The sequence below is a fragment of the Mycobacterium sp. NPDC048908 genome (genome assembly GCF_043197955.1).
In the GTDB taxonomy this organism is placed as follows: Bacteria; Actinomycetota; Actinomycetes; order Mycobacteriales; family Mycobacteriaceae; genus Mycobacterium.
On the sequence record NZ_JBICUE010000002.1, the window covers coordinates 511,627 to 623,143 of the forward strand.

Genomic DNA, 111,517 nt, shown 5'->3' on the forward strand with positions numbered 1-111,517 from the left:
TCTCTGTGGATATCACTCCCGGCAATGCACGAATTTGAGTATTCAGTAAGTCGAGTAGGTCGTCGTCGTCCTCGCAGACCACCTCGACGATGGCGTCGAACGAGCCTGCGGTCAGCACCACGTAGTCGACCGATTCGATGGTGGCCAGCTTCTCGGCCACCCGGGTGGTGTCCCCGGTGCAGCGGATGCCGATCATCGCCTGGCGGGCGAAGCCCAGCTGCATCGGATCGGTGACGGCGACGATCTGCATGACGCCCGCGTCGACCATGCGCTGCACGCGCTGGCGCACCGCGGCCTCCGACAGCCCGACCGCCTTGCCGATGCCGGCATATGACCTGCGGCCGTCCTGCTGCAGCTTCTCGATGATCTGCTTGGACAGCTCGTCGAGTTGGAAGGCCGCGCCTGGTCGGGACTGGTTGACGCGGAACGAGACAGGGCCCATCGGTTGCGCAGCACCCGCGTTAGCCATGCCTGAGATTGTGCACGGAATCCGTCGTCACAAGCAACCGTGACTATGAATTCCCTCGTTTGGAGGGCCTCGCGCGCAAGGAATGCGTAGCCGAGCCCTTCGGCGTCGGCTAGCGTTGGGCCATGACTCTGGTTTCTTCCAAGACCGTAGCCACCAGCGGGGCAGGCAGCTGGATCGATGGCGGCCCGGTGGTCACCAGCGGCGGCTCGCACCAGGTGATCAACCCGGCAACCGGTGGGCCCACGGCCGAATACGCGTTGGCCGACCCCGCCGATGTGGACCGCGCGGTGGCGTCCGCCCGCGCCGCCCTCTCCGGATGGGCGACGGCGACACCCGCGGATCGGTCGGCTGTCCTGGCCAAGCTCGCGAAGCTGGCCGATGATCACGCTGACGACCTGGTGGCCGAGGAGGTCAGCCAGACCGGCAAGCCGGTGCGGTTGGCGGCAGAGTTTGACGTGCCCGGCAGTGTGGACAACATCGACTTCTTCGCAGGCGCGGCCCGTCACCTGGAAGGCAAGGCCACCGCGGAGTACTCCGGTGATCACACGTCGAGCATCCGGCGGGAGGCCGTGGGTGTCGTCGGCACCATCACACCCTGGAACTACCCACTGCAGATGGCGGTGTGGAAAGTGTTGCCTGCGTTGGCCGCAGGCTGCACCGTGGTGATCAAGCCGTGTGAGCTCACCCCGTTGACCACGCTGACCTTGGCCCGGTTGGCCAGCGAGGCCGGACTGCCCGACGGCGTGATGAACGTGGTCACCGGCGCCGGTTTTGATGTCGGCACCGCGCTGGCCGGACACCGCGACGTCGACGTGGTGACCTTCACCGGGTCCACGGCGGTGGGCCGCAAGGTGATGGCCGCCGCGGCGGTGCACGGGCATCGGGTGCAACTGGAACTCGGCGGCAAGGCGCCGTTCGTGGTGTTCGACGACGCGGATCTGGACGCCGCGATCCAGGGCGCGGTGGCCGGTTCCCTGATCAACACCGGGCAGGACTGCACCGCCGCGACCAGGGCGATCGTGGCCCGCGAGGTCTACGACGACTTCGTCGCGGGGGTGGCCGAGGTGATGAGCAAGGTGGCCGTCGGCGACCCTCATGACGCCGACACCGATCTCGGCCCGCTGATCAGCGCGGCACACCGCGAGAAGGTGGCGGGCATGGTGGCGCGCGCACCTGACGAGGGCGGCCGCATCGTCACTGGCGGTGCCGCCCCGGACCGGCCGGGATCCTTCTATCTGCCGACGCTGATCGCCGATGTGTCCGAGCAGTCGGAGGTCTACCGCGACGAGATCTTCGGGCCGGTGCTGACCGTACGGTCCTTCACCGATGACGACGACGCGATCAGGCAGGCCAACGACACCGAGTACGGTTTGGCGGCCTCGGCGTGGACCCGCGACGTGTACCGCGCTCAGCGTGCGTCGCGCGAGATCAAGGCCGGCTGCGTGTGGATCAACGACCACATTCCGATCATCAGCGAGATGCCGCACGGCGGCCTCGGCGCCTCAGGCTTCGGCAAGGACATGAGCGACTACTCGCTCGAGGAGTACCTGACCATCAAACACGTGATGAGCGATATCACCGGCGTCGCCGACAAGGATTGGCACCGAACGATTTTCACCAAACGCTAAGGCGGTTCCCCGGCTGCGGATCGGTTCGGTGACACAATCGAGCCGTGAAGTACGGGCAGGGCTGGCAGCCGCCAGCCGTCGACTGGGCGTCGACAAGGGGCCGCATCCTGCTTGCGGCGTCGGGGTTGTTCGCCCAGCGCGGCTACTTCGGCACCTCCACCCGTGATATCGCCGACGCGGTGCAGATCAGGCAGCCGTCGCTGTTCCATCACTTCGAGGCCAAGCACGAAATCTTCCGAACCCTGGTCGAATTGGACCTGGGCCCGTCGATCGACCGGGTCCGCAGTCGCATCGCCGAGGATTCGACATGGGCGGCGAAACTGCACCTGACGATCGCCTGCGATGTGCGTGAGGCGCTGGTCCAGCCATTCGATGCCCGCGGGCTGTATCAGGATGCCGTGCTCGGCCTCGACGAGTTCGCCGATGAGCGCACCGGCATCGCGCTCTTTCACGAGTTGATCGAGCATCTGATCTCGCGCGGTCGCGAGGCAGGCGAGTTCGTGGTGTTCGAGCCGAGCTTCGTGCAGCGCGCGGTGAACGGCGTGCTGTTCGAAACCGTCCGAGAGCAGGGCGGTCCCGGCGGCCGGATCAGGGCGCATCGGCCCATGCAGGCCGCCGATTTCGTGGTGCGGGCCTTACTCGTCGATGAGGCTCGCCTCGATGAAATTCGCCGGGTCACCCAGCATCGGCTGGGCGAACTCGAGGCCGCAGCAACACGCTGACCAGCGCTCGAGCCGTTAAATCTGTGCAACAAACCAGACGAAATTGCCCCGAACACTGGCCTATCGGCCGATAGGCGCCTATCGTCTGATAGGTCACGATGTGGTGAGCGTCACTGCGACGCGTCGTCGGATCGCTCGAGTCCAGGAGGAACCGTGAAGAAGTCCGCCCTTGCCCGTGTCATCCTCGGCGCCGTCGCCCTCGCCGTCGCCCTGTCCGGCTGTTCGTCGTCATCCGATCAGGCGGCATCCACCAGCACCGGACCCGCCAAGGTCGCGCCGCCTGCGATCCTGCAGGCGGGCACGCTGAAGATCTGCACGGAAAACGACGGCACACCGCCGAGCGTCTACTTCGACCAAACCGGTGCGCTGGTGGGTAGCGAGGTCGATCTCGGTAAGGCCATCGCGGGCAAGCTCAATCTGACCCCGCAGTACGTGCAGTCCGCGTTCGCCGCCGTGATCCCGACCCTGCAGGCCAAGCAATGCGACGTGATCATGGCGCAGTTGTACATCAAGCCGGAGCGGGAACAGGTCGTCGACTTCGTGCCCTACATCTGGTCGGGCACCGGAATCGCGGTATCCAAAGAACACCCCGTCGCCATCACCGGGATGGACGACAGCCTGTGCGGCAAGAAGGTGATCGTGGCCGTCGCGACCACCGCGGAATCGTTGTCACAGGAACAGTCCGACAAGTGCACGGCAGCAGGCAAACAGGGCGTCGACATCACCCGCAACAGCCACGCCGACGTCTCCATCCAGCAGGTGCAGAACGGTCAGGTCGACGCCTACCTCGACACCGCGGAATCGCTCGGCTACTACGCGACCAAGACCGGCGCGCAGATTCAGCTGGCCGGGCAGCCCTTCGGCACGATCAAGATCGGTGCCGCCACGCTGAAGGGAAACACCGAGTTGCACAACGCAATCCAGGATGCGCTCAACCAGCTCGAGGCTGACGGCACCTACGACAAGATCCTCGCGCAGTGGGGTCAGACGGACCTGAGCATCAAGAAGTGATCGGACGACTCTGATGCGCTTCGACTGGCAATTCTTCTGGAAGAGTCTGGTAACGCCCAGCCCGCCATTCGTCGACGGGCTGGTGCTCACCATCGTGATCTCGGTGGTGGCGATGATTCTGGCGACGGTGCTTGGCCTCGTGGTCGCCCTGATGCGGCGGTCACGGTTCACCGGATTGCGTTGGTGTGCAAGCGTTTACATCTGGGTTATCCGCGGAACGCCGTTGCTGGTGCAGCTGGTGCTGATCTATACCGGGCTGGCCGCCGTCGGCCTCTACCAGTTCCACGACGTATCGCTCGTCGGCCTGTCGGTCAAGGCCGCGGTGCAGGCGGCGATCCTCGGGTTGATGATCAACGAGAGCGCCTACATCGCCGAAATCATCCGGGCCGGTCTGGATTCCGTGCCGAAGGGTCAGTTCGAGGCGGCGGCGTCCATCGGCATGAAACCCGGAAAGGTGATGCGGTGGATCATCGTGCCGCAGTCGCTGCGCGTCATGGTGCCGCCGCTCGGTAACTCCTTCAACGGCATGATGAAGACGACATCGGTGCTCTCGGTGATCGGGGTCAGCGAGATGTTCCTGGTGACGCAGTCGATCAGCTCGTACACCTTCCACACGTTCGAGATCTTCATCGTCGCGGCGATCTACTACCTCGCACTCACCACGATCTGGACGTTCATCCAGGCCAACATCGAGAACCGGCTGGCCCGCCAACTCGGCATCGAGCAGCGGGTCAGGATCACCCAGCGGCTCCTCGGCGCCCGTCGCGCTGCGGCCCCTGCCCTTCAGGTGCACGGATGACCACGAACGCGAAGGAGTCGACCATGAGTGCCACCACGGAGTCGACGGCGCCCGTCGTCTCGGTCCGGCGGGCATCCTGCACCCTGGGTGGACGCAAGGTGCTCGACGAGGTCTCGCTGGACGTGATGCGGGGGCAGGTCGTCGTCCTCATCGGCCCGTCAGGTGCGGGCAAGACCACGTTGCTGCGGTCGCTGAACCACCTCGAACCCATCGACAGCGGCGAGATCCTGATCGGCGGGGTACCGATCGGTCACCGTGACAACGCGAGCAAGAAGAAGGTCAGCACCAGCGAACTCGCCCGCCGCCGCCGCGAAATAGGCTTTGTATTCCAGCATTTCAACCTGTTCCCACACATGACGGCCGCCGAGAACGTGTGGAACGGTCCGGTCCGGGTGCTCGGGACGCCGAAGGAGAAGGCGCGTCAGGACGCACTGGCCCTGTTGGCGCGGGTCGGCCTTGCGGACAAGGCCGAATCCAGGCCCAGCCAGTTGTCGGGTGGCCAGCAACAACGGGTGGCGATCGCGCGGGCGCTGGCGATGCGACCGAAGGTCATGCTCTTCGACGAGCCGACCAGTGCGCTGGACGTCGAGATGGTCGGCGAGGTGCTCGCGGTGATGCGCGAACTCGCGAAGGAGAACATGACGATGATCGTCGTGACCCACGAGATGCGGTTCGCCCGCGAGGTGGCGGATCGCATCGTGGTGATGGATGCCGGCCGGATCATCGAGGACGCCCCGCCTGACCAATTGTTCGGCCACCCACAGCACGAGCGAACCAGGGCGTTTCTGTCCACCATCTAGCAAGGAGCCTTTCCCACGTGTCCAGCCCGTCGACGTCGTTCACCGGAGCGCTCGCCAGCCCTCACTCGTTGGCGACCGACGCCGGAATGCGCGCATACCGCGACGGCGGCAACGCAATTGACGCGGCCATCGCCGCCGCAGCGGTGCTCACCGTCGTGTATCCGCACAACGTCGCGCTCGGCGGTGATCTCATCGCGCTGGTGCGCACTCCTGATGGCGCGGTCCAATGTGTCAACGCATCCGGTTGGGCAGGCGCTGCCACCGATGTCGCGGGTCTGCGGGCGCGACACGGCGGCTGGTTGCCCGCGCGTGGTGCCGACGCGGTGACGGTGCCCGGCGGCATCCGCGGCTGGGAGACGTTGCGGCGCTTCGGTGCTCGGCTGTCGTGGGAGCACACCTTGCGTGCGGCCGAAGCGACCGCCAGGGCCGGCGTCGCGGTGGCGCCGTCATTGGCCGGTCACATCGCCGACGCCGAAAACGCCGACTTGCACGGCAGCGAGGATTTCGACCGGGTCTTTCGGCCCCACGGTCATTGCCTGCAAGCCGGCGACGCCTTCGTGCAGCCCGCGCTGGCAGATTCGTTCGAGGAACTGCGGGACGCGGGTCCGGACGTCTTCTATCAGGGTGCACTCGCCGAGGAGTCGGTCCGATATCTGCGGTCGCACGGTTCCGCGCTGACCGTCGACGACTTCGCCGCGTTCCAGCCCGAGACGGTGGCTCCGATCTCGGTGGACTTCGACGGCGTGACGGTGCTGACAAGCCCGCCCAACACTCACGGATTCCTGCTGCTGCGCGCCCTGCGCGCGGTGGAGGAATTGGGCATCACCGACCCGCTCGGTGAGGGACTCGGCGCGTTGATGCGTGTCTTCCACCGCGGCAACGCGTTACGCGCGTCGGAGTTGGCCGATCCGCGGCACGTCGACGTGGACGTCGAGGCGCTGGTGCACAAGGGGCTCGACGAGGTGGCCGACATCGGAGCGCCGCAGCCTGGTCCGGCGCGGGTGCCGAACGGCGACACGGTCGGGGTGGCCGCGGCCGACGGTGACGGCTACGCGGTGTCGCTGATTCAGAGCGTGTATCACGCGTTCGGATCGGGTCTGATCGACCCCGGCACCGGAATTCTGTTTCACAACCGGGGCACGAGCTTCTCGTTGGACGACGCCTCGCCGAACGTCATAGCGCCGGGCAAGCGGCCCGCCCACACCCTGATGCCGGTGATGACGACCGATGATCGGCGCCGACCGCGGCACGTGCTGGCGACGATGGGTGGGCAGGGCCAGCCGCAGATCCTCGCGCAGGTGCTGCTGCGTGCGCTCGCGGGAGCGGCCGCACAGGCCGCGGTCAGCGCGCCCCGCGCCGTCGTCGGCCTCCAGGTGGACGGCGGCACAAGCGATTCGGTGTTCGCCGAAGCTGATCTGCGGCCCGAGGCGGTGACCTCCATCGAGCGCGCAGGCTTGGTCCCGGCGAAGGTCGATGCGCACACCGAAAATCTCGGCCAGACCAACGTCGTATTCGTCGATGGCAGCGGTTCGATGACCGCGGCATCGGATCCCCGGTCGGACGGCGCTGCGGTCGTCGCGCACTACCCGCGTTTCACCAAGCCATAAACTCGTCACATGACCGCAAGCACGCGGGTCGACGAGTTCGAGGAGTTGCGTCCGCACCTGCTGGCCGTCGCGTATCGGCTCACCGGCACCGTCGCCGACGCCGAGGACGTCGTGCAGGATGCGTGGCTGCGGTGGGACGGCGCATCGGAGACCGTCAACGATCTGCGGGCGTGGCTGACCACGGTGGTGAGCCGGCTGGCCCTGGACCGGTTGCGCTCGGCCGCCAAGCGGCGCGAAACCTATGTCGGCGAGTGGCTGCCGGAACCGGTGGTCACCGGCTTCGACGGCAACGACCCGCTGGCCGCGGTGGTGGCCGCCGACGATGCCAGGTTCGCGGCGATGGTGGTGCTCGAGCGACTGACGCCGGATCAGCGGGTCGCGTTCGTCCTGCACGACGGCTTCGGCGTGCCGTTCACCGAGATCGCGTCGGTGCTCAGCGTCAGCGATGCCTCGGCCCGGCAGTTGGCTTCGCGCGCCAGGCGGGCGGTGGCATCCGCGCCGCCTCCGGTGGCCGACGAGGCCCACAACGAGGTGGCCGGCTCACTGATGGCGGCGCTGGCCGCAGGCGACATGGACGCCGTTGTGCGCCTGCTCCATCCGGATGTCACGTTCACGGGTGACTCCAACGGCAAGTCGCCGACCGCGGCCAGGGTCATCCGCGGACCCGACAAAGTCGCGAGGTTCTTGTTCGGCCTGGCGCACAGGTACGGGCCGAACTGGTTGGCTGGCGGCCAGATGGCCTTGATCAACGGTCAGGTCGGCACCTACACCGAAGGCGCCCCGGCCCGCGAGGGCTATCCCGCGTTGATGCCCCGCATCACCGCGATGTCGGTGCGCGACGGAAAGGTCTGCGCCATCTGGGATGTCGCGAACCCGGACAAGTTCACTGCGTCGCCGCTTGCTGATCGTCGGTAAGCCACGGCACCCGGCACGCGTCACCGGAATTGAAGCCCTGCTCGGTGATGCCCAGCGCCGAGTACATCCGCGCGCGCATGTTCTCCACACCGATCTGATACGTCAACTCGATCACCCCGTCGTCGCCGAAGCGCCTCTGGAGGTCGGCGACCTGTTCGTCGGTGACGGTGTGCGGATCGGTCGTCATCGCGTCGGCGTAGGCGATGGCGGCGCGCTCGTCGTCGGTGTAGCGCGGTGACGTCGCATAGTCATCGATGTCTTTGAGCCGGTCGACGTCCAGGCCGTCGAGCCGCTGCAGCATGGCGCCGAAGTCGACGCACCACGAGCAGCCGATCGTGCGGGCGGTCCAGAACACCGCGAGCTCGCGAACGTTCTTGGGCAGCTTCTTGGATCCCGAGTCGAGCAGCGTCTCGTGCACGGCGTTGGCCACCAGCAGGCGCGGATGGTGCGCCGCGACGGTGAACGGTTCGGGCACCTCGCCGAACCGGCGCCGGGCCACCCGGTACATGACGCGGGTCAGCAGGCCGGCCTGCTTGGGCGGGACGGGAGCGATGCGGGTTTTCTGGTGGTTTTCGGTCATACCCGTTAGACGAGACAGCCTGCCGATGTGTGACGCCGCCCCCGAGCGACCGTGTTTGTCCGCGACACGCCGCACAAAGTTGGCATTTCGAGGTCGCTCGCCGCCGAGCGCCGAAACCACTAACGCGCGAACATGAGCGCGCGCTTCACCTCCTGGATGGCCTGCGTCACCTGGATGCCGCGCGGGCAGGACTCCGTGCAGTTGAACGTGGTCCGGCAGCGCCACACGCCGTCGACCTCGTTGAGGATGTCCAGACGCTCGGCGGCGCCCTCGTCGCGGCTGTCGAAGATGAACCGGTGCGCGTTGACGATGGCGGCAGGCCCGAAGTACGAACCCTCGCTCCAGTACACCGGGCAACTGGTGGTGCAGCACGCGCACAGGATGCACTTGGTGGTGTCGTCGTAGCGCATCCGGTCGGTCTGGCTCTGAATGCGTTCGCGGGTCGGGGGATTGCCGCTGGTGATCAGGAACGGCTTGACGGCACGGTAGGCGTCGAAGAACGGCTCCATGTTGACCACCAAATCCTTCTCGACGGGCAGCCCGCGGATCGGCTCGATGGTGATGGTGAGCTGCTTGCCCGGCTTCTTCGGCAGCATGTCGCGCATGAGGACCTTGCACGCCAACCGGTTCACGCCGTTGATCCGCATTGCGTCGGAGCCGCATACGCCGTGTGCACACGACCGCCGGAACGTCAGCGTGCCGTCCAGATACCACTTCACGTAGTGCAGCAGGTTGAGCAGCCGGTCGGTGGGCAGGCACGGGACGCGGAAGCTCTGCCAACCGGCGGCGTCAGGGGCCTCCGGGTTGAAGCGGGCGATCTTCAGGGTGACCATCACCGCGCCCTCGGGCACCGGCGGTGCGGCGCCCTCGGTGGTGTCGACAGCTGGTGCGCTCATCTCAGTACTTCCGTTCCATCGGCTCGTACCGCGTCATCACCACCGGCTTGTAGTCCAGCCGGATGTCGGACAGCAGGTCGCTGCCCTCCTTGTAGGCCATGGTGTGCCGCATGTAGTTGGTGTCGTCACGGTTGGGGTAGTCCTCGCGGGCGTGGCCGCCGCGGGATTCCTTGCGGTTCAACGCACCGACGACCGTCACCTCGGCGAGCTCGAGCAGGAAGCCGAGCTCGATCGCCTCCAGCAGATCGCTGTTGTAGCGTTTGCCCTTGTCGTGCACGGAGATCCGGGCGTACCGCTCCTTGAGCGCGTGGATGTCGGTCAATGCTTGTTTCAGCGTCTCCTCGGTGCGGAACACCGCGGCGTTGTTGTCCATCGACTGCTGCAGCGCGGTGCGGATGTCGGCGACGCGTTCGTTGCCGTGCTCGGACAGGATGTCGCCCACCCAACCGACCACCATGCCCGCCGGATCGGACGGCAGATCGACGTGGTCATGGCTCAGTGCGTAATTCGACGCGGCGATGCCCGCCCGGCGCCCGAAAACGTTGATGTCCAACAGCGAATTGGTGCCAAGACGGTTGGCGCCGTGAACTGACACGCAGGCACATTCACCGGCCGCGTAGAGACCCGGCAGCGGGGTGGTGTTGTCGCGCAACACCTGACCGCTCACGGTCGTCGGGATCCCGCCCATCACGTAGTGACACGTCGGGTAGACCGGCACCAGTTCCTTGACGGGATCGACGCCCAGATAGGTGCGGGCGAACTCGGTGATGTCGGGCAGCTTGGTGTTCAGCACGTCCTCGCCGAGGTGGCGGACGTCAATGTAGACGTAGTCCTTGTGCGGTCCGGCGCCGCGGCCCTCGAGCACCTCGCGGACCATCGAACGGGCCACGATGTCGCGGGGCGCCAGGTCCTTGATCGTCGGGGCGTAGCGCTCCATGAACCGCTCACCCTCGTCGTTGAGCAGGATGCCGCCCTCGCCGCGGACCGCCTCGGAGATCAGAATGCCAAGGCCCGCAAGGCCTGTCGGATGGAACTGGTGAAACTCCATGTCCTCCAACGGGAGTCCCTTGCGGAACACGATGCCGAGCCCATCGCCGGTCAGCGTGTGCGCGTTCGACGTGGTCTTGTACATCCGGCCGGAGCCGCCGGTGGCCAGCACGATGGCCTTTGCGTGGAACACGTGGATGTCACCGGTCGCCAGCTCATAAGCGATCACGCCGGTCGCGACGGGGCCCGCTGCGGTCTCGGTCAGCGCCAGGTCCAGCGCGTAGAACTCGTTGAAGAACTGGACATCGTGTTTGACGCAGTTTTGGTACAGCGTCTGCAGGATCATGTGGCCCGTGCGGTCGGCGGCGTAACAGGCCCGGCGCACGGGTGCCTTACCGTGGTCGCGGGTGTGGCCGCCGAACCGGCGCTGATCGATGCGGCCCTCGGGGGTGCGGTTGAACGGCATGCCCATCTTCTCGAGGTCCAGCACCGCGTCGATGGCTTCCCTGCACATGATCTCGACCGCGTCCTGGTCGGCGAGGTAGTCGCCGCCCTTGACCGTGTCGAAGGTGTGCCACTCCCAGTTGTCCTCTTCGACGTTGGCCAGCGCCGCGCACATGCCACCCTGCGCCGCGCCGGTGTGGCTGCGGGTCGGGTAGAGCTTGGTCAGCACCGCGGTGCGGGCCCGCGGTCCGGCCTCCACTGCCGCGCGCATACCTGCGCCGCCTGCGCCGACGATGACGACGTCGTAGCGATGTTCTTGAATCATGAGGAGCTCATTTTCCTTTTGACGTCACGAGACGTTTGCGTCGAAGGTCACCAACACATAGGTGCCCAGCACCAGCGTGAAGCCGGTCACCAGCAACAACAGCGAGTTCAAATAGAACTTGGTGATGTTCTTGCGGGCATAGTCGCCGATGATGGTGCGCATGCCGTTGGCGCCGTGCACCATCGCCAGCCACAGCAGGGCCATGTCCCAGATCTGCCAGAACGGCGATGCCCAGCGCTGCGCCACGTAGTTGAAGTCGATCCGGTACACGCCGTTGTCCCAGATCAGCCCGATGAACAGGTGGCCCAGTGCCAGCACGACAAGGGCGACGCCGGAGAACCGCATGAACAGCCAGGCGTACTTCTCGAAGTACGGGATGCCCCTCGGGCGACGCGGCGCTCTCGGGTGGTCCAGGCTGGCCGGCCGGTCGTGCTCCTTCTCCTGGACGGGAGCCAACCGACCCTCGCGGTGGTGCGGGGTCCACTGGGCTCCCGCGGCGTCTCCCGATGCTGTTTCTGTCATAGGAATCGCTCCACCATGTGCATGCCGATAACGCCGAGCACGGGGATCATCACCGCGAGCCACACGCCCGCGACGATCCACAACATCAGCCGCTGGTAGCGCGGACCGTGCTGCCAGAAGTCGATGAGGATGACCCGGATTCCGTTGAGGGCGTGGTAAAGCACCGCCGCGACGAGGCCGATCTCCATCAAGCCGACGATCGGCGTCTTGTAGGTGTTGATGACGTCGTTGTAGGCCTCCGGGCTGACCCGCACGAGCGCGGTGTCCAGCACGTGCACCAGCAGGAAGAAGAAGATGGTGGCCCCGGTGATGCGGTGCAACACCCAGGACCACATGCCTGGGTCACCGCGGTAGAGGGAACGTCTGCGCGACGGTTGCGGTAGCGGGGCCGGCACTGCCGGGCCGGCGGATGTCGCAGTACTCATCTGGCCTCCAACGCCATCGGTGGACGCTTGGGCATCGGAGCCGCACCGGCGGCGATATCCGGCTCGGCTGAGAAGAACCTGCCCAAACCTCGGGGCGACTCTAAACCCAGTTGTACAGCTAAACGAACTACGGTTTAGCCGTCTACATGGTCAAAAACGTGAAACTTAGGGTTACCTATTCCGAACCGCCGTGAATGGCGGCCGGTTTCGGAATGCATTCAGAATCGACGCCTGCGAGGTTGGCATGACATCCGAAGTCGACTGGAAGATGTTGCGGCACAAGGCAACTGAGATTTCTGCGCACGCCTATGCGCCGTATTCGGGGTTCGCCGTCGGCGCGGCCGCGTTGGTCGACGACCACCGGCTGGTGGCCGGCTGCAATGTGGAAAATGTCTCATATGGCCTAGGTCTCTGTGCCGAGTGCGCTGTGGTTTGCGCACTGCATTCCAGCGGAGGCGGCAGGCTGGTGGCGCTGTCGTGCGTGGACGCGACGGGCGAGGTGCTGATGCCGTGCGGGCGCTGTCGGCAGGTGCTTCTCGAGCACGGCGGGCCCGAACTGCTGATCGATCATCCGCTTGGCCCTCGGCCGTTGAGCGTGTTGCTTCCCGACGCGTTCGGGCCGCAGGACCTCGCCCGCGTCAACGAACCCGCGCACGAAGAAACGCCGTGACCGGCTCCGCATTCAACCCGTTTGAGGCGGCCGCACCCGGGTAGCCCCGAGCTGTCCCGCATGTGTGTGAGGAGGCTGCGATGACAAGTCGGGCAAAGCTTGCAGGGCATCCGGTGCACCCGATGTTGATCACCTACCCAGTGGGTTTGCTGACCACCGCCGTCGTGTTCGACATCATCTATCTGATCAATGACAGGCCCGGATTCACCGTGGCCGCCGCGTATGCGATCGCTGCGGGCATCATCGGTGGCCTTCTCGCGGCGCCGTTCGGGTTGATCGATTACCTGAAGATCCCTGCCGACACCCGCGCGAAGCGGATCGGGTTGTTACACGGGCTGATCAACGTCGTCGTGCTCGTGCTGTTCGCCGTCAGTTGGCTGCTGCGGCTGAACGCAGGCGGTTGGGAGCCCAAACCGCTGGCGCTGGCCTGCAGCTTCGTCGGGGTGGTGGTGGCCAGCGTCGGAGCGTGGCTTGGCGGTGAACTGGTGGACCGCTTGGCGATCGGCATCGACGAGGGTGCCCACCCCGATGCGCCGAGTTCGTTGAGCCACAAGCACGTGAGCGCGTAGCGCCACCGGCGCGCGACCCGTCACCGGTAACGTAACGCCGGTGCCGGTTGATGCTCGGTGGTCGAATGTCGCATCCGTTTGATGCTCGGTGGTCCGATGTCGCATCCCTTTGATGCTCGGTGGTCCGATGTCGCATCCCTTTGATGCTCCGACGGTCATCCGGACCAAGCGCGACGGCGGCGTGCTGTCGGACGCCGCGATCGACTGGGTGATCGACGGCTACACCAACGGCACGGTGGCCGACGAACAGATGTCGGCGTTGTTGATGGCGATTTACCTGCGCGGCATGACCGGCGCCGAGATCGCCCGCTGGACGGCAGCGATGGTGGACTCCGGTGAGCGATTGGATTTCACGGATCTGCGGCGCGACGGCAAGCCATTGGCGTTGGTGGACAAACATTCCACCGGCGGGGTCGGCGACAAGATCACCATTCCGTTGGTGCCCGTCGTAATGGCGTGCGGCGCAGCGGTTCCGCAGGCGGCAGGCCGCGGCCTCGGGCACACCGGCGGCACCCTCGACAAGCTGGAGTCCATCGCGGGGTTCACTGCGGAGATCCCCAAAACCCAGATCCGGCAACAACTTCGCGACCTCGGCGCGGCGATTTTCGCAGCCGGTGAGCTGGCGCCGGCCGATCGCAAGATCTATGCGCTGCGCGATGTCACGGCCACCACCGAGTCGTTGCCGTTGATCGCGAGCTCGGTGATGAGCAAGAAGATCGCCGAAGGCACCCGGGCACTGGTGCTCGACAGCAAGGTCGGCAGCGGCGCGTTCCTGGCGACCGAAGCGGAAGCGCGCGAACTGGCGGCCACGATGGTCGAAATGGGTACCGCCGAGGGGCTGAGGACCCGCGCGCTGCTGACGGACATGGAGACGCCACTGGGCCGCACGGTCGGCAACGCTGTCGAAATCGAGGAATCCCTTCAAGTGCTCGCGGGCGGCGGGCCCGCCGATGTGGTGCAGCTGACGCTGGCGCTGGCCGCCGAGATGCTGGACGCGGCGGGCCTGGACGGGACGGACCCTGCGCAGACGCTGAAGGATGGTTCGGCGATGGACCGGTTTCGCGAGTTGGTCGCCGCGCAAGGCGGCGACTTGTCCCGACCGCTGCCGATCGGTGCACATTCCGAGACCATCAGCGCGCCGCGCGGTGGCACGATGGGACTCATCGACGCGATGGCGGTGGGTCTGGCGGTGTGGCGGCTCGGTGCGGGCCGCTCCGTCCAGGGTGAGCGGGTTCAGTACGGCGCGGGGCTGCGCATCCATCGACGGCCAGGTGAACCCGTAGCCGCGGGCGAGGCCTTGTTCACGCTCTACACCGACACACCCGAGCGATTCGAGGGCGCGATGTCGGAACTCGACAGCGCGTGGAGCGTCGGCGACGCCGCGCCGCCGGACCGGCCATTGATCATCGATCGGATCGTCTCGTGACCACTCCGCTGACCCTCGAGTCGATCCGGCAGGCGCCCAAGGCGCTGCTGCACGACCACCTCGACGGTGGCTTGCGGCCGGCGACGGTGCTGGAGCTGGCCGAGACCACCGGTTACGAGGAGTTGCCCGTCACAGGCGTCGACGAGCTCGCGCGGTGGTTCCGCACGGCAGCGCACAGCGGCTCGCTGGAGCGCTACCTGGAACCGTTCGCGCACACCGTCGGGGTGATGCAGACACCGGAGGCGTTGCACCGGGTCGCCTACGAATCCGTCGAAGATCTGGCGGCCGACAACGTCGTGTACGCGGAGATCCGGTTCGCACCCGAGTTGCACATCGACCGCGGGTTGTCGCTGGACGCGGTCGTCGACGCGGTGCTGGCCGGGTTCGCCGATGGTGAGAAAGCCGCCAGCGCAGAGGGCCGTGGCATCACCGTGCGCTGCCTGGTCACCGCGATGCGGCATGCGGCGCGGTCGCGGGAGATCGCGGAGTTGGCCATCCGGTTCCGCGACAAAGGGGTGGTCGGCTTCGACATCGCGGGCGCCGAGGCAGGCTATCCGCCGACACGGCATCTGGACGCGTTCGAGTTCATGCGAAGCAACAACGCGCGCTTCACGATTCACGCCGGCGAGGCGTTCGGCCTGCCGTCCATCCACGAGGCGATCGCGTTCTGCGGGGCCGACCGGTTGGGCCACGGAGTGCGGATCGTCGACGACATCACTGTCGGACCCGACGGCACGGCGCACCTCGGCAGGCTCGCTGCACTGTTGCGCGACAAGCGAGTTCCGTTCGAGATGTGCCCGTCGTCGAATGTGCAGACCGGCGCCGTCGACAGCATCGCCGAGCATCCGTTCGACCTGCTGGCCCGCCTGCGGTTCCGTGTCACCGTCAACACCGACAACCGGTTGATGAGCGACACCACGATGAGCCAGGAGATGCTGCGCCTGGTCGAGGCGTTCGGCTACGGGTGGAGCGATCTGCAGCGGTTCACCATCAACGCGATGAAGTCGGCGTTCATCTCGTTCGACGAACGACTCTCGATCATCGACGATGTGATCAAGCCGCGCTTCGCGGTCCTGGTGGGCTAGCCTTCTGCTCGCGGCGGCCACGTGAGCGCAGTGCACAGCGTGTCGGCGAATTCGGTTGGCGCCGCCATGAATCCACCGTGATCGCCGGGGAACTCCACCGGCGCGACACCGAGCACGTCGGCCACGGCGACCGAGGTTCGGTAGGAGAGCAGCCGGCCGGAGTCGACGCCGACACCGATCACGACGCGTGACGGGCTGTTCGTCAAAGCGTCGATGTCGGGCGCGAATCGTGTCGTCGGACGCAGGTCGATCTCGAAGAACCGGGCGCTCTGCCGGATCTCGTCGGCTGACGGTTCGCCGGGCGACGACGGGGCGTCACCGGGCGACACGTCGAATCCTGCGTTGCGCATGAACTGCATCCATGCGGCGCCGAACCCGTCGCGGTGGAACGTGTCGATGATCGCCTCGGTGGCGGCTCGCTGTTCGGCGGCGTCGGGTAGGAGTTCCAGCAGCGGGGGTTCGTGTGCGATGAGCGTGCGCACGCGTCCGGGATGCCGGGCGACCAACGCCAGACCGGTGACAGCGCCTCCGCTGGACCCGAACACGTCGGCCGATTCGGCGCCCAGCTCGGCGAGGATCGCGGCGACGTCGTCGGCGCGCTGCTCGACGCTCGACGGCGCGTCAGGATCGTCGACCGGGCTGTTGGCGTAGCCGCGCGGATCGAAGGTGACGACGGTGCGGTCGGCGGCCAGTGCGTCGGCCAGCGGCGCGAATTCCGCGGCCGCCATCGGCGATCCGGCCAGCAGCAGCAGCGGGCCGCCGCCCCGGATCTCGTAACGCAGGCGGGCGCCGGGAACGGTGACGGAACGGACGGTGGGAGTGCTGGGCAATGTCATAACCGATACAGACCGCCGCCGGGCCGAGGACTCATCGCGGCGGGCTGGGCTGGGCGGTGCTACTCCTGGCGCAGCCGCGCCTCGACGAACGCCTCGAGCGCCTCCCACTGCTGGACGGCCTTGGCGTAGGGCGCGTTCGGCCGCTGGACGGTGTCGGGGTCGAGCACATAGGCGATCACGTGGCCCAGCGGCTGATCGGCGTCCAGGGTCTCGTCGACGGTGGTGTCCTCGGAGTATTCACCGATGTCCCTGAGGAATTCGACGGCCAACTCCAGCTGGTCGCGGTCGATGGCGTCGGGCCCGTCGGCGAGGTCATCGACGATGCCGGTCAGCACGTAGACGTTGTCGTCGTGCACATTGACCCGCAGCGAGCCGTCGGTGGCCGCGGTGCGAATGTCGTCGTAGGTGGCCAGGTCGGACAGGTCGTGGTCGTGTTCGTCGGCGAGGTAACGCGCCAAGGCCCCGCCCGAGCTGAAGACGCTGACGCGCCCGTTGCGGCCCAGGAAGATCGGCGCATCGTCGAGGTAACAACGCAACGTGTAGTAGGTGCCGGCGCTGGTCATGATCCGCACCGGATCGATGCCGACCTTGAGCCAGAAATCGTCGTCGCTACCCAGCACCAGTCCTTCGGCGTGGTCGGCCAGATCGTCGGTCTGCTCGGCCTCGGTGTCGGCCTCGGTGTCGTCGCTGTCGGCCTCGGTGTCGGTCACGTCGTCGAGTTCTTCGACTTCTTCTGGTTCAGGTGCAGGCTCGGCGAGTTCGGCTGCGGCCTTCTCCGAGGCTGCCTCGTCGACGTCGGGGATCGTGACGATCGCGTCGATCGCATCCACCACGTTGTCCCAGCCGCGGCCGATCACCGACTCGATTTCGGCCCAGCGCTTGCGGCCGGCGCGCCCGGCGAACGCCTCGATACCCCCGCCGACCGTGCCGAGCACCGGATTGCCGTTGAAGAACTTGGTGACCGCGGGCATCTCACACACCGAGCCGATGGACGACGCGATCGCCAGGGTGCGGTGCAGTTCCTTGACCGTCTCCTCGCTGGGCTTCTCCGCGACCAGTTCTTCGAGGCTGACAAGGTCGTACTGGCGATCCTGCTGAGGATCGAGCGTGTGCGCGTTCGCCTCGGTCAGCGCCTGCCAGGCCGGATGGTCGACCAGGTCGTTGTCGGTGTTGGTCCGCACGAATGCCACCAGGTCGGCGACCGACTCTAATGCGTAGAGGTCCTCCTCCTTGCCGAGGAACGCCTCCCACTCGTCACCTGAATCGCGCCAGCGTGGAGCCCACAGGGTGTACAGGTCGCCTTTGGTCAGGGCGAGCCGGATCGGCACGATGTCAGCAGCCATGGCGCACAGCCTAACGACGACACCCGGCCACTAGGCCATCAGGGACGTGACTGCAAGTGCCGCCACACACAGCAACACCACCCCGGCGGTCAGACCGTATACCGCGATGCCCGCCCTGCCGACAGCGAAGCGACCCATCAGATCGCTGTCGCGACCGAGGCCGATCATCGCGAACAACAGCGGGATCAGCAGCACCGCGTTGAGCACCTGGGTCGACACGAGGATCGTCACCAGCGGGACGTTCGGTATCAGCACGACGAGCGCGCCAAGCGCGGTGACCACTCCGTACGTCACGTAGAACGTCTTGGCCTCGTCGTACGGGTCGTCGAGTGCGGCCTCGACGCCTGCGTATTCGCACACCGAATACGCCGTCGACAGCGGTAGGACCGATGCGGCCAGCAGCGCAGCTCCGATGAGACCCACCGCGAACAGTGTCGCCGCCGCATTCCCCGCCAGCGGTTGCAGCGCGACGGCGGCATCCGCGGCGTCGTTGATCGCACGGCCGTCACGGTGCAGGGTGGCCGCGCAGGCCACGACCACGAAGAAGCCGATGACCCCGGTGAGTACCGCGCCTGTCACCACGTCGATGCGTTCCAGCGGCAAGTCTTCAGTGCGCAGCCTCTTGTCCACCGCGTACGACTGAATGAAGGACAGTCCCCACGGCGCGCGGGTGGTGCCTACGGTGGCGGTGACGATCGCGATGGCATCGGCGTTGACGGGCATGGTCGGGACCAGCGGCCCAGTTGGGGTGAGCCAGGATGCCCGAGGCGAGGTAGGCGAGGAACACCGTGGACACGAGCAGCAACGCGTGCTCGACCCGGTGGAAACTGCCGCGCAGTACCAGGAAGGAAACGACTGCTGCTGCGGCCGGGATGCTTGCGTAACGACTGATCCCGAAGAGCTCGAAACCTGCTGCTATTCCGGCGAATTCGGCACACGTTGTGCCGATGTTGGCGATCACGAGAGTGGCGAGGACTGCTCCGCCGAGCCGCACGCCGTAGCGCTGGCGGACCAGACCGATCAGGCCCTGGCCGGTGACGACACCCATCCGGGCGGCGAGCCCGTGAAACAGCACGAGCGCGACGGTCGACAGCAGAAGCACCCACAGGAGCTGATAGCCGTGGTCGGCGCCGAGCACTGAGTACGTCGTGATGCCCGCGGGATCGTCGTCGGACAGACCTGCGAGCAGACCGGGCCCGACCACCGCCAACAGCGCACCGACGGTGAAACCCTTGGTCTTCACCGATCCGCACCCGTCGGGCTGTGCCTGCGACGTGGCCACACATGAGATCGGAGCAACCGCCGTCCGCCCAACGCAGGTGCGCGTGCGAGGCGCTCGCGCCAATGTGTCGCGTCCTCGGCGGGCAGCGCGGCGACGATGTCGGCCGCCACCGTGTCGGGCATCGCCCGCAGGACTCGTTCTGCCACCACTCGATGACTCGCGGCGACGACCTGCGCCGCGACATCCGGGCCCTTGGCGGGCCCAAAATCTCGGGTGCCGACTGTGTGTCGAGGCGGCTGATCAGAAGGGCGAGTCCACGCGCGTCGAGTAGGTGCACGGCAGACCTCGGCGTGGCGAGTTGCACGGTATGTCCGCGTTCGGAAGTGAGGTGCAGATCGGTCCACGCGACCGCGTCGCCGCGGGCCCGTGTTGTCAACCGGCCCAAGCCCAACCGCCGCAGCACGGCGCCGAATCCGACCTCGACGCCGACCACTTCGAGCTGCGTGTCGGTGCCGCGGGCAAGCACCACGTCCGCGACACGGGCCAGGCGCTGTCCTGCGACATCGACCACCTGGGTATCCAAAACATCACGGCCCAAGAGGATTTCGTCGAGAGCCAACGCATCTTCGATCGATCGAATCGCGAAGCGGTCAGGATCCTCGGCGAGGGTGACGACGGTGTGCTGAATCGATTGAAGCGCCGTCGACGGGACCAGGAGGTCGCCGGATCGGCGCCGTCGCACCACTATCCGATCAACCCGCCCAGATCCTGCGTGATCGCCGAGGTTCACCACCAGGTCGCGAAGGCGGCCGACCAACTGGCCGTCCGGATCAAGGACGTCCTGACCGATCATCCGGCTGAGAAGCAGCACCCTAGGAGCATGCCGGAACAAGGACGGCTCGGAGTCGGCAAATCGCCGAACCCATTGTTGGGTTCGGTAGGCGCTCTCTACCGGATACTTCTCGGCGTGAGTGTCAGTGACGAATCGGCGGTGTCGCGGCAATTTGTCGCATTCTCGCCGTCCATCTCCGCCCAGGTGAATGACTTCTTCGCGGGGACGCGCAAGGGAATCTTCTACGCCGTGTACGGCGTGCTGGCGGCAGCGGTCTTCGCTTTGACCGATGGTCAAATCGTTGCGGCCGTGGATGTCGTGGGGCCTTGGCGTAGTAATCGCGATCGTTGTATTGGGTTCGCTGGCTTGGCCGGCCTATCTGTGGTGGCGGTCGCGGCGTGAAGTCCTCATAGCTGTTACGGGAGATGGCCTCACCGTCGAACAACGGCCGGGAATTGTTTTTCCGTTCGCGCACGCACAACTGGGCCCATGGGCGACGATGGGCGTGGCGCTTCACTTGCGGTCGGGCCCAGACCGGTTAGTCCTTGGCGGGCGAGATAGTCGGATTGGCGCCTCGACGCGGCTCGATGCGCAGCCCGTGGCCGGCGTCGACGCGTGGTTGTGGGCCGCGGAGTTCGACGAGCTACTCGCGATGGGCAGCCGAAGCAGCGGTCCTTCACCGCAGGAGCCGACGCGTTGTCTGCTGTTCCCCAACCCGTACCTGGCCGAGGAGGTGGGGCCGTTCGGATTCCGAAAACACGCCCAGCTACAGCGATCACGCTCGCAGCCGAGCCTGCTCCTCGACGTGGACGACGATGCGATCCGAGTGATCGACCCGGACGGCGATGTGCTCAGGGCCTCGGCGCTGCTTACCGAGGTGACTGCGACACCGGCGACCTTCCAGCCGGACAGTGTCGGCAGCGCCGACGGCAGTACCCATCACCATCCCGCGATCGCGGGTGTCATCATCGGGGTTCCTGGCGTGGAGCCACTGACCATCGGGTGTCTCGACGTTGTCGGGCCGCAGTTTCGATACTCCTGGCCTGCGGATGTGCCGAGAAGCAATCAACGTCCGGCGTATGTGGTCTCCGTAGGGGATTGGCTGACGCTCATCGAAAGGTTTGGCTTGACAGGGCAACTGCGCGACAGCGCAACGCGCTGAGCTACGGGTTGTAAAACAGTGCCTTGAAACGAAGGCCGAGCCACGGACGACGGCCCGTCGACACAATTCCGCCGCGAATGAACGCTCGGTACAGAGGTAACCGCCCGTATGCGACGAGGAGGAAGGTCACGGGACGCGCCGAGATCACGCAGTCGACCGGTTCCCCTGCCGGCCGAACCTCGACCTTGCCGTCGGCGACCTCGAGAACATACCGGGGGCCGTTGGCGCGCAGTCGGATCTCGTAGACCACCGATGCGCCGCGGCATGCGTCGGATCGGACGGTCAGGGGTGACATGTTCGGGCATACCGTGCCGACGATGAGTTGCGCGTGCTCGGTGGGAATGTGCCACGGCCGGCCTGTTCCGGTCGCGATGTCGTGTCCGTGCACGGTCAGCTCTCCCAGCGCCAGTGCGATGAGGCAGTCCACGGTCCGGGTCCGGCCACGGCCATACCACGGCGTTGCACATTCCTGGTCCGGATGGGCCGCCGCCGTGAGTCGCAGAAAACGTTGTGTCGCAACGGTGATCATCTCCGCGATCCGTGCCGCGTCGCTGTGGTCGACCATGGCGATGGTGCTGGCATTGCAGGCCGCCAGTCGAGTCGGGAAGTCTGCATCTGGAATCTGGTCCGCCACCAGCGCTTGCGGCTGCCCGTCGATCGCCGCGCTGAAGGCGTTGATGACGACAAGGACATGGGCAGCGGTCTCGCCGACCGTCCAGGCGGTGCCTCTGGCGGGGTGCTTGGTGTTGTCGATGCCCCGCAGCAGTGCGGCGAACCGCTTCGCCACCGCACTGATCGCTGCTCTGGCCGCTTCCCGGTCCAGTTCTGTCACCGCGGGTGGGCAGCCGCCCTGTGGGCTGGTGTCGATCGTCATTGTGGTCTCCTCGGGACGGTACGAGTTGAGAATGCGGTGTCATCGGCCGCGGGATCGTCGGTGAAAAGGCGTAAATGACTGCCGCGTGGTGTCGCAGACCGGCACCGCAATGTCGGATGTCTACGCGGTTTCGCTGATGTTTCGCGGGTCGGTGACGGTCGATGCTGATTACCATGAGCGCAACGGACTGGAGCGTTGACATGGGGGAGTTGCTGCGTCCGACGGGGACGGTGACGCTGTTGCTCGCCGATATCGAGGGCTCGACGCGGTTGTGGCAGAGCCAACCGGAGGAGATGACGGCCGCCATCGCGCGGTTGGATCGCGTCGTTTGCGATGCGGGCGCGGCCCATCACGGTGTACGGCCCGTCGAGCAGGGCGAGGGGGACAGTCTCGTCATCGCCTTCGCGCGCGCCAGTGATGCGGTGGCCTGCGCCCTGGAATTACAGCGGGCGCCGCTGACTCCGATCCGGCTGCGCGTCGGCGTACACACCGGCGAGGTGCAGTTGCGTGACGATGGGAATTACATGGGCACGACCATCAACCGCACCGCCCGATTGCGGGATCTGGCTCACGGTGGGCAGACCGTTCTGACAGGAGTCACCGAAGATCTGGTTGTCGATCGATTGCCTCCCGCTTCCTGGTTGATTGATTTGGGTTCACATCAACTGCGCGACTTCCCGCGCCCAGAACGCGTGTTGCAGCTCTGTCATCCCGATCTCCGCAACGAGTTCCCTCCACTGCGGACACGGAAAGGTGTTGACTTTCACCATCTCCCATTGCAATTCACCAGTTTTGTGGGACGTGAGACCGACATCAACGACGTGTGTCGGCTCGTGGCAGGTAGCCGTGTCGTGACACTCACCGGCGCTGGCGGTATCGGTAAGACCCGCCTCGCGGTAGAGATATCGGCGAGGTCCAGCGACCATTTCGACGGCACTGTGTGGGTCGATCTGGCGCCGATCACCGATCCCGATCTGGTGTCTTTGGCGGTGATCCGGGCGCTGGGATTGCCCGACCACATGGGCGCCTCTACCGCGGGCACACTGACGCGGTTTGTCGGTGACCGACCGATGTTGTTGGTGTTGGACAACTGCGAACACCTGCTGGACGCGTGTGCGGAATTGGTCGTCGCGGTGCAGGCCAGTTGCCCGGGGGCGGCGATCGTGGCCACTAGCCGGGAGCCCATCGGCGTGCCCGGCGAGGTGAGCTGGCGCGTGCCATCGCTGTCACTGACCGATGAGGCGATCCAGTTGTTCACCGACCGCGCACGTCAGGTCCGTCCCGATTTCCGGATCACCGAAGACAATTCGGCGATCGTCGAGGAGATTTGCCGTCGACTCGACGGGCTGCCGTTGGCCATCGAGCTGGCCGCGGCGCGAGTCCGCGTCCTTTCGCCGAGCGAGATCCGCGACGGCCTACATGACCGCTTCCGGCTGTTGACCGGCGGCGCGCGCACCGCAGTGCGCCGCCAGCAGACGCTTCGGGCATCGGTGGACTGGTCGCATGAGCTGCTGACGACGCCGGAACGGATCGTCTTTGCCCGGCTGGCCGTATTCATGGGCGGGTTCGATCTGCATGCTGGCGAGGCGGTGGCTTGCGGCGGCGACATCGAGCCCTTCGAGGTTTTCGATCTCCTTTGCCTGCTGGTCGACAAGTCTCTCGTCGTAGCCGAAAGTACCGACGGTTCAACGCGATACCGACTGCTGGAGACGGTGCGCCAGTACGCTTCGGAGAAGCTCGGTGACTCCGGCGAGGCCCGCGTCGTGCGTGGCCGCCATTGCGATTACTACACGGCAATGGCGCGTGTGCTCGACACTTTGACCAGTATCGGCCACGAGCAGCGTCTCGCGCGAGTCGACGCTGAGATCGACAACCTGCGGGCGGCATTCGGGTGGAGCCGGGAGAACTCGGATGTCGAACGCGCGTTGCAACTGGCATCGTCGCTGCAGCCGCTATGGGTGCTGCGGGGCCGGATTCGGGAAGGGTTGGCATGGTTCGAAACGACGTTGAATGTTTCGGCCGACATGCGCCCGGCGGTGCGCGCTGCGGCGCTGGCCGACTACGCGGTGCTCGATGCGTACACGGGCGCCACCAGCCGTCTCGAACAAGCCCGCGAAGCTTTGGCCGTGGCGCGCGAAGTCGATGATCCGGCTTTGGTGGCGCGCGCCCTGACCGCCTGCTGCGCCAGCGCCGTCTACGACCCCGAGGTGGCCCGATCGTATTTCGCGGAGACGATCGGCTTGGTTCGCTCGATAGGCGACGCATGGCGGCTCAGCGACATCCTGGGCTGGCAGGCATTGGGAGCGATCACGACCGGCGAACCGGCGGCCATCCTGGCTCCCGCCGAAGAGGGGCGCGATCTCGCCGAATCGATCGGTGACTGGACCGTCTCTCGGCGGTGCCGTTGGGCGGTCGGGATCGCCCAATTGATGGCCGGTGACGTGGCCGACGCCGTTGAACAACTGCGCGAGGTCGCCGCGGAGTCCGACGCGGCCCACGATGTGGTCTGGAGGTGCTCGGCGCTGTTCATGCTGGCCCTGGCGCTGGCTCACCACGGGATGGCCACCGCGGCCCGCGAGGCGGCCACTGCCGCCATCGATGACGCCGCCGACCTCCCCGAGTTCTACTCCGGTCTCGCCCACGCCGCATTGATCGCCTCCGCCCTCGCGGCGGGTGACGTCTCCGCGGCCGACGAAGCGATTGCGGCGGGCTGGCACCACATCGCCGTGCAGCCCAACATGATGGCGATCTGGAACATCTTTTTAGCCCAGACGTCGCTGGCACACGGCGATCTGGCCTCGGCACGGCACCAGATCGACCACATCGTCGCCACGACATCCGGTCTTCACCTGTCCCTTGCACTGACCGTCCGCGCCGGCATCGCGATTGCGCAAGGCCAACCAGAAGAGGCAGATCGAGACGCGCATGACGCGCTCGCAATCGCCGCCTCGATCGGGGCCAATGGGGGGGTTCCTGACAACCTCGAGATTCACGCGTTGATTGCCGGCGTCGCCGGCAGACACCACGAAGCGGCGCGGCTTTACGGCGCCGCGGCCGGTGTCCGTCAGCGCAACGCTCAGGCCCGCTTCCAAATTTTCGACGGCGTCCACGACGCCTCGATAGCCGCGCTCCGGGAAGCCCTGGGGGACAGCGAATTCGATTCCGCATGGGCTGGGGGAATGGGGTTGTCTACCGATGAGGCCGTCGGATACGTACAACGCCGTCGCGGCGAACGCAAACGCCCAACGACGGGTTGGGCATCACTCACGCCCACCGAGCGAGACGTCGTCCGACTGGTCAGCGAAGGCCTCGCCAACAACGACATCGCCACCAGGCTTTTCATTTCACCGCGCACCGTCCAATCCCACCTCACTCACGTCTACACCAAACTCGGACTCACCTCGCGGGTACAACTCGCGCAGGAAGCCGCCCGGCACGGCGCAACGCGTTGAGTCACCCCGTCGGCCGCCAGAAACCCTGAAAACCCTGGCCGGCGTTCGTGGTTCGGATCGGTGACAACTGCACCGGATCGCCAGCCTCGATCATCGTCCCGTTCCCCACGATCATTGCGACGTGGCCGTCCCAGACCGCCAGATCACCAGGCCGTAGCGACCCGGCGTCGACTGCGGCGCCGATGTCCTGCTCCTGCGCCAACCGCGGAATATCAAGCCCCGCTTCGTGATACGCCCATTGCGTCAGGCCACTGCAGTCCAGCCCGACGCCCGGTGTGGTGCCGCCCCACTCGTAAGGCACGCCGAGTTGGGTCAGCGCGTGCCGAACGGCGCTGGCGGCCAGCGTGTTCGGCGCCATCGCGGTGCTGCCGTCGGGCAATCGGACGGCGAAACCGTCACCGAACACCGCCGCATCCGGTAGCGGTGCGTCGTGTGCCGCAAATTTCGTCAGTTCGCCGAGACCGCCCGACGGCGAGCCACCGCCCACGCCGGGCAGCGGGTTCATCGAAGGCATGGACGGACTGCCCATGTCCGCCGGTGTGGTCGCCGCAGGGGACGACGGCGCCGGCGACGGGGACAGTGTGGCGGCGTGGCCCTGTAGCTCTGCGCGCAGTTCCTCCACCACCGCGACGGCCTCCGCCAGCGTCCGCTGCGCCTCGGCCAGCATTTCCCTTTCGGCCGCAGGTGAACCGAGATACGGCTCGAGCGCGGCGGCGCGAGCCTCGAAGCGCTCGACGATGTCGCGCAGCCGCTCGTTGGCACGGGCCACGGCCCCGCCCGCGGTCTGCGTGACCACGCTCAGCTCCTGCACCCTTGCGGCCAGCTCTTCGGTGGCGATGACCGTCGCAACCGCGAACTGTGCTGCGGCGTCTGCGCCGGCACCTGACCACGTCTGCTCGGTGTGGGTCCACGTGCGGCGGGACGCCGAGGCGATGTCTGACAGCGACATATGCAGCCTGCTCAATCCGAGATCGTCCGGCCACCCCTGGCCGATCAGCGACTGCACCTCCCGGATCGGCGCTGCGAGCGCCGAGACCAGCGCACTGGGCATCAGTACACCCCCGACAGTCGAGTGCCCGCGCGTGCATCGGTGCTGTCATACGCGATTGCGGCGTCGTGCGCCGTGCGAGAGCCGGCCGCCATCCGGTCGGCCAACTCGGTCACCGCTCGAGACGCCTCGATGGTGGCCTCGGTCAACGCGGCGAGGAAGCGGGCACCGACGGGGCCGAGCATCGCGCCGGTGGCGGCATTGGGTATCGATGCCAGGGCCGACGCGACCGCGGCAAGGTCGCTGGCGTGGGCGTCGTTGGCTGAGCCGAAGGCGCGGACGGCATCGGTGTCGGCGAACATGGGTGTTAGGACGTCCGCGGCGGCCGTTCGGTTCCACTAGGGTTCGGCGCATGGATGTGCGCGTCGTCGACCACCCCCTGGCCGCCGCACGGCTGACCACCCTGCGCGACGAGCGCACCGACAACGCGGCGTTTCGGGCCGCGCTGCGCGACCTGACACTGATGCTGGTGTACGAGGCCACGCGTGACGCCGCATGCGACACCGTCCCGGTGCGCACGCCGCTGGCCGAAACCACCGGATGCCGGCTGGCCAACCCGCCGCTTCTGGTGCCCGTGCTGCGTGCCGGACTGGGCATGGTCGATCAGGCGCATGCGTTGATTCCGGAGGCGCGGGTCGGCTTCGTCGGGGTCGCGCGCGACGAGGAAACTCATCAGCCCACACCGTATTTGGAGTCGCTGCCCGACGACTTGAGCGCACAGCCGGTGATGGTGCTCGATCCCATGCTGGCAACCGGCGGTTCGATGGCGCACACGCTGGGCCTGCTGCAGTCCCGCAACGCCGTAGACATCACCGCGATCTGCGTCGTCTGTGCGCCGGAAGGCATTGCGGCGCTTGAGAAGGTGGCGCCGAACCTGCGGCTGTTCACCGCCACCATCGACGACAAACTCAACGACGTTGCCTACATCGTGCCCGGCCTCGGCGATGCAGGTGACCGGCAGTTCGGGCCCCGCTAGAACTGGCGGGCCACCGAAGCCAACTCGTCTTGAAGCCCGCGAGCCTTGATGCGGGTCCCCTCGAGGTCGGACATGTTCGCACAGCGAACTTCGATGTAACACTTGAGCTTCCGCTCGGTTCCCGAAGGCCGCACGACCATCCTGACCCAGTCCTGATCGTTGCCGCCGAGGAACACCAGGCCATCGGTGGGCGGATGCCACATCTTCAGGTCGGTCACCGCCACCTCGAAGCCGCCAAGCCGATCCGGCGGTGTCGCCCGCAGCTTGGCCATCACCGCCTGCGCCTCGCCGATGTCGGCGACGTGTCGCGTCACCGCCGTCGAGGTGTGCACGCCGTGCTCCCGCGCCAGCGCATCGAGTGCATCGAGCACCGTGCGGCCCTGATCACGCAGTGCCCCAACCAAATCACAAAACATCACCGCCGCGCTGATGCCATCCTTGTCGCGGACAGCGCCTGGATCGACACAGTGACCGATCGCTTCTTCGTAGGCGTAAACCAGCGTGCACCCGGGCCGGTCGACGTCGGCGCGCGACAACCATTTGAACCCGGTGAGAGTCTCCACATGCTGGGCGCCGTGGGCCTCGGCGATGGCGGCCAGCATGCGTGACGACACCACGGTGCTGGCCACCAGCGTGGCGGCGGAGACAGGGCCTGGCTCGGTCTGGGTGAGGATGTATTCGCCAAGCAGCCAACCGGTTTCGTCGCCGGACAGCATGCGCCAGCCATTGGCCGTTGGCACGCCGACCGCGCAGCGGTCAGCGTCGGGGTCAAGTGCGATCGCGATCTCAGCGTCCACCTCGGCGGCACGCTCGAGCAGCGCGTCGACCGCGCCGGGCTCCTCCGGATTGGGCACCGGCACGGTCGGGAAGTCCGGATCGGGCGCGAATTGGCTTTCGACGACATGGATGTCGGTGAACCCGGCGCGCACCAGCGCGTCCATCGCGAACTCGCCGCCCACGCCGTGCATCGGGGTCAATGCGATGCGCACAGAGCCGTGAGCGAACCGGTGGCGTCCCGCCCGCTCGATGTAGTGCTGAACGACGTCCACTCCGCTGGGTTGCACGGGTTGCCGGGCGATCTGGTCGGCCGGCGGTGCCTCGGCGGCGGCGCGCTCGATCTCGTCGTCGATCGGCGGCACGATCGGGAAACCACCCTCGAAGTAGACCTTGTAGCCGTTGTCGGAAGGCGGGTTGTGCGATGCGGTGATCTGGATGCCCGCCGCCGCGCGGTTGTGACGCACCGCGAACGCGAGGATCGGCGTGGGCACCGCGGCGAACATCAACGTCACCGAGAATCCTTCGGCGGCAAGGACTTCTGCGGCCGCCAAGGCGAAGTCCTCGGACCTGTGGCGGGTGTCCCTGCCGACCACCACCGGCTTGTTCGCCAAGCCGTGGTCCTTGAGTACCTTGGCGACCGCCCATGTTGTGCGCAGCACGACGGCCAGATTCATGCCGTTGGGGCCGCCGCGAAGCGGGCCGCGCAGACCCGCGGTACCGAACGTCAGTGGATTGGCGAACCTGTCATCGAGTTCTTGCGCACTGAGCGCCGCGAGTTCCGCGACGGTCTGCGGATCGGGGTCGTGAGAGATCCACTCCTGCGCGACCGACGGCACCGTACTCTGCTGGCGCCGCGACGAACTCATACGGCTAGTGTGCCCGCTTTGGTCTCGCTGTAAGCCAGCTTGCGCAGCACCGGGGCAACGAGCATCAGCAGGTCGAATTCCAACGGTGTGAGGTTGTCACGCATGGTCGCGTGCAGCCACGCATCTCGTTCGGCGCGATCAGCCTCGAGCAGTGCCATCCCTGTATCGGTGAGTTCGATGAGCTGCCTGCGCCGGTCGTTCTCATCGGGGCGGCGCGCGATCAGGTCTCGGCCGAGCAATTCGTTGATGCTGTCGGTCAGCGACTGCACCCGGACGTGTAATTGGTGCGCGAGTTCGGCCGGCGTGGTGACGCCGGCGCGGCTGATCTCGCTCAGCAGTTCCATCTGGCTCAGCGTCAGGCCGTGGTCGAGGCGGTGCCTGCGCATCTGCCGGGCCACCGCCATCATCGATTCCCGCAGCTCGGTGGCTTGGGTGTGAATGCGTGGCATAACCAAGTTATACCTTGGTAATCAGTGCATGTCACGTGGATCACTGCACGTTGCAATGATCATTTACCAAGGGCATACTTGGGATCGATATGACGTTGTTGCGGCGGATGCTCAGGTGGGCCCTACTGGTCCTGCTCACCGGTGCAGTCACCTACCCGCTTACCCGCATCGGCGTGCCGTCGGCCGCGCTGTTCGCCGCCCTGGTGGTCGGGGTCGTGCTCGCACTCACGTCGCTGGCTCCCAGTCGGGTACCCCGTACCGCGGGCGTCGCCGCACAAGGTGTGCTCGGCGTCTACATCGGGACGATGGTCCATCAGGACGCTGTGGGGGCACTGGGCAGCGACTGGCCGATCGTCGTCACGATCGCCGTCGCCACCCTGCTGCTCAGCATCGTCGCAGGCGCCCTGCTCGGGTTGCACCGCGACGTCACGCCGCTGACGGGGTCACTCGCGCTGGTTGCAGGCGGCGCGTCGGGGTTGGTGGCAATCGCCCGCGAACTCGGTGGTGACGACCGCGTGGTGTCGGTCGTGCAGTACCTGCGCGTCGGCCTCGTGACCGCGTCGATGCCCGTCGTCGTGACCCTGGTCTATCACGCGGACAGGTCGCACGAGGCAGCGCCCGTCGCGCAAACCCAGACCGCCCCTTGGTATCTCAGCCTCGCAATGCTGATCGTGCTGGTGTTCGCCGGCGCTGCCGTAGGCAAGCCGATCCACCTGCCCGGTGCCGGTCTGCTCGGTCCGATGGCGCTGACAGTGGCACTGGAAGTCACCGGTTACTCGTTCGGTCTCGCCGTGCCTGCGCTGCTGGTTCAGGCCGGGTACATGGTGATCGGCTGGCAGGCGGGGTTGGCGTTCACCCGAGAATCGCTGCGGGCGATCGGTCGCATGCTGCCCGCGGCGATCGGCCTGATTGTCGCGCTTGGCATCGCGACGGCCGGACTCGGCGCGCTGTTGGCACGCTTCACCGGACTCACTCCGTTGGAGGGCTACCTCGCCACCAGCCCTGGTGGGGTGTATGCGGTGCTGGCCACCGCCGTGGAAACCGGGTCCAACGTGACGTTCATCATCGCCGCGCAGGTGGTGCGCATCCTTTTGATGCTGTTCGCGGCGCCGCTGATGGCGCGCAGCGTGGTATGGATCAGCAAACGGTTGGGTCGTCAGACCCGCGCGATCACCGAGGCGAGCAGAGAGCCCATCCGCGTCGCCGATTGACGGCCCGCCTCCAGCACCTCCTGGTGGCTCAGTGGCTGCCCCGTCATCCCCGCCGCAAGGTTGGTCACCAGCGATACGCCGAGGACCTGTGCACCGGCCGCGCGGGCGGCAATCGCTTCGTGCACGGTCGACATCCCGACCAGGTCGGCGCCCATCATGCGCAGCATCCGGATCTCGGCGGGTGTTTCGTAGTTCGGCCCCGGCAGCGCGGCGTACACACCCTCGGCCAGCGAACGATCGACCTCGCGTGCCAGCGTCCGCAGCCGCGGCGAATACGCGTCGACCATGTCGACGAAATGTGCGCCGACGAGCGGGGAGCGGGCCGTCAGGTTGAGGTGGTCGCTGATCAACACCGGCTGCCCGACGGCGAAGTCGTCGCGCAGGCCGCCCGCGGCGTTGGTCAGCACCACGGTGCGCGCACCGGCCGCGCACGCGGCGCGCACAGGGTGCACGATGTGGCGCAGGTCGTGTCCTTCGTAGGCATGGATGCGGCCGACGAACACCAGTACCCGATGCTCGCCGACGTGCACCGACAACAGCTGACCGCCATGCCCCTCGGCGCTCGGCGGGGTGAAGCCGGGCAACTCGGCCACCGGCACCACAGCCACCGGATCGCCGAGCGGCGCCGCCGCCGGCGCCCAGCCCGAACCCAGGACGACGGCGACGTCGTGGGTTTCGACGCCGGTGCGCTCGATGATGGCGGTCGCCGCGTCTTGCGCCGCCGCTGCCGGGCTCGTCACAGTGGGCGAGCTTAGCCGTCAGCCAGGCAGCCGTCGGGACAGTGAGATACTGCTGAGATGCCCACCGCCACCGCGTCGACAAGCGTCGAGGACGCAGTCAACCGACGCAGCGGCGATCTGGTCGAGCTGTCGCACTCGATTCACGCCGAACCCGAACTGGCGTTCGCCGAACATCGCAGCTGCGCCAAGACCCAGGCGCTCGTCGCCGAGCGCGGGTTCGCGGTCACCGCGGCGCCCGGCGGCCTGAACACCGCATTCCGCGCCGACTACGGCAGCGGTCCCTTGGTGATCGGGATCTGCGCCGAGTACGACGCGCTGCCGGACATCGGGCACGCCTGCGGTCACAACATCATCGCGGCGTCGGCCGTCGGCACGGCGCTGGCACTCGCGGATGTTGCCGACGACCTGGGCTTGACCGTCGCGTTGATCGGAACGCCCGCCGAGGAAGCCGGCGGCGGAAAAGCGTTGCTGCTCAAGGCCGGAACGTTTGACGACGTCGCAGCGACGGTGATGCTGCATCCCGGGCCCGTCGACATCGCCGCGGCCCGCTCGCTGGCGCTGTCGGAGGTGACGGTGCGCTACGCCGGCCAGGAGTCGCACGCCGCTGTCGCGCCGTACCTGGGTGTCAATGCCGCCGACGCGGTGACCGTCGCCCAGGTGGCGATCGGCCTGCTGCGACAGCATCTGGTACCGGGGCAGATGGTGCACGGCATCGTCACCGACGGCGGGCAGGCCACCAACGTCATTCCCGGGCGCGCCGAAGTGCGGTACACGATGCGGGCGGTCAACTCCGAGTCGCTGCGCGACCTCGAGGACAAGATGGCGGGTTGCTTTGCGGCGGGATCCGTCGGCACGGGCTGCACGCACACCGTGACCGAGACCGCGCCCGCATATGCGGAGCTCGTCCCGGACCCGTGGCTCGCGTCGGTGTTCCGCGACGAGATGGTGCGGCTGGGCCGAAGTCCGGTGCCCGAGAACGTCGAAGGCACGCTGCCGCTGGGCAGCACCGACATGGGCAACGTCACGCAGGTGATGCCCGGCATCCATCCGATCGTGGGCGTCGAGGCGGGCGGCGCGTCGATTCACCAGCCGGCGTTCACCGCCGCGGCGGCCGGGCCGAGCGCGGACAAGGCCGTTGTCGAAGGTGCGATCATGCTGGCCCGCACGGTCGTCAGCCTGGCCGAGTCGGCTACCGAGCGGGATCGGGTGCTGGACCTGCAGGCGAGGAGGGCGTCATGAGCCTCGGCGAGCGAGTAGCGGAGGCGGATCGCGCATGAGCCTCCCCGACGCCACCGAACTGTGGCTGGACGCCCACTACGACGAGCTGGTGGCCTGGCGCAGGCACATTCACGCCCACCCCGAACTGGGCCGACAAGAGTTCGCCACCACGCAGTTCGTCGCCTCCCACCTTGCCGACGCCGGACTGAACCCCAAGGTGCTACCCGGCGGAACCGGGCTGACGTGTGATTTCGGGCCGGAGCACGGCCCGCGGATCGCGCTGCGGGCCGACATGGACGCGCTGCCGATGGCCGAACGCACCGGCGCGTCGTACGCGTCGGTGGTGCCCAACGTCGCGCATGCCTGCGGCCACGACGCGCACACCGCGGTGCTGCTGGGTGCGGCGCTGGCGTTGGCCTCGGTGCCCGAGTTGCCGGTGGGCGTGCGGCTGATCTTCCAGGCGGCCGAGGAACTGATGCCGGGCGGCGCGATCGACGCGATCGCGGCGGGCGCGCTGACCGGCGTGTCGCGCATCTTCGCGCTGCACTGTGACCCCCGGCTTGCGGTCGGCAAGGTGGCGCTTCGGCCCGGGCCGATCACGTCAGCCGCCGATCAACTCGAGGTGACGCTGCAATCGCATGGCGGGCACACGTCGCGTCCGCATCTGACCGGTGACCTGGTGTACGGGCTCGGCACGCTGATCACCGGCGTGCCAGGCGTGCTGTCGCGGCGCATCGACCCGCGCAACAGCACGGTGATGGTGTGGGGCGCGGTCAATGCGGGCGTGGCGGCCAATGCGATCCCGCAGACCGGCACGCTGGCAGGCACCATCCGGACCGCCAGCCGCGATACCTGGGATTCGCTGGAATCCATTGTTCGCGAGATTGTTTCGTCGCTGCTGGCACCGCTCGGCATCGAGCACAGCCTGATGTACCGGCGCGGCGTGCCGCCGGTGGTGAACGAGGAGATCTCGACGCGCATCCTCACCCACGCCGTCGAGGCGATCGGCCCCGACGTGCTGTGCGACACCCGTCAGTCCGGCGGCGGCGAGGACTTCTCGTGGTATCTCGAGGAGGTGCCCGGCGCCATGGCCCGGCTCGGCGTGTGGTCAGGCCGCGGCCCGCAACTGGATTTGCACCAGCCGACGTTCGATCTCGACGAGCGGGCGCTGGCGGTGGGCGTTCGAGTGTTGGTCAACATCATCGACCAGGCCGCCCAGTTCTAGATCTCCATTTCGCCGTGGGCCCACGCGCAAGCCGGGGACGACCGTGTCTGTACGTCGACACGCCGTTGCGCGTTGGCATTTTGCGGTCGCTCGCCTCGAGTTATCCACAGCCGCGCGGTGGCTCCCTGTTCAAACAACGGCGGGCCCGTGACGATCTGAGCCATGCATCCGGAGCTCGACGCCCTGTTCGACCGTCAGCATGGCGTCGCGAGCAGTGGCCAGATTCTGGCTTACCTGACCAGACGCAAGTTCGAGTCGATGCTGAATTCCGGTGTGCTGCAGCGGATATGGCAAGGAGTCTATTGCCGAGGCGAGCCTGACGACTTCATCCGGTTGCGTGGTTTGGACTTGGCCTGCCGTTCCGCCGTCCCGGTCTGCCTTGCTACAGCCGCAGCGCTCTACGGCTTCGACACGGAGGAGCCCGTCGACCTCCATGTGCTGAGCCCGGTGGGGTCACGGCTGCGCTCCGCGGACGGGTTGGTCGTGCACCGGCGCGAAGGAGCACCGTTGGACAGAGTGGGTGAGCGCCTCGCTACGTCGCCTGCCTGGACCGCAGTCGAGGTCGCGCGCAGCCTTCGCCGGCCACGTGCGTTGGCGACGTTGGATGCCGCCCTACGCAGCGGGACGTGCCGGCGCGTCGAGTTGTCGCGGGCCGCTGCCCAACAGGCTGGACGGCGTGGCATCGTTGCCGTCCGCGAGTTGATTCCGCGCGCTGACGGTCTCGCCGAGTCGCCCATGGAGAGCGAAGCCAGGCTGGCAATGATCGACGGAGGCCTGCCGCTACCGCTGCTGCAGCACAAGATCCTCGACGGAAACGGCGAGTGGCGCCGAGTTGACTTCGCCTGGCCAGAGCAGCGCCTTGCGGTGGAATACGACGGCGAAGACTGGCACAGCGGCGCTGAGGTGATGCGACGAGATCGCAGGCGTCAGGCGGCCCTGCAGGACGTTGGTTGGACGGTCATTCCGATCGTGTTCGAAGACGTCAGATACCGGGCGTGGGAATTCGTTGCCCGCATCGACAGGCACCTTCGTCGCGCGTGCGCGGCGTGAGCGACCGCAAAATGCCAACAAACAGCGGCGTGTCGTGTACAGACGCGGTCGTTCGCGGAGAGAAGCTAGGAGGTGCCGGGGCCGATGTTGCGCGCCGGGCGGGTGCGCAAATTGTGGACGTATTCCGCTGGCGCCCCGGCGATTTCGGCGGCGTCGGCCATCACACCCAGGTAGCGGGCCGACGGGATGCCGCCCTCCCAGGCGTCCACCACATACAGCCAGGCCAGCACCGGCTCGAAGCTGGTATCCGACGACGTGCGGTCCACCCGGCACCGGATCTTCTTGTGGATGCCCAGCTCTGAGCCTTCCCAGCGGTCGAGGTTCTTCTCGTCTTCCTTCGTCATGTCGTAGAGCACGACGAACACCTTCGACGTCGGATCCTCGACGACCGTGGCCAGTGCGCCGTCCCAGCCGATGTCCTCGCCGCCGAACGTCAGTCGCCAGCCGTGCAGCCACCCCGTTCCCGCCATCGGTGAGTGGGGAGCGCGCTCCAGCATCTGCTCCGGATGCATGTTCGATCCGTAGGCGGCGTACAGCGTCACGGGGAAAGCGTAAGGCTTCGCTCAGTGGATTCGGAGGGTCGGGCCCTAGAGCGGCAGGCCAGGGGAGAGCGAATCGACCCGGGAATCGGGTGCACGCGTCACCTCTGGCTTCGTTAGGTTGGGACGGTGGCAACCCGCATCGTGATCATCGGCGGCGGGCCCGCCGGATATGAGGCGGCGCTCGTGGCGGCCGCAAGGGGCCGGCAGGTGGCTGAGGTCACCGTCGTCGACAGCGACGGCATCGGCGGCGCCTGCGTGCTGTGGGACTGCGTGCCGTCGAAGACGTTGATTGCGTCGACCGGAGTGCGCACCGAACTGCGCCGCGCGTCGCCGCTCGGATTCGACATCGCGATCGAGGACGCGAAGATCTCGCTGGACCAGATCCACAACCGGGTCAAGACGCTGGCCAAGTCACAGTCGACGGACATCGGTCATCAGCTTCTGCGCGCGGGCGTCAACGTCGTGGCCGGTCGCGGCGAACTGGTCGACGACACCTCCGGCTTGGCGCAACACCGGGTGAAGGTCACGACGCTCGACGGCAGGGTCGCGACGCTGAAGGCCGACGTGGTGCTCATCGCCACCGGCGCCAGCCCCCGCGTGCTGCCCAACGCGGTGCCCGACGGCGAACGAATCCTGAACTGGCGCCAGCTCTATGACCTTCATGAGCTGCCCGAGCACCTCATCATCGTCGGGTCAGGCGTCACCGGCGCCGAGTTCTGCAACGCCTACACCGAACTCGGTGTCCCGGTCACGGTGGTGGCCAGTCGCGACCAGATCCTGCCGCACGAGGACTCCGACGCCGCCGCGGTGCTGGAGGAGGCGTTCGCCGAACGCGGCGTCAAGCTGGTCAAGAACGCCAGGGCCGAATCGGTGCGGCGGACGTCCACAGGTGTGATCGTGACGATGGCCGACGGCCGAACCGTCGAGGGCAGTCACGCACTGATGACGGTCGGCTCGGTGCCCAACACCTCGGGGCTGGGCCTGGAGAAGGTCGGCATCGAGCTCGCGCCCGGCAACTATCTGACCGTGGACCGGGTGTCGCGCACGTCGGCGGCGGGGATATACGCCGCAGGCGACTGCACGGGCTTGTTGCCGCTGGCGTCGGTGGCCGCCATGCAGGGTCGGATCGCGATGTATCACGCGCTGGGCGAGGCGGTCAGCCCGATCCGGTTGCGGACCGTGGCGGCGGCGGTGTTCACCAGGCCAGAGATCGCCGCGGTCGGCGTTCCGCAGTCGAGGATCGACGACGGCACGGTGGCCGCGCGCACCCTGACGCTGCCGCTCAACACCAACGCCAGGGCCAAGATGTCGCTGCTGCGGCTGGGTTTCGTGAAGATCTTCTGCCGGCCCGCGACCGGCGTGGTGATCGGCGGCGTGGTGGTGGCACCGATCGCCTCGGAGCTGATCCTGCCGATCGCGCTGGCGGTGCAGAACAACCTCACGGTCACGGACCTCGCGCAGACGCTGTCGGTGTATCCGTCGCTGTCCGGCTCGATCGTCGAGGCGGGGCGGCGGTTGATGGCACACGACGATCTCGACTGACGCAAGTAACCTGTGAATGGGCAACCGTACCGACGAGTAACAAGAGGTCCATTCGAAGTGAGCGAGCCGACCACGGTCAATGGTGAGACGCTGCTCGGTCCTGAGCAGCGCAGACAGGCGTGGCAGCGGCTCGGCACCGAGCAATTCGACGTCGTCGTGATCGGTGGCGGCGTGGTCGGCGCCGGCGCTGCCCTCGACGCGGCGACGCGGGGCCTCAAGGTGGCGCTCGTCGAAGCCCGTGACTACGCGTCGGGCACGTCGAGTCGCAGCTCGAAGATGTTCCACGGCGGGCTGCGCTACCTCGAACAGCTGGAGTTCGGGTTGGTGCGCGAAGCGCTGCACGAGCGGGAACTGTCGCTGACCACACTGGCTCCGCATCTGGTCAAGCCGTTGCCGTTTCTGTTCCCGCTGACCCACCGGTGGTGGGAGCGGCCCTACATCGCGGCAGGCATCTTCCTCTACGACCAGCTGGGCGGCGCGAAATCGGTTCCTGCGCAAAAGCATTTGACCCGGGCCGGCGCGCTGCGACTGTCTCCCGGACTGAAGCGGACGTCGCTGATCGGCGGCATCCGGTACTACGACACCGTCGTCGACGACGCGCGCCACACCATGACCGTGGCCCGCACCGCGGCTCACTACGGCGCGGTGGTGCGGACGTCCACCCAGGTGGTGTCGCTGCTGCGCGAGGGCGACCGGGTGATCGGGGTGCGGGTCCGCGACTCGGAAAACGGTGACGTGACCGAAGTTCTGGGCCATGTCGTCGTGAATGCCACCGGGGTGTGGACCGATGAAATCCAGGCGCTGTCCAAACAGCGCGGCAGGTTCCGGGTGCGGGCGTCGAAGGGGGTGCACGTGGTGGTGCCCCGTGACCGCATCGTCAGTGAGGTGGCGATCATTCTGCGCACCGAGAAGTCGGTGCTGTTCGTCATCCCGTGGGGCACCCACTGGATCATCGGCACCACCGACACCGACTGGAACCTCGACCTCGCACACCCCGCGGCCACCAAGGCCGACATCGACTACATTCTCGGGCACGTCAACACCGTGCTCGCGACGCCGTTGACGCATGACGACATCGACGGCGTCTACGCGGGTTTGCGGCCGCTGCTGGCGGGGGAGAGCGAGGAAACCTCCAAGCTGTCGCGTGAGCACGCGGTGGCGGTCCCGGCCCCGGGACTGGTCGCCATCGCGGGCGGCAAGTACACCACCTACCGGGTGATGGGCGCCGACGCGATCGACGCGGCCGCCGAATTCATACCCGCCAGGGTGGCGCCGTCGATCACCGAGAAAGTCCCGCTGATGGGCGCCGACGGCTACTTCGCGCTGGTGAACCAAACCGAAAGCGTCGGAGCTCATTACGGCCTGCACCCCTACCGGGTGCGCCACCTGCTGGACCGGTACGGATCGCTGATCGGCGAGGTCCTCGCGATGGCCAAGGGCAGGCCGGAACTGCTGACGCCCATCACCGAAGCGCCGGTGTATTTGAAGGTCGAGGCCTGGTATGCCGCCGCGGCAGAAGCTGCGCTGCATCTGGAGGACATCATGGCCCGCCGGATGCGGATCTCCATCGAATACCCCCACCGCGGGGTGGACTGTGCCCGCGAGGTCGCCGAAGTCGTCGCGCCCACCTTGGGTTGGAGTGCCGAGGACATCGACCGTGAGGTGAACACCTACATCGCGCGTGTCGACGCGGAGGTTCGGTCGCAGCAGCAACCCGACGATGAGTCCGCCGACGCGCTGCGGGCCGCTGCCCCTGAGGCGCGCGCCGAGATCCTCGAGCCGGTCCCGCTGAAATGAGGCCGGCACCGCTCCCGGTGCGCGACGGCCTCGGCCCGGCGCGGGTGCGGTTGCACGGCGGTCTGGTGGTCGACGAGTTCCGGTCCAGGTGGGGCGTCGACGCGGCCGCGAAAGTGTATGCGGGAGAGGTGGTTCTGCCCGACGGTACCGTCGTCACCCCGACAACCGTGCTACCGGCCGGGTCGCACGTCTACTTCTATCGTGAGCTGCGCGACGAAGTTCCTGTGCCGTTCGACATTCCGGTGCTGCACCGCGACGAGGACATCGTCGTGGTCGACAAGCCGCACTTCTTGGCGACCATGCCGCGGGGCAGGCACGTCGCGCAGACGGCGGTGGTGCGGTTGCGTCGCGAACTCGAACTGCCCGAATTGTCGCCCGCGCATCGGTTGGACCGGCTGACGGCGGGCGTGTTGTTGTTCACCACGCGGCGCGAACTGCGCGGCCGGTATCAGACGCTGTTCTCCCGCGGGCTGGTGCGCAAGACCTATCTGGCGCGCGCGGCCGTCGATCCGGAGATCCAGCTGCCACGGGTGCTGCGCAGCCGAATCATGAAGCACCGCGGGCAGTTACAGGCCGTCGAGGAGCCGGGGGAGCCGAACGCGGAGACGTTGGTCGAGCACATGGGTGACGGCCTGTATCGCTTGACGCCGCGCACCGGACGAACCCATCAGCTTCGCCTGCACATGAATTCGCTGGGCCTGCCGATCCGCAACGATCCGCTCTACCCCGATCTGGTTGACGTTGCCGCCGACGATTTCTCCAAGCCCTTGCAACTGCTGGCCTACAGCCTCGAGTTCGAGGGTCGCGAGTTCGTCAGTGGTCGCACGTTGATCAACGACTGTCGCCGGGGTCCGAACCCGCCGCGATCACCGCGCGATTGCGATCCGCGATCACCTCAAGCGGCATCTTGACCACCCTGCGGTCGTAACTCATGAACCCGTTGACCTCGTTCTCGACGTCGGTCGTCTGGGTGTAGATGGCCCCCGACAGACCGCCGTTGCGGATGACGTCTTCAAGGTCCTGACTGATCTTGACGTAACGCTCGGTCAATTTCTGCGGATCGGGCGCCATCTCATAGGCCTCCGGCGGCCCTGGCCACCGGTTCTTGTCGAGCACCAACCCGAGTCCGCCGTACTCGCCGAGTACCCGTACCCTCCGGTCGCGTTCGTCGGCAGGGGGCGGGTGACCAGGGCCGACGTAAGTGTGGTCGTCGTAGATGTCGCCGGCCATGCTGTCGGCCCGCGATTTACAGCAGTTCACCCCGCTGTTGGCGTCCACCATTCGTGTCGGATCGGCCGCCTTGACCGCGCCCGCGATCCTGGCCGTGTCGTATTCGGCCCACCCTTCGTTGAACGGCACCCAACCGATGATCGAGGTCACGCTGCGCAACTGGTCGATCATCGCCATCAGTTCCCGCTCGAAATTCGCCTTTGCCTCCGGCGGCGGGTCGGGCAACGGGCCAACCGGAATGTCCAGCGACACGTAGAGCGACGGCATGTCCTGCCACACCAGCAGCCCCAGTTTGTCGGCCCAGTAGTACCACCGCGCCGGTTCGACCTTGGCGTGTTTACGAACGAAGTTCATCCCGAACGCCTTTGTCTGCTCGAGATCGAACTTGAGCGCGTCGTCGGTGGGTGCGGTGTAAAGCCCGTCGGGCCAGTACCCCTGATCCAGCGGGCCGTGCAGGAAGATCATCTTGCCGTTCAACGCGATTCGTGGCCTGCCCTTCGCATCGTTGACAGTCCCGATCGTGCGCAACCCGGCATAGCTGGACACCTCATCGATCACCCTCCCCGACGGGCTGACCAGCCGCACCTTGATGTCGTAGAGATAGGGATCGTCAGGAGACCACAGCCGCGCGTTCGGTATCGGCAGCCGCACGGGCTGACCGGCCTCCCCGCTCGACATCGACACCACCGCGCCACCGGGCTCGGACACCGCCACCTCGGCGCGCTCGTTCTTCGCCCCGGTGACCCGCGGCGTCACGGTCAGACTGGTCAGGTCGGGGGTGATATCGAGCTTGTCGACGTGCGTGGCGCCCACCGGCTCCATCCACACCGTTTGCCAGATGCCGGACGAGCCGGTGTAGAAGAGTCCTTTGGGTGCGTTGCGCTGCTTGCCGACCGGAAACGGGTTCCACTCGTTGCGGTCATCGACCCGCACGACGATCTCCTGCGAGCCGGGGAAGCGCAGGGCCTTGGTGATGTCGGCGGTGAACTCGGTGTAGCCGCCTTCGTGGTGGGCCACTTCCTGGTTGTTCACCCACACGGTGGCGATCTGGTCGACGGCACCGAAATGCAGCATCACGTGGCGGCCACGCCAGTCGCTCGGCAGCTTGAAGACCTTGCGGTACCACATCTGCTCGTCGTGGCGCTGGACGCCGGACAGCGCGGATTCCGTCGGGTAGGGGACCAGGATCCGTTCGGTGTAGTCACTGGGCGCGGGCGGGGCCGGCAGCGCATTGCGCGAGGACCGGCCCGTGTAATCCCATACCCCGTTGAGGTTCAGCCACCTGGCGCGAGACATCTGCGGTCGAGGGTAATCGGGCAGCGCGTTGTCGGGCCCGACGAGGTGAGTCCACGGCGTGCTGAGCGGCGGCGGTTTGGGTTGCTGCCATCCGACGACGGCGCCGGCCGGCGCGTTTCCCGTCACGATGACAGCTAACAGTGCACAGGCCATCGCGAGGAGGGCCCCGATGCGACACCACTTCTTGATGCCAGCGGACACGACAAACCCCCACGTAGAAACCGGATAGGTCTGATGTGCGCGGCCTGCCCCCTGCTGTCGAGCACATCCTCAAGTAGCAAACGCATCGGCCCGGTCGGCGATGAAAGAGTACGGCGGGTCATGCACGAGTCGCGCCGAAGCAGATCCGGTGAGTGTGGTTGCCGATGGCAATCTAGCTCAGCTAGATCAAGATCGCTACAAGATGCGAAATCCTTTTCCGCACAATCATTTTTCATCCCTTATGTGACCAATCAGACACCGAAGTCTCGAGCTGGAAGTCGTGCCGACAACCCACGTTATCGTCGGTGTCGGCGTCGTCGTTACAAGCCGTTGAGATCGGGATGATTTCGGTTGGAGCAAAACAGGTTCCGGCCAGCTCGGCGGCCGCGCACGTTGCTCGAATACGCCGGAAAACGAAATGATGTTCACCAGTACGGGTGCACGGGCAGGATGAGTGGGGTGTACCTCGTCACCGGCGCAGGCGGAGGAATCGGCAGCGTCAGTCGCCGTGTCGTGCAGTCGCTGATCGACGGTGGCGAGTGGGTACGCGCAATGGTGCGTCGCGACGACGAACGCGCCGACCGCTTGCGGGCGATGGGCGCCGACGTGATCGTCGGCGACTTGACCCGCGCCGCAGACATCGTCGATGCGGTTCACGGTGTGCAGCGCATGTTCTTCAACATGAGCGTGTCACCCGACTATCTGCGGGCCACGACGGAGGTGTGCGCCGCAGCGCTCGACCGCGCCCAACTGGACGTCATCATCAACATGTCGCAGATGACGGTGTCGCAGATGACGCTGACAAGCACCGACGAGTCGAAACAACACCGCCTGCACTGGCTGGCCGAGCAGGTTCTGAACTGGTCTGGTCTGCCCATCATCCACGTCAGACCAACAACGTTCCTCGACAATCCGCTGTTCACGATCCTGGCCAAGCCCGCCGTGCGTGAGCGCGGTGAGTTGGCGCTGCCGTTCGGAACCGCACGCACGTCACCGATCACCGCCGACGACGTCGCCGGCGTGGTGGCCGCGTTGCTGCGTGACCCAACCGATCGGATCGGCCGGGTATTCGAACTCACCGGCCCGGAGGTGCTCGACATCGACGGGCTTGCCGGGCAATACAGCAGGGCGCTGAACCGCCCGATCTCGGGTCGCGCCGTGCCGCTCGATGAATGGGAACGCGATGTGCTCGACCCGATCGGGCTGCCCGACCACGTCAGGCAACACATCGCCACGATGGCACGGATGCATCGAGACGGCCGCTACGACCGCGCCACCGACGACGTCGCGCAGATCACCGGGCATCCCGCACAAACCGTTGAGCAGTATGTGAGCGCCAATCCGGATCTGTTCTACTGAGCGGCGTGAATCGCGAAGCGTTTGACCGTCTTTTCGACATGACCGGCCGCACCGTCATCGTGACCGGCGGCACCAGAGGGATCGGACTGGCCCTGGCCGAGGGCTATGTGCTGGCGGGCGCGCGCGTCGCGGTCGCAAGCAGGAAACCCGACGCCTGCGAACAGGCCGCCGAACATCTGCGTGGCCTCGGTGGCGAGGCGATCGGGGTGCCGACGCACCTGGGCGACCTCGATGCGCTGCGCGCCTTGGTCGAGCGGACTGTCGACGAGTTCGGCGGCATCGACGTCGTGGTCAACAACGCCGCGAACCCGTTGGCCCAGCCACTCGGTCAGGTCAGCGCCGACGCGCTGACCAAGTCCTACGACGTCAACGTGCGCGGGCCGGTGTTCTTGGTGCAGGAAGCGCTGCCGCACTTGAAGAGCAGCGACCACGCGGCCGTACTGAACATGGTGTCGATCGGAGCGTTCATCTTCTCGCCGATGCTGTCCATCTACTCGTCGGCGAAAGCGGCGATGATGTCGTTCACGCGGTCGATGGCCGCGGAGTTCGTACAGTTCGGCATCCGCGTCAACGCGCTCGCGCCCGGGCCTGTCGACACCTACATGATGCAGCAGAACCCGCCCGAGGTGATTTCGGGAATGGTCGGCGGCACGCTGATGAAGCGGCTGGCCACTCCCGACGAAATGGTCGGCGCAGCATTGCTTTTGACCTCCGATGCCGGTAGCTACATCACCGGGCAGGTCATCATCGCTGACGGCGGGGCAACACCGCGTTAGCCGCCTCGAGCATCTCGCCGCTGGTCGACGCCAGGATCTGACTGCGGTTCTCGACATGCAACGCGGCCTCCAGGCTGGACGCCTCGAGGTTCGACCACAGCACCTGCTTGGTCGATTCGACCCCGAACTTGCCGTAACTGCACAGGGTTTCCGCGATTGCCAGTGCGTCGTCGAGTACCGACTCGGACAGTCGCGAGACGATGCCCAACCGCAGCGCCTCGTCGGCGTCCACGACGCGTGCCGTGAGGATCAGGTCGAACGCCTGGCCCGCGCCGACGATGCGCGGCAGCGTGTAGCTGACGCCGATGTCGCAACCGCCGAGACCGAGCTTGATGAACTGCGTGCAGAACCGCGCGGAAGCCGACGCGAGCCGGATGTCGCATGCCAGCGCGATGCCGAAGCCGCCGCCGTAGGCAGGCCCGTTGACTGCCGCGATCACCGGCTGTCGAAGCCGGTGAATCTTCGCGGTGAGGTTCGCGATGCGTTCCTGCCACCGCATGCCGGACCGCGGGAACTCGGTGCCGCCGCCCGCTTGCGACGGGTTGGGATCCGACAAGTCCAGACCCGAGCAGAATCCGCGGCCAGCCCCGGTGAGCACCACGACCCGGCAGTCATTGCTGTCGCCGATATCGTCCAGCGCTTCGTGCAACTCCTCGACCAAGTCGTAGTTCAGCGCGTTGAGCTTGTCGGGCCGGTTCAACGTCAGCACGGCGATGTCGGGACGCGGGTAGGTCAGTTCGAGGTGCGACATGCGCCTCACGCTAGCCGTCGCTGCGCCACCCGCTGACGCCTACAGCGATCATCCGCAACTGCTTGACCGCGGTGCGCTTGATCTCGGCGATGGCCGCCGCGTCGTTGGCGTCCTCGATGGCTTCCGCGATCACGATCATCGCGTTGACGAACAGGCTGGCGAGGATGTTGAGGTCCTCACCGCTCCACGTGTTCAGTCCGGGAAATCTGGCCAGGTCGATCGCCAACTCGGACGTGATCAGCCGGATTTCGGTGCGGATCGCGTATCGCAGCACCGTCACGCCGCTTGATCGCTCGCGGCCGATGAAGCGCCAATGTTCTCGGTCCTCGTTGACGCCGTCGATGAGGATGTCGACCGAGGATTCGATGACGCGGTTCGGGTCCAGCTTGCCGGCCCGCGCGCTGCGCAGCATGTCGCGCAGCCGACGGAAGGACTCGTCGATCAGCACCAGCCCCAGCGCTTCCATCGACTCGAAGTGGCGATAGAACGCCGCGGGCACGATCCCCGCCTCCCGCGTCACTTCGCGCAGGCTCAGTGCGGCGAAGCTGCGGTCTTCGAGCAGCTTCATCGCCGCCGTGACGATGGCCCGCCGGGTGGCCTCCTTGCGCTCCTCACGTGTCAGGGTGTCGCGTGATCGCGGCTTACCCGAACGACCAGATCTGCTCGTTCGTGAACTGGGCGTACGACTGTTCACTGTGTGAAACCTACCACAACGTGCTCCGATTGGTTGACGCGATCCAGAACCGTCGCGCACGGTGTACACATGTTCACTCAATTACTCGACCTGCTGACCGGGCCGCACGGCGTGGATCGGTACACCGAGCTGGTCGACCCGACTTGGACCACGGGAAACGCCAGGGCCAAGATCGTGGCGGTGCGCAGGCAGACCCCGCGCAGCGTCACCCTGGTCCTCGGGCCCAACCGCGCGTTTGCCGGCTTCCGCGCAGGCCAGCACATCAACCTCACCGTCGAGATCGACGGCCGTCGTCGCACGCGTCCTTACTCGCCTGCCAGCGCCGAGGGCGCCCCGCACATCGAACTGACCATCGGCCGCCACGACGGCGGCCTGGTGTCGACCTATCTCTACGACCACGCCCGGCCGGGCATGGTCGTGGGGCTGGATTCGGTCGGCGGCGACTTCGTGTTGCCCGCGGTGGCGCCGCCGCGCATCCTGTTCGTCTCGGGCGGCAGCGGCATCACGCCGGTGATGTCGATGCTGCGCACATTGCGGAGCACGGGCTTCACCGGTGAGATCGCGTTCATCCACTACGCACGGTCGGCCGACGAAGCGTGTTACCGCACCGAACTCGACACCATGAACGGCGTCCGCGTGCTGCATGGGTATACCCGGGCGAACGCGGGCTCGGACCTCGACGGCCGGTTCGGTCCCGAGCACCTGGCCGCCGCGATGCCCGAGCCAGACGCGGTGTTCGTCTGCGGCCCAACGGCGTTGGTGGATGCGGTGCGCGCGCATTGCGAAAATGTGAGCTCGGAGAGCTTCGTCCCGCCGGTGTTCGCCAGCCCGGAGCGGCCGTCCGGCGGCCGAGTTTCGTTGATCGACAGCGGTGTTGAGCTCGTCGACGACGGGCGGCCGCTGCTCGAACAGGTCGAAGCCGCGGGCCTGACACCGGAAAGCGGATGCCGGATGGGCATCTGCCACAGCTGCACCCGTCGCAAGACCCGCGGCGCGGTGAGGAACCTGATCACACAAGCGGTGTCGAGCGCCGAGCAGGAGGACGTGCAGATCTGCGTGACCGTCCCCGTCGGTGATGTCGACATCGCACTTTGAACCGAAGGAGTTGACCATGACTGCACCAACCGTGACGCAGCCCAAGACCCTGTCGAAGACGGTCGCAGGCAAGACACTCACCATGACCCCCGAACAGGCCGAGGCGTTCGGTCGTGAACTCGATGCGCTGAAGGAGCGGGTGATCGCCGACCTCGGCGAGCGTGACGCCACCTACATCCGTCGAATCATCACCGCCCAGCGGGCGCTGGAGGTCGGCGGGCGGGCGCTGCTCTTCGGCGGAATCTTCCCGCCGTTCTGGCTTGCCGGGACCGCCATGCTGGGCCTGTCGAAGATCATCGACAACATGGAGATCGGCCACAACGTCATGCACGGCCAATACGACTGGATGGGCGATCCGGCGATCTCGAGTCGCGGTTTCGAATGGGACACCGCATGCCCGGGTGAGCAGTGGCGCCACTCGCACAACTACATGCACCACACGTACACGAACATCGTCGGGATGGACCGCGACATCGGTTACGGCATCCTGCGGATGAGCGAGGACCAGAAGTGGCGGCCGTACTTCCTCGGCAATCCGGTGTACGCGTTCCTGCTGATGGTGCTCTTCCAATACGGCGTGGCTCTGCACGAACTCGAGACCGAGCGGATTCGCGCGGGCGAGATCTCGCTTGCCGACAAACGCGAGATCCTCGAGGGCATCTGGCGCAAGACCAAGCGGCAGGCCCTCAAGGACTACGTCGCCTTCCCGTTGCTGGCCGGTCCGTTCGCACCGTGGGTGTTCGCGGGTAACCTGACCGCCAACCTGATCCGCAACGTCTGGTCGTTCATGATCATCTTCTGCGGTCACTTTCCCGAGGATGTGCAGGAGTTCTCCATTGAGGAGACCAAGGCCGAAACCCGCGGGATGTGGTATTTCCGGCAGATCCTCGGATCGGCGAACCTGACCGGCGGCAAGCTTTTTCACGTCCTGAGCGGCAACCTGTCGTTCCAGATCGAGCACCACCTGTTCCCCGATATCCCGGCACATCGGCACGCCGAGATCTCCGAACAGGTGCGAGAGATCTGCGCGCGCTACCGCATTCCGTACAACACAGGCCCGTTGCCGAGGCAGTTCGCCACGGTGGTCCGCAAGATCGTCAGGCTGGCGCTGCCGAACCGTTGAAACCAGCGTCGAGACTACGGTTTCTGATGGAATACGGCCGAAATTCGTCACGAACCGTAGTCTCGGCGCGTTTGTCAGGTCTGGCAGACCGGGCACCAGTACGTGACGCGGTCGCCACCACGATCCGACTCGATCGGCGTCCCGCATCGCCTGCAGGGCTGGCCGCCGCGGCCGTAGACCCACAGGTCCTGGCCGTGGCGGGTATTGCCGGTGGTGGTGCGATTCCATCGAGACCGGTTCAGCCACAACATGTCACGGGCCCGCTGCACCAACCGCAGCGGGTCCTTGACGTGGCTGACCGGAGCGGTCGGCAGATGGCCGGTCACGAAGCACAGTTCGTTGCAGTAGACGTTCCCGACTCCGGCCATCACACGCTGGTCGAGCAGCGTCTCGGACAGCGGCCGAGCGGGATCGGCCGTCAGATTCGCCGCCGCGGTCCGCGGGTCCCAGTCGGTGCCGAGCAGATCGGGTCCGAGATGGGAGACGACATCCATATCGTGGTCGCGGTCGAGCACCTCCAGCACGCCCAGATCGATGCCCGCCGCCTGAATGTCGGCTGTTTCCAGGATGATCCGGATCCGGTAACCGGCCCTGCTCGGCTTGCTGACCGGGTTGACCTTCCAGCTGCCCTCCATCTTCAGATGAGAATGGATGCTGGCCGTGCCGACCCTTATGAACAGATGCTTGCCGCGGCTGATCACCTCGTCAACCACCTGCCCCGTCAAGTCGACGGTCGCGTACCTCGGCACCCTGACATCGCACCGCGTCAGCGCCTTGCCGACCAGCGCATCCCGCAGGATGGCGGCGGTATGCCAGACGGTGTCTCCCTCAGGCATCGAGCATCCGCATCGAAACATCCCACAGCCGTTCGGCATTGGCCGCATTCAGCGCGTACGGCGCGACGCCGCCCGAACCCGGGGCCCCGCGACGCGTCACCGGCGCGGCCTCGTTGCAGTTCTCGAAATAGCGACCGCCGACACCGTCCAGCAGTGGCGAGGCGGCGAGCAACACCGACGTCGCCGCGCCTTGTTTTACCGTCTTGACCGCTCGTTGGCCCCGCATCGCGGCGGCGGCCCTTCCCATGTCGATGTGGCGGCCCAGTTGAGTGAAGATGGCGCCGGGCATCAGCGCGTTGGCGACGATACCGTCGGCGGCCCACCGCCGGTTGGCTTCCACGGCGAACAGCACATTGGCTGTCTTCGACTGTCCGTACGCGCCGAACGGGTCGTAATCGCGAAACGCATAGTCGATGTCGTCGAACACCACTGGCGAGCGCAGATGTCCGGCCGAGCTGACCGACACGATGCGGGCGGCACCCGCCGCAGTCAGCGCGTCGTGTAATCCGAGGGTGAGCGCGAAGTGGCCGAGATGGTTTGTCGCGAACTGCATTTCGTGTCCACTGGCGGACATGGTCAGCTCCGCAACGGCCATCACGCCAGCGTTGTTGACCAGGATGTCGAGCGGCCCAGTCCATGATGCGACGAAGGCTCGCACACTGGTGAGGTCGGCCAGTTCCAATGCGCCGACCGTGACCCCGCGGTTGCCGGTGCTCGCCGCGATGTCCGCGGCCACACGTTCGCCTGCTGCCGTATTGCGTACCGCGAGCGTGACCGCCGCACCAGCGCTCGCCAGCGCCCGCGCGGTCTCGACGCCGATGCCCGACGATGCGCCTGTGACGATGGCGCGCTTACCGGACAGATCGACGCCGGCAATGACGTCCGCGGCGGTCGACGAGAAGCCGAAGGGTGTGGTGATCACGCCAACACTCCGGCGATCGTCGCCTCGGCCTGCGCCGCGATGCGCGCGACGAGTGCGCTCGCGGAGTCCGATCCGGTGACCAGATCGACGGCTTCTCCCGCCCAGATCGGCAGATAGTCGCGGTCGCCACGCTCGGCGGCGGCGCGGAACTCGGCCAGCGCGCCCTGATCGGACTCCAATTCCGTTTCTCGTCCATCCCAGATGTCGGTGAAGCGGTTGCGCAGAGTACGCGCCGGATAACGGGCGGGCCAGCCCGCATGTGTGGCGATGTCCAGCACGCGGCCGCGGACGGTGTCAGAAGCTGCCGCCTCGGTGATCGCCTTCACCTCCTCGGGGTCGAGCAAGGCTTCGGTGGTGGCCTCGAACCTGGTGCCGATCATGGCGCCCGCGGCTCCCAGCATCAGTGCGGCCGCCAATCCGCGACCGTCTGCAATACCTCCCGCGGCCAGCACGGGTGTCGCGCCCGCAATGTTGACCACTGCGGGGACGAAGGGCAGCGTCGCGCGGCCTCCACAATGCCCGCCAGCCTCGGAGCCTTGTGCCACAACGACATTCGCACCGACGTCCAGTGCGCGCCGCGCCTCGTCCAGTGAGGTCACCTGCACCATCAGCGGAATGCCCGCGTCGAGGATTGTCTGCGCGAACGGGGCGGGATCGCCGAACGACAGCATGATCGCCGCCGGTGACCAGCTGATGGCCGCGTCGATCACGCGTTCGTCGATGGCCCACGTCAAAAAGCCGATGCCCCACGGCTTCGACGTCGCCGCCCGAGTCAAACCGCATTCGCGGTCCAGCCACTCGAGGTCGCCGCGGCCCGCGCCGACGAGGCCAAGGCCGCCGCCGTCGGACACCGCACCTGCCAGCGCGCCGCCCGACACGCCGCCCATCGGCGCCAGCACAACGGGATGCTCGATGCCGAACAGTGTCGTCAGTGCCGTGCGCAGCGCCATGATTTTGAACTGTAGGCGTCGTTGCTAGCGCAGCCGCAGGCCCCTCGGGGTGCGCGCGAACCCGGCGCCGAGCAGCGACTCATGCACGGTGGCGCGCTCACCTTCTGCGACGGGCTCCAGCACCGACACGCCGTTGACCTTCTCGACGAGTAGTGAACCGATGCGCCCCGCACTCACCAGATCGGTCAGCGCCGCCGCGGCCGCTGCATGCGCATCGACGTCATCGATGAAACTCAGCAGCGAGCGCCCACCGCGTTCCAGGAACCAGACAAGCTCGCCGTCGACGATCGCGACCAGCGCGCCGGCCTTGCGGCCCGGTCGGTGCGCCACGTCGTCGTCGCCGGACTTGCGCGTTGGCCACGGCAGCGCGGCGCCGTACGGGTTGGCAGGATCGGCGGCCGCGAGGACCACCGCGTGGTACTCACGGCGGTCTTGGTCGACGCCGTCGAGATACGACCGGAGACGGTCCACGGTCGACGCGACGGCGAACTGCGCGCCGCCAAGGGATTCAACGAAGTAGCCGCGCTGGCAGCGGCCCGCCTCCTCAAAGGCCGTGAGCACCTTGTACAACATCGCGAAGCCGCCGGGCACCTCCTCGGCCCCGACCGCTCCCTTGGTCAAAACGCCGTGGCGACCGAGTAACAGCTCGGCCTGGAAGTGCGCCCGCACCGTCGACTCCGGTTCGGCACTCGGCAGCGCCGACCACCTGCCCGCCACCGTCGGGTCGGAAGTGCGGGCTTGGGCATGCGCGACGCTGTAGCGGCTCAGCCGTGGCGGCCGCTGCCGTTGCCGGTGCGCCGGTGTGCCGCGGCGCCCCGTCGATCTGCGGCTGCCTGACAGCATCGCGCGGACCGGTGCGAACGTATCGCCGCCGACCCAGCCAGCCCAGATCAGCTCCCAGAGCGCCTCTTTGAACTTCTCGGTGTCCGACTCGGCGAGCTGGCGGAAGAAATACGCACCGCCGCCACCGAGAGTGGCCATGATCGCCCGATGCGTGTCGGTGAACTCGAGCTCGGTCGGCGGGGCCAAGGTCAACGGTGCCGATTCGGCGGGATGAAAGGCGATCCAGCCGTCACCGCCGCCGATCTGGCCGACGCCCGACCAGGTGACCTCCCCCGAAGCGAGCAGTTCGTCGAGCATCGCGGGCTGATAGTCGCGCACCCGCTGCCCGAACACCAGCGGCTCGACCGCGGATGCCGGCATCGGCACACCGGCCAACTGGTCGATCACCGACGCCAGGCCGTCGATACCCGAATTGTGCGAGCCCACCTGCTGCCAGGACGGCAGGAACCGACCGTAAGCCGCGGTGCTGACCGGTTCGACCTGAGCCCGCAGCGCGGCCAACGACCGGCGGCGCAGGATCTTCAACACGTCCGCGTCACACCATTCGGTGGAATCGACCACTGAGTCCGATGTCGCCGCCGTAGCGGCTCCGGACGTGAACTCGCCGCGAATCAGCTTGCCGTCGATGGCCATCCGACCAAGCACGTCGGCGGTCACCCGCAGGCCGAGGCCGAACCGGACCGCGGCGTCGTGGGTGGTGAACGGTCCGCGGGTGCGCGCATAGCGGCCCAGCAATTCGCCCAGCGGGTCATCGACGGACTCGGTGAACGCCATCGGTACGCCCACCGGTACCGCCACCCCGACACCGTCGCGCAACAGGCCGATGTCTTCGATTGTGGCCCACCACTTTTGGTCGGCGAACGATACCTGCAGCACCCGCCTGGCGGCCTGTAAGCCGTCCAGCCAGGCGCCGACTTCTGTGGTGGTGCAGCGGTCGGCGATCTCTTGTTCGGTCAGCGGGCCGAGGATCCGCAGCAGGTCCGCGATGCCCTCGGCGTCACGGGCCAACCGGTCGGCGGCCAGGTGCTGCAGCTGTCGGGTGGTGGTCGCGATGACCTGCGGATCGAGCAATTCCCGCAACTCGACCCGGCCGAGCAGTTCGGCGAGCAACACGCTGTCCAGCGAAAGGGCCGCGGCGCGACGCTCGGCCAGCGGGCTGTCGCCCTCGTACATGAACGCGCCGACGTAGCCGAACAGCAGTGACGCGGCGAACGGCGACGGAGTCGCGGTCTCCACTTCGACCACGCGCAGCCGGCGCTGGGCCACTCGGTGCATCAGCGCGGTCAGTGCGGGCACGTCGTAGACGTCCTGCAGGCACTCCCGCACCGCCTCCAGCACGATGGGGAAGTCCGGGTACTTGCGCGCGACATCGAGCAGTTGGGCGGCGCGTTGCCGTTGATGCCACAGCGGTGACCGCTTACCGGGGTGCCTGCGCGGCAAAAGCAATGCGCGCGCGGCGCATTCGCGGAACCGTGAGGCGAACAGTGCCGAGCCGCCCACCTCGGCAGTGACGATGGGTTCGATTTCGTCGGCGTCGAAGACGAACAGGTCGGCGCCTGGCGCGGCGTCTTCGGTGTCGGGTAGTCGGACGATGATGCCGTCGTCGGACGCCGTCGGCTTCTCATCGATGCCGTAGCGTTCGCGCAGTCGACGGGACACCGCCAACGCGAGCGGCCCGTGTACCCGAAGTCCATAGGGGGAGTGCAGGATCACTCGCCAGTCACCGAGTTCGTCGCGGAACCGTTCGACCATCAACGTGGTGTCGCTGGGCACGGTGCCTGTCGCCTGCCGCTGGTCATCCAGTAGCCGCCACAGATTGTCGGAGGCGAACTGATCGAAACCCATTGCCTGGCAACGTTCTATGAATTGGTCATGGCCGAGGCCCGCGAGCTCACCTGTGAACGCACCGACGGCGGCGCCCAACTCGGCTGGCCTGCCGACACCGTCGCCTTTCCAGAACGGTAAGCGCGCGGGCTGACCCGGTGCCGGAATGACCAACACGCGGTCGTGGGTGATCTCGGTGATCCGCCAACTGGTCGCTCCCAGCGAGATCACGTCACCTGGACGGGACTCGTAGACCATTTCTTCATCGAGTTCCCCTACGCGCGAGGGCTTTTCGGAATCGGTAGCCAGATAGACGGTGAACAGCCCGCGATCAGGGATGGCGCCGCCGGATGTGACCGCCAGCCGCTGTGCACCCGGCCGGGCGGTCAGCGTCCCCGCGTCCCGGTCGTACACCAGCCGCGGCCGCAGTTCGGCGAACTCGGTGGACGGGTACTTGCCGGAAAGCAGATCCAACGTCGCCTCGAATGCGCTGCGCGGCAAGGTCGCAAACGGGGCGCTGCGACGCACCGCGTCGAACCAGCGGTCGGCGTCGATGGGCTCGAGCGCGCACGCGGCGACGGTGTGCTGGGCGAGCACGTCGAGCGGATTGGTCGGCACATGCATGGTCTCGATTTCGCCCGCCAGCATCCGCTTCACGGTCACCGCGCAGCCGATCAAGTCGGTGCGGTGCTTGGGGAACAGCACGCCCTGCGAGATCTCGCCGACCTGGTGGCCTGCCCGGCCGATCCTCTGCAGTCCGCTGGCCACCGACGGCGGTGCCTCGACCTGGATCACCAGATCGACCGCACCCATGTCGATGCCCAACTCCAAGCTGGAGGTGGCGACTACGGCGCGCAGCCGCCCGCTCTTCAGGTCATCTTCGACCTGGGCGCGCTGCTCCTTGCTGACCGAGCCGTGATGCGCGCGGGCCAGCAGGGTCGGCGCCCCGTGCGATTGGCCGCTTGCCATCAGCTGCGCTGGCGAACCGCCGCCGACCTGTGGATTGCGCCCATCGGGCAGCTCGATGCCTGACCGCTCGGCGTGAATCTCGTTGAGCCGCGAGGTGAGCCGCTCGGCCAGCCGGCGCGAGTTGGCGAACACGATGGAACTGCGGTGAGTTTCGATCAGGTCGACGATCCGCGCCTCGACATCCGGCCAGATCGAGTTGTTCTCCAGGTTCGCCATGTCGGGCACCGGCACCTGCACGGACAGGTCGAAGGTTTTGGCGGCGGGCGGCGCGACGATGGTGGTCCTGGCCTGTCCCGACAGAAACCGCGCGACCTCCTCGGGTGGTCGAACGGTGGCCGAAAGCCCGATGCGCTGCGCGGGGGCGGCCAGAATCTGGTCGAGCCGCTCCAGCGACAGCGCCAGGTGGGCGCCGCGTTTGGTGCCAGCGACCGCGTGCACCTCGTCGACGATGACCGTCCGCACGTCGGCCAGCGTCTCGCGCGCCGCCGATGTCAGCATCAAGAACAGCGACTCAGGCGTGGTGATCAGGACGTCCGGCGGATTGGTGATCAATGCCCTTCGCTGGGCGGGCGGGGTGTCACCGGATCGCACACCCACGCTGATGGCAAGGGCGGTGAGACCGCGGCGTTCGGCCACCCGGCCGACGCCGATCAGCGGCGTGCGCAGGTTGCGCTCGACGTCGACGGCCAGCGCCTTCAGCGGCGACACGTACAGCACCTTGGTGCCCGCTCCCGCCGGTTTCGGCTCCGACGACGCCAGTTGGTCGATGGCCCACAGGAACGCGGCCAGCGTCTTACCGGAGCCAGTCGGGGCGATGACCAGCGTGTTGTCCCCGTCGGCGATGGCCGACCACGCCTGCGCCTGCGCCGCGGTGGGCTCGGCGAACGTGCCCGTGAACCATTCGCGGGTCAGCGCGCTGAAGCGTTCCAGCGGGTCAGAGGTCATCTAGCCATGGTGCAGGAGGGCACCGACAGATTTCAGCGGTGCTCTGGGGCGACGGCTTCGCTCAGCGCAGAAGGGATGCCCGGCACCCTGCCGACCGCGTCGAGCAGCGCGTGCGCGCACGCCGCACCGACGTAGCCGGCATCCAGCGACGGATCGAGCAGACGTTGCCTGCACATCTCGAATGTGAACGCCAGCCAGCCGTAGATGGTGACGCGGAGATCGCGCTCGACCTTGGCGTCCATTCCGTCATCGACTGACTTGGTGATGCGCTCCATGATCCGGTTGACCTGCCGATTGTTGTCGACGTCTTCGATGCCGCGCAGCACCGGATCCGAGCTGCCGATGCCGACATAGGCGGCCCATGCACCGTGCGGATGCTCTTCGTCGTAGCGGACGTATGCCAGCACGCCCTCGCGAACCTGGTCGAACAGGCTCTGCCCCGGCTCGGGCGGGGTGCTGGTGGCCTCGAAAAGACGGTCACCCTCGGCGCGGATCACCTCCGCGAAGAACGTCCGCTTGTCGGGGAAGTAGTGGTACATCAACGCCCGCGACACGCCCGCTCGTTCGGCGATCTCGTCGATGCGGACCTCGTCGTACGGCCGCTCGCCGAACACCTCGGCGCCCAGCGCCAGCAGTTCGTTGCGGCGGTCGTCGGGCGACAGCCGCCGTCGGGACGGCGATGAGCCGCTTGCGCCAAGAGCGTCAGGCCCAGCCATGCCGCCATTCTAGTTAACACATGTACAACAGCGCTGCGCCTACTGTCGGTACGTGTCCGCGCGTGAATTGGCGTGCTCGGGACGGCCAGTCAGGTGCCGACCCGCCACCGCAACCACAACGGCTATCTGCTGCTGTGGGACGGCCAGGGCGTGCTCTTCGATCCTGGCGAGAGCACACAGCGTCAACTTCTGCTCGCCGGTGTCGCCGCCAGCAGCATCACCAGGTTGTGCCTCACCCATTTCCGCGGCGACCACTGTCTCGGCGTTCCCGTTGTGGTGCAACGCTTTTCGGCCGATGGTGTTCGCGTTAGTGATGGACACCCGGTTCTGTGACGCCGTCTACGCCCTGGCCGACGGTGTCGACATGTTGGTGATCGCGCACTTCTCGCAGGCTATCCCGACCTGAGTCGGCACCGCGAGGAGGCGGTCGGGGTTTTCGGTGGCGACGTTGTCGTCGCCGAGTGACCTGATGAGAATCCCGGTGTCCAAACGTCGATGAATCAGGTGCCCTTGACGTTGACCACCTGACGCAGCGTCGTGACCACCTCGACGAGATCCGCCGAATCAGCCATCACGACGTCGATGGGCTTGTAGGCATCGGGAATCTCGTCGACCCACGCCTCGCCGTGTCGGTACTCGATGCCGTTCATCCGCGCGGCGAGGTCCTCGGCGGTGAACCGGCGCCTTGCCTCGCTTCGAGAGAACCGGCGGCCCGCGCCGTGCGGTGCGCTGCACAGGCTGTCCGGGTTGCCCTTGCCTCGCACGATGTAGGACCGGGTGCCCATCGACCCCGGAATCACCCCCATCCGGCCCGGATGCGCGTCGACGGCCCCCTTGCGGGTGAGCCAAACCTCCTTGCCGCCATGCCGTTCCGGCGTCGTGTAGTTGTGATGGGTGTTGATCCGTTCCAACTCGACGTCGTCGGCGTCGACCTGCATCCAGTGCGCCAGCGCCTGGCCGAAGCGGTCCATCATCTCCTCGCGGTTGGCCAGCGCAAAGGCCTGCGCCCAGCGCAATTCTGCGATGTAGGTGTCGAATTCCGGGGTGCCCTCGGCCAGGTACGCCAGGTCGGCATTCGGCAGCGCGACGCCGCTGTTGCGGCACTGTTGCTTGGCCACGTTGATGTGCCGGGTGGCGATCTTGTTCCCGACGCCGCGCGATCCGGAGTGCAGGAACATCCAGACCGCATCGTCTTCGTCGAGGCACAATTCGACGAAATGGTTGCCCCCGCCGAGTGTTCCGAGCTGTTCGCGCCACTTCGGTGAATGGGACAGGTCGACGTCACCGTCGCGGGCCAGGCCTTCCAACGCCTCGACCCTGGCGGCCGTGAATGCATAGCGCTTCAGCGACTTGTTGTAGTTGCCTGCACTGAGCGGGATGGCGGATTCCAGCGAACGACGAAGCTGTGCGGTGTCCTTGCCTGCCAGATCGTCGGCCGTGAATCGGGTGCGGGCGGCGATCATTCCGCAGCCGATGTCCACTCCGACCGCGGCGGGGATGACGGCGCCCAGCGTCGGGATCACGGTTCCGACCGCCGCTCCCTTGCCGACATGCGCGTCAGGCATCAACGCCACGTGCGGATAGACAAACGGAAGCGCAGCCGTCTGCGCGGCCTGCTCGACCGTGCCTTGATCGATCTCACTGGCGAAATTGACGATCTTGTGACCGTCGATCGTTTGCATCATTTCCTTCCCCCGATTCCGAGGGTAGTCAGGCGCCGCGTTGAGCAGCACCTGATTTATCGGCTCGCCGGTGTGCTGGCGCGCGCCCAGGCGGTTGGCACGGCGGCGGAAGCAGCGCCTCGCGCCGTTGCACCGCCACCGTGGTGGGCGAATCGGTGCTCAGGTCGAGCTCCTCGCCGGCATGGCGAATGCTCAGGTGATGGTCTGGACCGTCCCGCAGCGTGTATGTCACATCCTCGTGCGTGACGTCGACGGTGAGCCGGAAGTTGCGCCACCGCAGGCGGAACCGCAGCCGGGAAATCCCGTCTGGCAGTTGAGGATTCAATGCGAGTTCGCCGTCGTCATCACGAAGGCCACCGAAGCCCGCGACCAGAGCCGTCCACGCCCCCGCCAACGACGCCATGTGCAGGCCGTCGCGGGTGTTGTGATGCAGGTCGCGCAGATCGATCAACGCGGCTTCATACAGGTAGTCGTGGGCCAATTCCAGATGCCCGACTTCAGCGCACATCACCGCCTGGGTGCAGGCCGACAGCGACGAATCTCTGGTGGTGCGCCGCTCGTAGTAGTCGACGTTGCGCGCCTTCTGCTCAGGAGTGAATTCGCCACTGCGCCAGTGCATTGCCAGAACAAGGTCAGCCTGCTTGATGACCTGCGACGGGTACAGCCGCACGTACGCCTCGTTCAGCAGCAGCGGATACTCGGTATTGTCCGTGAAGTTCCACTCGCGCAGCGTCGTGAAGCCTTCGCACTGTTGGTGGACGCCGAGCTCCTTGTCGAACGGGAGGTGCGCCGCTGCGGCCGCGTCGCGCCAGGCGGCGGTCTCCTCCGACCCGACCCCCAGCGCGAGTGCTGCGTCGGGGTGCCGGTTGCAGGCCTCGACTGCAGTCCGAAGGTTGTGTGCCGCCATGAGATTGGTGAACACATTGTCCCTGACGACGGCCGTGTACTCGTCGGGACCGGTCACCCCGTCGAGATGCCACACTCCGTGCCGGTCGTGGTGCCCCAACGACATCCACAGCCGTGCAGTGTCCACCAGCACCTCCAGACCGCAGTCTGCCTCCAGCGAATCATCGCCCGTGACGGTGCGATACAGCTCGAAGGCCATCGCGATGTCGGCGTTGATGTGCCAGGCGGCGGTGCCTGCGGGCCAGTAAGCGGAGCACTCCTGGCCACGGATGGTCCGCCAGGGGAACGCGGCGCCGGCCAGATCCAGTTCCGCCGCGCGTTCGCGGGCCAAATCCAGGGTCGATGCCCGCCAACGCAACGCGTCCGCCGCGGCACGCGGCGCGGTGTAGGTCAACACAGGCAGTACAAATCCTTCGGTGTCCCAGAAGGTGTGACCGTCGTAGCCCGTTCCGGTCAGACCTTTGCCAGGAATCGCGCGGCGCTCGGCCCGAGCGCTGGCCTGCAATACGTGAAACAGTCCGAAGCGCACGGCCTGCTGACAGTCTGCGTCGCCCTCGACCTCGACGTCCGCGCAGTCCCAGAAATCGTCGAGGAAGTCCCGCTGCGCCTCGAGCAGCCCTTCCCACCCGCAGTACTGGGCACCGGCGACCGCGCCAAGCACCTGGTCGCGCAGTGCGGGCCGGGAGCGCAGGCTCGACCACCCGTAGGCGAGGAACTTCACGATGCGCAGTTGTTGTCCCGGTCGCAGCCCGCAGATGATCGTCGTTCGTGCCCAGTCCTCGCCGGCATCGGTGTCGACTTCGACGCGGCCAGGCACCTCGATCTGGTGTTCCATTGCCGCGGCCATCATCAAGCAACTGCTGCGGGTCCGGTGCACGAGCAGCGCGCCCCGGCTGCCTGCATCGTGCTGAACCGCCTCCAGCGGATTCAACAGCATGGCCGCTACCCGGGGATCGTCAGACGGCGTCGGCTGATCCTCGTTGGCTACCAGCTCGGATTGCACAGTCATCCGTGCGGATTCGTCGACGGCCTCCACGATGTATTCGATGGCCGCCACACCGCGTTGGGCCAAAGACACGAGTCGTGTCGAACGCAGCTTCACCCGCCTGCCAACGGGGGATGTCCAGCACACATTTCGGGTCAGTGTGCCCGCGCGTAGGTCGAGGACGCGCTCGTGAGACTCGAGTTGGCCGTAGCGGACGTCGAACGGTTCATCGTCGACGAGCAGTCGCAGGATCTTGCCGTTGGTGACGTCGACGACCGATTGGCCGTCCTCGGGATAGCCGTATCCCGCTTCGGCATACGGCAGAGGGCGCGTCTCGTAGAACGAGTTGAGGTAGGTGCCGGGCAACCCGTACGGCTCGCCTTCGTCGAGGTTACCGCGCAATCCGATGTGGCCGTTGGACAACGCGAACACCGACTCCGACTGCGCCAGTAGGTTGAGATCGAGCGTGGTCTCCCGCACGCACCACGGCTCGACGGGAAAAGTCTGCTCGGTGATCATCGGCCGGAGAGCAACTCGGCCAAGTCGGTCACGACAACGGTTGCGCCGTTGCGGCGCAACGCTTCTGCCTGGCCGACGCGGTCCACGCCGACCACGCAGCCGAAGTTGCCGCGCTTGCCCGCCTCGACGCCAGCCAGCGCGTCCTCGAAGACGGCCGCTTCTGCCGGCTTGACCCCCAGCAATTCACTGGCACGAAGGAAGGAGTCTGGCGCCGGCTTGCCGTCGATGTGTTCTTCCCGCATGGTCACGCCGTCGACCCGCTGTTGAACGAACTTGTCCAGACCGGTGAGTTCGAGCACTTCTCGCGTGTTGGCGCTGGACGATACGACCGCGACGGCCAGTCCGGCGGCGTCGACCTGCTCGAGATATCGCCGCGAACCTTCGAACACCTTCACCCCGTCCGTGCGCAACGTCTGATGGAACAGTTCGTTCTTGCGATTGCCGAGCCCGTGCACGGTTTCTGCCGACGGGTCGTCGTCCGGTGCGCCCTCCGGCAGCGTGATACCACGGGCGGTCAGAAATGACCGGACACCGTCCTCACGCTTCTTGCCGTCGATGTAGGTCAGATAGTCCGCGTCGATGTCGAATTCCACGAACTGTTCGCCGGCCTGATCGGCCCGGTCGCGCAGAAACGAGTCGAACATGGCCTTCCAGGCTCTCTTGTGCACGCTGGCAGTATCCGTCAGGACACCGTCGAGATCGAAAAGGCAGGCGCGCACGGAGTCCGGTAGTCCGAGCATGGTGCTAATTGTGCTGAAATTTGCGGCGCATTGCGAAGTCCGCTGATCGGGCGGGCACGACGCGAAGCGCGAGCAGGCCCAGGACCAGCACACACAACGCGGGGCCGCCGAACAGCACGACCGCTAGCAGCAGGCCGGTCGCAGACCCCGACAGTGCCGTCGCGAAGGCGAACGCGGCGATCACCCAGGACACGACGCAGGTGATCACCGCGATGGCGAGCGCTATGACGGAACTGGCCAATACGCCGTAGTGGGACGCACCACTGACCGCGAGCACGATCAGAACCGGGATGCCGATAATCGCGGCGGCCGTCAAGGAACCGGCCGCGGAACCGAGTTGGCGTGCGGCGGGCATCACCAGCGCGGCCGCCGCGATTGCGGCGACAACCACGCCGACCACTGCAAACACGCGCGAATTGCTGTTTTGCATGCGTGTAGAGTGACCCGCTCGTGCGGCATCAAAACGCGTGCGCGTACCGCCCCGGCTGGCCAGTGTCCGAAATGCCCACCTCTGGTAGCTCCAAGGTCGCTGCGGCCCACTTTGTCGCTGCGAACTGGGCACATCAACGTGTGTCGCGCGGCGGGGGGTCGGCCGGGCGCAGCTACTGTCCAGTGTCCGAAGTGCCTTGAACTGCCCTACCCGCGAAGTGGCGTGTGCCCCTCGAGTAGTGGGTTCATGCCCGCACTATCCGAAGTGCACCCCCTGTGCCAGCGGCAGCTCGGACGAGTAGTTCACGGTGTTGGTGGCGCGGCGCATGTATGCCTTCCACGCATCTGAACCCGATTCGCGGCCGCCGCCCGTCTGCTTCTCACCACCGAACGCGCCGCCGATCTCGGCACCCGACGTGCCGATGTTGACGTTGGCGATGCCACAGTCCGAGCCGTCGGCCGCCATGAAGCGCTCCGCCTCGCGCACGTCCAGCGTGAAGATGGCCGACGAAAGACCCTGCGGCACCGCATTGTTCAGCGCGATTGCCTCGTCAAGGTCGTCGTAGGTGAGCACGTAGAGAATCGGTGCGAACGTTTCCGAATGCACCACCGCCGTCTGCGACGGCATCCGCACCACCGCCGGGGCCACGTAGTAGGCGCTTTCGTCACCGACGTCATGGCGCTCGCCGCCGATCACCTCACCGCCGTCGGCTTTGGCCTGTTCCAATGCCCGCACCATGTCGCGGTACGCGGTCTCGTGGATGAGCGGGCCCACCAGCGTGCCCTCGGCCGCCGGATCGCCGACGGGCAACTGCCGGTAGGCGTTGACGATCCGTCCGACCAACTCGTCGGCGATCGATGAGTGCACGATCAGCCTGCGCAGCGTGGTGCACCGCTGGCCCGCCGTCCCCGCCGCCGAGAACACGATGCCGCGGACGGCGAGGTCGAGATCGGCCGACGGGGTCACGATCGCGGCGTTGTTGCCGCCGAGTTCCAATAACACCTTGCCGAACCGCTGCGCGACCCGCGGCCCGACCTGCTGGCCCATCCGCACCGACCCGGTGGCACTCAGCAGCGCCACCCGGGGATCGTCGACCAGTCGTTCGCCGACCTCGCGGCCGCCCTGCACCAGCCGACAGACCTCCGGCGGCGCTCCGGCGTCGCTTGCCGCGCGTTCGGCAAGCGTCTGACACGCCAGCGCGGTGAGCGGCGTCAGCTCCGAAGGCTTCCACACCACGGTGTCTCCGCACACCAACGCGATCGCGGTGTTCCACGCCCAGACCGCGACGGGGAAATTGAACGCGGTGATCACGCCGACGACGCCGAGCGGATGCCAGGTCTCCATCAGGCGATGGCCAGGCCGCTCTGACGCGATCGTCTTGCCGTACAACTGTCGCGACAGACCGACCGCGAACTCGCAGATGTCGATCATCTCCTGGACTTCGCCGAGGGCCTCAGACGTGATCTTGCCCGCCTCGATCGTGACCAGCGTCGCGAGGTCGGCCTTGTGCTCGATGAGCAGTTCGCCCAGTCGGGCCACCACGGCGCCGCGTGCCGGCGCGGGCGTGCTGCGCCATGTTGTAAATGCTTGCGCCGCTTGGCTTATCGCGGCATCCGCCTGCTCCGGTGTGGACTCGGAGACAGTGAACAGCACCTCACCGGTGATCGGCGTGCTGGCCTGCAATCCAACACCGCCGGGCTCGCCGAGGGGCGTGCTGGAGCCGATGGCGCTCAGCGCGTCACGCGCCCGGGCGCGCAGGTCGTCGGCCGTCGGAAGCTTGATCGACTGAATCGTGGTCATGATGATGCGACTTTCTCGTAGAGCTCGTACGGGTCGTGGATGTGGTGGCCGATTTGACCGGCCAGCCAGTGCAGGGTGTAGTGCGACGTATCGTCCGCCTCGGCCGCCCTGCTGTCGGTGTCGAGGTTGGACCGGAAGATGCCCGCCGCAGACGCGGGCAGGAAGTCTTCGTACACAACGGGTTTCGTAGGGTCACCGCCGTGGTAGTAGGCCAGTCCGGCGGCCGCCATCGCCTCATCGGTGGCCGGAAAGTAGTCTCCCCACACGGCGGCCGGATCTGGTGTCGACATCGCGGCGTCGTAGCGTGCCCGGCCCAGCGGGGTCAAGGCCACCCCGCGAGCCTCGACCTCGCCGAACCGCACACGCAGCGTGCCGTGAGACACCGTGCCGTCGGCGGCACGGAACAACCGCGGCTCGGCCAGCGCGCGAAATGACGTCTGGCGCAACAACACGTCGGGTCCATGCCAGGCCGGCGGGCCCTGGATGGCGTCGATCATCGTGATGCCACGCGCGGTCATCCGCCGGTACAACTCGTCGATGTCGAGCACTCGTGGCGTCAGATGGTTGATGTGGGTGCTGCGCACCCCCGCGATGTCCGCGGCCACCGCCGACACATCGGCCAACTCGTCGTGCCAGCCGCGGTCGATCGGCTCACGGGAGAGCGCGAACGCGGCAACCGCATCCGCGACGAACCGTCGCGCCCGCGCCCCATCAGCACCGCCGTCGACGGCGATGTGCCGGGCCTCCGCGATCAGTGCCGGGTCGAACAACTGCCGCGCGCCGACGAACCGCTCGACGCGGGCCCGTAGGTCGGGGGAGAAGAACCGCTCATCTGCGGTCGCCAGCATCGAGGTGAACACCCGGAACGGGTTGTGCGCCAGTTGCGCGCTGTCGATGGGCCGAAACGCGGTCGACACGACGGGAACCGGCGACGCCGCGTCGCGCAGGTCGTAGTAGCCGACCGGGAACATCCCGAACGCGGCGAACAAATCCGCGACCTCGGCGAGTTCACGCGCGCTGCCGACCCGGATCGCGCCGTGGCGTTCCGCCGTCACCCGGTCCAACGAGCCGAGTCGCTCGTCCCCGCCCAGTTCACGGTTCACCGCGGTGCTGACTTCGCGGTTCACCGCGGTGCTGACTTCGACCAGCGCGTTGTACGCGGGCACCTCGGCGCCGTAGAGGCGCGACAGAGCAGCCGCGAATTCGGCGCGCAGCCGCCACGTTTCCCAGAAATCGGAGCGCCGGGTCATTTCGACGACCGCCTTGGATAGGGTGCCGCCATGAGCGAACCGCTCGACGAGATCGATCGCACCCTGGCGCGTGAACTGGTGGCCGACGGACGCGCCACGCTGGCGCATCTCGCTGCGGTGGCCGGATTGTCGGTATCGGCTGTCCAGTCCCGGGTCCGCCGACTGGAGTCGCGCGGCGTCGTCACCGGGTACTCGGCGCGGATCAACCCCGAAGCCATCGGGCACATGCTGTCCGCGTTCGTGGCCATCACTCCTCTTGATCCTTCCCAACCCGATGATGCGCCCGCGCGGCTCGAACACATCGCGGAAATCGAGTCCTGTTACTCGGTGGCAGGTGAAGAGAGCTACATCCTGCTGGTGCGTGTCGAGTCGGCGCGGGCGCTCGAAGACTTGCTGCAACGGATCCGGACGGCGGCGAACGTGCGGACTCGAAGCACGATCATCCTACAGACTTTTTACGCAGGACGCGACTTCGTACCGTAATAGTTACGGTCAGATGGTCTAGTCACCGTAAATAATCTGTTAAGATGGCCTTATGACTGCCGTCCTGACACCTGCTGCCCTGCGCCCCGACGACGTCCGTGACGTGTTGGCCCGCAGCATCCTGGCCGATGGGCTCGACTTCGTTCTCGACATCGACCGCTCATCGGGCTCCTATCTGGTCGACGCCCGCACCGGCGAGCGATATCTCGACATGTTCACGTTCTTCGCCTCGTCGGCGCTCGGCATGAACCACCCGGGCCTCGCCGACGACGACGATTTCCGCGCCGAGTTGGCGCAGGCCGCGGTCAACAAGCCAAGCAACTCCGACGTCTACAGCGTGCCGATGGCCCGCTTCGTCGACACCTTCGCCAGGGTGCTCGGCGATCCCGCGCTGCCGCACCTGTTCTTCGTCGACGGGGGAGCGTTGGCCGTCGAAAATGCCCTCAAGGTGGCGTTCGACTGGAAGAGCCGACACAACGAGGCACACGGCATAGATCCCGAACTCGGCACCAAGGTGCTGCACCTGCGCGGCGCCTTCCATGGCCGCAGCGGCTACACCCTGTCGCTGACCAACACCGACCCCAACAAGGTGGCCCGGTTCCCGAAGTTCGACTGGCCGCGCATCGACGCGCCCTATCTCAGGCCCGGTGTCGACATGGACGCCGTCGAAGCGCAATCGCTGGCGCAGGCGCGCGCGGCGTTCGAGGCGCATCCGCACGACATCGCCTGCTTCATCGCCGAGCCCATCCAGGGGGAGGGCGGTGACCGGCATTTCCGGCCGGAGTTCTTCGCCGCGATGCGTGACCTGTGCGACGAGTTCGACGCGCTTCTCGTCTTCGACGAGGTGCAGACCGGCTGCGGGCTGACCGGAACCGCCTGGGCCTACCAGCAATTGGGTGTTGCGCCCGACGTGGTTGCCTTCGGCAAGAAGACACAGGTATGCGGCATCATGGCCGGCCGCCGGGTCGACGAGGTGCGCGACAACGTGTTCGCCGTCAGTTCCCGGATCAATTCCACCTGGGGCGGCAACTTGGTCGACATGGTGCGCTCGCGGCGCATCCTGGAGATCATCGAGTCCGAGGAGTTGATGGTGCGCGCCGCCAAGGCCGGACGCTATCTAGTGGACCAGCTGGATGCGCTGGCCGCCGAATTCCCCGGGTTGGTGTTGGACGTCCGCGGCCGCGGTTTGATGTGTGCGTTCAGCCTGCCGGGCGGCGCCGAGCGCGACGAGCTGATCCGCAGGCTCTGGGATCGCCGCGTCATCATGCTCGCCAGCGGCCCCGACAGCGTGCGGTTCCGCCCGGCGCTGACGGTGTCGCGCGACGAGATCGACACCGCGGTGGCAGCGGTGCGCGAGGTGCTCACGCAGATGCGGTGAGGCGGCGGATGGTCGACCGGAGCCGCGGCAGTTCGGCTCGGCCGACGAGTTCGCAGCCGTGCAACTCCGCGAGTTTGCGTGCCGCAGCGGTGAATTCGTGGTTGGTGACCACCATGGTCTTGACGCAGTCCTGCATGGGAGCGCCAGCCACCACCTCCTGTATGGCGCTGGTGCCCACCGGACGCGACTGCCGTTTGCATTGAATGGCAATGCGATTGGGCCTCCTGCCGACGATGATGTCGACACCCCAGTCGCCGGTGATCGAGGTCATGATCACCGGGACTCCGCAGGACCGCACCACCCGCGCGACGTAATCCTCGAATTCAGTCCCCGACATTCCCGCGGCGACGTCGTCGCGGGTGCTGATGCCGATGAACGCTCCGCGCAGGAAGTGTGGCACCGCCGCGACAACCGCTGGTGCGACGGCCCCGACCGCCAGGCTCCACACCAGGGGGACGCCGAGAAGGTATGCGGCGATGCCGGATACGACGCCCGCGGCGCCGTACAGCTTGAGCCTCACGCGCGGAATGCTAAGACGGCGGGCTGACAGCACCGCTGGACTGTCCCGATAACGAACGTCTGATCAGCTTCGATGCCGCATGGTACTTAGCCGAGATAATCTGCACAGCATGACCGACGAGTTGACCGACCTCGAGGGGCAGAGGCCCGTCGAGCACGCTTTGGCGGGCGGTGAGCCGCAGCGTGTCGGTTGGTTCCGGTTCTATTTCGCCGATGAGCGCTGGGAGTGGTCACCTCAAGTCGAGCGCATGCACGGCTACCAGCCAGGAACCATACAGCCGACCACGGATTTGGTGCTGTCGCACAAGCATCCCGACGATTACGGGCAGGTCGCCGCCACGCTGGACGAGATCCGGCGCACCGCAGGCGCGTTCTCCACGCGGCACCGCATCGTCGACACCCACGGCGACGTTCACGACGTAGTGGTCGTTGGCGACCAGATCTTCGACGAGGCCGGCGCGGTTGTCGGCACGCACGGCTTCTACATCGACGTCAGCCCAGCGGCTACCCGCGCCCACGATGAGCGACTCAGCGAGGCGGTCGCCGAGATCGCCCAGGCCCGCAGCGGTATCGAGCAGGCCAAGGGGATGTTGATGCTGGTCTACCGGATCAGCGCCGATTCGGCCTTCGAACTGCTGAAGTGGCGCTCGCAGGAAACCAACACCAAGTTGCGCGCGCTCGCCGAGCAAATCGTGCACGACTTCCTTGATCTTCCATACGACGAGGTGCTGCCTGCCCGGTCGGTCTACGACAGACTGCTGCTGACCGCGCATTTACGCGTCGGATCCTGAGGTTTATTCGCTCTCCGGACAGGGAAAACAGCACCCACATCGGGGTGAATTGGGTTCTAGCAGCGAATTTCGGGGAGTGTCTTGGTGACTGTGTATCACAACCCCAACGACTTGCGTCACGACAACGCCAATGTGCGCGAGGCCATGCGCTTCGGCGTGCTCATTACGGCGTCCGGGGTGGCGTTTCTGGTCTTCGCCGCGCTGTGGCTGAGCACCTGCCACGGCGCCACCGCGGACACGGCAGCCTGCGGCGTTCCGCAGCGGACCCTGCTGGCCGTCGGTGCGCCGTCCATCCTTTTGCTCGGCGCGGTGTGGGCCTTCGTCCGCACCTATCAACAGTGGCGCAACCGCCAGACCTGGTGGGCGTGGCAGGGCGCGGGATGGTTCCTGCTCGCCTTGATGGGGCTGGTATCGACGTTGAGCATGCCGGCGTTGGCCGGGCCCGCCCTGTTCGGTGGCTGACCGAGGCCTAAATCGGGAATCAGCGGATATCTCGCTGGAGTGAGACTCGGAGTGCTGGACGTCGGTTCGAACGCGGCGCAGTTGCAGATCGTCGACGTGACCGTGGGCGGGCCACCATAGCCCGCTCACGCGATCAAGGAACCGACCGTGCTCGGCGAGGAGATGATGCCGGACGGCGCCATCGGTCAGCCGGGTGTTGACCGTGTGTGCGCCGCGGTGGCACGCGCCGTCGAGACCGCCGAGCGGCAGGCGATCGACATGCTGTACGCCTTCGTGACCTCCGCGATACGGGACGCCGTGAACCGCGACGAGGTGCTCGACCAAATCCAGAACTCGGCGGGCATCCGGCCGCAGTACCTGTCCGGCGACGCGGAGGCCCGTCTCACCTACCTCGCTGTGCACCGCTGGTACGGGTGGCCCGACTGTGCGGTGCGGCGCCGCAACGAAAGGGCCCGTTCGTTCGGCGGGGGCTGACCCGCAGCGATGTCCAGAAGTGGATTCCGCGATTGGCCAGGATGTCGGCCCCGAGCGCGCCAGACTGCGCGGCATCTCGCTGCCCCGCGACCGGCAGATCCTGGCAGGCGCGATGGTAGCCGACCTGACCATGTCCACGCTCGACGTCGAGTCGCTGGACCTGTCCGTGGGCACTGCGTGAGGGAATCGTGCTGCGCCACCTGGAATCGATTGCGACGAGTGGCCGAAGATTCGCCAAACCATCCTGGATCCCAACATTCTCGTGCTCGCGACACCGATCTGGGTGGGCCATCCGTGCAGCATCGCGCAGCGGGTGCTCGAGCGTTTGGATGCCGAGTTGTCCAACACCGACGGCGCCGGACGATGGTCGGCAAGGTCGCGCTCGTCGCGGTGGTAGGAAACGAGGACGGCGCCCACAAGGTCATCGCCGACATGTTCCAGGGGCTCAACGACATTGGCTTCTCCATCGCGTCGCAAGCCGGGACTTACTGGACTGGCGAGGCCATGCAGTCGAGGAACTACGACGACCTCGATGAGGTGCCCGAGGCCGTGGCCAAGACCACCGCTTCGGCCGCCCGCAACGCCGCCCATCTTGCGGCCGTGCTCCGGGGTGAACCGTATCCGCCGAACACGTGACGTTGCCGCCCGGTAGTTCTACCGTTGAAATCAGCCCATGTTTGGCGGGCGTAGGTATCCGAGAGAGGAGTACCGATGAAAGGCCCGAAAGATCCTGTTGACCACGCAAGGACGACGCGGCCGCATGCAGGCGAGTCGATGAAAGACAACAAGATCATGCCGGGGCTGATCGTGATCGGTGTCGCGCTGGTACTTTTCGTGTCCGCACTCGCCGCGCACGCCTCGGCGCATCACAACGTCGGAATCGGTCTCGGCCTCACGTCTCTTGTGCTGTTTGTGATCGGGGGCGGCTGGCTGCTGGTGGAACACCTGCGGGTCCGCCGTATCGAAGAGCGTTGGTATGCAGAGCATCCCGATGCCCATCGGCAACGCCCCAGCAGCTGAGCCCCAGCAGCTGACCGGACGAAAAAGGCCCAGCCGATTCGGCTGGGCCTTTTTCGCGTCAGCTAGTGCTGCTCGGATTCCTGACGCTTCTCGGCGGCCTTCGCGCCGCCGCGAGCCGATTCCGCTTCGGCTTCCTTGCGAGCGGCGTCCCTCTGGGCGTCGGCCTTGTCCTGCTGAGCCTTGCCCTCGCGGGTCAGGTCGTCACGGCCTGTAACGGTGCCGACCGCCTCCTTCGCTTTGCCCTTGACGCCCTCGACGGCGCCTTTGATGCCTTCTTCTGGGCCACTGTTCTTCTCGGTCATGCTTACCTTTCCGCTTTCGGCGTGGATCGGTTGTGCCCACTTCAGCGTGGGGCCCTCCGGGGCCGACAAGAGGTATCTCCCCCCGGGGCCGACAAGAGGTATCTCCCCTCGCTCGGCTGGCATTCCCGGCAGGCGGAGCGGCTAAACGCCTGTGTCGCGCAGCACGGGTGAATACCGGGTGAAGCCCGGCCGCAATCTGACCAGGTCGGAGCCGACGCGGGCGATGTCTTCCCAGGCGGCCACAAAGGTGTCCCGATGCCACCAGCGCATCAATGCGGCGATCATCGCGGGGGCGTCCGCCGCGGAGCGCTCATAGCCGAGAAAAGACGATCTCGTGTGCGGGCTCACCACCAGGCCCAGGACCCGCGGCGTGGGTGGGTCGTCGGCGAGCTCACCTGCGATGGTCACCCGGACATCGACCACCGTCCCCACCGGATGAGAGCCCGCATCGACGACACGCAGGCCCAGCACCTCACTCAGCAGCATGCCGGCCTCCCGGAATGCGTTTGATGATCCGGTCGCACATCCACCGTTCCATCCAGCCACTGTCCAGGACCATGTCGGTCGGCTTGAGCGCCACCACCACCCCCACCGACGCGACGAGATTCCACGGAATGGCTTGCAGCCGCGACCGCGGGGGATTGCCGCCGAATATGCGCGTGGCGACGACGTGGCCCGACAACAGCGAGGTCACCCGGGGCGCGTCGGCGCCTTGCGGAATGTCCTTATCGAACTCCACCCCCGCGAGCTCGAGGTCGTCGACGATACCCGCGGGATCGCCTGCGTCGTCAAGCAACTGGCGGTCCAACAGATGCAGGCGGGCGTCGAGCAGTCGGCCGCGATGGTCCTTGGCAGGAAGGCTCATTGACCGGCTCCCGTCACGATCATCAGCGGGATCGCGGCCACGGAGGCCGCCAAGATGATCACCAGATACACCGAGGCGAACATGTTCGTTACTCTCCCGTTGGTGTCGTCTCCCATGTACTGGGAATCATTGGCCACAATCAGAATCGGCAGATAGGTCAGCGGCAGCGCAATGGCCGAGAAGACCACCGAGTACTCGGTCACCATGATCGGGTCGACGCCGGTGTAGAGCACCGCGGCGCCGACGATGATCGTCACGATCATCACCACGTGGAACCTCGCGGCCTCCGCCGGACGCCGGAACTTCCCCCACGGCCAGCCGAGGAACTGGGCCAAGATGTAGCCCCCGGACAACGCTGTTTCCAACGCCGCGCCAAACGTCGCTGCGAGGATTCCGACGATCACGAACGCCAATAACAGCTTTCCGCCAGCGGCGACAACGGGCATCACCGTCTGTGACAGCGTGGTGACCTCAATTTGATTGGGCAGCAGAACGATGGTCGCGCAGGCAGCGATGGCGATCGACAACATCCCCCCGAGCGGGAAGCCGACCAACACATTGAGCCGCGACGTGCCCAGGTCCTTCTTGGTCCAGTGTTCCTCTACGGCCCCTGACGAGAAGAAGAACACTTCGTACGGTGTCATCGCGGCGCCGAACAGCGCGATCGCGAAGTACCAGTAGGTTGCCGCCGACTCCTGCTCTGGAATCACCGGCGACGTGACCTGGTGGGCCAGGCCGCCCCAGTTCGGGTGCAGCGCAAACACACTGACCGCGAAGACGATCAAGAAGAGGCCGAGCAGGCCGGTGACATTCTCCATGATCGAGAACTTGACGCGCCACACCACCACCCACACCCCGAACGCCGCAACCGGGATCCACATCGTCGTCCCGACGTCGGTCGCCAGTTGCAGGGCCAATGCGACGCCGCCGATCTCGGCGGTCAACGTCATCAGGTTGATGAACACCGATGCCGACAGGTTCGCCGCGGCGGCCCGCGGCCCGAGCCGCTCGCGGATGATCTCGAACGTCGCCCTGCCACTCACCGCGGCCACCCGACCGGCCATGTTGGCGTACAAGCAGATTCCAACCACACCGACGACCACCACCCAGACCAGCGCAAGGCCGAACCGCGATCCGACAACGGAATTGGTCACCAGGTCCCCGATGTCGACGAATCCGCCGATGGCGGTGAGGATTCCGAGCGCGACCGAGAAGATCTTCGACATCAGCGGTATCCGCTCTCGAGCGCATCGGCGGTCGCTCTCAGGTCGTCGCGAGCCTTCGCCGCGGGCGGAGTCGTTGCGACGTTTCGGACCATCGCACCCGCCGCGTTGAGCTGCGCGACGATGTCGTTCATCGACGCGGTGAGTGTGTGCTGGCGGTCGACGTCGATTGGATCCTCTGCCCGCAGCTTCGCGATACCCTTGTACGCCTTCACGACCTCATCGCGTGCGTCCGAGAGCTGGACGCTGACGAGCTGGTTCGTTGACCGTTGCCGGATCCACATGTCCAGCGCCAGGGCACCGCTGCGGGCGGCGGCGGTGGTCTCTTGCATGGACTGCGCCAGCTGGCCCGGCATGCCGTCGCGGTTGGCTGGGCAGCAAGTCAACAGGAGACCCAGCGCGACGAAGAGCACAACCAGGACAAGTCGTGCCCGCCAGCGCCGCGGGTGTTCATTCAGTTGTGCCATGGCGGCTCCTGTCAGCCCCTCAGCTTTTGACCACCATTCGCATCTGTCACGACAGGTCGACCTCGTCGTCATCGGGATCGAGCTCGACCGTCTCGAGTTGCTCTTGCCAATCGGCGGCCGTCGCCTCGAGCGGCGGGGTGTCCGGTGGCTCGGCCGCAGCCTCTTCGTCGAGCACCGGTTCCCTCACCGTCCTGCTCTGCTCGACCGCGTCGGCGACGGGCACGTCGTCGGCAAAGTCTTTGCTGTCTGGCATACCGGCCGGAATACCCCTTCTGATCTTGCCGAAAACCGGCTGACAGCATGGAGTCGTCCAGGATGCGAAAGGAGTGTAGCCACTTCGCGAAGAGTCGGTCACTCGGCCTTTACCTGAGAAGCGCTTCGGGTAAGCGGTTCGCATGTCGGAACCTGGTGCCAGCCGAAATGTGCTGGTGTGGCATGTGCATGGGTCTTGGACGGAGGCGTTCGTCGCTGGCAGGCATCGCTATCTCCTACCCGTCACCGACGCCAGGGATGCATACGGCCGCGGCTTGTGTGGCCGCAATTGGCCTACTGCACACGAGATTCCGTCGTCGCAGCTGCGCGTCGAAGACATCGATCTTGTGGTCTTGCAGCGAGCGGATGAGATCGAACTGGCGACGCGGTGGTTGGGTCGCAGACCCGGCATCGACGTTCCGGCGGTCTTCGTCGAACACAACGCGCCCCGGCCCTTCGCCGTCGACAGCGTGCACCCATTGGCGGCCCGCGACGACATCCCGCTGATCCACGTGACCGATTTCAACGAGTTGATGTGGGACAACGGCATGGCGCCGACACGCGTCATCAACCACGGCATCCCCGACCCCGGGCATCTGTACACCGGCGAGATCGCCGCGGCGGCCACCATGATCAACGAGCCGCGCAGGCGCTGGCGCACCGTCGGCGCCGATCTGCTGGACGAACTGTCACGACACGTTCGAATCGACGTGTGGGGCATGGCAAGTGAGGCGATGTCGCATGGGGGGCGAGTGTGCGGAAAAGGCGACGTGCAGGCGCCGCGGCTACTGCATCAGGTGGCCAGGCGGCGGGTTTACCTGCATACCGCGCGCTGGACCTCACTCGGTCTTTCCCTGATCGAGGCGATGTTCCTTGGCATGCCGGTGGTGGCGGTGGCATCCACCATGGCGCCGTTGGTGGTGCCCCAAGAGGCAGGGGTGGTCAGCGCCGACGTCGCAACGCTGGCCCATGCGCTGGAGGGATTCGTCACCGACTTCCCGGCCGCTTGCGCGGCGGGCAAGGCGGCGCGTGACTTCGCGATGACGCACTTCGCGCTCGACCGCTTTCTCGCCGAGTGGGACGACGTCATCGAAAACACATCCGGACAGCACTCGAAAGGAGGGTCCCGATGAAGATCGCCATGGTTTCTGAACATGCCAGTCCACTGGCGGTGCTCGGCGGCGCGGATGCCGGCGGGCAAAACGTGCACGTCGCAGAATTGTCGTCGGCGATGACCCGCCGTGGTCACACGGTGACGGTCTATACCCGGCGTGACGATCCCACGCTGCCGGAACGTGTCGAGATGCCGCAGGGATACACGGTGGTACATGTGCCGGCAGGACCCGCCGAACATCTGCCGAAGGACGAATTGCTCCGTCACATGGGTCCGTTCGCTCAATTTCTGGACGCGGAATGGAGCGTGGTCCGGCCAGACGTAGCGCACGCGCACTTCTGGATGTCGGGGATAGCGACTCAACTGGCGGCCCGCCATCTCGAACTGCCCGCGGTGCAAACGTTTCACGCGCTCGGCGTGGTGAAACGCAGGCATCAAGGTGCCAACGACACCAGTCCCAGCCAGCGGCAGCATCTGGAGGCCGCGGTGGCTCGCGGGGCATCATGGGTCGCTGCCACCTGCACCGACGAGGTTTTCGAGTTGGTCAGGATGGGGCGATCGCGCGCCAGGATGTCCGTCGTGCCGTGCGGAGTGGACGTGGACGTGTTCACCCCTGACGGGCCTGTCGCACCGCGCGGCGACCGGCATCGCATCGTCAGCGTGGGAAGGTTCGTGCCCCGCAAGGGTTTCGACGTGGTCGTGAGGGCGCTACCCGCGATCCCCGACACTGAACTGGTCATCGTCGGTGGTCCGGAGAAGCCGGAGCTGAGTTCGGATCTCGAGGCGTGTCGGTTGTTGACCCTCGCCGACGAACTCGGCGTTGCCGACCGCGTACACCTGTACGGATCTGTTGCGCGCGGCGACATGCCCGCAATTCTGCGGTCGGCCGACGTGGTGGCGTGCACGCCATGGTACGAGCCGTTCGGCATTGTTCCGCTGGAGGCGATGGCGTGCGGTGTCCCGGTCGTCGCGTCTGCGGTCGGCGGGATGCTCGACACGGTCGTGCACGACGTGACCGGCCGACTGGTCAAGCCGAAGAGCCCCATTGACGTGGCCCTGGCGGTCAAACAACTGATGCGCGACGAGTTCCTGCGCCAAAGCCTGGGCGCCGCGGGTCGCGATCGCGCGAAGGCGCGCTATTCATGGGACCGAATCGCTGCTGACACCTTACGGATCTATGACCGGTTGGTGCCCGCCGAACAACCGGTGTCGGCCCCGTCGGCAGCGAAGCTCTCGTCGGGATGACGGCGTCATTGCGACTCCAGCACGGCCAGCGCTTGTTCCACACTGGCTGGCAGCGGTCTGCGTTCGTTGACGACATCCGGCAGCCGCAGGATCGCCTCGATGGCGGCTCGCGCGTGCTCGCGGTCCCTCAACGCGGCCTGCAGCAGCACCCGGGAGGCTTTGACGCAGTTGACCATTGGACGTCGCAGCCACGTGGTCAGAACCGCATTGCGCAGTGCGCGAGCGTCCTGTGCCGCGGTGCTTTCCCGCACAGTGGACGGCTGGTGGATCGCAGTGAGAGCTGGGCAGTAGCACAGATCCCAGCCGAGCGCCGCCATGTCGACGGCGAGCAATTCCTCTTCGCCCCGGAAGTGCAGGATCTCGCTGAAGCCGCCTGCGGACTCGAACGCCCGCTTGCGCACCATCGAGGCACAGCTCATGAAGCCGAGCACCGAGGGACCCGGCAGATCGGAGCGGCGGCCGAGTGGGCTGGCAGCCAACTGGGAGCTGAAGGGGTCTTCCCGGCGCTGCGGCCAGACCATTGTGCGCGCGGCGATCAGGCCCAGCGACGGGTACTGGTCGAACAGCGCGGCGCCGATCGCAGGGGACTCGGGTGTCCACCAGGAGTCGTCATCGCAGAACGCGACATACGGGGTGCGGGCAGCACAGACCCCGACGTTGCGGGCCACCGCCCCAAGGTTCTTCTCGAGCTCGATGACCCGCAGGCGGCCGGCGGACATGGCCGCGACGCGATTCATGACGGCCACGGAGTCGTCGCGGGAATCGTTGTCTACGAGAATGATTGGACACCGTGTGCTATCGAGAAGCTTGGCCACCGTCGTGGCGAGTTCGAGCGCGCGGTTGCGGCTGGCGATGACGAACGACGTGCTGGCCATGGCATCCATAACGGTGCCGCCTACCCACGGCAGCGGAGGACAAACACCAATGCATGAACTCAATCGCGTGATGGTGACGGGAGGCGGCGGGTTTCTCGGCGCCCACCTTTGCGCACGTCTGCTCGACGATGGGGCGGAGGTGTTCTGCGTCGACAACCTGTCCACCAGCGCTCCGACGGCGGCCAACGCGTTTCTCGGTAGGCCCAACTATCACTTCGTCCGGCACGACATCAGCGACCCGCTCACCGGCGCGCACATCGACGTCGACACGGTGCTGCACTTGGCCTCGCCGGCGTCACCGGTCGATTATTTGCGGCTGCCGGTCCAGACGTTGCGCACCGGCGCGCTCGGCACCGCCAATGCGCTTGACATCGCCGAGCGCTGCAAGGCACGCATGGTGTTGGCCTCGACCAGCGAGGTCTACGGTGACCCGTTACAACATCCGCAACCCGAAACCTATTGGGGCAACGTCAATCCTGTCGGCCCACGCAGCGTCTACGACGAGGCGAAGCGGTTCGCGGAGGCCTTGACGTTCGCGTATCGGCGAGTGCGCTCGGCCGATGTGGGCGTGGCGCGCATCTTCAACACTTACGGCCCTGGCATGCGCGCCGACGACGGCCGCATGGTCCCGACATTCTGCGAGCAGGCCCTCGCAGGAGAACCGATCACGGTCACCGGCCGCGGCCAACAGACCCGCTCACTGTGCTACGTCGATGACACTGTCGATGCGTTGGTCGCGCTCGCCCGATCCGATTACCCGGGCCCGGTCAATGTGGGAAACCCCCACGAGCTGTCGGTGCTGCACATCGCCGAACTCATCCGCGACCTCGCGGACAGCCAGTCGGAGATCCATTTCCTTCCCGCAGCCGAAGACGACCCGCAGCGACGCTGCCCGGATATCACCGTGGCCCGTGAACAGTTGCAGTGGCGGCCGCTGGTCGACTACCGGACGGGGTTGGAGCTCACCGTGAAATGGTTCCGCGCCCAGCGTGGCACGGAAATGTCGACATCCGCTGCGTTGCAGCGGAGTTAGGAGATCCGGCGTGCGCATACTCGGAATCAACGCGGTGTTCCACGACCCCGCCGCGGCGCTGGTCGTCGACGGTGAAATCGTCGCAGCGGCGGAAGAGGAACGGTTCTCGCGACGCAAGCACGGCAAACAGGCAGTGCCGTTCTCCACCTGGGAGCTGCCGATCCAGTCGGCGCAATGGTGTCTTGTGCAGGCCGGGCTGCGCCCGTGCGACCTTGATGCCGTTGGGTATTCGTACGACCCACGCCTGATGCAGGGGGCCGACACCACCGACGGCGGACTGGACCGCGACTGGGAATATCTGCGCACCATGTACGCCGAGCGGGCACCGCAGTTCCTGCGGTCCGCGCTACCCGGACTCGACCCCGGGATCGTGCGGCACGTTCGCCATCACGTCGCGCACGCGGCGTCCAGCGCGTTGGCGTCGCCGCACCCCGACTGTGCGGTGCTGGTCGTCGACGGCCGCGGCGAGCGCACTTCGATGTTGGCGGGCAGCTTCACAGACAGCAAGATCGACGTCCTCGCTACTCAGGCGCTGCCCCACTCGCTTGGACTGCTGTATGAAGACCTGACCGAGCATCTGGGTTTCAAGCGGTCTAGCGACGAGTACAAGGTGATGGCCATGGCGTCCTACGGCGAGCCACGGCTCGCAGACCGCTTTCGCGAACTCGTCTATGCCACCGGAACTGGCGGCTTCCGCACCGAGCCGGTGGACTGGAACGAGTTCGGCCCGCGCGGTGAACAGAATTTCGACTTGGCCTGCAGCGTGCAGCGAGTGGTCGAAGAGGTGCTCGCCGACCTCGTCCACTGGCTGCGGCAGTGCACGGAATACGAAAACCTTTGTTTGGCAGGGGGAGTGGCGCTCAACTGTGTGGCGAACTCCAAGCTGTGGCGGCACGGCGGATTTGACAACGTCTGGGTGCAGCCTGCCGCGGGTGACGCCGGGACCGCGTTGGGGGCCGCTCTCGCCCTTGCCGGCGAGGCGGGCGAACCGATCGTGCCGATGCCAACCGCGCAACTGGGCCGCGGATTCTCCGAGGACCAAATCGAGTCCAGTCTGCGGGAGGCCGCATTGCCCTATGAGCGCCCGGTCGACTACGCGGCGGCCGTCGGCGATGCACTTGCCGACGACCAGTTGGTCGGCTGGTTCCAGGGCCGCGCGGAATTCGGACCGCGCGCCCTCGGCGGACGCTCGCTGCTGGCGGACCCGCGCAACAGCGCAAACCTGGAGCGGCTCAACACGGTGAAGGGGCGTGAGCAGTTCCGTCCCGTCGCCCCGATGGTGCTCGCCGAACGCGCAAGCGAGATCTTCTCGGGCGGACCCATTCCGAGCCCGTACATGCTGTTCGTGCACGACGTCGCAGACGAGTGGCGTGCCAGGATCCCTGCCGTCACCCATGTCGACGGCACCGCGCGGGTGCAGACCGTCGACCGAACCGACGCGGTGCTGCACGCGACCATCAGTAGGTTCGCCGAGCGCACCGGTGTACCGGTGGTCGTCAACACCAGCTTCAACACCTCGGGCCGACCGATGGTCGACAGCCCACGCGACGCACTGGAATGTTTCGGCAGCGCGCCGATCGACGTGCTGGCGATCGGTCCGTTTCTGGTCAGGCGGCCTCGATGACGGACTTCGCCATCGTGATACCGACCATCGGGCGGAAATCGCTTCACCGCCTGCTGGCAGAGCTCGAGGGCTCCGCCGGGCCGCGCCCAACAGAGGTGATCATCGTCGACGACCGCGTCGACACCGCGGCGCCGTTGCGCGTGGAGTCGAGTCTGCCCGTTCGGGTGCTGGGAAGCGGTGGCCATGGGGGCCATGGTGGCCGTGGCCCTGCCGCGGCCCGCAACGTGGGCTGGCGTGCCACCGGCTGCCAGTGGATCTGCTTCCTCGACGATGACGTTGTCCCGCAAGCGGATTGGCTCAACGCGTTGGCCGATGATCTCACCGATGCCGACGAGGACGGCGCCGTCGGATCGCAGGCCGTCGTCGAGGTGCCGCGCGTGGCGGGCCGGAGGGCGACTGACGACGAACGCCGTACCCAGCGACTGGCCGGAGCCAAGTGGATCACCGCCGACATGGCGTATCGACGCTCGGCCCTGGTCGCTGCTGGCGGATTCGACGAACGATTCCCCCGCGCATATCGGGAAGACTCCGACTTGGCGCTGCGAATCACGATGTCGGGCAACCACATTGCCGACGGAGCACGCCGATGTACCCATCCGGTGGCCACTGCGACGCCATTGGCCAGCGTACGTGCCCAGATCGGCAACCGGGACAACGCGCTGATGCGTCGCAAACACGGAAGGGCGTGGCGCGCGGCAATCGGCGAGGGGCGAGGCCGGATGCCCGCCCACGCGCTGACCTGCCTGGCAGCCGTGGTCGCAATGATCGCGTCCGCGACCGGTTGGTGGCGCGTGGCCAGGCTCTCGGCCGAGCTCTGGTGCGCGCTGACAGCGGAGTTCGCGGTGCGTCGATTCTGGGCGGGTCCGCGCACCATGGTCGAAGCCGGCCGAATGACGTTGACCAGCATCCTGATTCCGCCCGCGGCGGTCGGGAATCGGCTTTACGGGGAATGGATTTTCCGGTCGGCGCGCCGCGACCCTCCGCTGGCGGTCCTGCTGGATCGCGACGACACCATCATCGAAGACAGCCCCTACCTCAACGATCCCGACGGGGTCCGGCCGGTCCCTGGCGCGCTCGACGCGCTGGGGCGGTTGCGTGACCGCGGGCTGCTGCTGGCCGTGGTGACCAACCAGTCCGGCGTCGCCAAGGGTTTGATCACCGACGACCAACTGAAGGCCGTCAACGCGAAAGTCGATGCGGTGCTCGGGCCGTTCGACTCCTGGCAGATCTGCACGCACGACGAAGGCGACGGCTGCCGATGCCGCAAACCCGCGCCGGGCATGGTGGAAGCGGCCGCCGATGCGCTCGGCGTCGATCCCCGCCGGTGCGTGATGATCGGTGACACCGGCGGCGACGTCGAGGCGGCGCTTTCGGCAAACGCGGACGTGGTGCTGGTGCCGACAGGACGGACTCGACTCCGAGAGGTCCTCGACGCCAAATCCCGCGCCCGAGTCGCCGACACGCTGAGCGATGCGGTGGCGCTTGTGCTGAAGGACTGCCGGTGAACCGCGCGGTGGTGGCCAGGCTGGACAGCGCCGGTGACGTGTTGATCACCGGTCCAGCGGTGCGCGCCGTCGCGGCCGCGCATGACGGCGTCACATTTCTGGCGGGTCCGAGGGGCCGCGCCTCTGCCGGGTTGCTGCCGGCAGTCGACGACATCATCGAATGGCAGGCGCCATGGGTCGACTTCGACTCGCAGGATCTGACTGCAGCCCATGTCGATTCGTTGGCCAAGTTGCTGCGCGACGCGGCGCCGAGTCGGGTCTACATCTTCACGTCGTTTCACCAGTCACCGCTGCCGCTCGCGCTGATCTGTCGGATGGCCGACGTTCCATGGGTCGGCGCGATCTGCGAGGACTATCCAGGCACGCTTCTCGACCTGCGTCACCACGTCGAGCCGGGGATCCCGGAACCTGAGCGAGCCCTTTCCCTTGTCCGCGAGGCGGGCTGCGAACTGCCCTGCGGTGACGACGGCGGACTGGCTGTGCGTGAGCTTCCTGCGCTGCCGGACGACATCGCCGGAATGCTCGGCAGCACACCGTTTGTGGTGTTCCACCCGGGCGCGGCGGTGCCTGCCCGCCGACCGAGCGCAGCGCGCAGCGCGCAGATGGTCACCGCCCTGGCCGCCGCCGGCCACCGGGTGGTCGTCACCGGTGACGAGTCCGAAAAGGCGCTCACCGCAGCGGTGGCGGGCACCAACGGCGTGGACCTCGGCGGGCGAACCACCTTGGCCACCCTTGGCGCGGTGTACGCGGCGGCACGCGCTGTGGTGACACCCAACACAGGGCCTGCACACCTGGCGGCGGCGGTCGGTGCACCCGTGGTGTCGCTGTTCGCACCCGTCGTGCCCGCCTCGCAGTGGAGCCCATACGGCAGAAACGTCATCCGGCTCGGCGACCAGGACGCCCCATGCCGGGAAACCCGCGCCCGCACATGTCCTGTGCTCGGCCATCCGTGTCTGAACGGAATCACCGACGCCGAACTGCTGGCAGCGGTCGACCGATTGGAGGGTCATCGTGATTGAAACGCATATCTCCGCCCTGGCGACAGCGGTCGGCCAGATCGGTTCCGAGGCGGCGCGCCTCGAGTCGTGGGGCAGGCGGCTCGCAGCCGTACTCACCTCCGGCGGCCGCCTACTGGCGTGCGGTAACGGCGGCAGCGCGGCCGAGGCGCAGCACCTGACCGCCGAACTGGTCGGTCGGTTCCGCGATGAGCGGATACCGCTGTCCGCCATCTCGTTACACGCCGAGACATCGGCGCTGACCGCGATAGCCAACGACTACGGCAGTGACGAGATGTACGCCCGAGGGGTGCGGGCACACGGAAGGCCGGGCGACATCCTGGTCGCGCTGTCGACCAGCGGAACGAGCCCCAACGTGTTGTGTGCCGTCAAGGCGGCACACGAGACGGGGCTGACCACATGGGCACTGTCCGGGCCCGCGCCCAACCCGTTGGCGGCCATGTGCGACGACGCGGTCTGCGTCGAGGCCCCGACAGGCGCGACGGTGCAGGAGATCCACCTGTTGCTCGTGCATGCGCTGTGCATCGCGGTGGACGAAGTGCTGCTGGGAGCCGGCCATGCCTGAACCGATCGTGATCGTCGGTGATTCCATGCTCGACGTCGACATCGAGGGCAGCGCAACCCGCCTCAGCCCCGAGGCACCGGTCGCCGTCGTCGACGCGAAGCGGGTATGGCACCGCCCAGGGGGCGCCGGACTGGCCGCGGTGCTGGCCGCGCGCGTCGAATCCGATGTGGTGTTGGTGACCGCGTTGGCCGACGACCCCGACGGGCAGGCGCTGGCCCGGCTGCTCACCTCGGCAGGCGTCAAGGTGGTCCGATTACCGTTGTCCGGTAACACTGTGTGCAAGACCAGGATCCGGGCCGCCGGCCAGTCGATGCTTCGGCTGGACCACGGCGACGGGATGGCCGACTGCGACTCGGTGCCGGCGCCGGTGGCCGCGGTGTTACAGCACGCGAAGGCGATCTGCGTTGCCGACTACGGCCGCGGTGTCGCCTCCCATGCAGGCATCCGGGACGCGTTGACCGCCGCGACCGAGCGAGTGCCCGTCGTGTGGGATCCCCACCCGCGCGGCGCCGCTCCTGTGAAAGGGTGTTGGCTGGTCACCCCGAACGAGGCCGAAGCGGCTGAGGATTCAGCCGATGCACTGAGAACACGGTGGGCGGCCAGGGCCGTCTGCGTGACGCTGGGATCACGTGGCACGCTGCTCGCGACGGAGGATGCCAACACATTCATCCCGGTGCCCGCGGTCCCGGCAGGCACCCGCAGCGACACCTGCGGCGCCGGGGACCGGTTCGCGATTGCTGCGACACTCGCCCTCGCCGCCGGTGACGACGCCGAGGCGGCAGCCACCGCGGCGGTCGACGCGGCCACCCGATTCGTCGCTGCGGGCGGCGCCACGGGCGTGTCGACCTCGGTGCCGATCGGCGGAAGCCATTCGGCGGCAGGCGAATTCGATGCGATCACCGGTGACGTCAACACCGTGCGGGACAGGCTGCGCAGCCGCGGCGGCACACTGATCGCCACCGGCGGGTGCTTTGACCTTCTGCACACCGGCCACGTCCGTCTGCTGCGCGACGCCCGACAACTCGGTGACGCGTTGGTGGTGCTGCTGAATTCCGACGCGTCGGTGCGGGCGCTGAAAGGCCCGCGGCGACCGGTGATGCGAGCCGAGGACCGGGCACGGGTGTTGTCCGCGCTGGCCTGTGTCGACGCCGTGATCATCTTCGACGAACACTCGCCGGAAACAGTGTTGGAACAACTGCGTCCCGATGTCTGGGTCAAGGGCGGCGATTACACCGATGCCGACCTACCCGAGGCCGAGGTGGTCCGCCGCCACGGCGGTGAAGTGGTGCTGTTGCCGACCGTATCCGGTTACTCGTCGTCCAACCTGATCGCCACCGCGCGGTCATAACGAATAAAAGGAGCCTTCGATGGGATTGGGCAATGTAATCATCACGGGTGGGTCGTCGGGTCTCGGCGCGGCGACAGTGCGGTCTGTCACCGAACACGGTGGGACTCCGCTGGTGATCGATCAGAAGACCCCTGCCGCGGATGTCGCGTTCGCGCAAGCGGATCTGGCGGACACCGCCGCCGTTGACGCGGCCGTGCGTTCACTTGCCGAACGCGTCGACGGGCAGGTACATGGCCTGTTCACCGCGGCTGGTATCGACTCGTGCGGCAAGCTGGCCGATGTCGCGGCCAAGGACTGGGAACGCGTCATCCACGTCAATCTCCTCGGCACGGCGGCGGTGGTCCGCTCGGCGCTGCCGTACCTGACGAGCACTGGCGGCACGATAGTCACCTGCGCATCGACGCTCGGAATCAAGGCCGTCAGCGACGCAACTGCCTACTGCGCATCCAAATTCGGAGTTGTCGGATTCACCCGCGCGCTGGCCGCCGAACTGGCAGGCGAGGTCGGGGTGACGATGCTGATTCCCGGCGGCATGCACACGCCGTTCTTCGATGGTCGCGACGAGCAGTACAAGCCGCCACCCGATGCGAAACTCAACAACCCCGAGCATGTAGCCGAGACAGTGGTGTTCGCGCTGTCCCAGCCTTCGGGCTGCGAGGTGCGCGAGATGGTGGTGTGTGCGTCGACGGAGTCGTCGTGGCCGTAACCGGGGCGCAGGACACGGTTTTGGCGCTGCGTGCCCTAGGGCTCGGTGACCTGCTGACGGGTGTGCCCGCCCTGCGCGGACTGCGCAGGGCATATCCCGACGCGCGCATCGTGCTGGCGACGCCAGAGCGATACCGCGAACTCGCCCTGCTGTCCGGCGCCGTCGACGACGTCGAGCCCACGCCAGGCGTAGGGCAGGTGCGTCCCCAGCCTGAACCGCCCGCACTCGCCGTCAACCTGCATGGCAGCGGGCCGGAGAGCATCGCAGATCTCGTCGCGCTGCAGCCACGCGCCCTGCTGACGTATCGGCACCGCGCGTATCCCGGCCTGTCAGGCCCGCCGTGGCGCACCGACGTGCACGAGGTCGACCGTTGGTGCGGCTTGTTGGAATGGGCCGGGATCGCCTGCGACCCAGAGGATCTCGAGATCCCGCGGCCCACCGGTTACCCGGACCGGTCCGGTGCGGTGGTGATTCACCCTGGCGCCGCCTACCCCGCTCGACGGTGGCCCGCCGAGAGGTTCGCCGAGGTCGCCGCCGCGCTGCGCGACATGGGTCACGAAGTCCTGATCACCGGAGACGCCAAAGAGATCGACCTCGCCGACGCCGTCGCCGCGGGTGCGGGCCTGCCGCGATCGTCGGTACTTGCAGGCACTCTCGGGTTGCTTGAACTGGTCGCGTTGATCGCCGACTGTCGGCTGTTGATCTGCGGCGACACCGGTGTCGGGCACATCGCCACCGCGACGGGCACACCGTCGGTGTTGCTCTTCGGCCCGACACCACCGAACTACTGGGGACCGCGCGGTTCCGGTCCGCATATCGCCGTGTGGGCAGGGGATCGCGGCGATCCGCACGGCGACCGACCCCACAGCGGGCTGCTACTGATCACCGTGTCGCGAGTGCTCGATGCGACCGAGAGTCTGTTGAAAGACTGCGCGTGAGCACCCGCAGGATCGCAGTGGTCGGTGCAGGCTACGTCGGCCTCACCACCGCGGTATGTCTTGCCGAACGCGACCACGACACCGTATGCGTCGACATCGATGCCGGTCGTGTCGAGCAGTTGAACCGAGGCGTTGCGCACATCGACGAACCCGGCCTAGCACTACTGCTGAGACAGGGCCTGGAGCACGAGACACTGAGATTTAGTTGCGAATACGCCGATCTGGCCGACCGCGAGGTGGTGTTCGTCTGCGTACCCACCCCGAGCGGTTCCGACGGGTCGGCGGACGTCAGTGCCGTCGACGCGGTGGTCGATCGGTTGCGGTCGGTGTTGCGCCGCGGCGCCGTCATCGCGCTGAAGTCGACGGTCCCGGTCGGCACGACGCGGCGCATCGACCAGAGGTTGTCGGCGGCCGCGATCCGGGCGGTGTCCGTGCCCGAATTCCTGCGTGAAGGCCACGCGGTCTACGACTTTCGTCATCCAGACCGCATCGTGATCGGCACTGACGACCAGGATTCGGCCGACAAGCTCGTCGAGGTGTTCGGCGCGGGCCCCGCGACGTTGCGGATGACCCCGGAAAGCGCGGAACTCTCCAAGTACGCCAGCAATGCGTTTCTGGCCGTGAAGATCTCGTATGCCAACTCGCTCGCGCGGCTGTGCGCCCGCGTCGGCGCGAACATCGCAGATGTCACCCGCTGCATGGGCGCCGACGTGCGCATCGGCCAGCATTTTCTGCAGCCCGGCCCCGGTTGGGGCGGTTCGTGTCTGCCCAAGGACACCGCCGCGCTGCTGCACACCGGACGGCTCACCGGCGTCGTGCTACCCGAGGTCGAATCGGCACGGGTGACCAACGCCGCGCAACCGGGCCGCATCGCCGCGGCGCTGAACTGCAGCCTGCCCACCCCGCTGCCACGCGCACGGCTCACCGCGCTGGGCTTGACATTCAAGGCAGGCACCAGCGACGTGCGAGATTCACCTGCCCTGACCATCTGCGCCGAACTGGCGGCCGCCGGCGCGCAGATCACCGGATACGACCCGAGGTTGGCGTCCATCGACCTGACCCAGTTGCGCCGATCGGCGATCACGGCGGTCGACGACCCCTATCTGGCTGCCAAGGCCGCCGACGCGATCGTGGTGCTCACCGAGTGGCCCGAGTTCCGGGAACTGAACTGGCAGCTGATCGCCGAACAGGCGCCAGGCGCCGTGGTGGTCGACACCCGCAACCTGCTCGACGGCGCCGCGCTGCGCGACGCGGGCTTGACCTACCTTGGTAACGGAACCCCGACCGGCTTCTAGCCTTTCGCCACTTTGCGGATCAGCCGCGCGGTGCTGCTCTCCAGAATCGCCTGCCGCTCAGGGGGTTTCTTGCTGCGGTTCGCCCGCCGCACGCCCGCGGCGATGGTCAGCCCGGCCTCGTACCCCTGGACGACGCGCGGATCGACGTACGACGACCGGGCAACGGCCGGGGTGTTGCCGAGTTCCTCGGCGACCTCCTTCATCACCGCGGCTTCCACCCGCTTGATCACCGTCTTGTTGACCGGCGGGTCCGCGTCGACGAACGCGGCCGCCCCGAGTACCGTGCCGTGCCACGTCCGAAGATCCTTGACCGTGTATTCGTCGCCGACGAGTTCCTTGAACCGGGCATTGAGGTCATCGGCGTGTAGGTCGACCCAACCGGACCGGTTGCGGCACACCAAGAATCGATCAGACCCGCGCCGGCCGCGCACAAGTGCGCGCACCGAGCGGACCACCTCGTCATCCTCGATCAGCAGCGTCCGACGCACACCGCTTTTGGCCGGATAGTCGAACTCGACCGCCTGCTTGTGTAACGCCACGTGTTCGCAGAGCAGGGTTGCGATCCCGTACGAGTTGTTTTCCTCGGCGTACTGCTCACCGCCCGCCCTGAAGTAGCCGAGGTCGAGCAGGAGCAAGGCAAGCGCGAGGATCCGGTCGCGCTGCAGGCCGCGGCCGCGAAGGTCAGCCGCGATGCGCCTGCGCATGTCGGGCATGGCGGCCGACATCTCAAGCACCCGATCGAATTTCTCCTCGTTGCGCTCCTCCTGCCACTTCTGGTGGTAGAGGTACTGGCGGCGCCCTGCCGCGTCGATGCCCACCGCTTGGATGTGGCCGTTCGGGTGGGGACAGATCCACACCCTCCGCCACGCTGGCGGGATGACCAGTGCCTTGATGCGCTCCAGCGTTGCCTGGTCGGTGACCGGTGCGCCGTCGTGATCCTGGTAGGAGAAACCTTTGCCGCGGCGCACCCGGTGTATCCCAGGGGCGCCGACGGAGCTACGGCGAAGTTTCATGTTTGGCGAGCAACGAGGAATGGGTACTGCACGTGGACCATGGTTGAAGGGAAAGCGATGGGCGCTGCGCGGGATTTCTCGGCATCGGCGTCACTGCATCATCAACGTCATCAGCGCCAGTCCGGGGTGCGACCGCGTGTCCTGCATGCGGACGTATTACCCCGCCACCAGCGCCGTCACACGTTTTCACTAATCTGTCGTCGGAGCGTCAGTGGCTAGCTCAGATGCGGCCTGGGGTAGTGTCGCCAAGAAATTCCCGGGAGGTCAGATGGCTGGCGCGAGCACAGACATTGGGCAAGAGCGAAGCGCCCGATCCGTCGAGCTCCGGGTCGCCGCAAAGCTGGAGAATCTGGCAGTGCTGCGCACCCTCGTCGCCGCCGTTGGGACATTCGAGGATCTCGACTTCGACGCCGTTGCCGACCTGCGACTCGCGGTGGACGAGGCCTGCACCCGGCTGATTCGATCGTCCGTCCCCGACTCCACACTGTTGCTAGTGGTCGAGCCGCGGGACGACGCGGTCGTCATCAACGCGTCGACCACATGCAAGAGCCCGGACATTCTGGCGCCTGGCAGTTTCAGCTGGCATGTGTTGAGTTCGTTGACCGATGAGGTGCGCACCTTCCAGGACGGGCAAAGCCCGGCGGAGCAACCGGTGGTCGGGATCTCGATGACGACGAGGCGAGCGAGTTCGCTGCGGTGAGTCCGTCGTCGGCCCAGGGTTCGGCGTCGCGCCCGAACTCTGAATACGCGGACGTCGCTGACATGTTCCGCGAACTCGAAGCACTGCCGGAATCCTCCGCGCAGTTCCAACGCCAACGGGACCGAATCGTCGAGCGGTGTCTTCCGCTGGCCGACCACATCGCCCGTCGGTTCGACGGACGCGGTGAGCCGCGTGACGATCTCGTGCAGGTGGCCCGCGTCGGTCTGGTCAATGCGGTGATCCGGTTCGACGTGCACGCCGGCTCGGATTTCGTGTCTTTCGCGGTGCCGACGATCATGGGTGAGGTCCGCAGGCATTTCCGCGACAACAGCTGGTCGGTCAAGGTGCCGCGCAGGCTCAAGGAATTGCATCTGCGATTGGGGGCGGCGACCGCCGAACTGTCTCAGCGACTCGGCCGCGCACCGACCGCAACCGAACTCGCTGCCGAATTGGACATGGACCGCGACGAGGTGATCGAGGGTCTCGTCGCGGGCAGTTCGTACAACACGCTGTCTATCGACAGCGGCGGCAGCGGCAACGAAGACGCGCCTGCGATTGCCGACACGCTCGGCGACATGGATCTGGGTCTGGATCAGATCGAGAACCGAGAAGCGTTGCGGCCGTTGCTTGCTGCGCTACCGGAGCGCGAGCGGACCGTGTTGCTGCTGCGGTTCTTCGAGTCGTTGACACAGACCCAGATCGCCGAACGGGTCGGCATCTCGCAAATGCACGTGTCCCGTTTGTTGGCGAAATCGCTAGCGCGACTTCGGGACCAGCTGCAGTAGCCTGCGCGGCTCACCCTGCACAGCGGCAAGCGCCGCGTCGACGCCGTCGCGAATCGGCAACGTCGAGTCGGGATCGCAGATCCGCATCAGCCTGGTGACGGCCGGGCTGGACGCCAAGGCCCACTCGATCTTTTCTGCGGCGCAACGGACGTTCAGGGTGTGCAGGGCCGAGAAGCCCGCGGTACCGAAGAAGTCCACGTCGGTCAGGTCCAGCACTAGGCGATCAAGATGCGCGGCATGCCGCAGGGCGTAGTCGACGAACTGCTGCACGTTGGCCGCATCGAGCTCGCCGTGAGCCGCGATCACCGCCATTGACGGTTGCAGCCACCGGGTGGCGAAGTGCGCCGTGTGGCAGTTGGTGGGTTCGATGAGAGAGCCCGGCGAAGCCGGACCAGTGTCTGGGGTGGACATTGTGACTCCATCAGTCGGAATGCGTGATTCGTACTGTGGTTCACGTCAAATAATTAGGCCCTGCGTCCTCAAAGCCTCGCTACAAGGCGGGGTTTTCTACCCTGCGCGTCGTCTGACGCTCCCAGTGGGGCTGTGAACTCAACCTGATTCGACCTTACGCCGGTTCGCGACCGAACCGCAATTGAACGGTGAGGTTTCTCAATCCTCCAGGTCAGCTCCGCAAAGCGGACATCTTGCCGCCCTCGTGTTTCACACTGGTCACATGTCGGAAAGAGTCGCCGGGGTGCTACTTGCCGCGGGCGCAGGGACTCGGTACGGCAAGCCGAAGGTGCTTGCGGCCGACGGCCACTGGCTTCGCTCGTGCGTCGCGGCACTGGCAAACGGAGGGTGCGACGACGTGGTCGTCGTGTTGGGTGCCGCAGAGGTCGAGGTGCCCGCGCCGGCCCGGGCGGTCATCGCGCAACAGTGGCGGCAGGGCCTCAGCGCGTCGGTGCGGGCGGGCATTGATGCCGTGGCTGCCGCCGACGCCGACTATGCGGTGTTGCACGCCGTCGACACGCCCGACGTTGGCGCCGACGCCGTGCGACGGGTGCTCGACGCTGCGCGGTCGTCGGTGTCGGGGGTGGCCCGCGCCCGCTACGGCGATCGGCCGGGGCATCCGGTGGTCATCGCCCGCAGGCACTGGCCTGATCTGCTCTCGGCCCTGCACGGCGACGAGGGTGCCCGGCCGTTCCTGGCCGATCGCGATGACGTGACCGCGGTGGACTGTGCCGATCTCGCGTCGGGGCAGGACATCGACACCCGCTAGAGGCTATCGGCGAAGCGCTGAACGGCCCCTGCGGCGGCGTGCGCAGCCTCGGAGTGGCCCGGGCGCGCCCGCGACGCGATTCCTCCGGTAGCGGGCTGCAACGTCACCTCGGCGAGCAATTCGCCCGTCGTCGGCTCGCAGACCGCCCACGAGTACGTCGCATCCGACTTCCAGTCGGCAGCGCGGCGCCCGACGTAGTCGGCATCGGTTTCGCCAAGTACTGCCAGCGCGGGCCGGTCGTCGATGCGGTCGTCCGCACGCAAAGCACGCAGATACCAAGCACCGGCATTGATTTCGACGGGGTCCACGCGTCTGATGGTAGGCATGAAGATCACGGTTATCGGCGCGAGCGGTCTCATTGGAGCGAAGGTGGTCGATCTGTTGGCCGCGGACGGACACGATGTGGTTGCCGCGTCCCGCCGAACAGGTGTCGACGTGTTGACAGGCGACGGGCTTGCCGACGCGCTCAGTGGCGCCGACGCGCTTGTCGACGTCCTCAATTCGCCGTCATTCGACGACGATCCGGTGATGGAGTTCTTCACGAAGTCGACCACCAACCTCGTCGTCGTTGCGGCACGCGCGGGTGTCGGCCATTACGTCGCGCTGTCGATCGTCGGTATCGACGGGTTGCCCGGCAGCGGCTACGCGCGGGCAAAGGTGGTGCAGGAGAAGATCATCACCGAATCTGGTCTGCCGTACACCATTCTGCGGGCCACACAGTTCGTCGAGTTCACCGACGCCATCACCGAGTCGATGACCGTCGGCGACGAGGTGCATGTTCCCGATGCGCTGATCCAACCGGTCCCCGCGGACGACGTCGCCGGGGACGTCGCCAGGGCGGCCGTCGCTGCGCCGCTTAACGGCGTCGTGAACATCGGTGGGCCGCAGAAGATTTCGTTCGAACAAATGGCCCGCGACACGCTGGCTCGGCGGGGTGAGGACAAGACCGTCGTCGTCGACCCCACGGCACGCTACTTCGGCGCGCAACTTGCCGAACGCAGCCTGGTGACGCCGGACTGACGGTGATTTGTCTGCGTTCAGGAGCGTTCAGCGCTCGCTAACGCAGACACATCACTTGATTTCGGCAAGGACGGTGCCCTGGGTGATCGCGGCGCCCGCCTCGACGGCGAGCCCGGTGATCGTGCCGTCCTTGTGGGCGGTGACCGGGTTCTCCATCTTCATCGCCTCGAGCACGACAACGAGGTCGCCTGCGGAAACCTGTTGTCCCTCCTCGACGGCCACCTTGACCACGGTGCCCTGCATGGGCGCGGTCACCGCGTCACCTGAGGCGGCAGCACCGGCGTTCGCATTACGCTTGCGCGGTTTGGGCTTCTTGCGGATGACAGGAGAACCCGAGCCGCCGCCTCCACCGGACCCCCCGCCGATCGCGAGGTCGCCGGGCAGCGACACCTCCAGCCTGCGACCGCCGACCTCGACGACCACGGTCTGTCGCGGAACGGTGTCCTCTTCCTCGATCGGATCACCGCCGGTGAACGGTTCGACGGTGTTGTTCCATTCCGTCTCGATCCAGCGGGTGTGCACGGTGAATCCGTCCGCATCGCCGATGAACGCGGGGTCGGACACGATCGCCCGGTGGAACGGGATCACGGTGGCAAGACCCTCGACGTTGAACTCGGCAAGGGCGCGGCGGGAGCGCGCCAGCGCCTCATCACGGGTGGCGCCGTAGACGATCAGCTTGGCCAGCATCGAGTCGAACTGCCCGCCGATGACCGAACCGCTCTCCACGCCCGAGTCCAACCGGACACCCGGACCGCTCGGCGGCTCGAACTTGGTGACCGGTCCTGGGGCGGGCAAGAAGCCCCGGCCGGCGTCCTCGCCGTTGATCCGGAACTCGATGGCATGCCCTCGCGGTGTCGGGTCCTCGGTGATGTCCAGCGTCTCACCGTTGGCGATCTTGAACTGCTGCAGCACCAGGTCGATGCCCGCGGTCTCCTCGGTGACCGGGTGCTCGACCTGGAGGCGGGTGTTGACCTCGAGGAAGGAGATCAGGCCGTCCTGGCCGACCAGGTATTCGACGGTACCGGCGCCGTAGTAGCCGGCCTCCTTGCAGATGCGCTTGGCCGATTCGTGGATCTCCTTGCGCTGCGCGTCAGTCAGGAACGGCGCGGGCGCCTCCTCGACCAGCTTCTGGAAGCGGCGCTGAAGGGAGCAGTCGCGGGTACCCGCGACGATGACGTTGCCGTGCTGATCGGCGATCACCTGCGCCTCGACGTGGCGGGGCTTGTCGAGGTACCGCTCGACGAAGCACTCACCGCGACCGAACGCCGCGACGGCCTCGCGGGTCGCCGACTCGAACAGTTCGGGGATCTCCTCGATGGTGCGGGCCACCTTCATGCCGCGACCACCACCACCGAAGGCCGCCTTGATCGCGACGGGAACGCCGTACTCCTCGGCGAACGCGACGACCTCGTCGGCGTTCTTGACCGGATCAGGGGTGCCCGGCACCAGCGGCGCCTTGGCGCGTGCCGCGATGTGGCGGGCGGTCACCTTGTCGCCGAGGTCGCGGATGGACTGCGGGCTCGGCCCGATCCAGATCAGCCCGGCGTCGATCACTGCCTGCGCGAAATCGGCGTTCTCGGAAAGGAATCCGTAGCCCGGGTGGATCGCGTTGGCGCCGGACTTCTCCGCAGCGTCGAGCAGCTTCTCGAATACCAGGTAGGACTCCGCGGAGGTCTGCCCGCCGAGCGCGAAGGCTTCGTCGGCCAGCCGTACGTGAGGCGCGTCGGCGTCAGGTTCGGCGTACACAGCCACGCTCTGCAACCCGGCGTCCTTGACTGCCCGGATCACCCGGACCGCGATCTCCCCACGATTGGCGACAAGCACCTTGGAGATCTTCGAGCTGGCGTGACTAGGCACTTCGCCTCCTGACGGCAGGTTCTCTAAGAAAGGTCTTTAAGAATGTAGCGCCTCGCAGTTTAAGGGGCCTGACTGCCCGGCCCACCCGCGGGTGCGGCGCGGCGCGAGCAAATACGCGGCGGGTTTGGCCGGTTGCCCGCCGCCGGAGATATGGTGACTGCTGATCCAGGAGTTAGCTGAGGCTAGTGAGGGAGCACTGTTGTTCGTTGAACCGCAAGCGTCCGACCCTGAAGTGATCGCCCGCAAGCGCGAAGTAAACCCCAAAGTGCGTATTCCACCGAAGATGGAGTGGGTGACCGAGCCCGACGGTCGCATCGTCAACTACAAGCTCGAAGGTGAGACCCTGTTCCACCGCATCCGCGATGTGTATGTGGCGTACTTCTACAACACGGTCATCACCTACATCCCGTTCCATTTCATCCGGCTGGGATATCTGCGACTGTTCGGGGCGAAAATCGGCAAGGGCACCGCGATCTGCCGGGGCACCGGCGTCTGGTTCATTCCCTACATCGTGATCGGTGACCGCGTCTCGATCGGCTTCCGGTGTCTGCTGGACGCCAGGGCCGGGATCGCGATCGGCGACGACGTGGTGATCGCCAGCGACACCCAGATCATCGCGGGCGGCCACGACATCAACCACCCCAACTTCGTGCCCGCGCCGAATCCGCCGGACCCCATCGTGATCGACGACCATGTGTGGATCGGCAGCCGGGCGATGATCCTGCCCAGCCTGATCGGCAGGGGCGCAGTGGTGGCCGCGCACTCCGTGGTGAACAAGGAGGTTCCGCCGTTCGCGATCGTCGGCGGGGTGCCCGCCAAGGTGATCGGTGAGCGGAACAAGGACGCGCTGCAGTACAGCGGCAAGTACAAGTTGCCGTTCTTCTGATCAGGATTCGCGTAGCCGGCGCTTGATCCGGGCCAGCATTGCTGACATGCCGCGCAGCCGCAGCGGACTGATCAGGGCGGCCAGCCCCAGATCGGAGTAGAAGTCGTCGGGCACGGCGATGATGTCGTCGGCGGATTGCTTGTCGAGACCGGCCGCCAGAATGGCCGCGAAACCACGGGTGGTCGGTGCCTCCGCGGGCGCACTGAAGTACAGCCGCACCTTGCCGCGGTCGGCCGCGTCGACGTGAAGAAACAGCGGCGACTGGCATTCGGGTACCGGCTCCATCGCCGCCTCTTCGAGATCGGCTGGCAGCGGCGGCAATTCGTTGGCGAACTCCAGCAGCAGGGCTAGCTTGTCCTGTCCCTGTACTTCCTGGAAGTCCGAAACGACTTCGGCCAGCGCGGCCGGCACACTCACGGCGCGCTTCCGGGTTCTTCCCCAACGGCGACGGGGACCCGCACCGCGTTACCCCATTCGGTCCACGAGCCGTCGTAATTGCGCACACCGGGCTTGCCCAGCAGATGGGTCAGCACGAACCAGGTGTGGCTGGACCGCTCGCCGATGCGGCAGTACACGACGGTCTTGTCGTCGGGCTCGATGAAGCCGTACAGCTCGTCGAGTTCCTTGCGGTTGCGGAACCGGCCGTTGTCCTGGGCGGCCTTACCCCAGGGAATGGACCGTGCGGTCGGGATGTGGCCGCCGCGCAGCGCGCCTTCCTCCGGGTAGTCGGGCATGTGGGTGCGCTCGCCAGTGAACTCCTGCGGCGACCGGACATCGATCAGCGGTTGCTTGCCCAGGATCTGCAGCACATCGTCCTTGAAGGCGCGGATTTCGGCGTCGTTGCGGTCGACGACCGGGTAACCGGTGGTCTGCTTGGCCGGTACGTCAAGCGTGGTCTCACGGCCGTCGGAGATCCACAGGTCGCGGCCGCCGTCGAGCAAACGCACGTCGGGATGGCCGAACAAGGTGAACACCCACAGCGCGTAGGCGGCCCACCAATTGCTCTTGTCGCCGTAGACGACGATGGTGTCGTCGCGGGAGATGCCCTTGCGGTTCATCAGGTCGGCGAACTGCTCGCCGTTGATGTAATCGCGGACGTGGGGGTCGTTGAGGTCGGTGTGCCAGTCGATCTTCACGGCGCCAGGAATATGGCCGGTGTCGTAGAGCAGCACATCTTCGTCGGACTCGACGATGGCAAGTCCCTGGCGGCCCAGATTGCCCGATAACCAGTCGGCGGTGACCAGGCGTTCGGGGTGGGCATATGACTGCAGGGCGGGATCTGGATCAGCAGGCAGCGGCACACTACGAGTTTACCCAGGCGGCATGCGAAACAGCACCTGCCCAATGCTGCATATGCGCGACGGCGACGTATTGTGTGCACTTGTCTTCGCAACGTCCTTGCGCTAGGAACTTGAGGAATGATGGCTGAGCCAGCAAATTACGACGTGGGAATCGTCGGACTCGGTTTTGTGGGGTTGACTTTGGCGACCGTTCTCGCTGAAGCCGGCGTCTCGGTGATCGGCGTGGAAAAGCGGCCGGACATTGTCGAGATGACCAACGCCGGCACACCTCACTTCACCGAGACGGGCCTGCCCGACGCGTTGGCCGGTGTGACCAGGTCGAAGAAGTTGGTGGCCGCGGAGCGCTTCGACGACAGCTTCACCTGCGACACCTACATCATCACCGTCGGAACGCCGTTGTCGGCCGAGGGCGTGGCGCGTCTGGACATGATCGAGGCGGCGGCCCGTGACATCGCCGAGAACATGCGCGACGGCGCGTTGGTGCTCCTGCGGTCCACCGTGAAAGTCGGCACGACGCGCGACATCGTGGCGCCAATTCTCGCCGCGAGCGGAAAGAAATTCGATATCGCGATGTGCCCGGAACGCACGCTGGAAGGCAAGGCGCTACAGGAATTACGTGAATTGCCGCAAATTATCGGCGCCGACAATCCGGCGGTCGCCGATCGTGCCGCCGCGCTATTTCGGCGGCTCACTATTTCGATTGTTCAGGTGGCCGATATCGAGACCGCCGAGATCATCAAGCTGGTCAGCAACACGTTCCGGGATGTGCAGTTCGCGTTCGCCAACGAGGTCGCTCGGGTGTGCGACGCGTTCGGCGTCAGCGCGCATGAGGTGATTTCCGCGGGCAAGCTCGGTTACAACCGCACCAACATCCCGTTGCCGGGCCTGGTCGGAGGTCCGTGCCTGGAGAAGGACCCGCACATCCTGATGGAGAGCGCGCGCTCCCGCGGCATCGAGATGGAGATAACCACCGCGGGCAGGTTGGTCAACGAACGTCAGCCCGAGGAGACCGTCCAGTTCATCAGTAGCGAGATCAGGCGTCGAAACCTGGCGGCATCGGACCCGCTGAAGATCAACATCCTCGGCATGGCCTTCAAGGGACTACCCGAAACCAGCGACCTACGCGGTTCGATGTCGATCAAGGTGCTCGATGCGTTGAAGAAGGCGCACCCCGACGCCGAGATCGGTGTGTACGACCCGATCACCTCACCGGAGGTACTTGCCGCCGAGTTTCCCGACGAGAAGGTGTTCAACCGGTTCGGCGATGCGGTCAGTGGGGCGTCGGTGGTGGTGATCGCCAACAATCATCCGTCGTTGGGCACCATCGGTCCGCGCACCATCACCGAGTTCATCAGCCCCAACGGGTTCGTCTTCGACTACTGGAACCACTTCAGCCACTTGCCGGCATCGGAACTCGGTGACTCGTATTTCGCGGTTGGCCGCAGCGGATGGGCGCCCATCGATGGCTAGCCGCGTGGTCGTCACCGGTGGTGGCGGCTTCATCGGCGCTTACCTGGTCAAGCGCCTCGTGCGCGACGGCTGGGACGTCGCGGTGGTCGACAACATGGTGCGTGGTGATGCCGGCCGGTTCGCCGAAGTCGCCTCGCAGGTAGAGCTTTTCACGTGCGACGTGCGTGACCAGGATGCGCTGACGAAAGCGTTCAAGGGCGCCGAGGTCGTCATGCACCTGGCCGCGGTCAACGGCACCGAGAACTTCTACACCCAACCGGAACTCGTACTCGACGTAGGGCTTCGTGGTGCGCTGGCCGTGACCAACGCCGGGCGCGAGGCAGGCGTACCCGACTTGATCGTCGCCTCTACCGCCGAGGTGTACCAGACACCGCCGGTGATACCGACACCGGAGACGGTTCCGCTGATGTTGCCGGACAGCCTCAACCCCAGGTATTCGTACGGCGGCGGCAAGATCGTCAGCGAGTTGATCGCGTTCAACTACGGCCAGGACCACTACCGTCAGGTGCAGGTTTTCCGGCCGCACAACGTCTTTGGGCCCAACATGGGCTGGAAACATGTGGAGCCGCAGTTCATTCTGCGGGCGCTGGGTTGCCAGGATGCAGGCGACAAGGCATTCCCGATCCAAGGTGACGGCACCGAGACGCGGTCGTTCTGTTACGTCGACGACGTCGTCGAGGGCATCCTGACGATGTACGAAAAGGGCGGGCACCGCGAGGTTTACCACATCGGCAGCGATGAGGAGATCACCATTCGCGAGCTGGCCGCGCGCATCGGCAAGATCGTCGGCATCGACTTGGACGTCCGGCCCGGTGCGCTGCAGCAGGGTGGCACCAAGCGTCGCTGCCCGGACATCTCGAAGATGCGAGCGCTGGGCTGGTCGCCGGTGGTCGGCCTCGACGAGGGTTTAAAGCGCACGGTCGGGTGGTATCGCGAGAACCGCGATCTGGTGCCCGCCAACGACCTGATGTAGCGGTTGTTCGGCGCGAGCAGACGCAGAAACGTGCAGTGAAGCGCCCCTGCGTACGTTTCTGCGTCTGCTCGGCGAAGGGAAGTTATCCACAGATCGGCCAATTCCCGTGCCTCGCAGGCTCGGCGGGCGCCGATGATTCTTGGATGCATGCTGCGGCGTTGGCCCTTTTGGATCAGTCGGCGGCTTCGCCACCACCACACAGCTACTCACTGTCATGACGCGCGAGAAGCTGTTGGTCGAAGTTCGCAACGGTGGATTGGCACGTGTCTGGTATGGCGTTTACGCAGCGTCGACACCAGATCTCCTCGGCCGGCTCGCCGCTTTGGATGTGTTCATGGGGCAGCCAGCCGTCGCGTGTATGGGTACCGCGGCAGGCCTGTACGGCTTCGACCTGGAGAACACCGAATGTGTTCATGTGCTTGATCCCGGCGTCCGAATGCGGTCGACCGTCGGCTTGATGGTGCACCAGCGGGTGGGGGCACCGCTTCAGCGCATAGCAGGACGGCTTGCGACGGCGCCGGCTTGGACCGCCGTTGAGGTGGCGCGTGCGCTGCGGCGGCCACGAGCTCTCGCCGCGCTTGATGCCTCCCTGCATTCGACGCGGTGCACCCGCGAGGACCTGGAAAACGCCGTCCGGGAACAGAAGGGACGCCGCGGCATCGTCCACGTGCGCGAGCTGCTGCCATACGCCGACGGCCGCGCAGAATCGGGGATGGAGAGCGAGGCACGCCTGGTGATGATCGATTACGGCGTGCCGTTGCCGGAGTTGCAATATGAGATCCAGGGGCGCGACGGGACATATCGTGTGGACTTCGCCTGGCCCGAGCAACGTCTGGCCGCAGAGTACGAAAGCTTCGCGTGGCATTCGGGGCGAACCGAGATGGTGCGCGACAAGAAGCGCTATGCCGCTGTGCAGGAGGTGGACTGGACGCTGGTGCCGATCGTCGTTGATGATGTAAGGCGCCAACCATGGCGCCTTGCCGACCGATTGCTTCACCACTTGTCGCGTCAAGCGAGTTAGCCCGCCCCGAGCGCGAGCAGACACAGAAACGTGCTCTCGCGGCGCTGAGCGTACGTTTCTGCGTCTGCTCGCGCTACGAGATCTCGCGCTACAAGATCGCGCGCTAGGCGGTGAGCGGGTTCGCGGCCCAGAGTTCGCGTATTGACACGCCCGCGAGTTCGAGCAAGCGCCTCGTCAGCGGCAGGCCGATGCCGATGACGGCCGACGGGTCGCCGTCGACGCCGTCGATGAACCAGCCGCCGAGACCGTCGAGCGTGAATCCGCCTGCGACCGCAAGCGGTTCGCCGTGTGCGACATACGCCTCCAGGTCACCGGGGGAGGGCACACCGAAGTTGACCGTGGTGCGTGTCGCGTCGTCGGCGCGATAGGTGATCGTGTTGTCGCGCACGCGAAGGACGCAATGCCCGGTGTACAACTGGCCGGACGCGCCCGCCATCTGCCGCCAGCCCTCCAGCGCCGCGGCTGCTGAAGCCGGCTTGCCCATCAGCAAGCCGTCGCGATACAGCATCGAATCACAGCCCACCACAACGCAATTTGCTGCTACGGCCCGAGGGAGAACATGCGCGACGGCTTCTGCCTTGGCTGCGGCCAACGCCGTTGTGACTTCTCCCGGAGTGGCCGCGGGGTCAAGCCCGTCGACCACGGCGTCCTCGTCCACACCGGAAACGATGACCAGTGGATCAATCCCCGCCTGGCGCAACACCTTACGACGACCCGACGAGGCCGACGCCAGCACCAGCCGGGTCATTTCCGCATGTGCGTCCGCTCCAGCAGCGTCACCCGCTGCCAACTGAAGACGTTGTAGCGCAACCGGTCCACCGGATGACCCCAGAGGTTCTGCTCTTGTTCGCGCGGCTCTTCGGGTGTCCCAGCAGCGGCCGCGAAAACGGCCATCACCGCGGCGAGTTCTTCCTCGGTCGGTTCGCCCTTGACCACCTTGATGTGCGCCTCGTGGGCGTGCGGATCGGCGACCTGGTCTTGGATGCTCATGTTTGTCGGTTCGCTCTCTCGCTACGTTCGCTTCGCGAACTGCGCTCATCGCCGCTCGGGCGATTCACAGTGGAATGTTCCCGTGCTTCTTCGGCGGAATCTGAGTGATCTTGCGCTCCAACAGCCGCAGGGCCGTGGCGACGTAGCCACGGGTGTGCGAGGGCGGGATGACCGCGTCGACGTAACCACGCTCGGCAGCGATGTACGGGTTCACCAACGTGTCCTCGTAATCCTGCTGCAGTTGCAGGCGGAGCGCATCGACATCTTCGCCGTTCTTGGCGGCCTCCGTCAGCTGCTGGCGGTAGACGAACCCGACCGCACCCGAGGCGCCCATCACCGCGATCTGCGCCGTCGGCCACGCCACCACAACGTCGGCGCCCATGTCCTTGGAGCCCATCACGCAGTACGCGCCGCCGTAGGACTTGCGGGTGATGACGGTGACCTTGGCAACTGTCGCCTCGCCGTAGGCATACAGCAGCTTGGCGCCGCGCCGGATGATGCCGTTGTACTCCTGGTCGGTGCCCGGCAAGAAGCCCGGCACGTCCACAAGAAGCACGATCGGGATGTTGAAGCAGTCACAGGTGCGGATGAACCTGGCCGCCTTCTCGGAGGCGTTGATGTCCAGGCAACCGGCGAATTGGGTGGGCTGGTTCGCCACGACGCCGACGGTGCGGCCCTCGACTCGGCCGAAGCCGACGACGATGTTCGTGGCGTAGCCGGCCTGCACCTCGAGGAACTCGTCGTCGTCGAGGATGCGGGTGATCACCTCGTGCATGTCGTACGGCTGGTTCGGCGAATCCGGGATCAGCGTGTCGAGCTCGATGTCCTCGTCGGTCAAGTTCTCCTCGATGGCGCCGGCCGCAACGGCAGCCGGGTAGCGCGGGGGATCGGCGTAATTGTTGGACGGCAGGTAGCTCAGGAGGTCGCGAACGTAGTCGAACGCGTCCTGCTCACCCGAGGCGACATAATGTGCGGTGCCGGACTTGGCCATGTGGGTGTGCGCGCCGCCAAGCTCCTCCATGGTGACGTCCTCGCCGGTGACCGTCTTGATCACGTCGGGTCCGGTGATGAACATCTGGCTGGTCTGGTCGACCATGATCACGAAGTCGGTCAGCGCGGGGGAGTACACATGGCCACCCGCCGCGGCGCCCATGATCAGCGAGATCTGCGGGATCACTCCGGAAGCCAGAATGTTGTTGCGGAAGATCCGGCTGTACAGACCCAGCGAGACGACGCCCTCCTGGATGCGGGCGCCTGCACCGTCGTTGATGCCGATCAGTGGCCGGCCGGTCTTGATCGCGAGTTCCTGTACCTTCACGATCTTCTCGCCGTACACCTCGCCGAGGCTGCCGCCGAAGACCGTCGCGTCCTGGCTGAAGATGCAAACCTCGCGGCCGTCGATGGTGCCGTAACCGGTCACCACACCGTCACCGAGCGGCCGCTTCTCCTGCAACCCGAAGTTGGTGCTGCGGTGCCGCGCCAGCGCATCGAGCTCCACGAACGAGTCCTCGTCCAGCAGCGCCAGGATGCGTTCGCGCGCGGTCAGCTTGCCCTTTGCGTGCGTCTTCTCGACGGCGGCTTCACCGACCGGGTGCAAGGTCTCTTCGGTCCGCCTGCGCAGATCGGCCAGCTTGCCCGCGGTCGTGTGGATATCGATCTCGTGCTCGGCGGCCGCCTCAGACGCCTGCTCGGAAACGCTCGTCATGGTGGTCGATGGTATCGGCCGCCATAGCGAACGGTCGCAACCGGCTTAGCCTGACGCTTTCCTGACCGCCTCGGCGGTCGCCGGTACTCCCCCGGATTCGTACCCGACGTGCGGCTTCCGCAGGATGGCCACCATGAAGCTGGCCATATACGGGACCGGGTGACGGTGCAGCAGCTTCGTCTTCTGCAGCTCGAGCGCGTGCAACGGGGGGATGCGCCGGTAGTAGCCGTGGCCGAACGTGGCGTTGATCCGCTCGACCTCGAAACCGACGCTCTCGTAGCGCTTAGCTGTGCGTTTGGACGGGCCCAGGCACCAGCGGTAGTACGCCGGAAATTTCTGCTGCTTGGGATCGGCGATTCGGGTCGGTTGGAACAACCGGACCAGGGCGTGCGCCTGCCTCTCCGGGATCAGGTGGTTCACCATGATCGGCAGGCTGTGCAGCGTCGGGAAGAAGTGCACGGAAAGCCCACCGGGCCGCAGCAATTTGAAGCAATTCTCGTGAAATGTGACCGGGTCGGGCAAATGCTCGCACAGCATCTTCGAGAAAACGAGGTCGTACTGGTTATGGCCCTCCACGATCGGTTGGCAAAGGTCTGCCACCTTCGTTTCGACTCGGCCTTCACCTTTTGCCAGTTCGATGGCGGATATGTCGAGCACCACGCGCTGCTGGAGAAAGTCCCATTTCGAATCCGCGACGATCGGGTTTGCGCCGCCACCGAGCTCGGCGACCGCCTTGGTGCCCTCGCGCCTTGCCAGGTCGACAAGTAGGTCCTCGTACCCGTTCCACAGCTCGTCGACATCCATGTAGACGAGTTTGCTACGGGGCATGCCCATGTGTGCATCTCCAAAAGGTTGTGGTGCCGGTGGCGATTGAATTGTCGATCCTCGGAAGTTGCCGGCAAACGAAATATCGCGGAAAGACTACCGGACCCAACCTACAAGTAGCCGCCCGCTGGCTGCAAGAACCCCGGCGAACTGCGCGCTTGCCAGCTAACGCCCTCGCCTCGAGCCAAGGAAGCGATCCACTTGACGTTCGGGGCTCGGCGCGGGCAACCAGGGCCAACCGTCAAACGCTTGCCGTCGCGCGGGAAATTTACCCGACCCGCCGGTTGGTCGCAACCGCGCAACGAACTTGCTGCAGCGCACCGAAACGGATTGTCAACTCGATGTTCTTTGCCGCCGGGTGTTCGCTATCCGGATAGCGGTACGTCCGGAATTCTGCCACCCATGCCGACCCGGTTCGGGCTCGCGTGACATCGCCGGCGGTGTGGAAATCGCAGACAACGCCCTTTGCCTGGATTTGCCGCCGCGATGTTTGGCCTCGGTTGTTGAGTACGGTACGTTTGCAGTCCTGATGGAATCGGCGGGCATGGACGCCAGTCCGAGCGATTCGAGTCCGTTGTCAGCGCAGCCTTTCGAGGGGATTACCAGCGTGCAACCAGATCGCAGGTACGACGGTGTCGACGGCCCGAAGGTGGCGATTGCTCACGACTACCTCACCCAACTCGGCGGGGCGGAAAAGATGGTCCTGTCGATGAGCCGCGCCTTCCCGAACGCGCCGATCTATACGTTGCTGTACGACCCGGCGTTGACGTATCCGGAGTTTGCCGAACGCAATATTCGGGTGTCCGCCGCCAACAAGATCGGACCGCTGCGTAAACACCACCGAGTCGGCCTTCCGGTCTGGCCGCTTGTCGCGCAGTCGATGTTCGTCGACGCCGACGTGGTTCTCACCAGCAGTAGCGGTTGGGCGCACGGCTTCCGCACCCGGGGCCGCAAGCTCGTCTACTGCTACTCGCCCGCACGCTGGCTGTACCTACCGGACAAGTACCTCGGCGAGGACGCGGGCCTGGCCAAGCGGGTCGGGCTGGCCGCTACCTCCCCGTATTTGAAGGCGTGGGATCGTCGCCAGGCGCGCGCCGCCGACAAGTACCTGGCGATCTCGACGCTCATCAAGGGCCGCATCAGCGACGCCTACGGCATCGACTCCGACGTGGTCTTCGGCCCCGCGGAAATGTCGAATCTCGCTGAGGCCGAGAGGATCCCAGCGCTGCAAGGCACCGGCTCCGAGAAGGGCGGCTTTTACCTGTGCGTGTCGCGGCTGTTGCCTTACAAGAACGTCGACGTGGTGATACGCGCGTTCGCCGACACCGACCGCCAATTGGTCGTGGTCGGTCGAGGGCCGGAGGCCGAACGTCTACGCAGTATCAAGACCGAGAACGTGCACATGCTCTCCGATCTGACCGACGGCCAGATCTCCTGGTTGTACGAAAACTGTCGGGCGCTGATCGCGGCCAGCTATGAGGACTTCGGTCTGACGCCGATCGAGGCCGGTATGCGCGGGCGACCGACGGTCGCGGTGCGCTGGGGCGGATTCCTGGACACCGTCGACGAAGGGCTGTCCGGCATCTACTTCGACGAGCCGGAACCAGGCTCCATCGCCGCGGCGCTCGACCGCTTCGAACAGATGGAGTTCGATCCGGACAAGATCCGCCGCCACGTCGAGCAGTTCGATGAGGAGCACTTCGCCAGGCGCCTCTATGCCGAGGTGGACAAGTTGGCCGAAAGCTGAAAGGAGGAGCAGCACGCATGTGGAGAGAACCGCAGAAGCCGGACCCCGACGACATCGCCCGTAAGCTCGAGCTCGCTCCCGATCTGAAGGTCGTCCCAGGGCCGACTTGGGTGCTGTCCGAAGACGGCGAATCGTTGGTCAGCTACAAGATGCAGGATCTGAGTCTGCCTCGTAAGGCGCGCAACCGGATCGCCACGCTGCTGTACAACATGTTCGTCACCTACATCCCTTCTCACACCGTGCGATTGGGATTCCTGCGCCTGATGGGTGCTCGGATCGGTAAGGGCTCGTCGATCATGCGGACGACGACCATCCTCGATCCCGAGTTCCTGCGGATCGGCGAGAACAGCACCGTCGGTATGCGCTGTCTCATCGACGCGCGGGCGAGCGTGTGGATCGGCGACAACGTGACGTTGGCCAGCGACGTGCACATCGTCGGCGGCGGCCACGACATCAACCATCCCGACTTCCTGCCGGTCCCCGGCATCCCGACAGTCATCTGCGACTACGTCTGGATCGCCAGCAGGGCAATGACTTTGCCGTGCATCCTCGGCCGCGGTGCGGTGGTGGCCGCGCACTCGCTGGTCACCAAGGACGTCGGCGAGTGCGAGGTCGTCGGCGGTGTGCCCGCGAAGGTGATCGGGAAGCGGGACCCGGATGCGCTCAGATACAGCGCGGGCTACCGGCCGCTGTTTCACTGATGGTTGTTGACCTCAAAGACTACCGACTGGTCTTCGTTGCGCCCGCGCGCGGCAAGACCGCCGTCGGAGACTACTCGGAGGACTTCCTCACCGGAGTGCGACAGCATTTCGGTGAGGTGGCCGAAATCCGCTGTGGCTCACCGGGTGACGACGGCATAGCCGACGCCAGGCGCGCCCGCAAGGCCGTCAGGAACCACGTTGCCGCTGCCCCGCACGGAAGGGTGTTGGTGCACGCCGAGTTGGCGGCAGGCGGGTTCGTGCCGTTCTGGTCGGTCGTCGGCCTGCGCGGCGTACCGGTGACCGCGACCATTCACGATCCGCCACAAGGGGTTTGGTGGCCGTGGTCGCCGACCTTCATGCACCGAAGCCGACTGGTCTTTCACGGCCTGCACTTCACGACGCAGAAGATCACGACCGCGCTGGAAGGCCGGGTGTACACCGACCGGACATTGATCGCGCTGACCGAGACCGGCAGACGGTCGATCGAGCAGAGATACCCGCAGCTGACCGCCGTGCACATCCCGCATATCGTGCGGGACAGGCCCACTATCCGGCCTGCTCAGGAGCGGCCGAAAGCGATCGGATTCTTCGGACATGTCTACCGCGGCAAAGGATTCGAGCAGATCGAAGGCATTCGTCGTCAACTAGCCGACGACGTCGCAATCCGGGTCGCCGGTCGCGGCACCGAAACACTGCCCCGCGAGCACGGCATCGAGATTCTCGGCGCCGTCGACGGCCTGGAGGAAGACGCATTCTTCGAATCCGTCCGCGCCATCGTGGTGCCCTATGGCAAGCGACACTGGCAGGACGTGACCTATCCGGCGTCCGGCGTGGTGGCGCATGCCATGGCATACCGCACGCCGATAGTCACGACCGGCTACGGTTCTTTGGCCGAACTCGACACGAAGGCCGGAGCAGTGGTCGTCCCTGTCGACCATGATCAACCAGACGCCGTGGCGACGGAACTGGCGCGCGCGATCACCGAACTGGTCAACGACAAGGCGCGTTTGACAGAGTTGGGCGAGTACTCCGAAAAGACCCGCCAGGACCGCTCGGCGCCACGTACCGCCGAGGAGTTCGCGGCGGTCTGGTCGCGAATTCTGGCGCAGCCCAGCTGAATTCCGCTATTCGGGGTCGATCTCGTATTTGCGGATCGCGGCCTCCAGCTGATCGGAGCTGAACTCCTTGAGTGATGTGATGACCGCCATCCGGCCACCGATGAGGCGCTCGATGTTCGCGAACTCACCGACCACGTTGTAGTGGGGTCGGTCGCCGTAGTCGTCCATCGCGATGGTCCAGCCGCGCTCGTTCTGCAGCATGCGGATCGCCTTCAACACGCACGCGACCCGAAAGCGACCGTCGACCAGGACGAAATCAGGAGTCCGCCCACCGTCCAGGCATTCTGGCGGCGGATCGGAATAACGTCGGAACTTTTCCAGCCTGCTCGGCGATGGAGCACGCAGGCCGATCGGCCTGCCCCAGTGTCCGGTCAACCCGATGTCTGCGTAGCGGTATGTCTGGCCCGTCGGCTGCGCGAGCCCCGCGTCGGCGATCTTCTTGCGAACGCTTTTCAGGAAGTAGGGGTCGGAGTCGACCGCGATGAATTCGACCCCGTGTTTCGCGGCCAAATACGTCGACCCGCCGGTTCCGTATTCGAGATAACGCTTCGACCCGGTGAGGGTCTCGAGGAAAAATGCGAGTCCTTCGTCGCCCTTACCGTCGGTGCCGTAAAAAAACGGACTATCGGGGACGGGGAAGTCCGTGACCCGCTGCAGAACCAGAAATTTCAGGGTTCCAGCAATACTCACGCGTTACTCCTGCAAGAAGGCGAACGACTGTCGGCACAGCCTACTCGATGGCCGCAACGAGCGCGTTCACCGGCCGGGTGATGGCCCGGCGCAGGGACGATCGTCGACTCGGCCGATCACGACCCCCCGCGAAACGCGCACCTGCGACGACCCCCGGATGGTGCGCGAGGTATCTTCCAGCAACGTCACTGAGCATACCTGGCCAGCGCAGATGACCTTGTCCGGAGTGCCTGGCTTGTCACCATGACGAGTTTGCGGTTCCATCTAGTGCGGAAAATAATCCACAATCGCGGACCACGGATGAAAAGTCGGCCGCCATCGTTACTCAAAGGGATTGTCAGCGTGATATCAGCCTGTACTGAAGGGTCCTGAGCTGTCCACGCCAGAAGCGGGCACCCGCCGTTCCGTCAAAACACTGATCTCACTGCTGTTCGTCTACGGCGGACGGGCCGCGGGCCTGTTGTGGACGCTCGCGATGATCCACCAACTCGGCATCAGCTCCTACGGCCTGTACAGCTTGGGCTTCGCGGTCACCTCGGTGCTGGGCCAGACCCTGAACAACCCGTACGTGGTGCGCGCCGCAAGGGAACCGGAAGAGGACTTCGTCAGGGAGCGCGCCAGCCGCTATCTGCTCGGTCTCGCGCTGATGGTGGTCGCTCAGGTGTTCATGCCCATCAACTACATCCTGTGGTTTGGCATCCTCGCCGCTGGCGGTGAGTTGTGCGTCGGCGCCTATAAGGCGCGGGCGCTGCGTGAAGGAGACCCGCACCGCACCTCCCGGATCGATACCAGCAGGCAGGTCGGCAGCGTCGTCGCGGGCTGCGGCTACCTGTTCGGCACGAACTTGCTGTCACTTGGTGAACCGACGCTGCTCGGCGCGAGCATCGCCTACTGCGTGCCGTACGTGGTGGTCGCGGTGCTGGCCGGGATCACGGTTCGCGGCCACCGCCCCCAATGGCCGGGGCCGATCCGGACGATATTGGTGCTGTCCGGTGAGATGCTCGGCACCGCCGCCTTCCTTCAAGGCGACGTCCTGCTGCTGGGGTGGCTGACCGATACCACGGTCGTCGGGTATTACAACCTGACGTGGGTGCTCGCCTCGGCCATCGGCTACGTCGGCCAGGCGTTCGGCGCGACATACACTCAGCCACTGCGGGACAGCGGCGGCGACGTGAAGACCGGGCCGCCGCTGAAGCTCACGGTCGCAATAGGATTCGCGGGTGGATTGATCGTTCTGATCACAGGGATCGTGCTGTTGTTCACGCCGGTTCCGCGACAGCTCGCGATCGCCATGATCGTCATGTCGGCGTACGCTACGTTCCGCACGATCATCATGGTGTTCACCTTCATCCTGTACGCCCAGCGGCGAGACGTGATCCGGCTTACCTCTGTGATCGGTCTGGTACCCGTCAAATTCGGCATCCTGGCGGCGCTGGCGTCGTCGTTGGGCGCGGTCGGTGCCGCGATCGCCACCTCGGTGAGCGACTTCCTCCTGCTGGTGATCTTCACCGTCGCGATCTACGGGGGGAGGTTGAATGCCAAGGGCGACGTTCCTGCTGTCGAAAGACCCGCTGACTGAGCGGGCCGGTGATGTCGAACTCGGCCTGCTGATGATGCAGCTTGCCGCCGACTCCTATGACGTGTCGGCGGTGTGCCTGTCTGCCGAAGTGGGTCCGGCGCAACTGCCCGGCGGTATCCCGGTGACCCGGATCGCCAAGCCGAAGATCAGCCCCGCGCCCCTGCTGTCCGGCGCAATTCGTCGGCGGCGCAGCCTGGTTCACGTTCGGTTCGACACCGCTACGCTGGTGGCGGCCATCGAGGCGACCGATTCAGACGTGTACGTCGCCGAACACAGCTACATGGCGGAATCGTTCCTGCGTAGCAACAAGTTCGGCCAACAGCCGCTGATCGTCAACACCAATGTCAGCGAGGCTCTGGTGTGGCGGGCTACCCGCGGCACGCTCGGCAGGCTGGAGGCGCCGCGATTGCGGCGAGACGAAGTTCGCGTCGCCCGCGCGGCGAATGCCGTTGGCACATACGACGAACCAGAGGCCGAGTTCTATCGAGCCAACGGCGTGCCCGGTGCCCGCTGGCTCGATCTGACGTTGCCACCGGTGCGGCAGGTCGACGTCTCGGCGTCGCCGCGCCGGCTGGTGTTCATGGGGCTGCGCGACTGGCCGCCGAACCAAGAAGCGTTTCTGTACGCGCTGCGGTTGTGGCCGCGGATCGCCACAGGCATCCCTGACGCGGAGTTGTGCGTGATCGGGAAGAAGAAGCCGGGCGCCGCCGACCCGGTGTACCCGGACGGGGTCCGCGATCTCGGCTTCGTGGACGATCTTCCCGAGTTCCTTGGCACCTGCCGCGCGATGCTGGCACCGATCAAGACCGGCGGCGGTGTCCGGGTGAAGATTCTCGACTCGCTGCGGCTGGGTTTGCCGGTCGTGGGCACCACCGCGGCGATCGGCGACCTGGGACCGTTGTTCGGCCTGAAGAACTTCGACGACGACGACGGTTTCGTCGACGAGTGCCGCCGCTATCTGCTCGACCAGCAGGCCGCCGTCGCGGCGGGCAACCGCGTGTACGAGATCAACCGGCGGCGTTGGGAAGAGCGTCGGCCGCACCGAGCCGTGCACGCGCTGCTACGCGCCGACGCAGTCACCACCTGATCACTACGTGAGCACCACCTTGACGCCGGCGAACGGTGCCCAGGTGATGTAGCCGTGCTCGAAATCCATTCTGGCGGTTCCGCTTTGGGGTGAATACTTATCGCTGGTGGCCAACCCCAGCTGGACTACATACGCCGCAGCCATCTGACCGTCCAACCAGTGCGCGCCGGTGGCGGGTGACCACCACGCCCTGATGCCGTTCTCGAATTGCTGCATACCGGTGCTGAACTGGGTGGTCGGCGCCACCTTCTTGGGCAGCATCAACTGGGCGATTTGGCTCGGCGAGGCGATGAACGACCCGGCCTTCGGCGTTTCGTAGAGGGTGCTCACCGAACGTATCTGCGCCCATATCGTCGGAGTCGCCCGGAAGACCGGGCTGAGTACCTCGCCGAGATCGGGGCTGGTTTGTTTGCCGAACCTGGTGAACTCCAACGACTTTCCCGGTGCGAACAGCATGATCTGCTGGGCAGGTTTCGGTGTCCAGTCCGAGCGATAGACGCCGAAGGTGTCCTGCGCGTCGGCGCTGCCCGTGGCCCGATCGCGGGTCGTGTAGATCAACAGCGGCCCGGTGTAGGGCATCTCCTGCCATTTGAGCAGAATGTCTTTGATGAATGCGCCTTGATCGGCTTCGCTGACCTTGGACGTCGGTTCGCCGTATTCGGTGCACAGATCTTCTTGGCGCTGTCGCCATTGGCGACCATCGCCTGGCGCATGCCGATCAGCTGGTTGACCGGTGAATTGGCCAGCGGAACGCCGTCGGAGAACTTCAGCGTGTAGTGGTAAGGGTGAAATGACAGCGCGTCGAAGAAGTTCTTCGCACCCGCGCCGTACATCTCGGTCACGAATCGCACCGGATTGACTGTGGCACTGCCGAAATCGATGACCGCCCCGAGTACGCCGCCGATGATCGTGGCGGACGGGTCAATTGCCTTGATTTTCGGATAGGCGGCCTTGAGGAGGTCGGTGTAGCCGACCGGATCCGGTGCCGGGGTGTAGAAGGTGATGGCGTTGGGCTCATTCCACACCTCGTAAGCGGCGATCTTTCCCCGGTAGCGCTGCGCGACCTTCGTGGCGAAATCGGCGTAGACCTCAGGGGACGCGGGGCGACCGCTCAGCGGCCGGCCGCCGGGCGCCACCGCCCACGCCGGAGTCGAGTTGATGAAGCCCATCACGGACAGGTTCTTCGCCACCGCGGCGTTGACGACCTTGTCGACGTTGGCCCAGTTCAACGTGCCGCCGCGGACGGGTTCGATGCCTGCCCACGGGATCATCACGCGTACGGTGTCGATCTTCGTCAGCGCCCATTTGGCCGCCGTTTTGTCGACGTCGGTCTGGGTCATCCCGTAGGTGTCGGCGTCCGCGAATCCAATTGTTGTGGGCAACGGATTAATTGCGGCAGCGTCAATTACCTGCACCAGGCGTGGCTTTTGCCGCGGCATAACTGCGGTGATCGCAATAACGCAGACCATCGCAATGGCGACGGCGATAGCGGCCGTAAAGAAAGTGCGGTGAGGTCCCCGATATTGCGTGCGCGGCACGGCTGTCTCCGAGTGTCGTGGTGGCAAGGCTTGCGGGATTCCGATCTTGATCCACGGTTAGTTTGATTGATGGACCAGCGGTTTCATCGGCAGGCGGCGATTGCGCGTGTCGAAAAACACGACATCACCAAGCACTCAGGTTGCCGTGGCGCACCGAGCGGATTTGCAGCAAACTCCACGGGTCGACGGCAACTAGGGGCTCGCGGGTGGTTCCGTGAGTGGTAGCCGGGCGTGGCCTCGTGCGAATCGGAGCGAACACCGGATCGAACACCAAAGGTGCGCGCTTGTTACTCCAGTCGCAACCAGCTAATTGCCGCCTGTTTCAGGGAGAGCACCGATGGCCGGCCGCAAGCGGCTCAACGAAGGATGCCCGCCACCTTCCGCGGCGGCCGAAACCCGATGACGGTGCGCTTCAAGCCGGTCGGTACGCCCGGAACGGATGCGCCGGCCTACCGCGCCGCCATCACGCCCGATCCGTCACGCAACCCCCGATTCCGGGCCGCGGCGTGCCGACGCTCGCCATTCGCTAATGGCGGGAGGGAGGCGCGAAATCGTTGCGGCTTATCGAATGGCTGGCGCTGGCTGCGCCATCGTGCTGACGTCGGGCGGGACCGCGATTTCGGCGGTTGGCGAGTCGTGTTTGGCCAGTCGTCTGGATTCGTCGACGTAGACCATAAACGCCAGGAACATCGAGAACTGCAGCGCCATCACCGGCATGTCGACAACCGACTGCGCCAAATTCATGTAGACGACGGCGATACCGATGAAAACGCCGCCGAATACGGCATTCGGCAGCGAATCCGAACGCATGGCGCGGTATCCCAGCACGCAGCCGATGACGAGTACCGCAACGAAGATCAGACCCGTGATGATGCCGCCGCGGTACACGGTGAGAAGCGGTGCATTGGATACGTAATTGAGACTCTGCGCGGCCTGTCCGCTGCGGAATTCGGGCCGGTCCCAGCCGAGTCCGAATACCCAATGACCTGATAACTGATGGGGGAAATTGTGCAGGGCGGCCACCCGGTCCGAACGCCCCTTGTCATCACTGGCGAACGATGCCAGCACGCGGTCCCTGATCATCGGGGTGAGGAACACCGCCGCGATGCCAAGAAGGACCGCGCCGATCGCCAGCTGCCGGTCGCGGGCCCGCATGCTGTGGAACAGGAACACCAACAGCAACCCCGCCGCGACGCTGAACAAGGTGGCCCTACTCAACGTGAGCAACATGGCGGCGGACAGGATCACGGCCAACAACACCCGCACCCAGCCGCGGAACAGGACGAGGGCCAACAGCAGCGCGATGGTCAGACAGAAGCCCGCGCTGTTGGGCAGCACCCACGTGCCGCCCAGCCGGATGGTCTTCCCCACCACACCGGACCCTTCGTCGGAGTAGACGTAGAGCGCGGTGTTCTGGCGCAGCTCGGCGCCGACGCCGTAGCCGAAGATCTTCAGGGGTTTCAGCAGGCGTTGTTGCTGGTCGATGGTGGACATCGCGATGCCTGCGAGCGCATTGAGCGTTGCTGAGACCACGAAGATCCGGCCGAATCGGGCCAGGTTCTCCCGGGACAGGCGCAGCAAGCCGATGATCAACAGCGAGGCGATCGCCCATCGGGTGAATGACATCAGGCTGAATAGCGTGACTCCTGTGGCAATCACTGAAACGCCCGCCGCGAGAATCAACAGCAAAACCGCAATTTCGAGTCTGGTGAGCGCGCTTCGCTCGGTGGTATGAATGAGCGCGGCCAGCAGCACCCCTGCGGCGAACAGCAAATACATTGGCACGTGAACGCCGGGCAGGTAACCGAACGGAATTGCGCCCATCACCACGGCCAGGCCCCAAAACAGCCACAGCGGATGCCGCAAACCGATGTACACCCCTACGACGAATGCGAGGAGGGCCAGCAG

109 protein-coding genes and 4 pseudogenes (2 of these 113 running past the window's edge) are annotated in these 111,517 nt (G+C 66.2%); 59 read left to right on the plus strand and 54 right to left on the minus strand.

Annotated elements, in window-relative coordinates:
- Positions 1-469: the 5' portion of an Lrp/AsnC family transcriptional regulator gene (locus ACGFK1_RS07065; RefSeq protein ID WP_393427519.1), read on the minus strand. The gene continues 53 nt to the left of window position 1, outside the view; only the first 469 of its 522 coding nucleotides appear in the window; it begins with the start codon at positions 467-469; its stop codon lies off the left edge, out of view.
- A gap of 122 nt (positions 470-591) precedes the next feature.
- Between ACGFK1_RS07065 and ACGFK1_RS07070 the strand changes: the two genes are divergently transcribed.
- From ACGFK1_RS07070 to ACGFK1_RS07100, 7 genes are all read left to right on the plus strand, one after another.
- Complete coding sequence (locus tag ACGFK1_RS07070) at positions 592-2,097, plus strand: gamma-aminobutyraldehyde dehydrogenase (protein WP_393427520.1); 1,506 nt, start codon at positions 592-594, stop codon at positions 2,095-2,097.
- A gap of 44 nt (positions 2,098-2,141) precedes the next feature.
- The gene (locus tag ACGFK1_RS07075; protein ID WP_393427521.1) at positions 2,142-2,819 is read left to right on the plus strand and encodes a TetR/AcrR family transcriptional regulator; all 678 of its coding nucleotides are present in this window, start codon (positions 2,142-2,144) and stop codon (positions 2,817-2,819) included.
- Between the two features lie 153 nt (positions 2,820-2,972).
- Positions 2,973-3,830: an ABC transporter substrate-binding protein gene (locus tag ACGFK1_RS07080; RefSeq protein ID WP_393427522.1), complete on the plus strand. Its 858-nt coding sequence runs from the start codon at positions 2,973-2,975 to the stop codon at positions 3,828-3,830.
- A gap of 13 nt (positions 3,831-3,843) precedes the next feature.
- A complete protein-coding gene (locus ACGFK1_RS07085) occupies positions 3,844-4,629 on the plus strand; it encodes an amino acid ABC transporter permease (RefSeq protein ID WP_393427523.1) in 786 nt (261 codons plus the stop codon).
- Positions 4,626-5,429 (plus strand): amino acid ABC transporter ATP-binding protein, encoded by an 804-nt coding sequence (locus ACGFK1_RS07090; RefSeq protein ID WP_393427524.1) that lies wholly within the window; start codon positions 4,626-4,628, stop codon positions 5,427-5,429. Before ACGFK1_RS07085 ends, ACGFK1_RS07090 begins: the two co-directional genes overlap by 4 nt.
- A gap of 17 nt (positions 5,430-5,446) precedes the next feature.
- Entirely contained in the window at positions 5,447-7,036 is a 1,590-nt protein-coding gene (locus ACGFK1_RS07095; protein WP_393427525.1) for a gamma-glutamyltransferase family protein, read from the plus strand.
- Positions 7,037-7,045: 9 nt separating this feature from the next.
- Positions 7,046-7,951, plus strand: a complete 906-nt coding sequence (locus ACGFK1_RS07100; protein WP_393427526.1) for a sigma-70 family RNA polymerase sigma factor — start codon at positions 7,046-7,048, stop codon at positions 7,949-7,951.
- Here ACGFK1_RS07100 and ACGFK1_RS07105 read toward each other — a convergent pair.
- The 5 genes and pseudogenes from ACGFK1_RS07105 to sdhC all read right to left on the minus strand — a co-directional run.
- A pseudogene (locus ACGFK1_RS07105) lies at positions 7,920-8,579 on the minus strand (carboxymuconolactone decarboxylase family protein); the annotation flags it as partial. The gene ACGFK1_RS07100 and the pseudogene ACGFK1_RS07105 overlap by 32 nt on opposite strands.
- A gap of 71 nt (positions 8,580-8,650) precedes the next feature.
- Positions 8,651-9,427 (minus strand): succinate dehydrogenase iron-sulfur subunit, encoded by a 777-nt coding sequence (locus ACGFK1_RS07110; RefSeq protein WP_393427527.1) that lies wholly within the window; start codon positions 9,425-9,427, stop codon positions 8,651-8,653.
- A gap of 1 nt (position 9,428) precedes the next feature.
- On the minus strand, positions 9,429-11,183 hold the full coding sequence (gene sdhA, locus ACGFK1_RS07115; RefSeq protein WP_393427528.1) for a succinate dehydrogenase flavoprotein subunit: 1,755 nt from the start codon (positions 11,181-11,183) through the stop codon (positions 9,429-9,431).
- A 24-nt stretch (positions 11,184-11,207) separates the two neighbouring features.
- A complete protein-coding gene (locus ACGFK1_RS07120) occupies positions 11,208-11,705 on the minus strand; it encodes a succinate dehydrogenase hydrophobic membrane anchor subunit (protein WP_393427529.1) in 498 nt (165 codons plus the stop codon).
- Positions 11,702-12,130 carry a succinate dehydrogenase, cytochrome b556 subunit gene (gene sdhC, locus ACGFK1_RS07125; protein WP_393427530.1) on the minus strand — a complete coding sequence of 143 codons (429 nt, stop codon included), beginning with the start codon at positions 12,128-12,130 and terminating at the stop codon, positions 11,702-11,704. Before sdhC ends, ACGFK1_RS07120 begins: the two co-directional genes overlap by 4 nt.
- A gap of 244 nt (positions 12,131-12,374) precedes the next feature.
- Between sdhC and ACGFK1_RS07130 the strand changes: the two genes are divergently transcribed.
- The 4 genes from ACGFK1_RS07130 to ACGFK1_RS07145 all read left to right on the plus strand — a co-directional run bounded on the left by ACGFK1_RS07130 (position 12,375) and on the right by ACGFK1_RS07145 (position 15,880).
- Positions 12,375-12,800, plus strand: coding sequence for a cytidine deaminase (locus ACGFK1_RS07130; protein WP_393427531.1), 426 nt, complete (start codon positions 12,375-12,377; stop codon positions 12,798-12,800).
- An 80-nt stretch (positions 12,801-12,880) separates the two neighbouring features.
- Complete coding sequence (locus tag ACGFK1_RS07135) at positions 12,881-13,369, plus strand: DUF2231 domain-containing protein (RefSeq protein WP_393427532.1); 489 nt, start codon at positions 12,881-12,883, stop codon at positions 13,367-13,369.
- A gap of 127 nt (positions 13,370-13,496) precedes the next feature.
- Positions 13,497-14,795 carry a thymidine phosphorylase gene (locus ACGFK1_RS07140; protein WP_393427533.1) on the plus strand — a complete coding sequence of 433 codons (1,299 nt, stop codon included), beginning with the start codon at positions 13,497-13,499 and terminating at the stop codon, positions 14,793-14,795.
- Positions 14,792-15,880: an adenosine deaminase gene (locus tag ACGFK1_RS07145; RefSeq protein ID WP_393427534.1), complete on the plus strand. Its 1,089-nt coding sequence runs from the start codon at positions 14,792-14,794 to the stop codon at positions 15,878-15,880. The genes ACGFK1_RS07140 and ACGFK1_RS07145 overlap by 4 nt, the downstream gene beginning before the upstream one ends.
- Here the strand turns inward: ACGFK1_RS07145 and ACGFK1_RS07150 are convergent.
- From ACGFK1_RS07150 to ACGFK1_RS07165, 4 genes and pseudogenes are all read right to left on the minus strand, one after another.
- The gene (locus ACGFK1_RS07150) at positions 15,877-16,716 is read right to left on the minus strand and encodes an alpha/beta fold hydrolase (RefSeq protein ID WP_393427535.1); all 840 of its coding nucleotides are present in this window, start codon (positions 16,714-16,716) and stop codon (positions 15,877-15,879) included. The genes ACGFK1_RS07145 and ACGFK1_RS07150 overlap by 4 nt on opposite strands.
- Positions 16,717-16,775: 59 nt before the next feature.
- Positions 16,776-18,059, minus strand: coding sequence for a primosomal protein (locus ACGFK1_RS07155; protein WP_393427536.1), 1,284 nt, complete (start codon positions 18,057-18,059; stop codon positions 16,776-16,778).
- 30 nt (positions 18,060-18,089) lie between these two features.
- A pseudogene (locus ACGFK1_RS07160) lies at positions 18,090-19,341 on the minus strand (NRAMP family divalent metal transporter).
- Entirely contained in the window at positions 19,299-19,487 is a 189-nt protein-coding gene (locus tag ACGFK1_RS07165) for a hypothetical protein (RefSeq protein WP_393427537.1), read from the minus strand. Before ACGFK1_RS07165 ends, ACGFK1_RS07160 begins: the two are co-directional and overlap by 43 nt.
- Positions 19,488-19,648: 161 nt before the next feature.
- Between ACGFK1_RS07165 and ACGFK1_RS07170 the strand changes: the two genes are divergently transcribed.
- Both ACGFK1_RS07170 and ACGFK1_RS07175 read left to right on the plus strand, forming a co-directional pair.
- Positions 19,649-20,515, plus strand: coding sequence for a hypothetical protein (locus ACGFK1_RS07170; RefSeq protein WP_393427538.1), 867 nt, complete (start codon positions 19,649-19,651; stop codon positions 20,513-20,515).
- A gap of 196 nt (positions 20,516-20,711) precedes the next feature.
- A complete protein-coding gene (locus tag ACGFK1_RS07175; protein ID WP_393427539.1) occupies positions 20,712-21,275 on the plus strand; it encodes a hypothetical protein in 564 nt (187 codons plus the stop codon).
- Position 21,276: 1 nt separating this feature from the next.
- Here the strand turns inward: ACGFK1_RS07175 and ACGFK1_RS07180 are convergent, their stop codons facing one another.
- Complete coding sequence (locus ACGFK1_RS07180) at positions 21,277-22,149, minus strand: maleylpyruvate isomerase family mycothiol-dependent enzyme (RefSeq protein ID WP_393427540.1); 873 nt, start codon at positions 22,147-22,149, stop codon at positions 21,277-21,279.
- Positions 22,150-22,322: 173 nt separating this feature from the next.
- On the opposite strand from ACGFK1_RS07180, the gene ACGFK1_RS07185 reads away from it, so the two are divergent.
- Positions 22,323-25,601: a LuxR C-terminal-related transcriptional regulator gene (locus ACGFK1_RS07185; RefSeq protein WP_393427541.1), complete on the plus strand. Its 3,279-nt coding sequence runs from the start codon at positions 22,323-22,325 to the stop codon at positions 25,599-25,601.
- 1 nt (position 25,602) lies between these two features.
- Here ACGFK1_RS07185 and ACGFK1_RS07190 read toward each other — a convergent pair whose 3' ends face one another.
- Both ACGFK1_RS07190 and ACGFK1_RS07195 read right to left on the minus strand, forming a co-directional pair.
- The gene (locus tag ACGFK1_RS07190) at positions 25,603-26,652 is read right to left on the minus strand and encodes an NlpC/P60 family protein (protein ID WP_393427542.1); all 1,050 of its coding nucleotides are present in this window, start codon (positions 26,650-26,652) and stop codon (positions 25,603-25,605) included.
- Positions 26,652-26,951, minus strand: a complete 300-nt coding sequence (locus tag ACGFK1_RS07195; RefSeq protein ID WP_393427543.1) for a hypothetical protein — start codon at positions 26,949-26,951, stop codon at positions 26,652-26,654. Before ACGFK1_RS07195 ends, ACGFK1_RS07190 begins: the two co-directional genes overlap by 1 nt.
- Positions 26,952-27,001: 50 nt before the next feature.
- Here ACGFK1_RS07195 and upp point away from each other — a divergent pair, with 50 nt between their 5' ends.
- Positions 27,002-27,625, plus strand: coding sequence for a uracil phosphoribosyltransferase (gene upp / locus ACGFK1_RS07200; protein WP_393427544.1), 624 nt, complete (start codon positions 27,002-27,004; stop codon positions 27,623-27,625).
- Here upp and ACGFK1_RS07205 read toward each other — a convergent pair.
- Together ACGFK1_RS07205 and ACGFK1_RS07210 are read right to left on the minus strand one after the other, a co-directional pair.
- Complete coding sequence (locus ACGFK1_RS07205; RefSeq protein ID WP_393427545.1) at positions 27,622-29,268, minus strand: phospho-sugar mutase; 1,647 nt, start codon at positions 29,266-29,268, stop codon at positions 27,622-27,624. The two genes, upp and ACGFK1_RS07205, sit on opposite strands and share 4 nt — an antisense overlap.
- Positions 29,265-29,717 (minus strand): MarR family winged helix-turn-helix transcriptional regulator, encoded by a 453-nt coding sequence (locus ACGFK1_RS07210; protein ID WP_393427546.1) that lies wholly within the window; start codon positions 29,715-29,717, stop codon positions 29,265-29,267. The genes ACGFK1_RS07205 and ACGFK1_RS07210 overlap by 4 nt, the downstream gene beginning before the upstream one ends.
- Before the next feature lie 89 nt (positions 29,718-29,806).
- Here ACGFK1_RS07210 and ACGFK1_RS07215 point away from each other — a divergent pair, with 89 nt between their 5' ends.
- A complete protein-coding gene (locus tag ACGFK1_RS07215) occupies positions 29,807-30,928 on the plus strand; it encodes an AbrB family transcriptional regulator (protein ID WP_393427547.1) in 1,122 nt (373 codons plus the stop codon).
- On the opposite strand, the gene ACGFK1_RS07220 is transcribed toward ACGFK1_RS07215, so the two are convergent.
- Positions 30,874-31,668 (minus strand): purine-nucleoside phosphorylase, encoded by a 795-nt coding sequence (locus ACGFK1_RS07220; protein ID WP_393427548.1) that lies wholly within the window; start codon positions 31,666-31,668, stop codon positions 30,874-30,876. The genes ACGFK1_RS07215 and ACGFK1_RS07220 overlap by 55 nt on opposite strands.
- 57 nt (positions 31,669-31,725) lie before the next feature.
- On the opposite strand from ACGFK1_RS07220, the gene ACGFK1_RS07225 reads away from it, so the two are divergent.
- The 3 genes from ACGFK1_RS07225 to ACGFK1_RS07235 all read left to right on the plus strand — a co-directional run bounded on the left by ACGFK1_RS07225 (position 31,726) and on the right by ACGFK1_RS07235 (position 35,161).
- A complete protein-coding gene (locus ACGFK1_RS07225; RefSeq protein WP_393427549.1) occupies positions 31,726-32,907 on the plus strand; it encodes a M20 family metallopeptidase in 1,182 nt (393 codons plus the stop codon).
- Between the two features lie 34 nt (positions 32,908-32,941).
- The gene (locus ACGFK1_RS07230; RefSeq protein WP_393427550.1) at positions 32,942-34,111 is read left to right on the plus strand and encodes an amidohydrolase; all 1,170 of its coding nucleotides are present in this window, start codon (positions 32,942-32,944) and stop codon (positions 34,109-34,111) included.
- Between the two features lie 162 nt (positions 34,112-34,273).
- Complete coding sequence (locus ACGFK1_RS07235) at positions 34,274-35,161, plus strand: DUF559 domain-containing protein (RefSeq protein WP_393427551.1); 888 nt, start codon at positions 34,274-34,276, stop codon at positions 35,159-35,161.
- A 65-nt stretch (positions 35,162-35,226) separates the two neighbouring features.
- Here the strand turns inward: ACGFK1_RS07235 and ACGFK1_RS07240 are convergent, their stop codons facing one another.
- A complete protein-coding gene (locus ACGFK1_RS07240; protein WP_393427552.1) occupies positions 35,227-35,703 on the minus strand; it encodes a gamma-glutamylcyclotransferase in 477 nt (158 codons plus the stop codon).
- Positions 35,704-35,829: 126 nt separating this feature from the next.
- Here ACGFK1_RS07240 and ACGFK1_RS07245 point away from each other — a divergent pair, with 126 nt between their 5' ends.
- Genes ACGFK1_RS07245 through ACGFK1_RS07255 form a run of 3 tightly spaced genes read left to right on the plus strand, consistent with a single transcriptional unit; the run spans position 35,830 to position 39,953 of the window.
- The gene (locus ACGFK1_RS07245; protein ID WP_393427553.1) at positions 35,830-37,245 is read left to right on the plus strand and encodes an NAD(P)H-quinone dehydrogenase; all 1,416 of its coding nucleotides are present in this window, start codon (positions 35,830-35,832) and stop codon (positions 37,243-37,245) included.
- 57 nt (positions 37,246-37,302) lie between these two features.
- On the plus strand, positions 37,303-39,042 hold the full coding sequence (locus ACGFK1_RS07250) for a glycerol-3-phosphate dehydrogenase/oxidase (RefSeq protein ID WP_393427554.1): 1,740 nt from the start codon (positions 37,303-37,305) through the stop codon (positions 39,040-39,042).
- Positions 39,039-39,953: a pseudouridine synthase gene (locus tag ACGFK1_RS07255; RefSeq protein WP_393427555.1), complete on the plus strand. Its 915-nt coding sequence runs from the start codon at positions 39,039-39,041 to the stop codon at positions 39,951-39,953. The genes ACGFK1_RS07250 and ACGFK1_RS07255 overlap by 4 nt, the downstream gene beginning before the upstream one ends.
- Here ACGFK1_RS07255 and ACGFK1_RS07260 read toward each other — a convergent pair.
- Positions 39,874-41,721: a glycoside hydrolase family 2 protein gene (locus tag ACGFK1_RS07260; RefSeq protein WP_393427879.1), complete on the minus strand. Its 1,848-nt coding sequence runs from the start codon at positions 41,719-41,721 to the stop codon at positions 39,874-39,876. The two genes, ACGFK1_RS07255 and ACGFK1_RS07260, sit on opposite strands and share 80 nt — an antisense overlap.
- Positions 41,722-42,219: 498 nt before the next feature.
- On the opposite strand from ACGFK1_RS07260, the gene ACGFK1_RS07265 reads away from it, so the two are divergent.
- Both ACGFK1_RS07265 and ACGFK1_RS07270 read left to right on the plus strand, forming a co-directional pair.
- Positions 42,220-43,128, plus strand: coding sequence for an NAD(P)H-binding protein (locus ACGFK1_RS07265; protein ID WP_393427556.1), 909 nt, complete (start codon positions 42,220-42,222; stop codon positions 43,126-43,128).
- Positions 43,129-43,133: 5 nt separating this feature from the next.
- On the plus strand, positions 43,134-43,904 hold the full coding sequence (locus ACGFK1_RS07270; protein WP_393427557.1) for an SDR family NAD(P)-dependent oxidoreductase: 771 nt from the start codon (positions 43,134-43,136) through the stop codon (positions 43,902-43,904).
- Here ACGFK1_RS07270 and ACGFK1_RS07275 read toward each other — a convergent pair.
- Entirely contained in the window at positions 43,873-44,655 is a 783-nt protein-coding gene (locus ACGFK1_RS07275; protein ID WP_393427558.1) for an enoyl-CoA hydratase/isomerase family protein, read from the minus strand. The genes ACGFK1_RS07270 and ACGFK1_RS07275 overlap by 32 nt on opposite strands.
- Before the next feature lie 10 nt (positions 44,656-44,665).
- On the minus strand, positions 44,666-45,349 hold the full coding sequence (locus tag ACGFK1_RS07280; RefSeq protein WP_393427559.1) for a TetR family transcriptional regulator: 684 nt from the start codon (positions 45,347-45,349) through the stop codon (positions 44,666-44,668).
- Between the two features lie 69 nt (positions 45,350-45,418).
- Here ACGFK1_RS07280 and ACGFK1_RS07285 point away from each other — a divergent pair, with 69 nt between their 5' ends.
- Positions 45,419-46,444, plus strand: coding sequence for a ferredoxin reductase (locus ACGFK1_RS07285; RefSeq protein ID WP_393427560.1), 1,026 nt, complete (start codon positions 45,419-45,421; stop codon positions 46,442-46,444).
- Between the two features lie 16 nt (positions 46,445-46,460).
- Positions 46,461-47,567 (plus strand): fatty acid desaturase family protein, encoded by a 1,107-nt coding sequence (locus tag ACGFK1_RS07290; protein WP_393427561.1) that lies wholly within the window; start codon positions 46,461-46,463, stop codon positions 47,565-47,567.
- Between the two features lie 74 nt (positions 47,568-47,641).
- Here ACGFK1_RS07290 and nei2 read toward each other — a convergent pair whose 3' ends face one another.
- From nei2 to ACGFK1_RS07315, 5 genes are read right to left on the minus strand one after another with little or no spacing between them, the layout of a single operon-like run.
- Positions 47,642-48,403 (minus strand): endonuclease VIII Nei2, encoded by a 762-nt coding sequence (gene nei2 / locus ACGFK1_RS07295; protein WP_393427562.1) that lies wholly within the window; start codon positions 48,401-48,403, stop codon positions 47,642-47,644.
- Positions 48,396-49,325 carry an SDR family NAD(P)-dependent oxidoreductase gene (locus tag ACGFK1_RS07300; RefSeq protein WP_393427563.1) on the minus strand — a complete coding sequence of 310 codons (930 nt, stop codon included), beginning with the start codon at positions 49,323-49,325 and terminating at the stop codon, positions 48,396-48,398. Before ACGFK1_RS07300 ends, nei2 begins: the two co-directional genes overlap by 8 nt.
- Entirely contained in the window at positions 49,322-50,275 is a 954-nt protein-coding gene (locus ACGFK1_RS07305; RefSeq protein ID WP_393427564.1) for an NAD(P)H-dependent flavin oxidoreductase, read from the minus strand. Before ACGFK1_RS07305 ends, ACGFK1_RS07300 begins: the two co-directional genes overlap by 4 nt.
- Positions 50,276-50,299: 24 nt before the next feature.
- A complete protein-coding gene (locus ACGFK1_RS07310; RefSeq protein ID WP_393427565.1) occupies positions 50,300-54,856 on the minus strand; it encodes an ATP-dependent helicase in 4,557 nt (1,518 codons plus the stop codon).
- 32 nt (positions 54,857-54,888) lie between these two features.
- Entirely contained in the window at positions 54,889-55,572 is a 684-nt protein-coding gene (locus tag ACGFK1_RS07315; protein ID WP_393427566.1) for a TetR/AcrR family transcriptional regulator, read from the minus strand.
- Positions 55,573-55,624: 52 nt separating this feature from the next.
- On the opposite strand from ACGFK1_RS07315, the pseudogene ACGFK1_RS07320 reads away from it, so the two are divergent.
- Positions 55,625-55,899, plus strand: a pseudogene (locus ACGFK1_RS07320) (MBL fold metallo-hydrolase); the annotation flags it as partial.
- A gap of 12 nt (positions 55,900-55,911) precedes the next feature.
- On the opposite strand, the gene ACGFK1_RS07325 reads toward ACGFK1_RS07320, so the two are convergent.
- The 7 genes from ACGFK1_RS07325 to ACGFK1_RS07355 form a co-directional block, all read right to left on the minus strand.
- The gene (locus tag ACGFK1_RS07325) at positions 55,912-56,061 is read right to left on the minus strand and encodes a hypothetical protein (protein WP_393427567.1); all 150 of its coding nucleotides are present in this window, start codon (positions 56,059-56,061) and stop codon (positions 55,912-55,914) included.
- Between the two features lie 11 nt (positions 56,062-56,072).
- Positions 56,073-57,254: an RtcB family protein gene (locus ACGFK1_RS07330; protein ID WP_393427568.1), complete on the minus strand. Its 1,182-nt coding sequence runs from the start codon at positions 57,252-57,254 to the stop codon at positions 56,073-56,075.
- Between the two features lie 28 nt (positions 57,255-57,282).
- Entirely contained in the window at positions 57,283-59,664 is a 2,382-nt protein-coding gene (locus ACGFK1_RS07335; RefSeq protein WP_393427569.1) for a glycoside hydrolase family 65 protein, read from the minus strand.
- Positions 59,661-60,404, minus strand: coding sequence for a beta-phosphoglucomutase family hydrolase (locus ACGFK1_RS07340; RefSeq protein ID WP_393427570.1), 744 nt, complete (start codon positions 60,402-60,404; stop codon positions 59,661-59,663). Before ACGFK1_RS07340 ends, ACGFK1_RS07335 begins: the two co-directional genes overlap by 4 nt.
- Before the next feature lie 4 nt (positions 60,405-60,408).
- On the minus strand, positions 60,409-60,834 hold the full coding sequence (locus ACGFK1_RS07345) for a hypothetical protein (protein ID WP_393427571.1): 426 nt from the start codon (positions 60,832-60,834) through the stop codon (positions 60,409-60,411).
- A 255-nt stretch (positions 60,835-61,089) separates the two neighbouring features.
- On the minus strand, positions 61,090-62,634 hold the full coding sequence (locus tag ACGFK1_RS07350) for an aldehyde dehydrogenase family protein (RefSeq protein WP_393427572.1): 1,545 nt from the start codon (positions 62,632-62,634) through the stop codon (positions 61,090-61,092).
- Positions 62,631-63,884 (minus strand): 2-oxoadipate dioxygenase/decarboxylase family protein, encoded by a 1,254-nt coding sequence (locus ACGFK1_RS07355; protein ID WP_393427573.1) that lies wholly within the window; start codon positions 63,882-63,884, stop codon positions 62,631-62,633. Before ACGFK1_RS07355 ends, ACGFK1_RS07350 begins: the two co-directional genes overlap by 4 nt.
- Positions 63,885-63,914: 30 nt before the next feature.
- On the opposite strand from ACGFK1_RS07355, the gene ACGFK1_RS07360 reads away from it, so the two are divergent.
- Positions 63,915-64,367, plus strand: coding sequence for an Lrp/AsnC family transcriptional regulator (locus ACGFK1_RS07360; protein WP_393427574.1), 453 nt, complete (start codon positions 63,915-63,917; stop codon positions 64,365-64,367).
- 52 nt (positions 64,368-64,419) lie between these two features.
- Positions 64,420-65,745, plus strand: a complete 1,326-nt coding sequence (gene lat / locus ACGFK1_RS07365) for an L-lysine 6-transaminase (RefSeq protein ID WP_393427575.1) — start codon at positions 64,420-64,422, stop codon at positions 65,743-65,745.
- Here the strand turns inward: lat and ACGFK1_RS07370 are convergent.
- Positions 65,729-66,274, minus strand: a complete 546-nt coding sequence (locus ACGFK1_RS07370) for a restriction endonuclease (protein ID WP_393427880.1) — start codon at positions 66,272-66,274, stop codon at positions 65,729-65,731. The genes lat and ACGFK1_RS07370 overlap by 17 nt on opposite strands.
- A gap of 100 nt (positions 66,275-66,374) precedes the next feature.
- Between ACGFK1_RS07370 and ACGFK1_RS07375 the strand changes: the two genes are divergently transcribed.
- From ACGFK1_RS07375 to usfY, 6 genes and pseudogenes are all read left to right on the plus strand, one after another.
- Entirely contained in the window at positions 66,375-67,055 is a 681-nt protein-coding gene (locus ACGFK1_RS07375) for a PAS and ANTAR domain-containing protein (protein ID WP_393427576.1), read from the plus strand.
- Between the two features lie 144 nt (positions 67,056-67,199).
- Positions 67,200-67,517: a hypothetical protein gene (locus ACGFK1_RS07380; protein ID WP_393427881.1), complete on the plus strand. Its 318-nt coding sequence runs from the start codon at positions 67,200-67,202 to the stop codon at positions 67,515-67,517.
- A gap of 147 nt (positions 67,518-67,664) precedes the next feature.
- On the plus strand, positions 67,665-67,991 hold the full coding sequence (locus tag ACGFK1_RS07385) for a hypothetical protein (protein ID WP_393427577.1): 327 nt from the start codon (positions 67,665-67,667) through the stop codon (positions 67,989-67,991).
- Positions 67,992-68,010: 19 nt separating this feature from the next.
- Positions 68,011-68,172, plus strand: a complete 162-nt coding sequence (locus ACGFK1_RS07390; RefSeq protein WP_393427578.1) for a hypothetical protein — start codon at positions 68,011-68,013, stop codon at positions 68,170-68,172.
- An 18-nt stretch (positions 68,173-68,190) separates the two neighbouring features.
- Positions 68,191-68,627, plus strand: a pseudogene (locus ACGFK1_RS07395) (flavodoxin family protein); the annotation flags it as partial.
- A 75-nt stretch (positions 68,628-68,702) separates the two neighbouring features.
- Positions 68,703-69,011 carry a protein UsfY gene (usfY, locus tag ACGFK1_RS07400; protein ID WP_393427579.1) on the plus strand — a complete coding sequence of 103 codons (309 nt, stop codon included), beginning with the start codon at positions 68,703-68,705 and terminating at the stop codon, positions 69,009-69,011.
- Positions 69,012-69,073: 62 nt separating this feature from the next.
- On the opposite strand, the gene ACGFK1_RS07405 is transcribed toward usfY, so the two are convergent.
- From ACGFK1_RS07405 to ACGFK1_RS07430, 6 genes are all read right to left on the minus strand, one after another.
- Entirely contained in the window at positions 69,074-69,313 is a 240-nt protein-coding gene (locus tag ACGFK1_RS07405; protein ID WP_393427580.1) for a CsbD family protein, read from the minus strand.
- Between the two features lie 141 nt (positions 69,314-69,454).
- Positions 69,455-69,799, minus strand: a complete 345-nt coding sequence (locus tag ACGFK1_RS07410; protein WP_393427581.1) for a hypothetical protein — start codon at positions 69,797-69,799, stop codon at positions 69,455-69,457.
- Entirely contained in the window at positions 69,786-70,178 is a 393-nt protein-coding gene (locus ACGFK1_RS07415) for a hypothetical protein (RefSeq protein WP_393427582.1), read from the minus strand. The genes ACGFK1_RS07410 and ACGFK1_RS07415 overlap by 14 nt, the downstream gene beginning before the upstream one ends.
- Positions 70,175-71,404, minus strand: a complete 1,230-nt coding sequence (locus tag ACGFK1_RS07420; protein WP_393427583.1) for an NRAMP family divalent metal transporter — start codon at positions 71,402-71,404, stop codon at positions 70,175-70,177. The genes ACGFK1_RS07415 and ACGFK1_RS07420 overlap by 4 nt, the downstream gene beginning before the upstream one ends.
- The gene (locus ACGFK1_RS07425; RefSeq protein WP_393427584.1) at positions 71,404-71,868 is read right to left on the minus strand and encodes a hypothetical protein; all 465 of its coding nucleotides are present in this window, start codon (positions 71,866-71,868) and stop codon (positions 71,404-71,406) included. Before ACGFK1_RS07425 ends, ACGFK1_RS07420 begins: the two co-directional genes overlap by 1 nt.
- A gap of 46 nt (positions 71,869-71,914) precedes the next feature.
- Positions 71,915-72,121 (minus strand): hypothetical protein, encoded by a 207-nt coding sequence (locus tag ACGFK1_RS07430; protein WP_393427585.1) that lies wholly within the window; start codon positions 72,119-72,121, stop codon positions 71,915-71,917.
- Positions 72,122-72,263: 142 nt separating this feature from the next.
- Between ACGFK1_RS07430 and ACGFK1_RS07435 the strand changes: the two genes are divergently transcribed.
- Both ACGFK1_RS07435 and ACGFK1_RS07440 read left to right on the plus strand, forming a co-directional pair.
- Positions 72,264-73,253, plus strand: coding sequence for a glycosyltransferase (locus ACGFK1_RS07435; RefSeq protein ID WP_393427586.1), 990 nt, complete (start codon positions 72,264-72,266; stop codon positions 73,251-73,253).
- Positions 73,250-74,479, plus strand: coding sequence for a glycosyltransferase (locus ACGFK1_RS07440; protein WP_393427587.1), 1,230 nt, complete (start codon positions 73,250-73,252; stop codon positions 74,477-74,479). Before ACGFK1_RS07435 ends, ACGFK1_RS07440 begins: the two co-directional genes overlap by 4 nt.
- Positions 74,480-74,484: 5 nt before the next feature.
- On the opposite strand, the gene ACGFK1_RS07445 is transcribed toward ACGFK1_RS07440, so the two are convergent.
- Positions 74,485-75,354: a glycosyltransferase family 2 protein gene (locus ACGFK1_RS07445; RefSeq protein WP_393427588.1), complete on the minus strand. Its 870-nt coding sequence runs from the start codon at positions 75,352-75,354 to the stop codon at positions 74,485-74,487.
- A gap of 49 nt (positions 75,355-75,403) precedes the next feature.
- On the opposite strand from ACGFK1_RS07445, the gene ACGFK1_RS07450 reads away from it, so the two are divergent.
- From ACGFK1_RS07450 to ACGFK1_RS07490, 9 genes are read left to right on the plus strand one after another with little or no spacing between them, the layout of a single operon-like run.
- Positions 75,404-76,387, plus strand: a complete 984-nt coding sequence (locus ACGFK1_RS07450; protein ID WP_393427589.1) for a UDP-glucuronic acid decarboxylase family protein — start codon at positions 75,404-75,406, stop codon at positions 76,385-76,387.
- Between the two features lie 10 nt (positions 76,388-76,397).
- Entirely contained in the window at positions 76,398-78,011 is a 1,614-nt protein-coding gene (locus ACGFK1_RS07455) for a carbamoyltransferase (RefSeq protein ID WP_393427590.1), read from the plus strand.
- Positions 78,008-79,516, plus strand: a complete 1,509-nt coding sequence (locus ACGFK1_RS07460; protein ID WP_393427591.1) for an HAD-IIIA family hydrolase — start codon at positions 78,008-78,010, stop codon at positions 79,514-79,516. The genes ACGFK1_RS07455 and ACGFK1_RS07460 overlap by 4 nt, the downstream gene beginning before the upstream one ends.
- The gene (locus ACGFK1_RS07465; RefSeq protein WP_393427592.1) at positions 79,513-80,535 is read left to right on the plus strand and encodes a glycosyltransferase family 9 protein; all 1,023 of its coding nucleotides are present in this window, start codon (positions 79,513-79,515) and stop codon (positions 80,533-80,535) included. The genes ACGFK1_RS07460 and ACGFK1_RS07465 overlap by 4 nt, the downstream gene beginning before the upstream one ends.
- Positions 80,528-81,097 carry an SIS domain-containing protein gene (locus ACGFK1_RS07470; protein WP_393427593.1) on the plus strand — a complete coding sequence of 190 codons (570 nt, stop codon included), beginning with the start codon at positions 80,528-80,530 and terminating at the stop codon, positions 81,095-81,097. The genes ACGFK1_RS07465 and ACGFK1_RS07470 overlap by 8 nt, the downstream gene beginning before the upstream one ends.
- Complete coding sequence (locus ACGFK1_RS07475) at positions 81,090-82,445, plus strand: PfkB family carbohydrate kinase (RefSeq protein WP_393427594.1); 1,356 nt, start codon at positions 81,090-81,092, stop codon at positions 82,443-82,445. Before ACGFK1_RS07470 ends, ACGFK1_RS07475 begins: the two co-directional genes overlap by 8 nt.
- 19 nt (positions 82,446-82,464) lie before the next feature.
- Positions 82,465-83,151, plus strand: coding sequence for an SDR family oxidoreductase (locus tag ACGFK1_RS07480; RefSeq protein ID WP_393427595.1), 687 nt, complete (start codon positions 82,465-82,467; stop codon positions 83,149-83,151).
- Positions 83,142-84,089: a glycosyltransferase family 9 protein gene (locus ACGFK1_RS07485; protein WP_393427596.1), complete on the plus strand. Its 948-nt coding sequence runs from the start codon at positions 83,142-83,144 to the stop codon at positions 84,087-84,089. The genes ACGFK1_RS07480 and ACGFK1_RS07485 overlap by 10 nt, the downstream gene beginning before the upstream one ends.
- On the plus strand, positions 84,086-85,384 hold the full coding sequence (locus tag ACGFK1_RS07490) for a UDP-glucose dehydrogenase family protein (protein WP_393427597.1): 1,299 nt from the start codon (positions 84,086-84,088) through the stop codon (positions 85,382-85,384). Before ACGFK1_RS07485 ends, ACGFK1_RS07490 begins: the two co-directional genes overlap by 4 nt.
- Here ACGFK1_RS07490 and ACGFK1_RS07495 read toward each other — a convergent pair.
- The gene (locus ACGFK1_RS07495) at positions 85,381-86,397 is read right to left on the minus strand and encodes a DNA topoisomerase IB (protein WP_393427598.1); all 1,017 of its coding nucleotides are present in this window, start codon (positions 86,395-86,397) and stop codon (positions 85,381-85,383) included. The two genes, ACGFK1_RS07490 and ACGFK1_RS07495, sit on opposite strands and share 4 nt — an antisense overlap.
- A 268-nt stretch (positions 86,398-86,665) precedes the next feature.
- On the opposite strand from ACGFK1_RS07495, the gene ACGFK1_RS07500 reads away from it, so the two are divergent.
- A complete protein-coding gene (locus tag ACGFK1_RS07500) occupies positions 86,666-87,097 on the plus strand; it encodes an ATP-binding protein (RefSeq protein WP_393427599.1) in 432 nt (143 codons plus the stop codon).
- 62 nt (positions 87,098-87,159) lie between these two features.
- Positions 87,160-87,882 (plus strand): RNA polymerase sigma factor SigF, encoded by a 723-nt coding sequence (locus ACGFK1_RS07505; protein ID WP_393427882.1) that lies wholly within the window; start codon positions 87,160-87,162, stop codon positions 87,880-87,882.
- Here ACGFK1_RS07505 and ACGFK1_RS07510 read toward each other — a convergent pair.
- Positions 87,853-88,293 carry an STAS domain-containing protein gene (locus ACGFK1_RS07510; RefSeq protein ID WP_393427600.1) on the minus strand — a complete coding sequence of 147 codons (441 nt, stop codon included), beginning with the start codon at positions 88,291-88,293 and terminating at the stop codon, positions 87,853-87,855. The two genes, ACGFK1_RS07505 and ACGFK1_RS07510, sit on opposite strands and share 30 nt — an antisense overlap.
- Positions 88,294-88,555: 262 nt before the next feature.
- On the opposite strand from ACGFK1_RS07510, the gene ACGFK1_RS07515 reads away from it, so the two are divergent.
- Positions 88,556-89,101: an NTP transferase domain-containing protein gene (locus ACGFK1_RS07515; protein ID WP_393427601.1), complete on the plus strand. Its 546-nt coding sequence runs from the start codon at positions 88,556-88,558 to the stop codon at positions 89,099-89,101.
- On the opposite strand, the gene ACGFK1_RS07520 is transcribed toward ACGFK1_RS07515, so the two are convergent.
- Positions 89,098-89,409 carry a hypothetical protein gene (locus ACGFK1_RS07520; protein ID WP_393427602.1) on the minus strand — a complete coding sequence of 104 codons (312 nt, stop codon included), beginning with the start codon at positions 89,407-89,409 and terminating at the stop codon, positions 89,098-89,100. The two genes, ACGFK1_RS07515 and ACGFK1_RS07520, sit on opposite strands and share 4 nt — an antisense overlap.
- Positions 89,410-89,425: 16 nt before the next feature.
- On the opposite strand from ACGFK1_RS07520, the gene ACGFK1_RS07525 reads away from it, so the two are divergent.
- Positions 89,426-90,121, plus strand: coding sequence for an SDR family oxidoreductase (locus ACGFK1_RS07525; protein WP_393427603.1), 696 nt, complete (start codon positions 89,426-89,428; stop codon positions 90,119-90,121).
- Between the two features lie 51 nt (positions 90,122-90,172).
- On the opposite strand, the gene ACGFK1_RS07530 is transcribed toward ACGFK1_RS07525, so the two are convergent.
- Positions 90,173-91,978: a biotin carboxylase N-terminal domain-containing protein gene (locus ACGFK1_RS07530; protein ID WP_393427604.1), complete on the minus strand. Its 1,806-nt coding sequence runs from the start codon at positions 91,976-91,978 to the stop codon at positions 90,173-90,175.
- A gap of 199 nt (positions 91,979-92,177) precedes the next feature.
- Between ACGFK1_RS07530 and ACGFK1_RS07535 the strand changes: the two genes are divergently transcribed.
- Positions 92,178-92,864 carry an acyltransferase gene (locus tag ACGFK1_RS07535; RefSeq protein WP_393427605.1) on the plus strand — a complete coding sequence of 229 codons (687 nt, stop codon included), beginning with the start codon at positions 92,178-92,180 and terminating at the stop codon, positions 92,862-92,864.
- Here the strand turns inward: ACGFK1_RS07535 and ACGFK1_RS07540 are convergent, their stop codons facing one another.
- Positions 92,865-93,281, minus strand: a complete 417-nt coding sequence (locus ACGFK1_RS07540) for a SufE family protein (protein ID WP_393427606.1) — start codon at positions 93,279-93,281, stop codon at positions 92,865-92,867.
- On the minus strand, positions 93,278-94,165 hold the full coding sequence (locus ACGFK1_RS07545) for a sulfurtransferase (protein WP_393427607.1): 888 nt from the start codon (positions 94,163-94,165) through the stop codon (positions 93,278-93,280). The genes ACGFK1_RS07540 and ACGFK1_RS07545 overlap by 4 nt, the downstream gene beginning before the upstream one ends.
- Before the next feature lie 120 nt (positions 94,166-94,285).
- Between ACGFK1_RS07545 and ACGFK1_RS07550 the strand changes: the two genes are divergently transcribed.
- The 3 genes from ACGFK1_RS07550 to ACGFK1_RS07560 all read left to right on the plus strand — a co-directional run bounded on the left by ACGFK1_RS07550 (position 94,286) and on the right by ACGFK1_RS07560 (position 97,629).
- Positions 94,286-95,635 carry a nucleotide sugar dehydrogenase gene (locus ACGFK1_RS07550; RefSeq protein ID WP_393427608.1) on the plus strand — a complete coding sequence of 450 codons (1,350 nt, stop codon included), beginning with the start codon at positions 94,286-94,288 and terminating at the stop codon, positions 95,633-95,635.
- Positions 95,628-96,608: an NAD-dependent epimerase/dehydratase family protein gene (locus ACGFK1_RS07555; protein WP_393427609.1), complete on the plus strand. Its 981-nt coding sequence runs from the start codon at positions 95,628-95,630 to the stop codon at positions 96,606-96,608. Before ACGFK1_RS07550 ends, ACGFK1_RS07555 begins: the two co-directional genes overlap by 8 nt.
- A gap of 214 nt (positions 96,609-96,822) precedes the next feature.
- Positions 96,823-97,629 carry a hypothetical protein gene (locus tag ACGFK1_RS07560; protein ID WP_393427610.1) on the plus strand — a complete coding sequence of 269 codons (807 nt, stop codon included), beginning with the start codon at positions 96,823-96,825 and terminating at the stop codon, positions 97,627-97,629.
- 103 nt (positions 97,630-97,732) lie between these two features.
- Here the strand turns inward: ACGFK1_RS07560 and ACGFK1_RS07565 are convergent, their stop codons facing one another.
- From ACGFK1_RS07565 to ACGFK1_RS07580, 4 genes are all read right to left on the minus strand, one after another.
- Positions 97,733-98,377 (minus strand): Maf family protein, encoded by a 645-nt coding sequence (locus ACGFK1_RS07565; protein ID WP_393427611.1) that lies wholly within the window; start codon positions 98,375-98,377, stop codon positions 97,733-97,735.
- The gene (locus tag ACGFK1_RS07570; RefSeq protein WP_393427612.1) at positions 98,374-98,619 is read right to left on the minus strand and encodes an acyl-CoA carboxylase subunit epsilon; all 246 of its coding nucleotides are present in this window, start codon (positions 98,617-98,619) and stop codon (positions 98,374-98,376) included. Before ACGFK1_RS07570 ends, ACGFK1_RS07565 begins: the two co-directional genes overlap by 4 nt.
- Positions 98,620-98,683: 64 nt before the next feature.
- Positions 98,684-100,324, minus strand: a complete 1,641-nt coding sequence (locus ACGFK1_RS07575) for an acyl-CoA carboxylase subunit beta (RefSeq protein WP_393427613.1) — start codon at positions 100,322-100,324, stop codon at positions 98,684-98,686.
- A gap of 45 nt (positions 100,325-100,369) precedes the next feature.
- Entirely contained in the window at positions 100,370-101,158 is a 789-nt protein-coding gene (locus ACGFK1_RS07580; protein WP_393427614.1) for a class I SAM-dependent methyltransferase, read from the minus strand.
- A gap of 598 nt (positions 101,159-101,756) precedes the next feature.
- Between ACGFK1_RS07580 and ACGFK1_RS07585 the strand changes: the two genes are divergently transcribed.
- From ACGFK1_RS07585 to ACGFK1_RS07595, 3 genes are read left to right on the plus strand one after another with little or no spacing between them, the layout of a single operon-like run.
- A complete protein-coding gene (locus ACGFK1_RS07585) occupies positions 101,757-102,896 on the plus strand; it encodes a glycosyltransferase (RefSeq protein ID WP_393427615.1) in 1,140 nt (379 codons plus the stop codon).
- Positions 102,897-102,913: 17 nt separating this feature from the next.
- Positions 102,914-103,597, plus strand: coding sequence for an acyltransferase (locus ACGFK1_RS07590; RefSeq protein ID WP_393427616.1), 684 nt, complete (start codon positions 102,914-102,916; stop codon positions 103,595-103,597).
- Positions 103,597-104,715, plus strand: coding sequence for a glycosyltransferase (locus ACGFK1_RS07595; RefSeq protein ID WP_393427617.1), 1,119 nt, complete (start codon positions 103,597-103,599; stop codon positions 104,713-104,715). The genes ACGFK1_RS07590 and ACGFK1_RS07595 overlap by 1 nt, the downstream gene beginning before the upstream one ends.
- Before the next feature lie 6 nt (positions 104,716-104,721).
- On the opposite strand, the gene ACGFK1_RS07600 is transcribed toward ACGFK1_RS07595, so the two are convergent.
- Positions 104,722-105,405, minus strand: coding sequence for a hypothetical protein (locus ACGFK1_RS07600; protein ID WP_393427618.1), 684 nt, complete (start codon positions 105,403-105,405; stop codon positions 104,722-104,724).
- 475 nt (positions 105,406-105,880) lie between these two features.
- On the opposite strand from ACGFK1_RS07600, the gene ACGFK1_RS07605 reads away from it, so the two are divergent.
- Together ACGFK1_RS07605 and ACGFK1_RS07610 are read left to right on the plus strand one after the other, a co-directional pair.
- On the plus strand, positions 105,881-106,984 hold the full coding sequence (locus ACGFK1_RS07605) for a lipopolysaccharide biosynthesis protein (protein WP_393427619.1): 1,104 nt from the start codon (positions 105,881-105,883) through the stop codon (positions 106,982-106,984).
- Positions 106,941-108,071, plus strand: a complete 1,131-nt coding sequence (locus ACGFK1_RS07610) for a glycosyltransferase (RefSeq protein WP_393427620.1) — start codon at positions 106,941-106,943, stop codon at positions 108,069-108,071. Before ACGFK1_RS07605 ends, ACGFK1_RS07610 begins: the two co-directional genes overlap by 44 nt.
- 3 nt (positions 108,072-108,074) lie before the next feature.
- Here ACGFK1_RS07610 and ACGFK1_RS07615 read toward each other — a convergent pair whose 3' ends face one another.
- The 3 genes from ACGFK1_RS07615 to ACGFK1_RS07625 all read right to left on the minus strand — a co-directional run.
- The gene (locus ACGFK1_RS07615) at positions 108,075-108,650 is read right to left on the minus strand and encodes an LGFP repeat-containing protein (RefSeq protein WP_393427621.1); all 576 of its coding nucleotides are present in this window, start codon (positions 108,648-108,650) and stop codon (positions 108,075-108,077) included.
- The gene (locus ACGFK1_RS07620) at positions 108,626-109,453 is read right to left on the minus strand and encodes a cellulase family glycosylhydrolase (protein WP_393427622.1); all 828 of its coding nucleotides are present in this window, start codon (positions 109,451-109,453) and stop codon (positions 108,626-108,628) included. Before ACGFK1_RS07620 ends, ACGFK1_RS07615 begins: the two co-directional genes overlap by 25 nt.
- A gap of 717 nt (positions 109,454-110,170) precedes the next feature.
- Positions 110,171-111,517, minus strand: the 3' portion of a protein-coding gene (locus ACGFK1_RS07625) for an O-antigen ligase family protein (protein WP_393427623.1). It continues 207 nt past the right edge of the window; 1,347 of the gene's 1,554 nt are visible here — the last part of the coding sequence; its start codon lies beyond the right edge, outside the window — the gene reads right to left on this strand; the stop codon is at positions 110,171-110,173.

What these genes read in the sequence shown, in the direction of transcription:
- ACGFK1_RS07500 (WP_393427599.1), top strand. Translation starts at nt 86,666, where the DNA reads ATGGCTGGCGCGAGCACAGACATTGGGCAAGAGCGAAGCGCCCGATCC.
- ACGFK1_RS07375 (WP_393427576.1), top strand. Translation starts at nt 66,375, where the DNA reads ATGACCGACGAGTTGACCGACCTCGAGGGGCAGAGGCCCGTCGAGCAC.
- ACGFK1_RS07110 (WP_393427527.1), bottom strand. Translation starts at nt 9,427, where the DNA reads ATGAGCGCACCAGCTGTCGACACCACCGAGGGCGCCGCACCGCCGGTG.
- ACGFK1_RS07425 (WP_393427584.1), bottom strand. Translation starts at nt 71,868, where the DNA reads ATGGCACAACTGAATGAACACCCGCGGCGCTGGCGGGCACGACTTGTC.
- ACGFK1_RS07525 (WP_393427603.1), top strand. Translation starts at nt 89,426, where the DNA reads ATGAAGATCACGGTTATCGGCGCGAGCGGTCTCATTGGAGCGAAGGTG.
- ACGFK1_RS07580 (WP_393427614.1), bottom strand. Translation starts at nt 101,158, where the DNA reads ATGGGCATGCCCCGTAGCAAACTCGTCTACATGGATGTCGACGAGCTG.
- nei2 (WP_393427562.1), bottom strand. Translation starts at nt 48,403, where the DNA reads ATGCCTGAGGGAGACACCGTCTGGCATACCGCCGCCATCCTGCGGGAT.
- ACGFK1_RS07210 (WP_393427546.1), bottom strand. Translation starts at nt 29,717, where the DNA reads ATGCCACGCATTCACACCCAAGCCACCGAGCTGCGGGAATCGATGATG.
- ACGFK1_RS07595 (WP_393427617.1), top strand. Translation starts at nt 103,597, where the DNA reads ATGGTTGTTGACCTCAAAGACTACCGACTGGTCTTCGTTGCGCCCGCG.
- ACGFK1_RS07195 (WP_393427543.1), bottom strand. Translation starts at nt 26,951, where the DNA reads ATGTTCGCCGACACCGATGCCGTCCGCGCCTTCGGCTCAGCCAACGAC.
- ACGFK1_RS07260 (WP_393427879.1), bottom strand. Translation starts at nt 41,721, where the DNA reads ATGGCCTGTGCACTGTTAGCTGTCATCGTGACGGGAAACGCGCCGGCC.
- ACGFK1_RS07515 (WP_393427601.1), top strand. Translation starts at nt 88,556, where the DNA reads ATGTCGGAAAGAGTCGCCGGGGTGCTACTTGCCGCGGGCGCAGGGACT.
- ACGFK1_RS07155 (WP_393427536.1), bottom strand. Translation starts at nt 18,059, where the DNA reads ATGGCTGCTGACATCGTGCCGATCCGGCTCGCCCTGACCAAAGGCGAC.
- ACGFK1_RS07090 (WP_393427524.1), top strand. Translation starts at nt 4,626, where the DNA reads ATGACCACGAACGCGAAGGAGTCGACCATGAGTGCCACCACGGAGTCG.
- ACGFK1_RS07605 (WP_393427619.1), top strand. Translation starts at nt 105,881, where the DNA reads ATGATCCACCAACTCGGCATCAGCTCCTACGGCCTGTACAGCTTGGGC.
- ACGFK1_RS07285 (WP_393427560.1), top strand. Translation starts at nt 45,419, where the DNA reads ATGTTCACTCAATTACTCGACCTGCTGACCGGGCCGCACGGCGTGGAT.
- ACGFK1_RS07330 (WP_393427568.1), bottom strand. Translation starts at nt 57,254, where the DNA reads ATGCAAACGATCGACGGTCACAAGATCGTCAATTTCGCCAGTGAGATC.
- ACGFK1_RS07610 (WP_393427620.1), top strand. Translation starts at nt 106,941, where the DNA reads ATGCCAAGGGCGACGTTCCTGCTGTCGAAAGACCCGCTGACTGAGCGG.
- ACGFK1_RS07275 (WP_393427558.1), bottom strand. Translation starts at nt 44,655, where the DNA reads ATGTCGCACCTCGAACTGACCTACCCGCGTCCCGACATCGCCGTGCTG.
- ACGFK1_RS07405 (WP_393427580.1), bottom strand. Translation starts at nt 69,313, where the DNA reads ATGACCGAGAAGAACAGTGGCCCAGAAGAAGGCATCAAAGGCGCCGTC.
- ACGFK1_RS07140 (WP_393427533.1), top strand. Translation starts at nt 13,497, where the DNA reads ATGTCGCATCCCTTTGATGCTCCGACGGTCATCCGGACCAAGCGCGAC.
- ACGFK1_RS07235 (WP_393427551.1), top strand. Translation starts at nt 34,274, where the DNA reads ATGCATCCGGAGCTCGACGCCCTGTTCGACCGTCAGCATGGCGTCGCG.
- ACGFK1_RS07215 (WP_393427547.1), top strand. Translation starts at nt 29,807, where the DNA reads ATGACGTTGTTGCGGCGGATGCTCAGGTGGGCCCTACTGGTCCTGCTC.
- ACGFK1_RS07450 (WP_393427589.1), top strand. Translation starts at nt 75,404, where the DNA reads ATGCATGAACTCAATCGCGTGATGGTGACGGGAGGCGGCGGGTTTCTC.
- ACGFK1_RS07345 (WP_393427571.1), bottom strand. Translation starts at nt 60,834, where the DNA reads ATGCAAAACAGCAATTCGCGCGTGTTTGCAGTGGTCGGCGTGGTTGTC.
- ACGFK1_RS07350 (WP_393427572.1), bottom strand. Translation starts at nt 62,634, where the DNA reads ATGACCACGATTCAGTCGATCAAGCTTCCGACGGCCGACGACCTGCGC.
- ACGFK1_RS07265 (WP_393427556.1), top strand. Translation starts at nt 42,220, where the DNA reads ATGAGTGGGGTGTACCTCGTCACCGGCGCAGGCGGAGGAATCGGCAGC.
- ACGFK1_RS07565 (WP_393427611.1), bottom strand. Translation starts at nt 98,377, where the DNA reads ATGACCCGGCTGGTGCTGGCGTCGGCCTCGTCGGGTCGTCGTAAGGTG.
- ACGFK1_RS07510 (WP_393427600.1), bottom strand. Translation starts at nt 88,293, where the DNA reads ATGTCCACCCCAGACACTGGTCCGGCTTCGCCGGGCTCTCTCATCGAA.
- ACGFK1_RS07190 (WP_393427542.1), bottom strand. Translation starts at nt 26,652, where the DNA reads ATGCCCAGTGCGCTGGTCTCGGCGCTCGCAGCGCCGATCCGGGAGGTG.
- ACGFK1_RS07305 (WP_393427564.1), bottom strand. Translation starts at nt 50,275, where the DNA reads ATGGCGCTGCGCACGGCACTGACGACACTGTTCGGCATCGAGCATCCC.
- ACGFK1_RS07570 (WP_393427612.1), bottom strand. Translation starts at nt 98,619, where the DNA reads ATGAGCATCCAAGACCAGGTCGCCGATCCGCACGCCCACGAGGCGCAC.
- ACGFK1_RS07135 (WP_393427532.1), top strand. Translation starts at nt 12,881, where the DNA reads ATGACAAGTCGGGCAAAGCTTGCAGGGCATCCGGTGCACCCGATGTTG.
- usfY (WP_393427579.1), top strand. Translation starts at nt 68,703, where the DNA reads ATGAAAGGCCCGAAAGATCCTGTTGACCACGCAAGGACGACGCGGCCG.
- sdhC (WP_393427530.1), bottom strand. Translation starts at nt 12,130, where the DNA reads ATGAGTACTGCGACATCCGCCGGCCCGGCAGTGCCGGCCCCGCTACCG.
- ACGFK1_RS07380 (WP_393427881.1), top strand. Translation starts at nt 67,200, where the DNA reads ATGCGCTTCGGCGTGCTCATTACGGCGTCCGGGGTGGCGTTTCTGGTC.
- ACGFK1_RS07335 (WP_393427569.1), bottom strand. Translation starts at nt 59,664, where the DNA reads ATGATCACCGAGCAGACTTTTCCCGTCGAGCCGTGGTGCGTGCGGGAG.
- ACGFK1_RS07420 (WP_393427583.1), bottom strand. Translation starts at nt 71,404, where the DNA reads ATGTCGAAGATCTTCTCGGTCGCGCTCGGAATCCTCACCGCCATCGGC.
- ACGFK1_RS07170 (WP_393427538.1), top strand. Translation starts at nt 19,649, where the DNA reads ATGTCCGCGTTCGGAAGTGAGGTGCAGATCGGTCCACGCGACCGCGTC.
- ACGFK1_RS07355 (WP_393427573.1), bottom strand. Translation starts at nt 63,884, where the DNA reads ATGACCCGGCGCTCCGATTTCTGGGAAACGTGGCGGCTGCGCGCCGAA.
- lat (WP_393427575.1), top strand. Translation starts at nt 64,420, where the DNA reads ATGACTGCCGTCCTGACACCTGCTGCCCTGCGCCCCGACGACGTCCGT.
- ACGFK1_RS07460 (WP_393427591.1), top strand. Translation starts at nt 78,008, where the DNA reads ATGACGGACTTCGCCATCGTGATACCGACCATCGGGCGGAAATCGCTT.
- ACGFK1_RS07130 (WP_393427531.1), top strand. Translation starts at nt 12,375, where the DNA reads ATGACATCCGAAGTCGACTGGAAGATGTTGCGGCACAAGGCAACTGAG.
- ACGFK1_RS07415 (WP_393427582.1), bottom strand. Translation starts at nt 70,178, where the DNA reads ATGAGCCTTCCTGCCAAGGACCATCGCGGCCGACTGCTCGACGCCCGC.
- ACGFK1_RS07590 (WP_393427616.1), top strand. Translation starts at nt 102,914, where the DNA reads ATGTGGAGAGAACCGCAGAAGCCGGACCCCGACGACATCGCCCGTAAG.
- ACGFK1_RS07495 (WP_393427598.1), bottom strand. Translation starts at nt 86,397, where the DNA reads ATGAAACTTCGCCGTAGCTCCGTCGGCGCCCCTGGGATACACCGGGTG.
- ACGFK1_RS07085 (WP_393427523.1), top strand. Translation starts at nt 3,844, where the DNA reads ATGCGCTTCGACTGGCAATTCTTCTGGAAGAGTCTGGTAACGCCCAGC.
- ACGFK1_RS07430 (WP_393427585.1), bottom strand. Translation starts at nt 72,121, where the DNA reads ATGCCAGACAGCAAAGACTTTGCCGACGACGTGCCCGTCGCCGACGCG.
- ACGFK1_RS07555 (WP_393427609.1), top strand. Translation starts at nt 95,628, where the DNA reads ATGGCTAGCCGCGTGGTCGTCACCGGTGGTGGCGGCTTCATCGGCGCT.
- ACGFK1_RS07255 (WP_393427555.1), top strand. Translation starts at nt 39,039, where the DNA reads ATGAGGCCGGCACCGCTCCCGGTGCGCGACGGCCTCGGCCCGGCGCGG.
- ACGFK1_RS07615 (WP_393427621.1), bottom strand. Translation starts at nt 108,650, where the DNA reads ATGCCCTACACCGGGCCGCTGTTGATCTACACGACCCGCGATCGGGCC.
- ACGFK1_RS07290 (WP_393427561.1), top strand. Translation starts at nt 46,461, where the DNA reads ATGACTGCACCAACCGTGACGCAGCCCAAGACCCTGTCGAAGACGGTC.
- ACGFK1_RS07445 (WP_393427588.1), bottom strand. Translation starts at nt 75,354, where the DNA reads ATGGCCAGCACGTCGTTCGTCATCGCCAGCCGCAACCGCGCGCTCGAA.
- ACGFK1_RS07185 (WP_393427541.1), top strand. Translation starts at nt 22,323, where the DNA reads ATGAGCGCAACGGACTGGAGCGTTGACATGGGGGAGTTGCTGCGTCCG.
- ACGFK1_RS07360 (WP_393427574.1), top strand. Translation starts at nt 63,915, where the DNA reads ATGAGCGAACCGCTCGACGAGATCGATCGCACCCTGGCGCGTGAACTG.
- ACGFK1_RS07475 (WP_393427594.1), top strand. Translation starts at nt 81,090, where the DNA reads ATGCCTGAACCGATCGTGATCGTCGGTGATTCCATGCTCGACGTCGAC.
- ACGFK1_RS07505 (WP_393427882.1), top strand. Translation starts at nt 87,160, where the DNA reads ATGTTCCGCGAACTCGAAGCACTGCCGGAATCCTCCGCGCAGTTCCAA.
- ACGFK1_RS07100 (WP_393427526.1), top strand. Translation starts at nt 7,046, where the DNA reads ATGACCGCAAGCACGCGGGTCGACGAGTTCGAGGAGTTGCGTCCGCAC.
- ACGFK1_RS07315 (WP_393427566.1), bottom strand. Translation starts at nt 55,572, where the DNA reads ATGGCTGGGCCTGACGCTCTTGGCGCAAGCGGCTCATCGCCGTCCCGA.
- upp (WP_393427544.1), top strand. Translation starts at nt 27,002, where the DNA reads ATGGATGTGCGCGTCGTCGACCACCCCCTGGCCGCCGCACGGCTGACC.
- sdhA (WP_393427528.1), bottom strand. Translation starts at nt 11,183, where the DNA reads ATGATTCAAGAACATCGCTACGACGTCGTCATCGTCGGCGCAGGCGGC.
- ACGFK1_RS07560 (WP_393427610.1), top strand. Translation starts at nt 96,823, where the DNA reads ATGACGCGCGAGAAGCTGTTGGTCGAAGTTCGCAACGGTGGATTGGCA.
- ACGFK1_RS07205 (WP_393427545.1), bottom strand. Translation starts at nt 29,268, where the DNA reads ATGAGTTCGTCGCGGCGCCAGCAGAGTACGGTGCCGTCGGTCGCGCAG.
- ACGFK1_RS07070 (WP_393427520.1), top strand. Translation starts at nt 592, where the DNA reads ATGACTCTGGTTTCTTCCAAGACCGTAGCCACCAGCGGGGCAGGCAGC.
- ACGFK1_RS07480 (WP_393427595.1), top strand. Translation starts at nt 82,465, where the DNA reads ATGGGATTGGGCAATGTAATCATCACGGGTGGGTCGTCGGGTCTCGGC.
- ACGFK1_RS07180 (WP_393427540.1), bottom strand. Translation starts at nt 22,149, where the DNA reads ATGACGATCGACACCAGCCCACAGGGCGGCTGCCCACCCGCGGTGACA.
- ACGFK1_RS07550 (WP_393427608.1), top strand. Translation starts at nt 94,286, where the DNA reads ATGGCTGAGCCAGCAAATTACGACGTGGGAATCGTCGGACTCGGTTTT.
- ACGFK1_RS07120 (WP_393427529.1), bottom strand. Translation starts at nt 11,705, where the DNA reads ATGACAGAAACAGCATCGGGAGACGCCGCGGGAGCCCAGTGGACCCCG.
- ACGFK1_RS07340 (WP_393427570.1), bottom strand. Translation starts at nt 60,404, where the DNA reads ATGCTCGGACTACCGGACTCCGTGCGCGCCTGCCTTTTCGATCTCGAC.
- ACGFK1_RS07410 (WP_393427581.1), bottom strand. Translation starts at nt 69,799, where the DNA reads ATGCTGCTGAGTGAGGTGCTGGGCCTGCGTGTCGTCGATGCGGGCTCT.
- ACGFK1_RS07225 (WP_393427549.1), top strand. Translation starts at nt 31,726, where the DNA reads ATGCCCACCGCCACCGCGTCGACAAGCGTCGAGGACGCAGTCAACCGA.
- ACGFK1_RS07310 (WP_393427565.1), bottom strand. Translation starts at nt 54,856, where the DNA reads ATGACCTCTGACCCGCTGGAACGCTTCAGCGCGCTGACCCGCGAATGG.
- ACGFK1_RS07575 (WP_393427613.1), bottom strand. Translation starts at nt 100,324, where the DNA reads ATGACGAGCGTTTCCGAGCAGGCGTCTGAGGCGGCCGCCGAGCACGAG.
- ACGFK1_RS07440 (WP_393427587.1), top strand. Translation starts at nt 73,250, where the DNA reads ATGAAGATCGCCATGGTTTCTGAACATGCCAGTCCACTGGCGGTGCTC.
- ACGFK1_RS07150 (WP_393427535.1), bottom strand. Translation starts at nt 16,716, where the DNA reads ATGACATTGCCCAGCACTCCCACCGTCCGTTCCGTCACCGTTCCCGGC.
- ACGFK1_RS07230 (WP_393427550.1), top strand. Translation starts at nt 32,942, where the DNA reads ATGAGCCTCCCCGACGCCACCGAACTGTGGCTGGACGCCCACTACGAC.
- ACGFK1_RS07435 (WP_393427586.1), top strand. Translation starts at nt 72,264, where the DNA reads ATGTCGGAACCTGGTGCCAGCCGAAATGTGCTGGTGTGGCATGTGCAT.